The sequence below is a fragment of the Streptomyces sp. R302 genome (assembly GCF_012927245.1).
Lineage (GTDB): Bacteria > Actinomycetota > Actinomycetes > Streptomycetales > Streptomycetaceae > Streptomyces.
In genome coordinates, this window is sequence record NZ_JABBGE010000008.1 from 226629 (window position 1) to 337744 (window position 111116).

At 73.4% G+C, this 111116-nt stretch carries 108 protein-coding genes and 8 tRNA genes (2 of these 116 cut by a window edge); 85 read left to right on the forward strand and 31 right to left on the reverse strand.

Going from position 1 to position 111116, the window contains the following annotated elements; all coding sequences use genetic code 11:
• The 6 genes from pheT to HHL19_RS25220 all read left to right on the forward strand — a co-directional run.
• Positions 1-247: the 3' portion of a phenylalanine--tRNA ligase subunit beta gene (pheT, locus tag HHL19_RS25195; RefSeq protein ID WP_169092621.1), read on the forward strand. It extends 2282 nt beyond the left edge of the window; the window shows 247 of its 2529 coding nt (coding positions 2283-2529); its start codon lies beyond the left edge, outside the window; its stop codon occupies positions 245-247.
• A 120-nt stretch (positions 248-367) separates the two neighbouring features.
• Complete coding sequence (locus HHL19_RS25200; protein ID WP_169092622.1) at positions 368-2017, forward strand: helix-turn-helix transcriptional regulator; 1650 nt, start codon at positions 368-370, stop codon at positions 2015-2017.
• Between the two features lie 99 nt (positions 2018-2116).
• Positions 2117-3247, forward strand: a complete 1131-nt coding sequence (locus tag HHL19_RS25205; protein ID WP_169092623.1) for an NAD(P)-binding domain-containing protein — start codon at positions 2117-2119, stop codon at positions 3245-3247.
• Positions 3248-3475: 228 nt separating this feature from the next.
• Positions 3476-4561 carry a PP2C family protein-serine/threonine phosphatase gene (locus HHL19_RS25210; RefSeq protein ID WP_169092624.1) on the forward strand — a complete coding sequence of 362 codons (1086 nt, stop codon included), beginning with the start codon at positions 3476-3478 and terminating at the stop codon, positions 4559-4561.
• Between the two features lie 285 nt (positions 4562-4846).
• Positions 4847-6187, forward strand: coding sequence for a transcriptional regulator (locus HHL19_RS25215; RefSeq protein ID WP_169092625.1), 1341 nt, complete (start codon positions 4847-4849; stop codon positions 6185-6187).
• A 62-nt stretch (positions 6188-6249) separates the two neighbouring features.
• Positions 6250-6780: an NUDIX domain-containing protein gene (locus tag HHL19_RS25220; RefSeq protein WP_169092626.1), complete on the forward strand. Its 531-nt coding sequence runs from the start codon at positions 6250-6252 to the stop codon at positions 6778-6780.
• Between the two features lie 120 nt (positions 6781-6900).
• Here HHL19_RS25220 and HHL19_RS25225 read toward each other — a convergent pair whose 3' ends face one another.
• Positions 6901-7761, reverse strand: coding sequence for a 3-hydroxybutyryl-CoA dehydrogenase (locus tag HHL19_RS25225; RefSeq protein ID WP_169092627.1), 861 nt, complete (start codon positions 7759-7761; stop codon positions 6901-6903).
• A 198-nt stretch (positions 7762-7959) separates the two neighbouring features.
• Here HHL19_RS25225 and HHL19_RS25230 point away from each other — a divergent pair, with 198 nt between their 5' ends.
• Positions 7960-9213: a family 10 glycosylhydrolase gene (locus HHL19_RS25230; protein WP_346768482.1), complete on the forward strand. Its 1254-nt coding sequence runs from the start codon at positions 7960-7962 to the stop codon at positions 9211-9213.
• Here the strand turns inward: HHL19_RS25230 and HHL19_RS25235 are convergent.
• On the reverse strand, positions 9210-9407 hold the full coding sequence (locus HHL19_RS25235) for a DUF1918 domain-containing protein (RefSeq protein ID WP_169092629.1): 198 nt from the start codon (positions 9405-9407) through the stop codon (positions 9210-9212). The genes HHL19_RS25230 and HHL19_RS25235 overlap by 4 nt on opposite strands.
• A 69-nt stretch (positions 9408-9476) precedes the next feature.
• Complete coding sequence (locus HHL19_RS25240) at positions 9477-10433, reverse strand: DMT family transporter (RefSeq protein WP_169092630.1); 957 nt, start codon at positions 10431-10433, stop codon at positions 9477-9479.
• On the opposite strand from HHL19_RS25240, the gene HHL19_RS25245 reads away from it, so the two are divergent.
• The 4 genes from HHL19_RS25245 to HHL19_RS25260 all read left to right on the forward strand — a co-directional run bounded on the left by HHL19_RS25245 (position 10432) and on the right by HHL19_RS25260 (position 14332).
• Complete coding sequence (locus HHL19_RS25245; protein WP_169092631.1) at positions 10432-11865, forward strand: PLP-dependent aminotransferase family protein; 1434 nt, start codon at positions 10432-10434, stop codon at positions 11863-11865. The genes HHL19_RS25240 and HHL19_RS25245 overlap by 2 nt on opposite strands.
• 137 nt (positions 11866-12002) lie before the next feature.
• Entirely contained in the window at positions 12003-12449 is a 447-nt protein-coding gene (locus tag HHL19_RS25250; protein WP_169092632.1) for a GNAT family N-acetyltransferase, read from the forward strand.
• A 68-nt stretch (positions 12450-12517) separates the two neighbouring features.
• Positions 12518-13096 carry a histidine phosphatase family protein gene (locus tag HHL19_RS25255; RefSeq protein ID WP_169092633.1) on the forward strand — a complete coding sequence of 193 codons (579 nt, stop codon included), beginning with the start codon at positions 12518-12520 and terminating at the stop codon, positions 13094-13096.
• 75 nt (positions 13097-13171) lie between these two features.
• Positions 13172-14332, forward strand: a complete 1161-nt coding sequence (locus HHL19_RS25260) for a methyltransferase (RefSeq protein ID WP_206325520.1) — start codon at positions 13172-13174, stop codon at positions 14330-14332.
• A 3-nt stretch (positions 14333-14335) separates the two neighbouring features.
• Here HHL19_RS25260 and HHL19_RS25265 read toward each other — a convergent pair whose 3' ends face one another.
• The 3 genes from HHL19_RS25265 to HHL19_RS25275 form a co-directional block, all read right to left on the reverse strand.
• Positions 14336-14944 (reverse strand): DUF4440 domain-containing protein, encoded by a 609-nt coding sequence (locus HHL19_RS25265; protein ID WP_169092634.1) that lies wholly within the window; start codon positions 14942-14944, stop codon positions 14336-14338.
• Between the two features lie 753 nt (positions 14945-15697).
• The gene (locus tag HHL19_RS25270) at positions 15698-16141 is read right to left on the reverse strand and encodes a MarR family transcriptional regulator (RefSeq protein WP_169092635.1); all 444 of its coding nucleotides are present in this window, start codon (positions 16139-16141) and stop codon (positions 15698-15700) included.
• Positions 16138-16632 (reverse strand): MarR family transcriptional regulator, encoded by a 495-nt coding sequence (locus tag HHL19_RS25275; protein WP_169092636.1) that lies wholly within the window; start codon positions 16630-16632, stop codon positions 16138-16140. Before HHL19_RS25275 ends, HHL19_RS25270 begins: the two co-directional genes overlap by 4 nt.
• A 209-nt stretch (positions 16633-16841) precedes the next feature.
• Between HHL19_RS25275 and argC the strand changes: the two genes are divergently transcribed.
• The 5 genes from argC to HHL19_RS25300 are packed head-to-tail and all read left to right on the forward strand — an operon-like array spanning position 16842 to position 21690.
• Positions 16842-17870 (forward strand): N-acetyl-gamma-glutamyl-phosphate reductase, encoded by a 1029-nt coding sequence (gene argC, locus HHL19_RS25280; protein ID WP_169092637.1) that lies wholly within the window; start codon positions 16842-16844, stop codon positions 17868-17870.
• Positions 17867-19033, forward strand: a complete 1167-nt coding sequence (gene argJ / locus HHL19_RS25285; RefSeq protein ID WP_169092638.1) for a bifunctional glutamate N-acetyltransferase/amino-acid acetyltransferase ArgJ — start codon at positions 17867-17869, stop codon at positions 19031-19033. Before argC ends, argJ begins: the two co-directional genes overlap by 4 nt.
• The gene (gene argB / locus HHL19_RS25290) at positions 19030-19935 is read left to right on the forward strand and encodes an acetylglutamate kinase (protein WP_169092639.1); all 906 of its coding nucleotides are present in this window, start codon (positions 19030-19032) and stop codon (positions 19933-19935) included. Before argJ ends, argB begins: the two co-directional genes overlap by 4 nt.
• Positions 19932-21146 (forward strand): acetylornithine transaminase, encoded by a 1215-nt coding sequence (locus tag HHL19_RS25295; RefSeq protein WP_169092640.1) that lies wholly within the window; start codon positions 19932-19934, stop codon positions 21144-21146. The genes argB and HHL19_RS25295 overlap by 4 nt, the downstream gene beginning before the upstream one ends.
• A gap of 7 nt (positions 21147-21153) precedes the next feature.
• Positions 21154-21690, forward strand: a complete 537-nt coding sequence (locus HHL19_RS25300) for an arginine repressor (RefSeq protein WP_169092641.1) — start codon at positions 21154-21156, stop codon at positions 21688-21690.
• Positions 21691-21706: 16 nt separating this feature from the next.
• Here the strand turns inward: HHL19_RS25300 and HHL19_RS25305 are convergent, their stop codons facing one another.
• From HHL19_RS25305 to HHL19_RS25315, 3 genes are all read right to left on the reverse strand, one after another.
• The gene (locus HHL19_RS25305) at positions 21707-22399 is read right to left on the reverse strand and encodes a L,D-transpeptidase family protein (protein WP_169092642.1); all 693 of its coding nucleotides are present in this window, start codon (positions 22397-22399) and stop codon (positions 21707-21709) included.
• Between the two features lie 38 nt (positions 22400-22437).
• Positions 22438-23043 (reverse strand): pyridoxamine 5'-phosphate oxidase family protein, encoded by a 606-nt coding sequence (locus HHL19_RS25310; RefSeq protein ID WP_169092643.1) that lies wholly within the window; start codon positions 23041-23043, stop codon positions 22438-22440.
• A 91-nt stretch (positions 23044-23134) separates the two neighbouring features.
• The gene (locus tag HHL19_RS25315; RefSeq protein ID WP_169092644.1) at positions 23135-24277 is read right to left on the reverse strand and encodes a hypothetical protein; all 1143 of its coding nucleotides are present in this window, start codon (positions 24275-24277) and stop codon (positions 23135-23137) included.
• 249 nt (positions 24278-24526) lie between these two features.
• Here HHL19_RS25315 and argH point away from each other — a divergent pair, with 249 nt between their 5' ends.
• The 3 genes from argH (at position 24527) to HHL19_RS25330 (ending at position 28206) form a co-directional block, all read left to right on the forward strand.
• Positions 24527-25957, forward strand: coding sequence for an argininosuccinate lyase (gene argH / locus HHL19_RS25320; protein ID WP_169092645.1), 1431 nt, complete (start codon positions 24527-24529; stop codon positions 25955-25957).
• Between the two features lie 138 nt (positions 25958-26095).
• Positions 26096-26647 carry a TetR/AcrR family transcriptional regulator gene (locus HHL19_RS25325; protein WP_169092646.1) on the forward strand — a complete coding sequence of 184 codons (552 nt, stop codon included), beginning with the start codon at positions 26096-26098 and terminating at the stop codon, positions 26645-26647.
• A complete protein-coding gene (locus HHL19_RS25330) occupies positions 26644-28206 on the forward strand; it encodes an MFS transporter (protein ID WP_169092647.1) in 1563 nt (520 codons plus the stop codon). The genes HHL19_RS25325 and HHL19_RS25330 overlap by 4 nt, the downstream gene beginning before the upstream one ends.
• Before the next feature lie 102 nt (positions 28207-28308).
• On the opposite strand, the gene HHL19_RS25335 is transcribed toward HHL19_RS25330, so the two are convergent.
• A complete protein-coding gene (locus HHL19_RS25335) occupies positions 28309-28983 on the reverse strand; it encodes a lysophospholipid acyltransferase family protein (RefSeq protein ID WP_169092648.1) in 675 nt (224 codons plus the stop codon).
• 223 nt (positions 28984-29206) lie between these two features.
• Between HHL19_RS25335 and HHL19_RS25340 the strand changes: the two genes are divergently transcribed.
• The 3 genes from HHL19_RS25340 (at position 29207) to HHL19_RS25350 (ending at position 31541) form a co-directional block, all read left to right on the forward strand.
• Positions 29207-30400 (forward strand): glycerophosphodiester phosphodiesterase, encoded by a 1194-nt coding sequence (locus HHL19_RS25340; RefSeq protein ID WP_169092649.1) that lies wholly within the window; start codon positions 29207-29209, stop codon positions 30398-30400.
• Between the two features lie 93 nt (positions 30401-30493).
• Positions 30494-31036 carry a sigma-70 family RNA polymerase sigma factor gene (locus tag HHL19_RS25345; protein ID WP_169092650.1) on the forward strand — a complete coding sequence of 181 codons (543 nt, stop codon included), beginning with the start codon at positions 30494-30496 and terminating at the stop codon, positions 31034-31036.
• A 25-nt stretch (positions 31037-31061) separates the two neighbouring features.
• Positions 31062-31541, forward strand: coding sequence for a GNAT family N-acetyltransferase (locus HHL19_RS25350; RefSeq protein ID WP_169092651.1), 480 nt, complete (start codon positions 31062-31064; stop codon positions 31539-31541).
• A 6-nt stretch (positions 31542-31547) separates the two neighbouring features.
• Here the strand turns inward: HHL19_RS25350 and HHL19_RS25355 are convergent, their stop codons facing one another.
• Both HHL19_RS25355 and HHL19_RS25360 read right to left on the reverse strand, forming a co-directional pair.
• Entirely contained in the window at positions 31548-31979 is a 432-nt protein-coding gene (locus HHL19_RS25355) for a hypothetical protein (RefSeq protein ID WP_169092652.1), read from the reverse strand.
• A 2-nt stretch (positions 31980-31981) separates the two neighbouring features.
• Positions 31982-32344: a hypothetical protein gene (locus tag HHL19_RS25360; RefSeq protein WP_169092653.1), complete on the reverse strand. Its 363-nt coding sequence runs from the start codon at positions 32342-32344 to the stop codon at positions 31982-31984.
• 551 nt (positions 32345-32895) lie between these two features.
• On the opposite strand from HHL19_RS25360, the gene HHL19_RS25365 reads away from it, so the two are divergent.
• The 8 genes from HHL19_RS25365 (at position 32896) to HHL19_RS25400 (ending at position 43949) form a co-directional block, all read left to right on the forward strand.
• Positions 32896-33978, forward strand: coding sequence for an ATP-binding cassette domain-containing protein (locus HHL19_RS25365; protein WP_169092654.1), 1083 nt, complete (start codon positions 32896-32898; stop codon positions 33976-33978).
• On the forward strand, positions 33975-34643 hold the full coding sequence (locus HHL19_RS25370) for a methionine ABC transporter permease (protein ID WP_031011893.1): 669 nt from the start codon (positions 33975-33977) through the stop codon (positions 34641-34643). Before HHL19_RS25365 ends, HHL19_RS25370 begins: the two co-directional genes overlap by 4 nt.
• A gap of 77 nt (positions 34644-34720) precedes the next feature.
• Positions 34721-35575, forward strand: coding sequence for a MetQ/NlpA family ABC transporter substrate-binding protein (locus HHL19_RS25375; protein WP_169092655.1), 855 nt, complete (start codon positions 34721-34723; stop codon positions 35573-35575).
• 126 nt (positions 35576-35701) lie between these two features.
• Positions 35702-36349 carry a GNAT family N-acetyltransferase gene (locus HHL19_RS25380; RefSeq protein ID WP_169092656.1) on the forward strand — a complete coding sequence of 216 codons (648 nt, stop codon included), beginning with the start codon at positions 35702-35704 and terminating at the stop codon, positions 36347-36349.
• A gap of 73 nt (positions 36350-36422) precedes the next feature.
• Complete coding sequence (gene cbiE, locus HHL19_RS25385) at positions 36423-37646, forward strand: precorrin-6y C5,15-methyltransferase (decarboxylating) subunit CbiE (protein WP_169092657.1); 1224 nt, start codon at positions 36423-36425, stop codon at positions 37644-37646.
• A 315-nt stretch (positions 37647-37961) separates the two neighbouring features.
• The gene (gene cobT, locus HHL19_RS25390; protein WP_169092658.1) at positions 37962-41429 is read left to right on the forward strand and encodes a nicotinate-nucleotide--dimethylbenzimidazole phosphoribosyltransferase; all 3468 of its coding nucleotides are present in this window, start codon (positions 37962-37964) and stop codon (positions 41427-41429) included.
• A 369-nt stretch (positions 41430-41798) separates the two neighbouring features.
• Positions 41799-43040 carry a uroporphyrinogen-III C-methyltransferase gene (cobA, locus tag HHL19_RS25395; protein ID WP_169092659.1) on the forward strand — a complete coding sequence of 414 codons (1242 nt, stop codon included), beginning with the start codon at positions 41799-41801 and terminating at the stop codon, positions 43038-43040.
• A gap of 90 nt (positions 43041-43130) precedes the next feature.
• Positions 43131-43949: an RNA methyltransferase gene (locus HHL19_RS25400; protein ID WP_169092660.1), complete on the forward strand. Its 819-nt coding sequence runs from the start codon at positions 43131-43133 to the stop codon at positions 43947-43949.
• Positions 43950-43959: 10 nt separating this feature from the next.
• On the opposite strand, the gene HHL19_RS25405 is transcribed toward HHL19_RS25400, so the two are convergent.
• Positions 43960-45129: a serine/threonine-protein kinase gene (locus HHL19_RS25405; protein ID WP_169092661.1), complete on the reverse strand. Its 1170-nt coding sequence runs from the start codon at positions 45127-45129 to the stop codon at positions 43960-43962.
• A gap of 505 nt (positions 45130-45634) precedes the next feature.
• Here HHL19_RS25405 and HHL19_RS25410 point away from each other — a divergent pair.
• The 3 genes from HHL19_RS25410 to HHL19_RS25420 all read left to right on the forward strand — a co-directional run bounded on the left by HHL19_RS25410 (position 45635) and on the right by HHL19_RS25420 (position 47299).
• A complete protein-coding gene (locus HHL19_RS25410) occupies positions 45635-45802 on the forward strand; it encodes a hypothetical protein (protein WP_189949504.1) in 168 nt (55 codons plus the stop codon).
• Positions 45803-45977: 175 nt separating this feature from the next.
• Entirely contained in the window at positions 45978-46964 is a 987-nt protein-coding gene (locus tag HHL19_RS25415; protein ID WP_169092663.1) for an aminoglycoside phosphotransferase family protein, read from the forward strand.
• A 47-nt stretch (positions 46965-47011) separates the two neighbouring features.
• Positions 47012-47299 carry a zf-TFIIB domain-containing protein gene (locus tag HHL19_RS25420; RefSeq protein WP_169092664.1) on the forward strand — a complete coding sequence of 96 codons (288 nt, stop codon included), beginning with the start codon at positions 47012-47014 and terminating at the stop codon, positions 47297-47299.
• A 121-nt stretch (positions 47300-47420) separates the two neighbouring features.
• Here the strand turns inward: HHL19_RS25420 and HHL19_RS25425 are convergent.
• The 6 genes from HHL19_RS25425 to HHL19_RS25450 all read right to left on the reverse strand — a co-directional run bounded on the left by HHL19_RS25425 (position 47421) and on the right by HHL19_RS25450 (position 47987).
• Positions 47421-47492, reverse strand: a tRNA-Val gene (locus tag HHL19_RS25425).
• 27 nt (positions 47493-47519) lie between these two features.
• Positions 47520-47594 (reverse strand) — tRNA-Val (locus HHL19_RS25430).
• A gap of 27 nt (positions 47595-47621) precedes the next feature.
• Positions 47622-47696: transfer RNA gene (locus HHL19_RS25435), tRNA-Val, on the reverse strand.
• A 32-nt stretch (positions 47697-47728) separates the two neighbouring features.
• Positions 47729-47800 (reverse strand) — tRNA-Val (locus HHL19_RS25440).
• 1 nt (position 47801) lies between these two features.
• Positions 47802-47875, reverse strand: a tRNA-Cys gene (locus tag HHL19_RS25445).
• 39 nt (positions 47876-47914) lie between these two features.
• Positions 47915-47987, reverse strand: a tRNA-Gly gene (locus tag HHL19_RS25450).
• Between the two features lie 233 nt (positions 47988-48220).
• Between HHL19_RS25450 and HHL19_RS25455 the strand changes: the two genes are divergently transcribed.
• From HHL19_RS25455 to HHL19_RS25465, 3 genes are read left to right on the forward strand one after another with little or no spacing between them, the layout of a single operon-like run.
• Positions 48221-49303 carry a chorismate-binding protein gene (locus HHL19_RS25455; RefSeq protein ID WP_169092665.1) on the forward strand — a complete coding sequence of 361 codons (1083 nt, stop codon included), beginning with the start codon at positions 48221-48223 and terminating at the stop codon, positions 49301-49303.
• Complete coding sequence (locus HHL19_RS25460; protein ID WP_169092666.1) at positions 49300-50130, forward strand: aminodeoxychorismate lyase; 831 nt, start codon at positions 49300-49302, stop codon at positions 50128-50130. The genes HHL19_RS25455 and HHL19_RS25460 overlap by 4 nt, the downstream gene beginning before the upstream one ends.
• A 43-nt stretch (positions 50131-50173) precedes the next feature.
• Entirely contained in the window at positions 50174-51013 is an 840-nt protein-coding gene (locus HHL19_RS25465) for a GNAT family N-acetyltransferase (protein WP_169092667.1), read from the forward strand.
• A gap of 14 nt (positions 51014-51027) precedes the next feature.
• On the opposite strand, the gene HHL19_RS25470 is transcribed toward HHL19_RS25465, so the two are convergent.
• Positions 51028-51540, reverse strand: a complete 513-nt coding sequence (locus HHL19_RS25470; protein ID WP_169092668.1) for a DsbA family protein — start codon at positions 51538-51540, stop codon at positions 51028-51030.
• A 180-nt stretch (positions 51541-51720) separates the two neighbouring features.
• Between HHL19_RS25470 and HHL19_RS25475 the strand changes: the two genes are divergently transcribed.
• Positions 51721-52164 carry a hypothetical protein gene (locus HHL19_RS25475; protein ID WP_169092669.1) on the forward strand — a complete coding sequence of 148 codons (444 nt, stop codon included), beginning with the start codon at positions 51721-51723 and terminating at the stop codon, positions 52162-52164.
• Between the two features lie 132 nt (positions 52165-52296).
• Complete coding sequence (locus HHL19_RS25480) at positions 52297-52479, forward strand: hypothetical protein (protein ID WP_169092670.1); 183 nt, start codon at positions 52297-52299, stop codon at positions 52477-52479.
• Between the two features lie 4 nt (positions 52480-52483).
• Here HHL19_RS25480 and HHL19_RS25485 read toward each other — a convergent pair whose 3' ends face one another.
• Positions 52484-53041 carry a CGNR zinc finger domain-containing protein gene (locus HHL19_RS25485; protein WP_169092671.1) on the reverse strand — a complete coding sequence of 186 codons (558 nt, stop codon included), beginning with the start codon at positions 53039-53041 and terminating at the stop codon, positions 52484-52486.
• Between the two features lie 191 nt (positions 53042-53232).
• On the reverse strand, positions 53233-53646 hold the full coding sequence (locus HHL19_RS25490) for an SsgA family sporulation/cell division regulator (protein ID WP_030493555.1): 414 nt from the start codon (positions 53644-53646) through the stop codon (positions 53233-53235).
• 189 nt (positions 53647-53835) lie between these two features.
• On the opposite strand from HHL19_RS25490, the gene HHL19_RS25495 reads away from it, so the two are divergent.
• Both HHL19_RS25495 and HHL19_RS25500 read left to right on the forward strand, forming a co-directional pair.
• Positions 53836-54258, forward strand: coding sequence for a TIGR02611 family protein (locus tag HHL19_RS25495; RefSeq protein ID WP_169092672.1), 423 nt, complete (start codon positions 53836-53838; stop codon positions 54256-54258).
• Positions 54259-54312: 54 nt separating this feature from the next.
• Positions 54313-54384: transfer RNA gene (locus HHL19_RS25500), tRNA-Val, on the forward strand.
• 61 nt (positions 54385-54445) lie between these two features.
• Here the strand turns inward: HHL19_RS25500 and HHL19_RS25505 are convergent.
• Positions 54446-56890 carry a hypothetical protein gene (locus HHL19_RS25505; RefSeq protein ID WP_169092673.1) on the reverse strand — a complete coding sequence of 815 codons (2445 nt, stop codon included), beginning with the start codon at positions 56888-56890 and terminating at the stop codon, positions 54446-54448.
• 80 nt (positions 56891-56970) lie between these two features.
• Here HHL19_RS25505 and HHL19_RS25510 point away from each other — a divergent pair, with 80 nt between their 5' ends.
• Entirely contained in the window at positions 56971-57417 is a 447-nt protein-coding gene (locus HHL19_RS25510; RefSeq protein WP_169092674.1) for an SRPBCC family protein, read from the forward strand.
• Positions 57418-57462: 45 nt separating this feature from the next.
• Positions 57463-57534 (forward strand) — tRNA-Val (locus tag HHL19_RS25515).
• A gap of 57 nt (positions 57535-57591) precedes the next feature.
• On the opposite strand, the gene HHL19_RS25520 is transcribed toward HHL19_RS25515, so the two are convergent.
• Positions 57592-58320, reverse strand: coding sequence for a 3'-5' exonuclease (locus tag HHL19_RS25520; RefSeq protein WP_169092675.1), 729 nt, complete (start codon positions 58318-58320; stop codon positions 57592-57594).
• A 121-nt stretch (positions 58321-58441) separates the two neighbouring features.
• Between HHL19_RS25520 and HHL19_RS25525 the strand changes: the two genes are divergently transcribed.
• The 3 genes from HHL19_RS25525 (at position 58442) to thrS (ending at position 62468) form a co-directional block, all read left to right on the forward strand.
• Positions 58442-59008 (forward strand): DUF4365 domain-containing protein, encoded by a 567-nt coding sequence (locus HHL19_RS25525; protein ID WP_169092676.1) that lies wholly within the window; start codon positions 58442-58444, stop codon positions 59006-59008.
• Positions 59008-60357 (forward strand): hypothetical protein, encoded by a 1350-nt coding sequence (locus HHL19_RS25530; RefSeq protein WP_169092677.1) that lies wholly within the window; start codon positions 59008-59010, stop codon positions 60355-60357. The genes HHL19_RS25525 and HHL19_RS25530 overlap by 1 nt, the downstream gene beginning before the upstream one ends.
• 134 nt (positions 60358-60491) lie before the next feature.
• A complete protein-coding gene (gene thrS, locus HHL19_RS25535; RefSeq protein ID WP_169092678.1) occupies positions 60492-62468 on the forward strand; it encodes a threonine--tRNA ligase in 1977 nt (658 codons plus the stop codon).
• Between the two features lie 29 nt (positions 62469-62497).
• Here the strand turns inward: thrS and HHL19_RS25540 are convergent, their stop codons facing one another.
• Positions 62498-63202, reverse strand: a complete 705-nt coding sequence (locus HHL19_RS25540) for a potassium channel family protein (RefSeq protein ID WP_169092679.1) — start codon at positions 63200-63202, stop codon at positions 62498-62500.
• Positions 63203-63267: 65 nt separating this feature from the next.
• Between HHL19_RS25540 and HHL19_RS25545 the strand changes: the two genes are divergently transcribed.
• Entirely contained in the window at positions 63268-63831 is a 564-nt protein-coding gene (locus HHL19_RS25545; protein ID WP_169092680.1) for an HIT domain-containing protein, read from the forward strand.
• An 84-nt stretch (positions 63832-63915) separates the two neighbouring features.
• On the opposite strand, the gene HHL19_RS25550 is transcribed toward HHL19_RS25545, so the two are convergent.
• Both HHL19_RS25550 and HHL19_RS25555 read right to left on the reverse strand, forming a co-directional pair.
• Complete coding sequence (locus HHL19_RS25550) at positions 63916-65574, reverse strand: hypothetical protein (protein ID WP_206325523.1); 1659 nt, start codon at positions 65572-65574, stop codon at positions 63916-63918.
• 199 nt (positions 65575-65773) lie between these two features.
• Positions 65774-67981, reverse strand: coding sequence for an elongation factor G-like protein EF-G2 (locus HHL19_RS25555; RefSeq protein ID WP_169092682.1), 2208 nt, complete (start codon positions 67979-67981; stop codon positions 65774-65776).
• A 262-nt stretch (positions 67982-68243) separates the two neighbouring features.
• Here HHL19_RS25555 and pgsA point away from each other — a divergent pair, with 262 nt between their 5' ends.
• The 16 genes from pgsA (at position 68244) to HHL19_RS25635 (ending at position 83826) form a co-directional block, all read left to right on the forward strand.
• Positions 68244-68909, forward strand: coding sequence for a phosphatidylinositol phosphate synthase (gene pgsA / locus HHL19_RS25560; RefSeq protein WP_169092683.1), 666 nt, complete (start codon positions 68244-68246; stop codon positions 68907-68909).
• The gene (locus HHL19_RS25565; RefSeq protein WP_169092684.1) at positions 68906-69811 is read left to right on the forward strand and encodes a phosphatidylinositol mannoside acyltransferase; all 906 of its coding nucleotides are present in this window, start codon (positions 68906-68908) and stop codon (positions 69809-69811) included. Before pgsA ends, HHL19_RS25565 begins: the two co-directional genes overlap by 4 nt.
• Positions 69808-70962, forward strand: a complete 1155-nt coding sequence (locus HHL19_RS25570) for a glycosyltransferase family 4 protein (RefSeq protein WP_169092685.1) — start codon at positions 69808-69810, stop codon at positions 70960-70962. The genes HHL19_RS25565 and HHL19_RS25570 overlap by 4 nt, the downstream gene beginning before the upstream one ends.
• Before the next feature lie 63 nt (positions 70963-71025).
• A complete protein-coding gene (locus HHL19_RS25575) occupies positions 71026-71568 on the forward strand; it encodes a hypothetical protein (RefSeq protein ID WP_043228051.1) in 543 nt (180 codons plus the stop codon).
• A 135-nt stretch (positions 71569-71703) separates the two neighbouring features.
• Positions 71704-72612: a pyridoxal 5'-phosphate synthase lyase subunit PdxS gene (gene pdxS, locus HHL19_RS25580; RefSeq protein WP_169092686.1), complete on the forward strand. Its 909-nt coding sequence runs from the start codon at positions 71704-71706 to the stop codon at positions 72610-72612.
• 6 nt (positions 72613-72618) lie between these two features.
• A complete protein-coding gene (gene pdxT, locus HHL19_RS25585) occupies positions 72619-73209 on the forward strand; it encodes a pyridoxal 5'-phosphate synthase glutaminase subunit PdxT (protein ID WP_169092687.1) in 591 nt (196 codons plus the stop codon).
• 63 nt (positions 73210-73272) lie between these two features.
• Positions 73273-74025 (forward strand): YebC/PmpR family DNA-binding transcriptional regulator, encoded by a 753-nt coding sequence (locus HHL19_RS25590; RefSeq protein WP_169092688.1) that lies wholly within the window; start codon positions 73273-73275, stop codon positions 74023-74025.
• Between the two features lie 118 nt (positions 74026-74143).
• On the forward strand, positions 74144-74674 hold the full coding sequence (gene ruvC / locus HHL19_RS25595) for a crossover junction endodeoxyribonuclease RuvC (protein WP_169092689.1): 531 nt from the start codon (positions 74144-74146) through the stop codon (positions 74672-74674).
• Positions 74671-75303 (forward strand): Holliday junction branch migration protein RuvA, encoded by a 633-nt coding sequence (ruvA, locus tag HHL19_RS25600; RefSeq protein WP_169092690.1) that lies wholly within the window; start codon positions 74671-74673, stop codon positions 75301-75303. Before ruvC ends, ruvA begins: the two co-directional genes overlap by 4 nt.
• A gap of 38 nt (positions 75304-75341) precedes the next feature.
• Positions 75342-76433, forward strand: coding sequence for a Holliday junction branch migration DNA helicase RuvB (ruvB, locus tag HHL19_RS25605; protein ID WP_169092691.1), 1092 nt, complete (start codon positions 75342-75344; stop codon positions 76431-76433).
• Positions 76434-76634: 201 nt separating this feature from the next.
• Entirely contained in the window at positions 76635-77069 is a 435-nt protein-coding gene (gene yajC, locus HHL19_RS25610) for a preprotein translocase subunit YajC (RefSeq protein ID WP_169092844.1), read from the forward strand.
• A 148-nt stretch (positions 77070-77217) separates the two neighbouring features.
• Positions 77218-78993 carry a protein translocase subunit SecD gene (secD, locus tag HHL19_RS25615; RefSeq protein WP_346768483.1) on the forward strand — a complete coding sequence of 592 codons (1776 nt, stop codon included), beginning with the start codon at positions 77218-77220 and terminating at the stop codon, positions 78991-78993.
• Between the two features lies 1 nt (position 78994).
• The gene (secF, locus tag HHL19_RS25620) at positions 78995-80071 is read left to right on the forward strand and encodes a protein translocase subunit SecF (RefSeq protein ID WP_169092692.1); all 1077 of its coding nucleotides are present in this window, start codon (positions 78995-78997) and stop codon (positions 80069-80071) included.
• Positions 80068-80619 (forward strand): adenine phosphoribosyltransferase, encoded by a 552-nt coding sequence (locus tag HHL19_RS25625; RefSeq protein ID WP_169092693.1) that lies wholly within the window; start codon positions 80068-80070, stop codon positions 80617-80619. The genes secF and HHL19_RS25625 overlap by 4 nt, the downstream gene beginning before the upstream one ends.
• Before the next feature lie 149 nt (positions 80620-80768).
• Complete coding sequence (locus tag HHL19_RS25630; protein ID WP_169092694.1) at positions 80769-81149, forward strand: hypothetical protein; 381 nt, start codon at positions 80769-80771, stop codon at positions 81147-81149.
• A 226-nt stretch (positions 81150-81375) separates the two neighbouring features.
• Positions 81376-83826 (forward strand): bifunctional (p)ppGpp synthetase/guanosine-3',5'-bis(diphosphate) 3'-pyrophosphohydrolase, encoded by a 2451-nt coding sequence (locus HHL19_RS25635; RefSeq protein WP_169092695.1) that lies wholly within the window; start codon positions 81376-81378, stop codon positions 83824-83826.
• Positions 83827-83903: 77 nt separating this feature from the next.
• Here HHL19_RS25635 and HHL19_RS25640 read toward each other — a convergent pair whose 3' ends face one another.
• Entirely contained in the window at positions 83904-85133 is a 1230-nt protein-coding gene (locus HHL19_RS25640) for a DUF349 domain-containing protein (protein ID WP_169092696.1), read from the reverse strand.
• A gap of 225 nt (positions 85134-85358) precedes the next feature.
• A complete protein-coding gene (locus tag HHL19_RS25645) occupies positions 85359-86111 on the reverse strand; it encodes a peptidylprolyl isomerase (protein ID WP_169092697.1) in 753 nt (250 codons plus the stop codon).
• A gap of 154 nt (positions 86112-86265) precedes the next feature.
• Between HHL19_RS25645 and HHL19_RS25650 the strand changes: the two genes are divergently transcribed.
• From HHL19_RS25650 to rpsD, 5 genes are all read left to right on the forward strand, one after another.
• Positions 86266-86973 carry an MBL fold metallo-hydrolase gene (locus HHL19_RS25650; RefSeq protein WP_169092698.1) on the forward strand — a complete coding sequence of 236 codons (708 nt, stop codon included), beginning with the start codon at positions 86266-86268 and terminating at the stop codon, positions 86971-86973.
• A gap of 11 nt (positions 86974-86984) precedes the next feature.
• Entirely contained in the window at positions 86985-88247 is a 1263-nt protein-coding gene (gene hisS / locus HHL19_RS25655) for a histidine--tRNA ligase (protein WP_169092699.1), read from the forward strand.
• A gap of 135 nt (positions 88248-88382) precedes the next feature.
• On the forward strand, positions 88383-89006 hold the full coding sequence (locus tag HHL19_RS25660) for a vitamin K epoxide reductase family protein (protein WP_169092700.1): 624 nt from the start codon (positions 88383-88385) through the stop codon (positions 89004-89006).
• 46 nt (positions 89007-89052) lie between these two features.
• A complete protein-coding gene (locus HHL19_RS25665; protein WP_169092846.1) occupies positions 89053-90402 on the forward strand; it encodes a replication-associated recombination protein A in 1350 nt (449 codons plus the stop codon).
• A 356-nt stretch (positions 90403-90758) separates the two neighbouring features.
• Entirely contained in the window at positions 90759-91373 is a 615-nt protein-coding gene (gene rpsD / locus HHL19_RS25670) for a 30S ribosomal protein S4 (protein ID WP_043228069.1), read from the forward strand.
• Between the two features lie 32 nt (positions 91374-91405).
• On the opposite strand, the gene HHL19_RS25675 is transcribed toward rpsD, so the two are convergent.
• The gene (locus tag HHL19_RS25675; RefSeq protein WP_169092701.1) at positions 91406-93565 is read right to left on the reverse strand and encodes a regulator; all 2160 of its coding nucleotides are present in this window, start codon (positions 93563-93565) and stop codon (positions 91406-91408) included.
• Between the two features lie 180 nt (positions 93566-93745).
• On the opposite strand from HHL19_RS25675, the gene HHL19_RS25680 reads away from it, so the two are divergent.
• The 15 genes from HHL19_RS25680 to nusB all read left to right on the forward strand — a co-directional run bounded on the left by HHL19_RS25680 (position 93746) and on the right by nusB (position 107408).
• Positions 93746-94186, forward strand: a complete 441-nt coding sequence (locus HHL19_RS25680; protein WP_169092702.1) for a DUF948 domain-containing protein — start codon at positions 93746-93748, stop codon at positions 94184-94186.
• Positions 94187-94191: 5 nt separating this feature from the next.
• Positions 94192-94551: a DUF6167 family protein gene (locus tag HHL19_RS25685; RefSeq protein WP_169092703.1), complete on the forward strand. Its 360-nt coding sequence runs from the start codon at positions 94192-94194 to the stop codon at positions 94549-94551.
• Positions 94551-97220 (forward strand): alanine--tRNA ligase, encoded by a 2670-nt coding sequence (gene alaS / locus HHL19_RS25690; RefSeq protein ID WP_169092704.1) that lies wholly within the window; start codon positions 94551-94553, stop codon positions 97218-97220. The genes HHL19_RS25685 and alaS overlap by 1 nt, the downstream gene beginning before the upstream one ends.
• A 2-nt stretch (positions 97221-97222) precedes the next feature.
• Complete coding sequence (gene ruvX / locus HHL19_RS25695; RefSeq protein ID WP_123954413.1) at positions 97223-97687, forward strand: Holliday junction resolvase RuvX; 465 nt, start codon at positions 97223-97225, stop codon at positions 97685-97687.
• Between the two features lie 101 nt (positions 97688-97788).
• Entirely contained in the window at positions 97789-99549 is a 1761-nt protein-coding gene (gene mltG, locus HHL19_RS25700) for an endolytic transglycosylase MltG (protein ID WP_169092705.1), read from the forward strand.
• On the forward strand, positions 99530-100372 hold the full coding sequence (locus tag HHL19_RS25705) for a shikimate dehydrogenase (RefSeq protein ID WP_169092706.1): 843 nt from the start codon (positions 99530-99532) through the stop codon (positions 100370-100372). The genes mltG and HHL19_RS25705 overlap by 20 nt, the downstream gene beginning before the upstream one ends.
• Positions 100373-100419: 47 nt before the next feature.
• The gene (locus tag HHL19_RS25710) at positions 100420-100647 is read left to right on the forward strand and encodes a hypothetical protein (RefSeq protein WP_169092707.1); all 228 of its coding nucleotides are present in this window, start codon (positions 100420-100422) and stop codon (positions 100645-100647) included.
• A gap of 113 nt (positions 100648-100760) precedes the next feature.
• On the forward strand, positions 100761-101945 hold the full coding sequence (aroC, locus tag HHL19_RS25715; protein ID WP_169092708.1) for a chorismate synthase: 1185 nt from the start codon (positions 100761-100763) through the stop codon (positions 101943-101945).
• On the forward strand, positions 101942-102460 hold the full coding sequence (locus HHL19_RS25720; RefSeq protein ID WP_169092709.1) for a shikimate kinase: 519 nt from the start codon (positions 101942-101944) through the stop codon (positions 102458-102460). The genes aroC and HHL19_RS25720 overlap by 4 nt, the downstream gene beginning before the upstream one ends.
• Positions 102457-103554 carry a 3-dehydroquinate synthase gene (gene aroB / locus HHL19_RS25725; protein WP_169092710.1) on the forward strand — a complete coding sequence of 366 codons (1098 nt, stop codon included), beginning with the start codon at positions 102457-102459 and terminating at the stop codon, positions 103552-103554. Before HHL19_RS25720 ends, aroB begins: the two co-directional genes overlap by 4 nt.
• The gene (gene aroQ / locus HHL19_RS25730; protein WP_169092711.1) at positions 103551-104003 is read left to right on the forward strand and encodes a type II 3-dehydroquinate dehydratase; all 453 of its coding nucleotides are present in this window, start codon (positions 103551-103553) and stop codon (positions 104001-104003) included. The genes aroB and aroQ overlap by 4 nt, the downstream gene beginning before the upstream one ends.
• A 279-nt stretch (positions 104004-104282) precedes the next feature.
• On the forward strand, positions 104283-105170 hold the full coding sequence (locus HHL19_RS25735) for an AAA family ATPase (RefSeq protein WP_169092712.1): 888 nt from the start codon (positions 104283-104285) through the stop codon (positions 105168-105170).
• 69 nt (positions 105171-105239) lie between these two features.
• Entirely contained in the window at positions 105240-106352 is a 1113-nt protein-coding gene (locus HHL19_RS25740; RefSeq protein ID WP_169092713.1) for a M24 family metallopeptidase, read from the forward strand.
• Positions 106353-106401: 49 nt separating this feature from the next.
• Complete coding sequence (gene efp / locus HHL19_RS25745) at positions 106402-106968, forward strand: elongation factor P (RefSeq protein ID WP_169092714.1); 567 nt, start codon at positions 106402-106404, stop codon at positions 106966-106968.
• Positions 106969-106970: 2 nt separating this feature from the next.
• A complete protein-coding gene (nusB, locus tag HHL19_RS25750; RefSeq protein WP_169092715.1) occupies positions 106971-107408 on the forward strand; it encodes a transcription antitermination factor NusB in 438 nt (145 codons plus the stop codon).
• Between the two features lie 179 nt (positions 107409-107587).
• Here nusB and bldD read toward each other — a convergent pair whose 3' ends face one another.
• On the reverse strand, positions 107588-108088 hold the full coding sequence (gene bldD / locus HHL19_RS25755; protein WP_169092716.1) for a transcriptional regulator BldD: 501 nt from the start codon (positions 108086-108088) through the stop codon (positions 107588-107590).
• Between the two features lie 257 nt (positions 108089-108345).
• On the opposite strand from bldD, the gene pyrR reads away from it, so the two are divergent.
• The 3 genes from pyrR to HHL19_RS25770 all read left to right on the forward strand — a co-directional run.
• On the forward strand, positions 108346-108909 hold the full coding sequence (gene pyrR, locus HHL19_RS25760; protein ID WP_169092717.1) for a bifunctional pyr operon transcriptional regulator/uracil phosphoribosyltransferase PyrR: 564 nt from the start codon (positions 108346-108348) through the stop codon (positions 108907-108909).
• An 85-nt stretch (positions 108910-108994) separates the two neighbouring features.
• On the forward strand, positions 108995-109981 hold the full coding sequence (locus tag HHL19_RS25765) for an aspartate carbamoyltransferase catalytic subunit (RefSeq protein ID WP_169092718.1): 987 nt from the start codon (positions 108995-108997) through the stop codon (positions 109979-109981).
• A gap of 2 nt (positions 109982-109983) precedes the next feature.
• Positions 109984-111116 carry the 5' portion of a dihydroorotase gene (locus HHL19_RS25770; RefSeq protein ID WP_169092719.1) on the forward strand. It continues 154 nt past the right edge of the window, so the window shows 1133 of its 1287 coding nt (coding positions 1-1133); the start codon lies at positions 109984-109986; its stop codon lies off the right edge, out of view.

The following is a 111116-nucleotide window of genomic DNA, read 5'->3' on the forward strand; positions in this document are numbered from 1 at the left end:
CCAGGCCGTGCCGTCCGCCGAGGTCGAGGCCCACCTGGCCGAAGGGGCGGGTGAACTCCTGGAGTCCATCCGGCTGTTCGACGTCTACACCGGCGACCAGGTCGGTGAGGGCAAGAAGTCCCTGGCGTACGCGCTGAGGTTCCGCGCCGCGGACCGCACGCTCACCGTCGAGGAGGCCACCGCCGCCCGCGACGCCGCGGTCGCGCGGGCCGCCGAGCACACCGGCGCCGTGCTGCGCGGCGCCTGACGCCGACGGCGGTACGCCACGGAGGGCCGTCCCGGGATCCGTTCCCGGGGCGGCCCTCCGCCGTTCCCGCCCGGCCTGACAAGTCCGCTGCCGTGCGGTGCAATGGTGGTGGGAACCGTCATGGACGTGGCTGTGGAAGTGGAACGGGCCCGGGACGCCTTCGACCGGCAGGCGTGGTCGGACGCCTACCGCGCGCTCGCGGACGCCGACCGGGCGGAGCCGCTCGGCCCCGACGACCTCGTCCGCCTCGCGACCGCCGCCTATCTGGTGGGCCGCGACGCCGAGTGCGGCGTCGCCACCGAGCGCGCCCATCACGCCTACCTCGCCCTCGGCGACACCCCCCGTGCCGTGCGCTGCGCCTTCTGGGCGGCGGTCCCGCTGCTGCTGCGCGGCGAGACCGCCCGGGGCGGCGGCTGGCTCGCCCGCGCCGCACGGCTCCTGGAGGACGGCGGGCTCGACTGCGTGGAGCGGGGCTATCTGCTCTTCCCCCAGGGCATGCGGCTCGTCCACAAGGACCCGCGGGCCGCGTACGGCCTCTTCGGCGAGGCCGCCGCGATCGGCGAGCGCTTCGGCGACCAGGACCTGGTGACGCTGGCCCGGCACGGCCAGGGCCGGGCGCTGGTCTACGCGGGCGAGATCGCCGCCGGGACGGCCCTGCTCGACGAGGCCATGGTGGCGGTCAGCTCCGGCCGGCTCTCGCCGCTCGTCACCGGCCTCGTCTACTGCAGCGTCATCGAGGCCTGCGAGGAGCTCTTCGACCTGCGCCGCGCCCAGGAGTGGACGGAGGCGCTCTCCCACTGGTGCTCCGCCCAGCCCGACCTCGTGCCCTACCGGGGCCAGTGCCTGGTCCACCGCTCCCACGTCCTGCAGACGCACGGCGCCTGGCCGGACGCCCTGGACGAGGCGCGCCGGGCCCGCGAACGGCTCGCCGGGATGCCGGGCCGGGCGGTCCTCGGCATGGCGCTGTACCAGGAGGCCGAGCTGTACCGGGTGCGCGGCGCCTTCGCCCGCTCCGAGGAGGCGTACCGGCAGGCCGGTGAGTGCGGGCACCGGGCCCAGCCGGGCCTCGCCCTGATGTGGCTGGCGCAGGGCCGGGTCGACGCGGCGGCCGCGGCCATCCGCGGCGCCCTCGCCGAGACGCCGGACCGGCTGCGCCGGGCGCGGCTGCTCGCCCCGTACGCGGAGATCATGCTGGCCGCCGGTGACGTGCCGGCCGCCCGGGAGGCCGTCGACGAGCTGACGCGCATCGCGGGGGAGCTCGACGCCCCGCTCCTCGCGGCGGTCGCCGCCCATGCCCGCGGGGCGGTGCTCCTGGCGGAGGGCGCGCCCGCCGAGGCCCTGGACGCCCTCCTGGAGGCGGGCGGGATCTGGGAGGAGATCGACGCCCCGTACGAGCGGGCCCGCACCCGGGTGCTCCTGGGGCTCGCCCGGCGGCGGCTCGGCGACGCGGGCACCGCGCGGCTCGAACGGGACGCGGCCCGCCAGGCCTTCCGGGAGCTCGGCGCCGCCCCCGACCTGGCCCGGCTCGACGTACCGGCCCGGAGAGAGCAGGACACCGCCGCCGGGCTCAGCCCCCGGGAGGTCGAGGTCCTGCGGCTCGTCGCCACCGGCCGCACCAACCACGCCATCGCCGCCGATCTGGTGCTGAGCGAGAAGACCGTGGCCCGGCACCTGAGCAACATCTTCGGCAAGCTCGGCCTCTCCTCCCGCGCGGCGGCGACCGCCTACGCCTACGAGCACGATCTGGTCGACCGGGGATGGGCAGAATGACCCATCGCCGCCGCACCGCCTGATTGGGGCGTTCTCCCGAAGCGCCCCCACCCCCCGGATCCCTAGTGTCGGGCTCAGGAACGTACGAGGAGGCCCGCGATGAACCCCACCGGCAGGATGGAACGCATCGAGACGGTCGTCATCGGCGCAGGTCAGGCCGGTCTCTCCACCGGTTACCACCTCGCCAGGCACCGCCGGCCGTTCGTCGTCCTCGACGGCGGCGCCCGCGTCGGCGACAACTGGCGCTGCCACTGGGACTCGCTGCGGCTGTACAGCCCGGCGAAGATCGCCTCCCTGCCGGGGATGCGGTTCCCGGCGCCGCCGATGTCCTTCCCCACCAAGGACGAGATGGCCGACTTCCTGGAGACGTACGCCGAGACCTTCGCCCTGCCGGTCCGCACCGGCGAGCGCGTCACCCGCGTCGCCGGGACGGACGGCGGGTACGTCGTCGAGACCGGCACCACGACCTACGTCTGCGACCACGTCGTCGTCGCCTCCGGCACCTTCGGCCGCACCCCCTACGTCCCCGGCTTCGCCGCCGGGCTCGACCCGCGCATCACCCAGCTGCACTCCAGCGCCTACAAGAACCCCGGGCAGCTGAGCCCCGGCGGCGTGCTCGTGGTCGGCGCCTCGCACTCCGGCGGGGACATCGCCTACGAGGCCGGGAAGGCCGGGCATCCGACGGTGCTGAGCGGCACGATCCACGGCGAGATCCCCATGGACATCCACGGCCGGGCGGCGCACGCGGTCTACCCGGTCCTGTGGTTCCTCGCCCGGCACGTGCTGAACCTGCGGACGCCCATCGGCCGGAAGATGCGCCCCGAGGTCAGGGGGCACGGCGGCCCGCTGATCCGGGTCAAGAAGGCCGACCTCACCGGCGCCGGGGTCGAACTCGTCCCGGAGCGGACCGTCGGCGTGCGCGACGGGCTGCCCGTCCTCGACGGCGGCCGGGTCCTCGACGTCACCAACGTCGTCTGGTGCACCGGCTTCCGCCAGGACTTCTCCTGGATCGATCTGCCCGTCACGGGTGAGGACGGCTGGCCGCTGGAGCACCGCGGCGTCGTCGACACCGCGCCCGGTCTGTACTTCACCGGCCTCGCCTTCCAGTACGCCTTCTCCTCCATGCTCATCGGCGGTGCGGGCCGGGACGCCGGGTACGTCGTGGACCACCTGGTGAAGCACCTGGGCTCCCGGACCGTCGCGGAGCGGCGCGAGGCGGCGCACGCCTGACCGCCGCGCGCCCCCGGCCCTGATCACCCGTGCGGACCTCCTGTGTCTGTGCGGGTGGCGTGGGTCTGGCGCGGGGCGGCGCGCCGGGGGTGCTCACTCCTTCGGGTGAGATCGCCAGCGGCTGTTCCCCCAGGGTCCGTACGGTCGGCAGAATCGACGCGGCCACAGGGGCGGACCTGTGTGCCGCAGGGCCTGCGGGCGCTGTCGGGGGCTCGGGAAGGGCCGTACATGATCCGTACCAGCCGTAACGGCCGCGGCCGTGCCGGGACCGCCCTCGGGGCCCGGCTCCGCGGGACCGCTCCGCTCGCGCTCCCCGTCGGCTGGGGGGCGGTGGCGGTGGCCTGGAAGTTCGGCTGTCCGCTGGCCCGGCAGCCCGGGCTGCCGATGCGGATCGCGACCAGCATCGTCTTCCTCACCGTCGGCACAGGCCTCGTCCTCGGCGTGCGGCGGCAGCTGCGGCGCGAGCTGGTGCGGGTGCGGGCCGTCGCGGAGGCGACCCAGCAGGTGCTGCTGCGCCCGCCGCCCGCCCGGCTCGACGGACTCGCCCTGGCCGCCGGGCAGTTGTCGGCCACCCGGGGCGCCTCGGTGGGCGGCGACCTGTACGAGGCGGTGGCGACGCCGTACGGGGTGCGGATCGTGATCGGGGACGTACGGGGCCACGGGCTCGCCGCCCTCGGCGCGGTCGTCGCCGTCCTGGGGAGCTTCCGGGAGGCCGCCCACGACGAGGCCGAACTCGGCGGGGTGCTGCGGAGGCTGGAGCGGGCGCTGCAGCGGCACCTGCGGGAACGGGCGCGCGACGAGCACCCGGCCGGCGGCGGGGGCGCGCCCGAGCACCCGGTGGCCGAGGAGTTCGTGACGCTGCTGCTCCTGGAGGTCCGCGCCGACGGCCGGCTCGCCGTCCTCGACTGCGGCCACCCCGCCCCGTACCGGCTCGGCGACCGGGTGGAGCGCCTGCCGATGGGGGAGCCGCTGCCGCCGCTCGGCGTGCTGCCGCTGCCGGCCGCGCTCGTCCCGTACACCGGCGGCCGGCTGCTGCCCGGCGAGACCCTGGTGCTGCACACCGACGGGGCGGAGGAGGCCCGCGACGACCGGGGCCGCTTCTTCGGCCTGGAGGCGGTGCTAGCCCGGAGCGCCGGCCGGCCGCCCGAGGGCGTCGTCCGGCAGGTGCACGAGGCGCTCCTCCGCCACACCGGCGGCCGGCTCGACGACGACGTGGCCCTGCTCGTCGTCCGCAACGACCGCGTCCGCGTGCCGGCGCAGCCCGCCGAACCCGGGCTGCGCCGTCCCCGGCCCGCTCCCTCCACCCACTGCTGAGCGGAGGGTCCGGGGGTACGGGCGCCGCCCGCCCCGCCACGGAGTGTCGGGCAGATCGGCGGGGCGGGCGGCGCGGACCGGGCGACCGCACTGTACGAGGGGGAGCCGGCGGCCCGGTCGGTCCTCGCCTGGCCGGCGAGGAGGAGCCCAGTCAAGCGGTACGGCCCCGGCGGCGACAGCGCGCACGGACCGGAAGAACGGGTACTTCATTCACACCCCGTGCGAAATCGCACCGGGCGAATTCGGCCACCGCTACGCTGAGTTCACCGAGCGACCGGAGGGGCCATGCAGCCCAACACCCTGCTCGACGCCCTCCTGGACGAGGCGGGCGTCTCCCACGCCGGGCTCGCCGACCGCGTGAACCGGGCCGGACGGGCCAGGGGCCTTGCCCTGCGTTACGAACACACCGCCGTGGCACGGTGGTTGAAGGGCCAGCGGCCGCGCGGCCAGGTGCCCGACCTGATCTGCGAGGTGCTCGCGGCCCGGCTGCGCCGGCCCGTCACCCTCGACGACATCGGGCTCGGCGTGCCCGTCGGCGGGCCGCCCGCGCCCGGCACCCCGCTCAACGGCTTCGTCGACCGGGCCACCGCGCTGTGGCGCTCGGACGAGCAGCAGCGCCCGTACCTCGCGAGCGCGCCCGCGGTGACCGGCACGCCCGCGGTGATGCCGGTGTGGGAGTGGGAGAACCCGCCGGAGGACACCGACGTCTCCCGGACCGGTCTGACCCGGGTCGAGCCCGCCGACATCGCCCTGCTCAGCGCGGCCCGCGCCCACTACGAGCAGATGTACCGCAAGGCCGGCGGCATCGCGACCCGCGCCCGGATCGTCGGCTTCCTCACCACCGAGGCCGCGCCCCGGCTGCGCGGCTCGTACAGCGACGCCCTGGGCCGCTCCCTGCACCGGGCCACCGGCGGCCTGGTGGCGGTGGCCGGAATCTGCGCCTACGACGCCGACGCCCACGGGCTCGCGCAGCGCTACTTCCAGCAGGCGCTGCGGCTCGCCAAGGCCAGCGGGGACCGGGCGTTCGGCGCCTACGTGGTGGCGCTGATGGTCAACCAGTCGCTGCTCCTGGGGGAGTTCCGGCAGGCGGTGGCCTTCGCGGAGGCGGCGCTGCGGGCGGCGGACGGCACCATCACCCCGGCGCTCGCCGCCGATCTGACGGCGATGCAGGCGAAGGCGTACGCCCGGCTCGGCGACGGGGCGGCGGCGCTCGGCTGCATCCTGCGGGCCGAGCGGGCGGCGGACCGGATCGCACCGGCGGCGGAACCGGCCGAGACCGGCTACGTCCAGCCCGGGCTCGTCAACGTACAGGTTGCGGAGGCCCTCCTCAGTCTGGGTGATCTCGCGGGGGCGTACGAGCACGCGGCGCGGGCGGCGGGGACGCCCTCGCACGACCGGGGCCGGGTGCACCGGCTCGCTCTGCTCTGCCAGGTCGAACTGCGGCAGGGCGAGGCGGAGGCGGCGGCGCGGACGGCGGTCGAGATGACCGAGCGGGCGCGGGGGATGGAGTCGCGCCGGCTGCGGGACCGGCTGCGGCAGGCCAGGGAGCACCTCCTCGCCTGTGACGCGGAGGACGCCCGGGAGGCGGCCGCGCTGATCGACGGGGCGCTGCGCGTTCCGCTCTGACCGTTCTCCTGCTGCGATATTGCCACCGAACATGCGCCTACCAGTCGGAAGGTGGCAAGAACGTGCAGTGGACGAAACTGAGTGAACACTCCGTCTATGAAAACCGTTGGTTCCGAGTGAACCTCGCGGACGTCGAACTCCCGGACGGCCGCCACCTCGACCACTATCTGATCCGGCTCCGCCCCGTCGCCGTCGCGACCGTCGTCAACGACGCCGACGAGGTCCTCATGCTCTGGCGCCACCGCTTCATCACCGACAGCTGGGGGTGGGAGCTGGCCGCCGGCGTCGTCGAGGACGGCGAGACCCCCGAGGCCGCCGCCGCCCGCGAGATGGAGGAGGAGACCGGCTGGCGGCCGGGTCCGCTGCGCCACCTCCTCACCGTCGAGCCCTCCAACGGGCTCAGCGACGCCCGGCACCACCTCTACTGGACCGACCGGGCCACCTGGACCGGTCCGCCGGCCGACGGCTTCGAGTCCTCGCGGCGCGCCTGGGTGCCGCTGAAGGAGGTACCGGAACTGATCGCCCGCGGCGAGATCCCGGCGGCGAACATGGCGGCCGGGCTGCTGATGCTGCACCACCTGCGGCTCGGCTGACGCCCTCGGAACGGACCCCGGAAAGACGGAACGGACCGGGAAAGACGGAACGGCTCGCACCTGTGCGGGGGTACGAGCCGTTCCTGCCGCGGAGAGCGACATCTGTGGGGGCGACGGGCGTCAGGGGTAGACGTAGAACCCCGAGCCCGTCTTGCGGCCGAGACGGCCCGCGTCGACCATCCGCTGGAGCAGCGGGGGAGCGGCGTACAGCGGCTCCTTGAACTCGGAGTACATCGAGTCGGCGATCGAGGCGATCGTGTCGAGGCCGATGAGGTCCGAGAGCTTCAGCGGGCCCATCGGGTGGGCGCAGCCGTACTCCATGCCGTTGTCGATGTCCTCGCGGCTCGCGATGCCGGACTCGAACATCCGGATCGCGGAGAGCAGGTACGGCACGAGCAGGGCGTTCACGACGAAGCCGGAGCGGTCCTGGGCGCGGATCGCGTGCTTGCCGAGCAGCTTCTCGGCGAAGGCCTGCGCCCGGCTGATGGTGCCCTCGGAGGTGGTGAGGGCGGGGATCAGCTCGACGAGCTTCTGCACCGGGGCCGGGTTGAAGAAGTGGATGCCGATGACGTGGTCGGGGCGGGAGGTCGCCACGGCCAGCTTCACCAGCGGGATCGAGGAGGTGTTCGAGGCCAGGATGGCGTCGGGCCGGGTCAGGACCTGGTCGAGCACCTGGAAGATCTCGGTCTTGACCTGCTCGTTCTCGACGACCGCCTCGATGACGAGGTCGCGGTCGGCGAACTCGCCCAGGTCGGTCGTGAAGCTCAGGTTGGCGAGGGCCGCGTCCCGCTCCTCCTCGCTGATCTTGCCGCGTTCGGCGGCCTTGGTCAGCGAGTTCAGCAGCCGCGTGCGGCCGATCTCCAGCGCCTCGCCGGTGGTCTCGGCCACCTTCACCTGGAGACCGCTCCGGGCACACACCTCTGCGATGCCCGCGCCCATCTGGCCGCAGCCCACCACTCCGACGCGCTCAATGTCGGCCATGGAGTCCGTCACCTCGTGCCTTTCGCTCTTCTCTGGCGGCGAGCCCCCGTGTGATTCCGGTGCGCACGCCTCGACCCCATGACGTTACTCCGATTCGCGCGATGATCGATCGGTCGGAGGCGGGCATGCTGTCCCAGGAGGTGTGACGTGTCCGACAGCTGAGGGGTACAAGTGCGGCCTATCGGGAGAAGAGGGTTCGTGACGACCGCCACGGGAGCGGCATTCGCCGCCGTGGGGGGCGCTGCTCCGGGCACCGCCGCGGAGCGCGGTGGAAGACCGGACCGGGCGGCGCCGGAGGACCGCTTCCGGTTCCGGGGGATGTGGGTGGCGACCGTCGCCAACCGCGACTGGCCGTCCCGCGCCGGCCTCACCGCCGGGGCGCAGAAGGCCGAGCTCCTCGCCCATCTGGACCGGGCGGTGGAGCGGCGGCTCAACGCGGTCGTCCTCCAGGTGCGGCCCACCGCCGACGCGCTGTGGCCCTCGCCGTACGAGCCCTGGGCGCAGTGCCTCACCGGGACGCAGGGCCGCGACCCCGGCTGGGACCCGCTGGGCACGGCGGTCGCCGAGGCCCATGCGCGGGGCCTCGAACTGCACGCCTGGTTCAACCCGTACCGTGTGGCGAACCACACGGACCCGGCCCGGCTCACGGCCTCCCATCCGGCCCGGCTCCACCCCGGGTGGACCGTGCCGTACGGCGGGAAGCTCTACTACGACCCGGGGCTGCCCGAGGTCCGGCGCTTCGTCCAGGACGCGATGCTCGACGCGGTCCGCCGCTACGACCTCGACGCCGTCCACTGGGACGACTACTTCTACCCGTACCCGGTGGCGGGGGAGGGCTTCGCGGACGACGCCACGTACGCCCGCCACGGCGGGGACTTCGCCGACCGGGGGGACTGGCGGCGGCACAACACCGACCTGCTGGTCTCGGAGATGTCCGCCCGGATCAAGGAGCTCAAGCCGGGCGTCGCCTTCGGCGTCAGCCCCTTCGGGGTGTGGCGGAACCGCGCCGACGACCCCGAGGGCTCCGACACCCGGGGCGGGGTGGCGACCTACGACGACCTGTACGCGGACACCCGCAAGTGGATCGAGGAGGGGTGGATCGATCACGTGGTGCCGCAGCTGTACTGGCACATCGGCCACTCCGCCACCGACTACACCACGCTCCTCGACTGGTGGAACGCGACGGTGAGGGGGACCGGCGTCGGCCTCTACGTCGGCGAGGCGCTGTACAAGGCGGGCGACCCGGACCAGCCCGAGGCGTGGCAGGACCCGAAGGAACTGTCACGGCACCTCGCCCTGGCCTCCGGGCGGCCGGGCGTCGGCGGGCACTGCTACTTCGCGGCGACGGAGGTCACGCGGGACCGCAACGGCGCCCTCGCCGCCGCCGTGGCCGACCACTATCCGGTGCGGGCCCGCGCGCCGCGCGCCGCGAGCCCGGGGTCCGCTTCCTAGCGCTGCTCGCCGTGGTGACGGACGACGGTGTCGGGGCCGGGCGACATCAGGGCCTCGTGACCGTCGTCGTCGAACTTGACCTTGTACGGGGGAGCGCCGTTCTCCCCCTTCACCTCAAGGACCTGGGCCGTACGGTCGTGCTGACCTACGGTCCGGCCGTGCACCAGCAGCTTGTCGCCCACACTCGCCTGCATCGGGTGACCTCCTCGCGCGCGTAGGGCCTCTGTCTGCCATTGTGACTCAGGTCACCGCCGCCCGTCGCGTCAGCTCTTCGCACGCTGGGTCACCGCGATGCAGACGAGCACGCCGACCGCCGCGACCGGCGCGGCCAGCGGCAGGGACTCGCCCAGGAGGAAGACCGACCAGAACAGCGTCAGCAGCGGCTGGGCGAGCTGGAGCTGGCTGGCGCGCGGGATGCCGATCGCGGCCATGCCGCGGTACCAGACGTACAGGCCGAAGAAGGTGGAGCCGGCCGCCACCCAGACCAGGCCGATCACCCCGTGGGCGGTGAGGTGGACCGGTTCGAGGGCGAGGGCCACCGCCGAGGCCGGGGCCATCAGCGGCAGGCAGAGCACCAGCGCCCAGCCGATCACCTGCCAGCCCGGCATCAGCCGGGCGAGCCGGCCGCCCTCGGTGTAGCCGGCGGCGCAGACGAGGAGCGCGCCGAAGAGGTACAGGTCGCCGGTGGAGAGCGCGCCGCCGCTCTGCTGGACGGTGAAGGCGATCACGACGGCGGCGCCGGCGACGGCCGCGATCCAGAAGGTGCGCGACGGGCGGCGGCCGGTCCGCACGGCCGCGAAGGTCGCCGTGGTGAGCGGCAGCAGGCCCACGACGACGGCGGCGTGCGAGGTCGTCGAGGTCTGCAGGGCGAGCGTGGTCAGCAGCGGGAAGCCCACCACCACACCCCCGGCGACCACCGCGAGACCGGGCCGGTGGCGGCGCTCCGGCAGCGGGACGCGGCCGGAGAGAAGGAAGGCGCCGGCGATCAGCGCGGCGAGCGTGGAGCGCACGGCCACCAGCGACCAGGGGCCGAAACTCTCCAGGCCCCACACCGTCGACGGGAAGGTCAGCGAGAAGGCGACCACGCCGAGGAGGGCGAGGAGGGTGCCGTGGGCTCCCTGGGGTGTCGCCGTCGCCGTCGCCGGGGTCGCCGGGGTGCTTTCCGTCCTCGCGTCGACCGCTATCGTCATCGGGGCAGTAGCGCTATTCTGTGCTCTCATGCATGAGCGTAGCAGCGTGGCAGAACTGGCGAAATCCCTGAGGGCGGAGCTCGACCGCTACTCTCCAGGTGGAAAGCTGCCGTCGAGCCGGGTCCTCGTCGAGCGCCACCACGTCTCCCCGGTGACCGTCACCCGCGCCCTCGCCCAGCTCGCCGCCGAGGGTCTGGTCGTCACCCGGCCCGGCGCCGGCGCCTTCAAGGCCGAGGCGCCCGCCCCGGCCGCCACCGGCGACACCTCCTGGCAGGAGCTGGCCCTCAGCGCCGACGCCGCCACCGAACTCGTCCCGCGCGCCGTCGACGCCTCCGGCGTCCTCGTCACCCTCGCCGCGCCCCCGCCCGGCGTCGTCGAGTTCAACGGCGGCTACCTCCACCCCTCCCTCCAGCCCGAGCGGGCCCTGGCCGCCGCCCTCGCCCGGGCCGGCCGCCGCCCCGGCGCCTGGGGCCGGCCGCCCTCCGACGGCCTCACCGAACTCCGCGAGTGGTTCGCCCGCGAGATCGGCGGCGGCGTCACCGGCGCCGAGGTCCTCATCACCGCCGGCGGCCAGTCCGCCCTCACCACCGCGCTGCGCGCGCTCGCCCCGCCCGGCACCCCCGTCCTCGTCGAGTCGCCCACCTATCCCGGCATGCTCGCCGTCGCCCGCGCCGCCGGACTGCGCCCGGTGCCGGTGCCGGCCGACGCCGACGGCATCCGCACCGACCTCCTCGAAGCCGCCTTCCGCGCCACCGGCGCCCGCGTCCTCGTCTGCCAGCCGCTCTTCCAGAACCCCACCGGCGCCGTCCTCCCGCCGGAGCGCCGCCGCGAGGTCGTCCGCATCGCCCGCGCCGCCGGCGCCTTCGTCGTCGAGGACGACTTCGCCCGCCGGCTCGTCCACGAGGACGCCCCGCCGCTGCCCGCGCCGCTCGCCGCCGACGACCCCGACGGCGTCGTCGTCCACGTCCGCTCCCTCACCAAGATCACCTCGGCGAGCCTCCGGGTCGGCGCGCTCGCCGCCCGCGGCCCGGTCCTGGAGCGCCTCCGCGCCATCCAGGTCGTCGACAGCTTCTTCGTCCCCCGCCCCCTCCAGGAGGCCGCCCTCGAACTCGTCGGCGCCCCCGCCTGGTCCCGCCACCTGAGGGCCGTCTCGCAGGAGCTGAAGGCCCGCCGCGACACCCTCACCGCCGCCGTCACCCTCCGGCTCCCCGAACTCGCCCTGCCCCACATCCCGTACGGCGGCTACCACCTCTGGCTCCGCCTCCCCGACACCCTCCCCGAGTCCGCCCTCCTCGCCGCCGCCCTCCGCGCCGGGGTCGCCGCGGCCCCCGGCCGGCCCTACTTCTGCGCCGAACCGCCGGCCGGCCACATCCGGCTGAGTTTCGCGGGTGTCGCCAGGCCCACGGAGATCACCGAGGGCGTCCGCAGACTCCGCACCGCCATGGACGAACTCCTCCCGTGACGCCGGGCGGGCTCCGGTCCGGCGCGCGCGAGCAGTCATCCCGTCGACGCGCGCGAGCCACCCCGTCGACGCGGGCGCGTACCGCGCCGGCCCGGAAACCGCCTGACACGTGCCCGCGGCTTTGGCATCCTCCGACCATGACCGAGACCACCACCACCGACGTCCTCCACGGGCGGTACGAGATCTCCGCCGACCCCGCCCGCCTCGACGCCGCCCGCGTCCACCACTGGATATCCACCGACACCTACTGGGGCGTGGGCCGGCCGCGGGAGAAGCAGGACGCGGCCATCGCCGGCTCGCTCAACTTCGGCGCCTACCACCGCGACACCGGCGAGATCGCCGCGTACGCGCGCGTGGTCACCGACCGCGCCACCTTCGCCTGGCTCTGCGACGTCTACGTCGACCGCCCCGCCCGAGGCACCGGCCTCGGCACCGCCCTGGTCGCCGCCGCCCTCGACCACATGGAGGCGTACGGGCTCCGCCGGACGCTGCTCTCCACCGCGGACGCCCACGGCGTCTACGCGAAGCTCGGATTCACGCCACTGGAGAATCCGGACAAGTGGATGGCTCTCGGGCACCAGTGACCCGGGACCTCCCGGTCCCCCCGCCGCGCCCCTTGACCCGGGGCCCCACCGGCCTCACGATCGCGGCCATGGGTCTTCGGGTCACGCTGGTCGCGGCGGCGCGCAGTTCCTCCCTGCTCGCCGAACGCTTCGACGACGACCGGCCGCTCGACGAGGCCGGATGGTACGAGGTGCAGCAGGCCGCGCCCGCGCTCCTCCCGCTCGGCGCCGCCGAACTCCGCTACTGCGCGCCGACGCCGCGCAGCCGCGCCACCGGCACCGCCCTCGGCTACGCCCCGCTCGCCCAGCCCGCGCTGCGCGACTGCGACATGGGCCGCTGGCGCGGCCTCACCCTCGCCGAGGTCGCCGCCCTCGAACCGGCCGCCGTCGACGCCTGGCTCGCCGACGCCCGCTCCGCCCCGCACGGCGGCGAACCCCTCCTCGCCTTCATCTCCCGCATCGGCAACTGGCTCGACACCCGCCCCGCCGACGACGCCACCGTCGTCGCCGTCGCCGAACCCTCCGTCGTCCGCGCCGCCCTCGTCTACGCGCTCCGCGCCGCCCCCGCCACGTACTGGAGCGTCGACGTCCGCCCCCTGTCGACCGTCACCCTCGTCGGCCGCCCCGGCGCCTGGCACCTCCACCTGGAGGCGCCCGCGCTGCGCTGACCGGCAGGGACGGGCGGGGGCGGGACGGGCGGCCGGGACGGGCGGCCGGGGCGGAGCGGCTAGCCTGGGGGCACGATGAACCGTTTGACCACGCCATGGGGCGACGTCACCCTCACCCGCCACCCCGAGGACCCGCGCGATCCGCTGCGCGCCTGGGACGCGGCCGACGAGTACCTGCTGAACCACCTCGCCGAGACCGGCACCGGCCTCTCCGGCACCGTCGCCGTCCTCGGCGACCGCTGGGGCGCGCTCGTCACCGCGCTGTCGGCCGCCGGGCCCGGGGATCTCGTCCAGATCTCCGACTCGTACCTCGGCCGCGAGGCCACCCGCGCCAACCTCGCGCGGGCCGGCGCCGCCCCCGGCACCGTCCGGCTCCTCACCACCCAGGACCCGCCGCCCGCCCGGATCGACGTCCTCCTCGTCCGCGTCCCCAAGAGCCTCGCGCTCCTGGAGGACCAGCTGCACCGGCTCGCCCCCGCCCTGCACGAGGGGACGGTGGTCGTCGGCACCGGCATGGTCAAGGAGATCCACACCTCCACCCTGACCCTCTTCGAACGGATCCTGGGCCCCACCCGAACCTCGCTCGCGGTGAAGAAGGCCCGGCTGATCCACACCACCCCGGACCCGGCCGCCGCGCCCGGGCCGAACCCGTGGCCGTACCGGTACGCGCTCCCCGCCGACACGCCCGCGCCGGGGCTCGCCGGCCGCACGGTCGTCAACCAGGCGGGCGTCTTCTGCGCCGACCGCCTCGACATCGGCACCCGCTTCCTCCTCGGGAACCTGCCGGCGGACCTCGGCCACGCGCGCGTGGCGGACCTCGGCTGCGGCAACGGCGTCGTCGGCCTCGCCGTCGCCCTCGCCGAACCCGAGGCCGAACTCCTCTTCACCGACGAGTCGTACCAGGCCGTCGCCTCCGCCGAGGAGAACTTCCGCACCCACGCGGGGGAGACCCGCAAGGCCGAGTTCACGGTCGGCGACGGCCTCGCGGACGTCCCCGCGGGCTCGCTCGACCTCGTCCTCAACAACCCGCCCTTCCACAGCCACCAGGCCACCACCGACCGCACCGCCCGCCGCATGTTCTCCGACGCGCGGCGCGCCCTGCGCCCCGGCGGCGAACTCTGGGTCGTCGGCAACCGCCACCTCGGCTACCACGTCACCCTCCGCCGCATCTTCGGCAACAGCGAACTGGTGGCGAGCGACCCGAAGTTCGTGGTGCTGCGCGCGGTCAGGAGCTGACCGTCACGCCTCGGGAAACACCGGCCCGAGGGCGCGGAGCCGGTCCGCCCCCGTCGTGATCTCCAGGCTGACGATCCGGTCGCCGCGGAAACCGACCCGCACGGCGGCGACCGGCCGCCCGTCCGCCCGGGCCACCGCCCCGACCGCGCCCTCGATCAGCGCGGGCCGCAGCAGGGCGCCCGGCCGGGCAAGGCCGGCCGCCTCGGCGGCCACGGCCGGGGCCCCGTGCACGGGACCCCGCTCGGAGTACGCGACCGCGTCCGGGGCGAGCAGCGCGGCGAGCGCGACGGCGTCACGCGCGCGTGCGGCCGTGAGAAAGGCCTCCACGAGCGCCCGCCGCGCCTCCGGGTCCCCGCCGTCCGAGCCCGTCCCCCCGCCCCGCAGCCGCTCCCTCGCCCGCCGCGCGCACCGGGCCGCCTCGGCGGGCGAGCCGCCCATCACCCGGGCGGTCTCCCCGGGCGCGAGACCGAACACGTCGTGCAGCAGATACGCGACCCGTTCCCGCGCCCCGAGCCGGTCGAACACGGCGAGGAACCCCCCGAGCACGGCCGCCTCCAGCCCCTCCGCCACCGCACCCCCGCGCTCCCCGTCCCGTACGGCGTCCTCGTCCATGGCTCCCACCCTCCGTCAGCTGCCTTCACACCGGCTTGACGGTCCTTCCACGGGCGTTGTGACGGGCGAGGGCGCGGTCCGCCGCTCAGCGACCACGCGTCCCTGCGGGCCGGTTCAGCCGCGCAGCAGCGCGCGTCCGGCGTCCGGCACGATCCGCGGCTCGTGTCCCTCGCCCTCGGTGAGCAGCCGGTGCCGCAGGTGCGGACGGAGGTGTGGACGTCGGCGGCCTCCTTCCGGAGGCTGCCGAGGCGGGGGCGGAATACCAGGGCGAGGGCGATCGGCACGCCGTGCACGGCCGGGGCGAGGCAGGTGGCGAGCAGGGCGGAGCGGCCGCGCCCGGCCTTGGCCGGGGCATCGCCCCGGGCGCCGGCCGAGGCGAGGTCAGCGAAGAGCTGCTCGCCGTGGCGGCGGGCGAGGCGCCGCCCGGGCCCGCTCGGTCCGGCCGGCCGGCTCCTCGCCGCCGCCGGGGTCGGTGTTCCAGCCGCAGCCGGCGCACCAGGCGACGTACCGCCGCCTCCGTCAGCCCGGCTCCGCAGTCGGGACAGGCGGTGTCGGCCGTCCGCCGCTCGTCGGACGTCGGTCGTCTCGGTCATGGTGGCACCCCCCACCGGGGCGGGTCGCCGTGTCGGCGGACCTCCCCCGTGTGCTCCTGAGTGACATCGCCTGACGTGTCCGCGTCGCGCACGGAGGCGAGCACGCGCTTCGGGCCACGGAGGGCAGGGGGCGGAGGGTCGAGAGGAGCGAGCGGGGAGGTCAGCCTCGCAGCGCGGCGAGTTCCCGGTCGGCGTTCTCGGTGACGCGGGCGAGGACGCGGCCGGTGGCGGCCAGGTCCTCGGCGGGGATGCCGGCCCAGACGCGGGCGGTGACGGGGGCGACCTCCGCGGCGACGGCGGCGAGCAGGGTGCGGCCGGCGTCCGTGGGGACCAGGTGCGGGCCGTCCGCGACCAGCAGCCCCTCGGCCCGCAGGTCGTCGAACGCGGCCCGGGCCTCGGCCGGTCCGGTCTTGAGGGCGGCGACGACCGCGGCGGCCAGCTCGTCCGGGGTGCGCGGGGTGTCGGCGGTGACGGCGGTGCGCAGCGCGATCTGCCGCGTGAAGGTGAGGCCGTGCCGGGCCAGGACGTGCTCCAGGACGCCCCGGGCCGCGTAGTGGGCGAGGCCGAGCACGCGGGAGTCGGCGGCGGGTGCGGTGGCGGTCATGGTGTTGCCCCCTGAGCGGTCGTGTCGTCGGGTGGGGAGGGAACGAGCGGTACATCGAGCAGGGCCGTCAGCTCTTCGATGAACGCCCGCGTCCGTGGGGAGTCCAGGCCCCCGAGCGGGGCGACCAGCTGCTGGAGAAGGTCCTGGACCACGTCGACGGCGCGCCGGGTGACGGCGCGGCCCTCGTCGGTGAGGGCGAGCCGCCAGGCCCGGGGATCGCGCGGGTCGCGGACCCGCTCGACCAGGCCGGCCGTCTCCAGGGCGCGGGCGAGCTTCGAGACGTACAGCGCCTCCAGGCCCGTGTGGTCGGCGAGCTCCCGCTGGCTGGGCCGCTCGCCGGTCCGTCCCATGCCGTACAGGGAGGCGACCACCGCGTACTGCGCGTGCGTGAGGCCCAGCGGCGCCACCGCGCGATCGACGGCGACGCGCCACTTGTTGGCGAGCCGCCACACCAGAAAGCCGGGCGTGGGACCCGGGGAACCCTTGCTCATGGCAGATATCGTACATGGCTACCATGTCCATGGCTACTGTTTACGCGAGCATCTCGGCCGGGCGGGTACTGGTGGTCTCCGCCGGGGCGGTGCGAGAGTTCCGCGGTGCCGGCGGGCCATTGGAGGCCCGCCATCATCCGACGCGCACGAGCTCGTTGCATAAAACTACGGCGCCACGTATAGTCATGCCATCCATGAGGAGGGTATTGATGACGGTACGAGCAGCAGTGGCGGGCGCGAGCGGATACGCGGGCGGGGAACTCCTGCGCCTTCTCCTCGCTCACCCCCACGTCGAGATCGGCACGCTCACCGGCCACTCCAACGCCGGACAGAAGCTCGGCGGCCTCCAGCCGCACCTGCTGCCGCTCGCCGACCGCGTCCTCGCGCCCACCACCGCCGAGGAGCTCGCCGGCCACGACGTCGTCTTCCTCGCCCTCCCGCACGGCCAGTCCGCCGCCGTCGCCGAGCAGCTCGGCCCGGACGTCCTCGTCGTCGACATGGGCGCCGACTTCCGGCTGAAGGACCCGGCCGACTGGGAGACCTACTACGGCTCCCCGCACGCCGGCACCTGGCCCTACGGCCTCCCCGAACTGCCGGGCGCCCGCGCCGCCCTCGACGGGTCCAAGCGCATCGCGGTGCCCGGTTGCTACCCCACCGCCGTCTCGCTCGCCCTCTTCCCGGCGTACGCGGGCGGGCTCGCCGAGCCGGAGGCCGTGATCGTCGCCGCCTCCGGCACCTCCGGCGCCGGCAAGGCCCTCAAGCCGCATCTGCTCGGCAGCGAGGTCATGGGCAACATGACCCCGTACGGCGTCGGCGGCGGCCACCGGCACACCCCCGAGATGATCCAGAACCTCTCCGGCCCGGCCGGCGAGCGGGTCACCGTCTCCTTCACCCCCACCCTGGCCCCGATGCCCCGCGGCATCCTCGCCACCTGCACCGCCGCCGCGAAGCCCGGCACGACCGCCGAGGCCGTGCGCGCCGCGTACGAGAAGGCGTACGCGGACGAGCCGTTCGTCCACCTCCTCCCCGAGGGCCAGTGGCCCGCGACGGCGTCCGTCCACGGTTCCAACGCCGTTCACGTCCAGGTCGCGTACGACGCGAACGCGCACCGGATCATCGCGATCAGCGCCATCGACAACCTCACCAAGGGCACCGCCGGCGGCGCGGTGCAGAGCATGAACATCGCCCTCGGCCTTCCCGAGGACACCGGACTCTCCACGATTGGAGTCGCTCCATGAGCGTCACCGCAGCGCAGGGATTCACGGCGGCGGGCATCGCCGCCGGGATCAAGCAGAACGGCAACCCGGACCTGGCCCTCGTGGTCAACACCGGGCCGCGCCGCGCCGCCGCGGGAGTCTTCACCTCCAACCGCGTCAAGGCCGCCCCGGTCGTCTGGTCCCAGCAGGTCCTCGCCGACGGCGAGCTGACCGCCGTCGTCCTCAACTCCGGCGGCGCCAACGCCTGCACCGGCCCGCAGGGCTTCCAGGACACCCACGCCACCGCCGAGAAGGTCGCCGAGGTCCTCAGCGGCCAGGGCACCGAGGTCGGCGCCGGCGAGGTCGCCGTCGCCTCCACCGGCCTCATCGGCGTCCTCCTCCCGATGGACAAGCTCCTCCCCGGCGTCGAGAAGGCCGCCGCCGAACTCTCCGCGCACGGCGGCGAGAAGGCCGCCATCGCCATCAAGACCACCGACACCGTCCACAAGACCGCCGTGGTCACGAAGGACGGCTGGACGGTCGGCGGCATGGCCAAGGGCGCCGGCATGCTCGCCCCCGGCCTCGCCACCATGCTCGTCGTCCTCACCACCGACGCCGACGTCGACGCCAAGGGCCTGGACGCCGCCCTGCGCACCGCCACCCGGCTCACCTTCGACCGGGTCGACTCCGACGGCTGCATGTCCACCAACGACACCGTCCTCCTCCTCGCCTCCGGCGCCTCCGGCACCACCCCCGCCCAGGGCGACTTCGCCGAGGCCGTCCGGGAGGTCTGCGCCGACCTCGCCCGCCAGCTCATCGGCGACGCCGAGGGCGCCAGCAAGGACATCCGCATCGAGGTGGTCAACGCGGCCACCGAGGACGACGCCGTCGAGGTGGGCCGCTCCATCGCCCGCAACAACCTCCTCAAGTGCGCCATCCACGGCGAGGACCCCAACTGGGGCCGGGTCCTCTCCGCCATCGGCACCACCTCCGCCGCCTTCGAGCCGGACGAACTGAACGTCGCCATCAACGGCGTCTGGGTCTGCCGCAACGGCTCCGTCGGCGAGGACCGCGACCTCGTCGACATGCGCTACCGGGAGGTCGTCGTCACCGCCGACCTCGCCGCCGGCTCCGAGTCCGCCGTGATCTGGGCCAACGACCTGACCGCCGACTACGTCCACGAGAACAGCGCGTACTCGTCATGACCAACGCCACGCGGAAGCACACCGCCCTCCCGAAGGCGCAGACCTTGATCGAGGCGCTGCCCTGGCTCACCCGCCACCACGGCAAGACCGTCGTCATCAAGTTCGGCGGCAACGCCATGATCGACGACGAGCTGAAGGCGGCCTTCGCCCAGGACGTCGTCTTCCTGCGCCACGCCGGCCTCAAGCCGGTCGTCGTGCACGGCGGCGGCCCGCAGATCAGCGCCGCCCTCGACCGGCACGGCATCGTCAGCGAGTTCAAGGCGGGCCTCCGGGTCACCACCGAGGACGCCATGGACGTCGTGCGGATGGTGCTCGCCGGCCAGGTCCAGCGCGAGCTCGTCGGGCTGCTCAACCAGCACGGCCCGCTCGCCGTCGGCCTCACCGGCGAGGACGCCCACACCATCACCGCCACCAAGCACCTGCCGGAGATCGACGGCGAACGCGTCGACATCGGCCGCGTCGGCGAGATCACCGCCATCGACACCGGCGCCATCCAGGCGCTCCTGGAGGACGGCCGCATCCCGGTCGTCTCCTCCATCGCCCGCTCCCAGGACGACGGACATGTCTACAACGTCAATGCTGATACGGCGGCTGCGGCACTCGCTGCGGCGCTGGGCGCCGAAACGCTGATGGTCCTGACCGACGTCGAGGGCCTCTACGAGGACTGGCCGAACAGCGACGAGGTCATCAGCCGGCTCACCGCGAGCCAGCTGGAGAAGCTGCTGCCCGAGCTCTCCAGCGGCATGGTCCCCAAGATGGAAGGCTGCCTGCACGCCGTACGGAACGGGGTCACCACGGCCCGCGTGATCGACGGACGCGTCCAGCACTCCATCCTGCTGGAGATCTTCACCGACGAGGGCATCGGCACGATGGTCGTGCCGGACGGACAGGGGGAAGCATGAGCAACCAGCAGCTGACCGAGCGGTGGCAGGGCTCGCTCATGAACAACTACGGCACCCCCCGCCTGCCCCTCGTCCGCGGCGAGGGCGCCAAGGTGTGGGACGCCGACGGCACCGAGTACCTCGACTTCGTCGGCGGCATCGCCGTCAACGCCCTCGGCCACGCCCACCCGGCCGTCGTCGAGGCCGTCACCCGCCAGATCCGGAGCCTCGGCCACGTCTCCAACCTCTTCGTCGCCGAACCGCCCGTCGCGCTCGCCGAGCGGCTGCTCCAGCTCGCCGGCCGCCCCGGGAAGGTCTTCTTCTGCAACTCGGGCGCCGAGGCCAACGAGGCCGCGTTCAAGATCGGCCGGCTCACCGGCCGCACCCACATGGTCGCCACCGACGGCGGCTTCCACGGCCGGACCATGGGCTCCCTCGCCCTCACCGGCCAGCCCGGCAAGCAGGGCCCGTTCCTGCCGCTGCCCGGCGACGTCACCCACGTCCCGTACGGCGACGCCGAGGCGCTGCGCGCCGCCGTCACGGAGAGCACCGCACTTGTCATCATCGAGCCCGTCCAGGGCGAGAACGGCGTCGTCGTCCCGCCGCCCGGCTACCTCAAGGCGGCCCGGGAGATCACCCGCGCCACCGGCACCCTCCTCGTCCTCGACGAGGTGCAGACCGGCATCGGGCGGTGCGGCCACTGGTTCGAGCACCAGGCCCACGAGGGCGTCGACCCGGACGTCGTCACCCTCGCCAAGGGCCTCGGCGGCGGCCTGCCGCTCGGCGCCACCGTCGCCTTCGGCGCGGCCGCCGAGCTCTTCGCCCCCGGCCACCACGGCACCACCTTCGGCGGCAACCCGGTGGCCTGCGCCGCCGGCCTCGCCGTCCTGGACACCCTCGGCGCCGACGCGGCCCTCGACCACGTCAAGGCCGTCGGCGAGCGGCTGCGCTCCGGAATCGAGGCCCTCGGGCACCCGCTGGTCTCCCACGTCCGTGGCGCGGGGCTCCTGCTGGGTATCGTGCTCACCGAGCCCCTCGCGCCCCAGGTGCAGCAGACGGCTCAGGACGCCGGCCTCCTGGTGAACGCGCCCGCCCCCGACGTCGTACGGATCATGCCTCCGCTGGTCCTCACCGACGCCGAGGCGGACACCTTCCTCCGGGTGCTCCCGGGCGTCCTCCAGCAGGCGTACGAGGCGTACGAGGCGAACGGGCAAGGAACGACCGGAGAATGAGGCGACGATGACCGACGTGCAGGGGAACGAGCCCGGAGGGCCGTCGGTCCCGCAGACCCGCACCGCGCGCCACCGCAGGATCGTCGACATCCTCAACCGGCAGCCGGTGCGGTCGCAGAGCCAGCTCGCCAAGCTCCTCGCGGACGACGGGCTGAGCGTCACCCAGGCGACGCTCTCCCGCGACCTCGACGAGCTCGGCGCGGTGAAGATCCGCAACACCGGCGGCGAGCTGATCTACGCGGTCCCCAGCGAGGGCGGCTTCCGCACCCCGCAGGCCCCGCTCGGCGAGTCCGCCAAGGAGGAGCGGATGCGCCGCCTCTCCGGCGAACTCCTCATCTCCGCCGAGGCGTCCGCCAACCTCGTGGTGCTGCGCACCCCGCCGGGCGCTGCCCAGTTCCTCGCGTCGGCCATCGACCAGGCCGAGCTCCACGCCATCCTCGGCACCATCGCGGGCGACGACACCCTGCTCCTCATCTCCCGCGACCCCACCGGCGGCCAGGCCCTCGCCGACCACCTGCTGCGCCTGGCGCAGAAGGGCCACTGAGCACGGCCCGGGAGCCTCAGTACCGCACGATCGCCGTCGGACCCCGCCGGGTGCCGACGGCGATGTGCGGCCGCCGCCCGGGGTCGGCCCAGGCGAGGATCGCCCGCATCGCGTCCGCCGGGACGGAGACGCAGCCGGCCGTCGCGCCCTTCCCGTTCACGTGCAGGAAGATCCCGGCGCCGCGCATCCGCACCGGGCGGGCGTAGTTGAAGCCGATGACGAGCGCGTGGGCGTACTGCGTGCGGTACGCGACGAGGTGCTCGGCCTCCGCGGCCCGGCAGTCCGCCGGCAGCCCCTCGACCCAGCGGTTGTACGCGCGCGAGTCGTTGTCCTGGCACCACCACGAGTCCTCGGTGGCCCGTACGTACCGGTAGCGGGTCCCGGTCGGTGCGGCCCGGATCCCGAAGGCGTACGGCAGGTCGTACAGGCCCGTCGGCGTGGTGTCCGTCCCCTGCCGCCGGGTGGCCCCCTCGGCCAGCCCGTTGGCGCCGAACCGCGCCGGCGCCGATCCGGCCCGCACCCACCGCCCGTCCCGCCGGTCCCACCAGGTGACGGTCCCGGTGGTGGACCCGGTGTCGGCGGCGACGGCGGTGATCAACTGGGACCCGCCGCCGGTGTCCGCCATCCGCGCGGGCAGCGGAGCCACCGGGGGAGCCGGAGCGGAGGCGAGGGAGAACAGCACGGCGCCGAGGGCGAGAAGGGTACGCATGGCGGCGACGCTAGGCGGCCCGTCGACCCCCGGCCACGCTACTGACCCGAGTGGGGGAGCGGCGGAAGCGGCAGCGGAAGGGCGGGCAGTCCGTCGAGGCTCGTGGCGATGTGCTCCTTGCCCTCGCAGTAGGTGTTGAACTCCTCCTCCGTCTTCCGGTTGAAGAAGTCGGAGTGCAGCGAGCGCTCCTCCCGGTACTCCATCACCGGCACCGCGAACCCGCAGGAGTCGCTGACCCGCCGCGCGTGCACCAGGACGATCGCCCGCGCGCTGACCTGGTCCTTCACCGCCTCCTCGGGGAACCGCCCGAACAGCTCGCCCCAGCGCGGGTCGTCCCGCAGCACGACCTCCCCGTCACCGTGCACCCGCACCACGGTCGGCGGACCGGAGAAGGACGTCCACATGAGGGTGATCCGCCCGTTGCCCGGCTCGCGGAGGTGAGCGAGCGTCTCGGCACTGCTGCCGCCGAAGTCGACGTAGGCGAGGGTCAGTTCGTCGAGGACGACGAGGGTCCCCTTGCGGCCCTTGGGCGAGAGGTTGACGTGCCCGTCCCCGGAGAGCGGCGCGGTGGCGACGAAGTAGAGGGGCTGCTCCTCGATGAAGGCACGGAGCCGCCCGTCGATACGATCATACGTTTTTCCCATGGGTCCATCTTCCGCCGTGGGCCCCCGCCGTGACGAGCCGTCTCAGGGAAGGGACCACGTCAGGACCCGCGTCAGGACCACAGGACCCGCGTCAGGACCACAGCGCCCGCCGCGCCTCCCGTACGACGGCGGGCTCGGGGTCGTCGAGGAGCGCCTTCATCCGCCGGGGCTCCGCCGCGTCGAGCAGCCGCAGCCCGGCGACCGCCGAGGCCCGCACCCGGCCGTTCCGATGCCCCGTCAACTCCCGCAGCAGCGGCACGTCCACGCTCCGCGCCCCGCACTCGCCGAGCCCGAGCGGCGCCCGGACCGGCACGTCGGGACCGGCGCAGGCGGTCCGGTACACGAGCAGGGGATCGCCCCCGCCCTGCCGCAGCACCCACCGCGCGCAGGCCCGGGTCCGCCCCGAACGGTCGTAGAGGTACGGCTCCGCCTCCGCGTGCCGGCCCGCCCCGCGCAGCGCGGTGACCCCGGCCGCCCGCACCCGCCCGAACCGGGCCCCGAGCAGGACGGGCACGGTCGCGTCCGGCTCGTCGGCGGCGACCGCGGCCGACGCGGCCCGCTCCTGCACCACGGGGTCGTGGTCCCCGGCGGCCACCAGGGCGAGGCCGAGGCCGTCGTACAGCCCGCGGTCGAGGGCGACGGAGAGCGCGGCGCGCCGGGTCGGGCCGTCGCGGCAGTCGGACAGCAGCGCCTTCACCCGCGCGGGGTCGCCGCCGCGCAGCAGCCCGTCGAGGAGTTCGGCCGCCGCGCCGCCCCGCAGCCGGCGGTCGAGCCGCAGGATCACCGGCGCGGTGACCGCGAGCGTACGGGCGGAGGCGCCCGGCAGCGCCTCCCGCAGCAGGTGCAGCGCACGCGCGCGTACCGGCGCCGCCCAGTCCGCCGCCCGCACCGCGACCAGCGGCAGTACCTCGGGCCGCCCCGCCGCGCACGACAGCGCGGCCTGCCGGATCCGCCCGTCCGGGTCGCACAGCGCGAGCGCGAGTCGTGCCTCCGTGGGCGCCTCCTCCCGCACCCGGTCGGCGGCCCGGTCCCGGAGCCCCCGCCACCCGGGCCCGTGGATCCCGGTGAGCCACCCGTGGAACGGTGCGAGGGCGCCGTGGCGGACCGCTTGCCGCACGTCCTCGTCCAGGTCCGCCCAGGCCTTCGGCCGCGTCACGTCCATCACCCGGTACAGGGGAAGCCCCCGCTCCAGGCGTCGTACCGCCGCCTTCCGCGATTCCGCCTCGTGTGTCATGCGGGGAGGCTAGACGCCGCCCGCGGACCTGCGCCCGTGCTTTTCCCGGGCGCCGGGCGCGCGCCCGGCGCCCACCGTCGAGGCCGTGTCCTTGCCGTGCGGAAGCCGTTCTCCCCCGCGGAGGCACTGCGTGGGGACCGGCAGCCGTTCGCTCGTCAAGCGACGGATCGCTTGATTGACGAATCATGCGGAGTTCTGCATACTCATGCATCAAGGGTTTCGGATCATCGAGGCGAGGAGCAACCAGAAGTGAGCAGCAACAACGGTGACGTCCGGCTCTGGGGCGGGCGCTTCGCCGACGGTCCCGCCGAGGCCCTCGCGAAGCTCTCCGCCTCCGTGCACTTCGACTGGCGCCTCGCGCCCTACGACATCGCCGGATCCCGGGCCCACGCGCGCGTGCTCCACAAGGCCGGGCTGCTCACCGAGGACGAGCTGACCCGCATGCTGGCCGGCCTGGATCGGTTGGAGGCGGACGTCGCCGACGGCTCCTTCGTCGGCACCATCGCCGACGAGGACGTCCACACCGCCCTGGAGCGCGGCCTCCTGGAGCGCCTCGGCGCCGAGCTCGGCGGCAAGCTGCGCGCCGGCCGGTCCCGGAACGACCAGGTCGCCACCCTCTTCCGGATGTACCTCCGCGACCACGCCCGGATCATCGGCGGGCTGATCGCCGAGCTCCAGGACGCGCTCGTCGGCCTCGCCGAGGCGCACCCGGACGTCGCCATGCCCGGCCGGACCCACCTCCAGCACGCCCAGCCGGTGCTCTTCGCCCACCACGTGCTCGCCCATGTGCAGTCCCTCTCCCGGGACGCCGAGCGGCTGCGCCAGTGGGACACCCGGACGGCGGTCTCCCCGTACGGCTCCGGCGCCCTCGCCGGCTCCTCCCTCGGCCTCGACCCGGAGGCGGTGGCGAAGGACCTCGGCTTCGAGCGGGGCAGCGCGGGCAACTCGATCGACGGCACGGCCTCCCGCGACTTCGTCGCCGAGTTCGCCTTCATCACCGCGATGATCGGGGTGAACCTCTCCCGGATCGCCGAGGAGATCATCATCTGGAACACGAAGGAGTTCTCCTTCGTCACCCTCCACGACGCCTTCTCCACCGGCTCGTCGATCATGCCGCAGAAGAAGAACCCGGACATCGCCGAGCTGGCCCGCGGCAAGTCCGGCCGCCTCATCGGCAACCTTTCCGGTCTGATGGCCACCCTCAAGGCCCTGCCGCTCGCCTACAACCGCGACCTCCAGGAGGACAAGGAGCCGGTCTTCGACTCCTGCGACCAGCTGGAGATCCTGCTCCCCGCCTTCACGGGCATGATGGCCACGCTCACCGTCAACCGCGAGCGCATGGAGGAGCTGGCCCCGGCCGGCTTCTCCCTCGCCACCGACATCGCCGAATGGCTGGTCAAGCAGGGCGTCCCGTTCCGCGTCGCCCACGAGGTCGCCGGCGAGTGCGTGAAGGTCGCCGAGTCCGAGGGCAAGGAGCTGGACGAGCTCACGGACGAGCAGTTCGCCAAGATCTCGGAGCACCTCACCCCCGAGGTCCGCACCGTCCTCGACGTCCCCGGCGCCCTCGCCTCCCGCGACGGCCGCGGCGGCACCGCCCCCTCCGCCGTAGCCGCCCAGCTCGTGGAACTCAAGGCCGACCTGGTCATCCAGCACGCCTGGTCCACCGCCAAGCAGAAGTAGCCGAGTCCGGCAGTCGAGACGGTTCGCTTCACCGGAAGGCCCCCTTGTGGGGCCTTCCGGCGTTTCCGCGTCCGAGCGCGGGGAGCCGCGTACGTCTTGAGTGAGACATGAATGTCTCACTTGGTGTATGGTCGTCTCATGTCAGTCGACCGCACCCAAGTGCTCCGTGCCGCCGCCGCCCTGCTCTCGCGGAAGGCGACCGCCACCATGGACGAGGTCGCCCGGGCCGCCGGTATCGGGCGGGCCACGCTGCACCGGCACTTCGCGGGGCGGGACGCGCTGGTGCGGGCGCTTGAGCAGATGTGCATCGAGGAGGCGGAGGCCGCGCTCGACGCGGCGCGGATCGAGGAGGGGGCGGCCGACGAGGCCGTCCGGCGGCTCGTCGCCGCCTCCGAGCCCGCCGCCCCGCTGCTCGCCTTCCTCGTCACCGAGAACCAGCTGTTCGAGGGCGACGGGCAGAACGAGGGCTGGGCCCGGCTCGACGCACGCCTCGTCGCCCTCTTCCGGCGCGGCCAGGAAGAGGGCACCTTCCGGATCGACCTCAGCCCCGCCTGGCTCTGCGAGGCCTTCTACGGGCTGATCGGCTCGGGCGCCTGGGCCGTCGCCGACGGGCGGGTCGCCGCCAACGACTTTTCTTACATGATCGCCGAGCTGCTGCTCGGCGGAGCGCGCAGGAGCGTGGAGAAGTGACCACCGAAACCGTCCGCTACGACAAGGGCAACGAGGAGAGCCATACCGAGGGCGTGCGCCGTCCCGGCCGGTGGCTCGCCCTCGCCGCGCTCGTCCTGGCCGTGCTGCTCGTGGCCGTGGACGCCACCGTGCTCGGCCTGGCGACCCCCTTCCTCTCCGAGGACCTGAAGCCGACCGGCACCCAGCTGCTCTGGATCGGCGACGTCTACTCCTTCGTCATCGCCGGCCTGCTGGTCTCCATGGGCAGCCTCGGCGACCGCATCGGCCGCAAGAGGCTCCTCCTCGTCGGCGCCGCCGCGTTCGGCGCCGTCTCGGTCCTGAACGCCTACGCGACCAGCCCCGAGATGATGATCGCCGCCCGCGCCCTCCTCGGCGTCGCCGGCGCGACCCTGATGCCGTCCACCCTGGCCCTCATCCGGAACCTCTTCCACGACCCGCGCGAGCGCAGCCTCGCCATCGGCATCTGGGGCGCCATGGCCTCGGCCGGCGCCGCCGTCGGCCCGGTCGTCGGAGGCTTCCTCCTGGAGCACTTCTGGTGGGGCTCGGTCTTCCTCATCAACCTGCCTGTGATGGCCGTCCTGGTCGTCATCGGCGTCAAGCTCATCCCCGAGTCGAAGAACCCGAACCCGGGCCCGTGGGACCTGCCCAGCGTCGGCCTCTCCCTCGTCGGCATGATCGGCGTCGTCTACGCCGTCAAGGAACTGGCCTCGCACGGCCCCACCCTCGACGTCGCCGTCGCCACGCTCGTCGGCGCCGGCGGCCTCGCCGGGTTCGTCCGCCGCCAGCTCACCCTGCCGGCCCCGCTCCTGGACATGCGCCTCTTCCGCAACCGCGGTTTCTCCGGCGCCGTCCTCGCCGACCTGCTGACCATCCTCGGCCTCGCCGGCCTGGTGTTCTTCCTGTCCCAGTTCTTCCAGCTGGTCCAGGGCCGCTCCCCGCTGGAGGCCGGCCTCGCCGAACTGCCCGCCGCGATCGGCTCGGTGACCGCCGGTCTGCTCGCCGGCCGGTTCGCCCGCCGCTTCTCGGTCCGCTCGGTCGTCGCCGGCGGCCTCGCCGCCATCGGCCTCGCCCTCGCGGTCCTGACCGCCATCGGGCAGACCACCGGCTACCCGGTCCTCGGCGCGAGCCTCCTCGTCGTCGGCGTCGGCGCGGGCCTCGCCTTCACCGTCACCGCCGACGTGATCCTCTCCAGCGTCCCCAAGGAGCAGGCCGGCGCCGCGTCCGCCGTCTCCGAGACCGCGTACGAGCTCGGCGCCGCCCTCGGCATCGCCGTCCTCGGCTCCATCGTCACCGGCGTCTACCGGGGCTTCACCACCCCGGCAGGCATCCCCTCGGACGTCGCCGCGGCCGCCCACGACTCGCTCGGCGGCGCCGTCGAGGCGTCCTCGGCCCTCGCCCCCGACCGGGCCGGCGCCCTCGTCTCGGCCGCCCAGGAGGCCTTCGTCGACGGCCTGCGGATCGCCGCCGGCGTCGGCGCGGCCGTCCTCCTCGCCACCGCCGTCGCCGCCTGGTTCCTCCTCAGGGACCAGAAGCTCGCGGACGGCGCCGTCGAGCACTGACGCACCCCGCCCGACGCACGACACGCACGACATGCACGACGCGCACGAGGGCGCCCCCGGAACGATTCCGGGGGCGCCCTCGTCGCGTACGACGGCCGACCGCTACGCGGCCTCCTTCGCCTTCGTGGCGTACATGTCCACGTACTCCTGGCCCGACAGCCGCATGACCTCCGCCATCACCGAGTCCGTCACCGCGCGCAGCACGTACCGGTCGCGGTCCATGCCCTCGTAGCGGGAGAACTCCAGCGGCTCGCCGAAGCGGACCGTCACCTGCACCGGCCGCGGGAAGCCCGCGCCGCCCGGCTGCGCCCGGTCCGTGCCGATCATCGCGAAGGGGATCACCGGCGCGCCGGTCATCAGCGCCAGCCGCGCCACTCCCGTACGGCCCCGGTACAGGCGGCCGTCGGGGGAGCGGGTGCCCTCCGGGTAGATCGAGAAGACCTTGCCCTCCTCCAGGACCCTGCGGCCCGTCATCAGCGCCGCGACACCGCCCCGGCCGCCGTCCCGGTCCACCGGGATCATGCCGACGCTGGTGAAGAACCAGGCCATCAGCCGGCCCTTGATCCCCTTGCCCGTCACGTACTCGTCCTTGCCGATGAAGAAGACCTGGCGGTCCAGGCAGATCGGCATGATCATCGAGTCGATGAAGGTGAGGTGGTTGCCCGCGAGGATCACCGGCCCGGTCCCGGGGACGTTCTCGGCGCCCTCGACACGGGGGCGGAACATCAGACGCAGGATCGGACCGAGGGTGGCCTTGACGATCGCGTGACGGGACAACGGTTCCTCCGGTGTCGGGCGGGCGGCTCCGGGGAGCCGACGGTGCAGCACGCGACGATACTCGCGGGTCACCGCCGTGCGCACATCGGGTTCACCGAACGGATACACGGTGTTGACGCGTGTTTCCGCCAAGTTCCGCCCGGGTCTGCCGCCCGTAGGGGCACGGTGCCTACCGTCGGGTCCACCCGACGACAGGTGCGGGACATCACACAGGAGGACCTCCATGACCCAGGGCGCACCCCGGACCCCGGCCCGCCGCACGGTACTCGGAGCGGCCGGCGCCGCCGCATTCGGCGTCTCCGCCGGTCTCGCCGCCGGCGCGGGCACCGCGCAGGCCGCCGGGACCGGCCGCCCGCACGGCCGGGGCCACGGTCAGGGCCACGGCAGCGGGCGCGGCTACCGCTCGCTCCCCGTCCCCACCGTCATCGCCCACCGGGGCGCCAGCGGCTACCGCCCCGAGCACACCCTCGGCTCCTACCGGCACGCCCTGGACCTCGGCGCCCACGTCATCGAACAGGACCTCGTCCCCACCAAGGACGGGCACCTGGTCTGCCGCCACGAGAACGACATCACCGGCACCACCGACGTCGCCGACCACCCCGAGTTCGCCTCGCGGAAGACCACGAAGTCGGTCGACGGCGTCGCGTACACCGGCTGGTTCACCGAGGACTTCACCCTCGCCGAGCTGAAGACCCTCCGCGCCCAGGAGCGCATCCCCGGCACCCGCCAGGAGAACACCCTCTACGACGGCCGCTGGACCGTCCCGACCTTCGAGGAGGTCCTGCGCTGGGCCGACGAGGAGGGCCGCCGCCGGGGCCGCGAGATCTGGCTCCACGTCGAGACCAAGCACCCCACCTACTTCCGCTCTATCGGCCTCGGCCTGGAGGAGCGCCTGGCGAAGCTGCTCCGCCGCCACGGCCGCCACCGCGCGGACTCCGCCGTCTTCCTGCAGTCCTTCGAGCCCGGCAGCATCCAGCGCCTGGCGAAGCTGGTCGACTCCCCGCTGGTGGTGCTGCTCTCCGGCGCGCACACCCGCCCCTGGGACTTCGTCGAGTCCGGCGACCCGCGCACCGTCGCCGACCTCGTCACCCCGGCCGGACTGCGCTGGATCGCCTCGTACGCCCAGGGCATCGGCCCCACCCTCGACCTGGTGATCCCCAAGGACGCCACGGGCCGGCTCACCACCCCCACCACCCTGGTGCGCGACGCCCACGCCGAGGGCCTGATCCTCCACCCGTACACCCAGCGCAACGAGAACACCTTCCTGCCGGCCGACTTCCGCAAGGGCACCGACCCGGCCGCGTACGGCGACGCCTTCGGCGCCCTGCGGCGGTACTTCGAGACCGGCATCGACGGCATCTTCTCCGACAACGCGGACACCGCCCTGCTCGCCGCCGAGGACTTCCGCACCCGCTGACCCGGGCGGCCACCCGGCCGGTGCCGTACGCCGACCGGGTGGTTCCCCCGCCGGGGCGCAACCGCGCCCCCGCGCCGCCGCATCGTGGCGGGCATGACCTCCCCGGAGACCCTCCTCGCCACCCTCACCCCGCTCCTCGCCGCCGAGTCGCGCGCCGAGGCCGCGGCCGCCGGCATCGACCCCGCCGACCTCGAACAGGCCGTCTGGCTCCGCCTCCTGGAACGGCTCAGCGCCGACGACGCCCCCGAGCGCCCCGCCGACTGGCTCCGCCGGGCCGTCCGCGCCGAGGCCCGCCTGGCCCGCCGCACCACCGGCCGGGAGCGCCCGTACCACGGCGACGCGCCGCCCGACGCCCGCCACGAGGCCCCGGACCCCGAGGGCTCCGCCCTCACCGCCGAACGCCGCCGCACCCTGCGCGCCGCCGTCACCCGGACGCCCGGCCGCTGCCCCCGCCTCCTGCACGCGATGCTCGACCCCGCGGACCCCACCTACCGGGAAATCGCAGGAACGTTGGGTATCTCACAAGGCAGCCTGGGGCCGATGCGTTCCCGCTGCCTGGGATGCCTGCGCAGAATGCTCGCGGCAGAGGTTCCCGCATCCGGTCGACGGGGAAGGGTGCGGGGGACCGATCGGTGATCAGATGAGCGGGAGGCATGCGCACATGGGCCTGAGTGTGACCATCTCGGCGGCGGCCGCGGACGACGCGGAGCAGATCCTGAAGCTCCAGTACCTCTGCTACCAGAGCGAGGCCGAGCTGTACGGCGACTGGTCCATCGAGCCGCTCACCCAGCCGCTCGACGCCGTCCGCGCCGAGCTGGCCGAGGGCCACGCCCTGGTGGCCCGGCTCGGCGACGAGGTCGTCGCCTCCGTCCGCGCCCGCACCGACGAGGACGGCACCGTCCACATCGCCAAGCTCATCGTCCACCCGCGCCTGCGCCGCCACGGCATCGGCGGCCGGCTCCTCGACGCCATCGAGCGCCACGTCGCCGGGGCGGACACCGCGCCCAAGCGCTTCCAGCTCTTCACCGGCCACCGCAGCGAGGGCAACCTCCGCCTCTACCGCGCCCGGGGCTACGCCCAGGTCGGCGCCCGCGAGGTCGGCCCCCGGCTCACCCTCGTCACCCTGGAGAAGGCCGCCTGACACGGCTCAGGCGGTACGCGACCGCCTGAGCCACCAGATGCCCGTCAGCGGCAGCAGCACCGGGATGAAGACGTAGCCGTACCCGAAGTCCGACCAGACCGTCGCGTCCGGGAAGGCGGACGGGTCGAGCAGCGTCCACGTCCCCACCACCAGCACGCCCGCGAGCTCGGCGGCGCAGCACACCAGCGCCGCCCTGCGGGCCGTCTCCCCGCCCCGCACAAGCGTGTACGTGATGAAGACGTACACGACCGCCGCCACCGCCGACAGCGTGTACGCCAGCGGGGCCCGGTCGAACTCGGTCGACACCTGGTAGATCGAGCGCGAGACCGCGCCCACCGACATCACGCCGTACAGCCAGACGAGCAGCATGCCCGGGCCCCGGACGAGCCGGGTCCGCCCCGGCTTCGCGTCCTGTGCCGTCTCCACCGTCTCCGCCATGGTCAGCCCACCGTCCAGATGTCGAAGAGACGCACTTCCAGGACGGCGAGCACGACCGCGCCCGCCGCCACCGTCGCCGAGCCCCAGCGGCTCCGCTCCGCCAGCGACATGAACCCGGCGATCGGCACCGCGCACAGGGCGCCGAGCAGATAGGAGACGAAGATGACCGTCCCCTCCTCGGCCGTCTCGCCGCGGACCAGCTGCACGATGCCGACGATCAGCTGGACCAGGACCAGGAAGGTCACCACGGCCATGCCGATGAAGTGCCAGTCCTTGGTGGGCTGGTCCCGGTAGGCGGCGAAGCCGCACCAGGCGGCGAGGGCGAGCGCGGCCACCGAGACCGCGACCGTGAGGGCGTCAAGCATGCGCCCGAGGGTATTACGGGCCGAATGGCCCGATGCGCTCGGCCCCGCCGAGGCCCGCCGGGCCCCGTGGCAGGACCCGCGGAGGGACCGTGGCCTTGGCCACATCCGGCTCCGGCGGACGGCCCGCCCGGACCGGCTCCCGCGCAGCCCGCACAGGGCCCGGCGGCCCGCCGGAGCCGTCCGCCCCACGTCTCAAGGCTGTCCGATATACGGACACCGGACTTCCGTTCGCACCTGCGCATGCTTTACTTCAGCCATGACCACGACGAGCAGCCGCATCCTTGCGACCGAGGCGAACACGACGCCCGGTGCTCGTCGTATGTGTCGAATGTGCGCCATCTGAGGGCCCCCGCCTGAGCCTCGCGCCCCGAAGCGAGACCCGACGGCCGAGCCGATCCGCCCGCCCACCGGCGACGGACGTGCCCGCCCCGCGCACACCGCCCCCGGCCACCCGCCGGAGCGGCCCCCCGTGCGCCTGACTGTCCGAAATGACGAATGCCCCGTGCACGGCGGACCCACGCGTCGCGCACTCGACAGTGACGGAAACCCCTGTGATCACCACTTCGGGCCTGACCAAGGTCTACGAGTCACGTGGCCGCCAGGTCACCGCCCTGGACGGCGTCGACCTCCACGTCCGCGAGGGCGAGGTCTTCGGCGTGATCGGCCAGAGCGGCGCCGGCAAGTCCTCCCTCATCCGCTGCGTCAACCTCCTGGAGCGCCCCACCTCCGGCACGGTGACCGTCGACGGCGTCGACCTCACCGCCCTCGCCGGCAAGGGCCGCCGCGCCGGCAAGGACCTCCGCCGGGCGCGCAGCAGCATCGGCATGGTCTTCCAGCACTTCAACCTGCTGTCCTCGCGCACCGTCAAGGACAATATCGAGCTCCCCCTGGAGATCCTCGGCGTCCCCGGCGCCGAGCGCTCCCGCCGGGCCCTCGAACTCCTCGACCTCGTCGGCCTCGCCGACAAGGCCAAGAACTACCCGGGCCAGCTCTCCGGCGGCCAGAAGCAGCGCGTCGGCATCGCCCGCGCCCTCGCCGGCGAGCCCAAGGTCCTCCTCTCCGACGAGGCCACCAGCGCCCTCGACCCGGAGACCACCCGCTCGATCCTCCAGCTCCTGCGCGACCTCAACCGCCAGCTCGGCCTCACCGTCCTGCTCATCACGCACGAGATGGACGTCGTCAAGACCATCTGCGACTCCGCCGCCCTCATGCGGAAGGGCCGGATCGTCGAGTCCGGCACGGTCGCCGAACTCCTCGCCACCCCCGGCTCCGAGCTGGCCGCCGAGCTGTTCCCGGTCAGCGGCCAGGCCACCGGCGCCGACCGCACCGTCGTCGACGTCACCTTCCACGGGGAGGCCGCCACCCAGCCGGTCATCTCGCAGCTCTCCCGCACGTACAACATCGACATCTCCATCCTCGGAGCCGCGATGGACACCGTCGGCGGGAAGCAGATCGGCCGGATGCGGATCGAACTGCCCGGACGGTACGAGGAGAACGTCGTCCCGATCGGCTTCCTGCGCGAGCAGGGCCTCCAGGTCGAGCCCGTCGACGACCCGCAGGACGAGACCGGCCCGGCCGCCCCCGCCGTCCCCGCACAGCAGCCGCACGTGCTCGCGAAGGAGAGTGCCAAGTGACCTGGGAAGAGATGCGCCCCCTGCTCGAACAGGGCACGGTCGACACCCTCTACATGGTCCTGTGGGCCACCGTCGTCACCATCGTCGGCGGCCTCCCGCTCGGCATCCTCCTCGTCCTCACCGACAAGGGCGGCCTGCTGCAGAACCGGCCCGTCAACAAGGTCGTCGGTGCGATCGTGAACATCGGCCGCTCGCTGCCGTTCATCATCCTGCTGATCGCCCTGATCCCCTTCACGACCTTCGTCGTCGGCACCTTCATCGGCCCCACCGCGATGATCGTGCCGCTCGCCATCGGCGCCATCCCCTTCTTCGCGCGCCTCGTCGAGACCGCGATCCGCGAGGTCGACCACGGGCTCGTCGAAGCCGTCCAGTCCATGGGCGGCGGCATCCCGACCATCGTCCGCAAGGTGCTGCTCCCGCAGGCCCTGCCCTCGCTGGTCGCCGCCGTCACCACCACCGTCATCGTGCTCATCGGCTACTCCGCGATGGCCGGCGCGGTCGGCGGCGAAGGCCTCGGCTCCAAGGCCGTCACCTACGGCTACCAGCGCTTCGACACCACCTTCATGCTCGTCACCGTCGTCGTCCTGGTCGCGATCGTCACGATCGTCCAGCTCCTCGGCGACGGGGTCGTACGGCTCCTCGCCCGCCGCGGCCGCACCGCCTGACGGGCCCCCAGACCACCCCCCTGAGCCCGGACTTGTTGTCCAGGCGTCCACCGCTCCACCAGAAAGAGGCACTCTTCGTGCGTAAGAACATCAAGCTCGCCGCCGGCTTCGCTTCCGTCACCGCCCTCGCCCTCGGCCTCACCGCCTGCGGCACCTCCTCGGACCCGGCCTCCGCCAAGGACGAGGCCGGCTCCGCCGACAAGGCGCTCGTCGTCGCCGCGTCCCCGACGCCGCACGCCGACATCCTCAAGTTCGTCCAGGACAACCTGGCCGCCAAGGAGGGCCTGAAGCTGGAGGTGAAGGAGTTCACGGACTACGTCCTGCCGAACACCGCCACCCAGAACGGCCAGGTCGACGCCAACTTCTTCCAGCACAAGCCCTACCTGGACGACTTCAACGCGAAGAACAGGACCACCATCGTCCCCGTGGTCGACGTCCACCTGGAGCCGCTCGGCCTCTACTCCACGTCCGTGAAGTCCCTCAAGGACATCAAGGCCGGCCAGACCATCGCCGTCCCCAACGACACCACCAACGAGGGCCGCGCCCTCCACCTCCTCGCCGACAACGGCCTCATCGCCCTCAAGGACGGCGTCGGCACCGACGCCAAGCTCTCCGACATCACCGACAAGAAGGGCCTGGAGTTCAAGGAGCTGGAGGCCGCCACCGTGCCCCGCGCCCTGAACGACGTCGACGCCGCCGTCATCAACGGCAACTACGCGATCGAGGCCGACCTTTCGCCGGCGAAGGACGCCCTGGTCCTGGAGAAGGGCGAGGGCAACCCCTACGCCAACATCCTCGCCGTCAAGAAGGGCGACGAGAAGGACCCGCGAGTCGAGAAGCTCGCCAAGCTCCTCAACTCGCCCGAGGTGAAGAAGTACATCGAGGACACCTACAAGGGCTCCGTCACCCCCGCCTTCGGCGCCGCCGAGTAACGCCGCCGGTACAGTCCTTCACCACAAGGCCCCGCTCGCCCCGTCCGGCGCGCGGGGCCTTGTGCTCACCCGCGCATGCGCGTCGGCCACGCCATGCTGCATGCTGTGCCTTCACGGTCTTCACGTATGGAGCTGCGCATGACTACCACCTTCCCGGAAGTCTCCATCAACACGGAGCGACTGGTGCTGCGCCCGTACGAGGAAGCCGACATCCCCGCCCTCGTCGAGATGATGAACGACGAACTCGTCACCGCCTGGACCTCGGTGCCGCACCCCTACACCCGCGCCCACGCCGAGGACTGGGTCCGCCGGATCGCCCCGGCCGAACGGACCGGCGGCCACGGCATCGTCCTCGCCGTCACCGAGTTCCTGACGCAGCGTCTGGTCGGCACCGTCCACCTCCACTCCACCGACTGGCGCCTCCGGGCCACCGAGGTCGCGTACGTCACGGCCCCCTGGGCCCGCGGCGAGGGCTACGCCACCGAGTCCGTCCTCGCCGTCGCCCAGTGGCTCTTCCGCGACCGCGGCTTCGAACGCCTCCAGCTCCGCACCGCCGCCGACAACACCGCCTCCCAGCAGGTCGCCCAGAAGATCGGCTGCATCAGCGAGGGCGTGCTGCGCAACGCCTGGATAGCGCGCAGCCTCACCGAGAGCGGCGAGTGGACCGACATCCGCACCGACCTCATCCTCTGGGGCCTCCTCCCCGAGGACCTCGACGGCGTCGCCGACCAGATGGCCGAGGCCGGATACTCCTCGTACACCGACTGGAGCTGAGTGTTCCGGGCGCCGGCCCGGGGTACCCTCGACACGCCCCCGACCTGCGACGACACCACAGGAGACAGACGCGATGGCCGATCGGGTCACGGTGATCGGCTGGGACGGCTCGCCCCTCACCGCCGCGGCCCGCTCCGCGCTCTCGGCCGCCACCCTGGTGGCCGGCGCCGCCCACCACCTGGCGCTCCCCGACGTACCCGCCGGCGCCGAGCACGTCCGGCTCGGCAGCGTCGGCCTCGCCGCCCGCCGGATCGCCGGCCACCGCGGCACCGCCGTCGTCCTCGCCGACGGAGACCCCGGGTTCTTCGGCGTCGTCCGCGCCCTGCGCGCCCCCGAGCACGGCCTGGAGGTCGAGGTCGTCCCCGCCGTCTCCTCCGTCGCCGCCGCCTTCGCCCGGGCCGGCATGCCCTGGGACGACGCCCACGTCGTCGTCGCCCACGAGAAGACCCTGCGCCGCGCCGTCAACGTCTGCCGCGCCCACCCCAAGGTCGCCGTCCTCACCTCCCCGGGCGCCGGCCCCGCCGAACTCGCCCTCCTCCTCGACGGCGTCCACCGCACCTTCGTCGTCTGCGAGCAGCTCGGCACCACCCGCGAACAGGTCTCCGTCCTCACCTCCGACAAGGCCGCCGACCACACCTGGCGCGACCCCAACGTCGTCCTCGTCATCGGCGGCGCCGGCGGCACCGGCGCCTCCGCCGCCCCCTGGCTGATGGGCAACGACCCGGCCGCCGGAGCCGTCCGCGGCTGGGCGGGCCGCCCGGAGGAGTACGGCTCCGAGGACGCGCCCGGCATCGGCCACGACCCCACCCTGCGCGCCGTCCAGCTCGCCCGGCTCGGCCCCCGCACCGGCGACCTCGTCTGGGACGTCGGCAGCGCCGGCGGCAGCTTCGCCGTCGAGGCCGCCCGCTTCGGCGCCGCCGTCATCGCCGTCGACGCCGACCCCGCCGCCCGTGCCCGCACCGAGACCGCGGCCCGCCGCCACGGCGTCCTCCTCCAGACCGTCACCGGGCGCGCCCCGCACGTCCTGGAGAGCCTCCCCGAACCCGACGTCGTACGCGTCGGGGCCGGCGGCGTCCCCGTCGTCACCGCCTGCGCCGACCGGCGCCCCGAACGGATCGCCGCCCACGCCACCACCCGCGACGAGGCCGAGGCGATCGGCACCGCCCTCGCCGCCGGCGGCTACGCCGTCGAGACCGTCCTCCTCCAGACCGTCGGCCTCGATCCGGCCGACTGGAGCGAGCGCCGACGCTCCGTCGTCTTCCTGCTCTCCGGCCGCCGGACCACCGGCGCCCCCTGACCCTGCCCGGGCGCCCGGGCAGGTAGGCTGGCCGATTGTTGTACCGCACGGGGAACTTCGGCAGGTTGTTCGTCAATGCCCCGAATCGATGACCGTCTTGACCCGTTCTCGGTGGTCACCGGTGTGCGGGACACCGGGGGGACGGCGCGACGTGGCGCAGTCCACAGCGCACCGTGGCGGATCCGCCTGCCACGATGGGCGCGGGCCGCGACAATGGTCGGGTGACGGTGCGTCTCCGTGCCGCGCGGCGCGGGCGCTCGTTCTCGTTGACGGGCGCGGCTCTGAACGAAGACAACGAATGGGCGAGGGGTACGCATGACGGACACCGGCCAGGTCCCGGGCGAGGGACTGCCGGAGAACGCAGGCATGGTCGAGCAGCCGGGCATCCCCGCTCCGGGCGCGTACACCTACCTGGACCCCTCCGGCCCCACCCCCGGGCAGCTCCCCGAGGAAGACGACATGCTGCTGATGCCGGGCGCCCAGGGCGCCTGGAGCGAGCAGGTCCCCGGCGCGGTGCCCGCCCCGCCGGTCGCCGTCCCGCCCGCGGTCCCGCAGCAGGGCGCCCCCGAGGCCCACGGCCAGGCCGCCCCGATGGGCGACCCGCTCACCGACCCGCTGCCGGACCCCCTCACCGACCCGCTGACCGGGCCGCTGCCGGACGGCCTCGTCCTCGCCGACCAGCTCACCGCCCCGGTCACCCCCGCGCACGGCGTCCCCGTGCCGGGCGCCACCCCGCCGCAGGGCGTGCCGCTGGGCACCCCGGCGCACGGCGTCCCGGTCGCCCCGCAGGAACCCGTCGCCACCGCCCACGGCTACGAGCCCGGCATCCTCGACACCGGCGCCGTCGACCTCGGCGGCGTCCCCGTGCCGCCGCCGGCCGCCCCGCAGCCCGCCCCCGCGCGCCGCCCCCTCCACATGGGCCCGCCGGTGCCCGAGACGGGCGGAGTCGTGCGCTCGCTCGCCGACCGGGGCCCGGCCGCGCCGGTGCCCGCCGCCCCGCAGGTCCCGGCGCCCGCCCCGGAGCCCCTCGTGGCCACCGGTCCCGCGCCCGTGCCCGTACGCACCCCGGGGCCGCCCACCACCGGGCCCGAGTACTTCGACATCGCGCAGGACCAGCAGACGGCCCCGCAGGGCGCCGAGCCGTGGGCCGCGCAGCCGCAGGAGACCCCGGCACCCGCCGAGGCCCCCGCAGAAACGGTCGTTCCGCCGAGCGGCCTCTTCGTCCAGGTCGAGGGCACCGTCCCGACCGCCGAGCAGCCCGCCCCGACCCCGCCGGCCGGGACCTTGATCCCCGCGCCGGAGCCCGTGGAGCCGGAGCCCGTGGCGCCCGAGGCCGTGGAGCCCGAGGCCGTCGCACCCGAGGCCGTGGCGCCCGAGGCCGTCGCACCCGAGGCCCTCGTCCCCGCGCCCCGCGAGCCCGAGGCCGCCGAGGAAGTCGCGCCCGCCGCGGAGCCCGTGGCGGAGGAGCCGGCGGCGGAGGAGCCCGCCGAGGCACCCGTGGCCGAGGTCGTGGAGACCGCCGCGCCCGCCGACGTACCGGCGGAGACCGCACCGGAGGCCCCGGCCGCCGAGCAGCCCGTGGAGCCGGTCGTCGAGCCCGCGGCCGAGCCCGTCGCGGCCGAGCCCGTCGTGGTCGAGCCCGAGCCCGTCGCCGTCGCCGTCGAGGAACCCGTGGCCGAGGAGCCCGCCGCCGAGGCGGCCCCCGTCGAGGTCGCCCCCGAGGTCGTCGCCGAACCCGCCCCCGAAGCCGAGCCGGCGCCCCAGAACGCGGTGGAGACCGCCGTCGAGCCCGAGCCCGCGGTCGAGCCCGAGCCCCAGCCCGTCGCCGCCGAGCAGCCTCCCGCGGAGCCGTCTCCCGCCGAGCAGCCCCCGGCCGAGCAGCCTCCCGCCGAGCCGGCCTTCGCCGACGCCGCCGCCGAGGTGCCCGTCGAGGCCCCCGTCGTCGCCGTGGCCGAGGAGATCCCGGTCGTCGCCGAGGACGCCCCCGAGGCCGAGGCCGCGGCCGACGACGCCGAGGAGCAGGACGAGCAGGAGGAGCAGCCCGAGCCCCGCCCCGCCGCCCCCGGCTACGACGAGGCCGAGCGCGAGGCGGTGCTGCGCGTGATGCGCGAGCGCCGCGACATCCGCAACGGCTTCCGCTCCGACCCGATCCCGCACGAGGTACTGCTCCGCGTCCTGGAGGCCGCCCACACGGCCCCCAGCGTCGGCCACTCGCAGCCCTGGGACTTCGTCGTCATCCGCTCGGCCGAGACCCGGCAGACCATGCACGAGCTGGCCCAGCGCCAGCGCGAGGCGTACGCCAAGTCGCTGCCGAAGGCCCGCGCGAAGCAGTTCAAGGAACTGAAGATCGAGGCCATCCTCGACACCCCGGTCAACATCGTGGTGACCGCCGACCCCACCCGGGGCGGCCGGCACACCCTCGGCCGCTACACGCAGCCGCAGATGGCCCCGTACTCCTCGGCCCTCGCCGTCGAGAACCTCTGGCTCGCCGCCCGCGCAGAGGGCCTCGGCGTCGGCTGGGTCAGCTTCTTCGACGAGCGCGAGATGGTCCGCGCCCTCGGCCTCCCCGACCACCTGGAGGTCGTCGCGTACCTCTGCGTCGGCTACGTCGACGAGTTCCCCGACGAGCCCGAGCTGATGCAGGCCGGCTGGGCCAAGCGCCGCCCGCTCTCCTGGGTCGTCCACGAGGAGACGTACGGCCGCCGCGCCCTGCCCGGCGAGGAGCCGCACGACCTGCTCCAGGAGACCGTCGCCGCCATCCGTCCGCTGGACGCCAAGGCGCTCGGCGAGGCGTGGGAGCGGCAGAAGCGGATGACCAAGCCGGCCGGCGCGCTCGGCATGCTGGAGATCATCTCCGCGCAGCTCTGCGGCCTCTCCCGGGTCTGCCCGCCGCCGATCCCGGAGCCCGCCGCCGTCGCGATCTTCGCCGGCGACCACGGCGTGCACGCCCAGGGCGTCACCCCCTGGCCGCAGGAGGTCACCGGCCAGATGGTGGCCAACTTCCTCGGCGGGGGAGCGGTCTGCAACGCCTTCGCGAACCAGGTCGGCGCCGAGGTCTGCGTCGTCGACGTGGGCGTCGCCGGCGAGCTGCCCGCCACCCCCGGCCTGCTGCCCCGCAAGGTCCGCGCCGGGTCCGGCGACTTCACCACCGGCCTGGCGATGACCCGCGAGGAGACCGTCGCCGCGATCGAGGTCGGCATCGAGACCGCCCGCGACCTCGTCGCGGCCGGGAACAAGGCGCTCCTCACCGGCGAGATGGGCATCGCGAACACCACCGCGTCCGCCGCCCTCATCTCCGTCTTCACCGGCGTCGACCCGGCCGAGGTCACCGGCCGCGGCACGGGCATCAACGACGAGACCCACGCCCGCAAGGTCGACGTGGTCCGCCGCGCCCTCGACCTGCACAAGCCGGACCCGCAGGACCCGATCGGCGTCCTGTCGCAGATCGGCGGCCTGGAGCACGCCGCCCTCGTCGGCTTCATCCTGGGCGCCTCCTCGCTGCGCACCCCGGTGATCCTCGACGGCGTCTCCACCGGCGCGGCCGCCCTGGTCGCCCGCGCCATCGCCCCCGAGTCGCTGGCCGCCTGCATCGCGGGCCACCGCAGCGCCGAGCCCGGCCACGTCGCCGCGCTCAACAAGCTGGGCCTGCGCCCGCTGGTCGACCTGGACCTCCGCCTCGGCGAGGGCACCGGCGCCCTGCTGGCCCTGCCGCTGGTGCAGAGCGCGGCCCGCGCCATGCACGAGGTCGCGACCTTCGACTCCGCGGGCGTCACGGAGAAGTAGCCCGTACGGCCCCGGTGCCGCCGCCCCGCCCGAGGGGACGGCGCCACCGGGGCCGCCCCATGCCCGCGTCCCGTACCCGAGGGACGAGGGTCACAAGGTGCCCACGCCACGTCACCGATATCGTGGTCTCCGGGCCTCCCGCCCGCCCCACCAGCCGCTTCACCGCCGCAGCGGCCCCAGAGCCCGCCCGACCAAGTCCGTCGGGTCCGGCCCGCCCGGCTCGCACGATCGGCGCACGGCCGAAACGCCCGAGTAGCTCCGCTACGAAGGCGCCCCGGCCGCACGCCGAACGCACGCACCGAACGACCCGGCCTGATCCGACGCACAGGGTCGGACAGGCCCCCGCCCCATCCGAGGAGCCGCCCGCACATGGCCCAGCACGTCGAGCCCGCCGAGCACCCCGCCTACCCCGTCGGCCTCCGCCTCGCCGGCCGGCGCGTCGTCGTCCTCGGCGGCGGCACGGTCGCCCAGCGCCGCCTGCCCGCCCTCATCGCCGCCGGCGCCGACATCACCCTGATCTCCCCCTCCGCCACCCCCTCCGTGGAGGCCATGGCCGAGACCGGCGAGATCACCTGGGTGCGCCGCCGCTACGAGGACGGCGACCTGGCCGAGGCCTGGTACGCGCTCGTCGCCACCACCGACGCGGCCGCCAACGCCGCCGCCTCCGCCGAGGCCGAGCGCGCCCGCGTCTGGTGCGTCCGCTCCGACGACGCCGAGGCCGCCACCGCCTGGACCCCGGCCACCGGCCGCGGCGCCGGCGTCACCGTCGCCGTCCTCACCGGCCACGACCCGCGCCGCTCGGCCGCCGTCCGCGACGCGATCCTGGAGGGCCTGCGCGACGGCTCCCTCGCCGCGCCCGCGCAGCGCGCCCGCACGCCGTTCGTCGCCCTCGTCGGCGGCGGCCCCGGCGACCCCGACCTCATCACCGTCCGCGGCCGCCGGCTGCTCGCTGAGGCCGACGTCGTCATCGCCGACCGGCTCGGCCCCCGCGACCTCCTGGACGAGCTGCCGCCGCACGTCGAGGTGATCGACGCGGCGAAGATCCCGTACGGCCGCTTCATGGCCCAGGAGGCCATCAACAACGCGCTGATCGAGCACGCCAAGGCCGGGAAGTCCGTCGTCCGGCTCAAGGGCGGCGACCCCTTCGTCTTCGGCCGCGGCATGGAGGAGGCGCAGGCGCTCGCCGCCGAGGGCATCGCCTGCACCGTCGTGCCCGGCATCTCCAGCTCCATCTCGGTCCCCGGCGCCGCCGGCATCCCGGTCACCCACCGGGGCGTCGCCCACGAGTTCACCGTGGTCAGCGGGCACGTCGCCCCCGACGACCCGCGCTCGCTCGTCGACTGGGCCTCGCTCGCCAAGCTCACCGGCACGCTGGTGATCCTCATGGGCGTCGACAAGATAGGGAAGATCGCCGAGGCGCTCGTCGCCCACGGCAAGGCCCCCGACACCCCGCTCGCCCTCGTCCAGGAGGGCACCACCGCGACCCAGCGCCGGGTCGACGCCACCCTCGCCACCGTCGCCGAGGTGGTGAAGGCCGAGGAGGTCCGTCCGCCGGCCGTCATCGTCATCGGCCCGGTCGTCGCGGAGGGCCCCGACAAGCTCACCCGCTGACGCACCCGACACCCACCCGGCCGGGACGGGCGGCGACCGCCGCCCGTCCCGCGCATTGGCACCACACCCCGGACAAGGCAGTATCACCCCGTGGCCGAAATCATCACGATCACCGACGCCGACGACCCCCGCCTCCACGACTACACCGGCCTGACCGACGTCGAGCTGCGCCGCCGGCGCGAGCCCGCCGAGGGCCTGTTCATCGCCGAGGGCGAGAAGGTCATCCGCCGCGCCAAGCAGGCCGGTTACGAGATGCGGTCGATGCTGCTCTCCGCCAAGTGGGTCGACGTCATGCGCGACGTCATCGACGAGGTCCCCGCCCCGGTGTACGCGATCCAGCCCGACCTCGCCGAGCGCGTCACCGGCTACCACGTGCACCGCGGCGCCCTCGCCTCCATGCAGCGCAAGCCCCTCCCCGACCCCGCCGAACTCCTCGCGGGCGCCCGCCGGGTGGCCGTCATGGAGGCGGTCAACGACCACACCAACATCGGCGCCATCTTCCGCAGCGCCGCCGCCCTCGGCATGGACGCCGTCCTGCTCTCCCCGGACTGCGCCGACCCGCTCTACCGCCGCTCGGTGAAGGTCTCCATGGGCGCGGTCTTCTCCGTCCCGTACGCCCGCCTGGACACCTGGCCGCGCGGTCTGGAGACGGTACGGGAGGCGGGCTTCAAGCTCCTCGCCCTCACCCCGGCCGAGAAGGCCACCGCCATGGACGAGGCCGCCCCGCACCGCCTCGACCGGGTCGCCCTGATGCTCGGCGCGGAGGGCGACGGCCTCTCCACCCAGGCGCTGCGCGCCGCCGACGAGTGGGTCCGCATCCCGATGGCCCACGGCGTCGACTCCCTCAACGTGGGCGCCGCCGCGGCCGTCGCCTTCTACGCGGTCACGGCCGGCCGCCCCGAGGCGTAACCGCCCCGGATCAGCCCTGGAGGGCCTGGGCGGCGGCGATGCCCAGCGCCACCAGCAGGGTCACCACCACGAAGACCACGAGCCGCTGGCGCAGCAGCCGGGGGTTGGCCGGGCGGCGGCCGGTGGACGTCGACCGGGCCCCCGGACGGGTCCCGGGCCGCGACTGCGGATTGCGGGAGCCGCCGGTACGCGGGGGCGCCGAGGGGCGCGAGGACGGTGCCGCCCCGCGCCCCCGGGCCGCGGCGCGCTCCGGCTCGCGGCCCGGCGCGTCCCGCTCCGTGTACCGCTCGGTCGGCCGCAGCGTGCCGCGCTCCTCCATCCGCTCGCGCGGGGCCGGCGGCCGCGCGGACGGCAGGCCCTGCGCCTCGCGGGCCGCGATCTCCTTGAGCCGCATCGACAGCTGGAGGGTGCTGGGCCGGTCTTCCGGGTCCTTCGCCAGACAGGCCCGGATCAGCGGCGCGAGCGCGTCCGGCACCCCCTGGAGCTGGGCCTCCTCGTGGACCACGCGGTAGAGCATGACCTCGGAACTGCCGTGCCCGAAGGGGGAGTCGCCCATCGAGGCGTACGCGAGGGTGGCGCCGAGCGAGAAGACGTCCGTCGCCGGGGTGACGGCCGCGCCCCGCACCTGTTCGGGCGCGAGGAAGCCGGGGGAGCCGACCGCCGTGCCGACGTGCGTGAGGGTGCTGGCCCCGGTGGCCCAGGCGATCCCGAAGTCGATGATGCGGGGGCCCTTGGGGGAGAGCAGGATGTTCGACGGCTTCAGGTCCCGGTGCACGACGCCGGCCTCGTGGACGGCGACCAGGCCCTCCGACAGGGCGGCGCCGATCGAGGCCACGTCGGCGGCCCGCAGCGGACCCTCCTCGGCGACCCGGTCGTGCAGCGAGGGTCCGGGCACGTACTGGGTGGCGAACCAGGGGCGGTCGGCGTCCAGGTCGGCGGCGACGAGCCGGGCGGTACAGCCGCCCCGGATCCGCCGGGCCGCCGACACCTCACGGGCGAACCGCGAGCGGAACTCCTGGTCCTCGGCCAGGTCCGGGCGGATCACCTTCAGCGCCACCCGCTGCCCGCGCCGGTCGGAGCCGAGGTACACGACCCCCATCCCTCCGGCGCCCAGTCTGCGGTGGAGCCTGAACGCCCCGACGATCCGCGGGTCCTCGCGCCGGAGCCGCATCATCGCCATGTCCGTCCCCTCGTCCGTTCGACGTGGCACAGCTTACGTAGTGCCGCCCCCGGGCGCTCATAGGCCGCGCCCTCCCACCGGCTTCGATTGTCAGTGCTGAGGGGGACGGCGGCCCCGTGCCGCCCCGACTCTTCCCGCCAACACCCCTTGCCGTCCAGCCCACTTGACAACGGCCCCGGACAACTCCCGCCGCCCCGCCCCGGGTACCCGCGCCCCGCCCCGCGCACCCCGCCCACCCCGCTCCCGGCCGGACGTGACCCAAGTCACGCGGGGGCGCGTCCCCTCCGGGAAGACCCCCACCCGCGCGCCCCCGTCTCCACCCAGGGGAGTACGCCGGGGGGAGCGGCGTCATCCTCCCGTAGGCCCGGAAGCCGGTACGCGGGCATGACGCCCCGGGCGCTCCCGCTCCCTACTGTTGAGGTCATGCGGTGGGCGCGACTCTCGTCCCCCGAGGAACACGCGCCCACCGCACCGAGAACCGCAAGAGATGCGACAGGAGAGGACCATGGCCCACACGGCACACCGGCCGACCCCCCGCCCCGCGGGACGCCGTCACCCCCTGGTGGCCACCGCCATGGTCCTCCCCCTCGCGGCCCTGCTCGTGGTCGTCTTCGGCGGCTGGGAAGCGGTGGTCACACAGGCGTCGTCCGTGGGCGTGATGCTGGGGCGCTGAGCGGCGCCCCGGACCCGGGTGAGCGGCCCGGGTCGGGAACATCGGCCGACAGCCCCGTGGGGACGGGGGTGCGGCGGACGACAGCGCAGGGGCCGGTCGGCCGGGGAGCCGACCGGCCCCTCCGCGCGTCCGCACCCCGTACGTGCCGCCGGCCCGCGCCGCGTACGCTCGCCGGATGGAGTTCGTGGAGGGCGGCGGTGACGTGCTGGGGGCGCTGGCCCAGATCGCGCGCGGCGCCGTGCACGGTGCGGAGCGGTGCGGCTGCGACCCGGAGGCGGTGCGGGTGCTCGCGGACCGGGACGACGGCGCCGTCGTGCGGCACGGCGGGATCGTCGCCAAGGCGCACGCCCCCGGCACGGAGGACGGCCCGCACGCGGTGCGGCTCGCGCTCGCCGGCGACCCGGCCCTCGCGGCGATCCTCCTGCCGCCGGTCCCGGGGCCCCGGACCGAGCGGGTCGCGGGACGGCCGGTGACGGTGTGGCCGTACGGGCCTCCGGTCGACCCGGGCGACCCCGACGCGGCCCCCTGGGAGGAAGCGGCCCGGCTGCTCGCCCTGCTCCACCGCACCCCGCCCCCGTCCGGCCCGCTGCCCGGGATGCGGGCCCCCGCGAAGGCGGCGCTCGCCGTCGGCCGGATGCTCCGCGCCGCGCCGGACCACCCGGCGACCGCCACGGTCCTCGCGGCCTGGCGCACCGTCACCGAGTCCCTGGGCGAGGGCGGCACCGAGTCCCTGAGTGAGGGCGGCACCGGGGGCACGCGCGCGTACCTCTGCCACGGCGACTTCCACCTCGGCCAGCTCGTCCGGGACCTCGGGGGCGACTGGCGGCTCATCGACGTCGACGACGCGGGGCTCGGCGACCCCGCCTGGGACCTGGCCCGCCCCGCCGCCTGGTTCGCCGCCGGGCTGCTCCCGGCGGCGGTGTGGGCGCGGTTCCTCGGCGCGTACGAGGCGGCCGGCGGTCCGGCCACGCGTCCGGGCCCGGACCCGTGGGCCCGCCTCGACCTGCCCGCCAGGGCCCTGACCGTGCAGACCGCGGCGCTCGCGCTGGCCAAGTCCACGGCGGAGGCCCGCGGGCTCGACGAGGTCGAGGGCGTGATGATCGACACCTGCGCCCGGATCGCTCTCTCCCGAACCGTCCCGGGCTCCGCCGCGTCCTCATAAGCTGAAGCAGTCATACGAACGGCAACGGCAGGGGAGTTGAGCCGAGCATGCAGTGTCCCAAGTGTCACGCGGCGATGCACACGTACAACCGCAACGGCGTCCAGATCGAGCAGTGCAGCGGCTGCCGCGGGATCTTCCTGGACTACGGCGAGCTGGAGGCCCTGACCCGCCTGGAGTCGCAGTGGCAGGCCCCGCCCGCCCCGCCGGCCGGCTACCCGGCCCAGCCCGCCCCGGCCGCCCCGGCCTGGGGCACCCCGCAGGGCGGTCACCACGGCGGCCACCACGGCGGTCACTACCGTCAGCGCGGCTTCGGCCGGATGCTCTTCTCCTCCTGAGCCGTCCCGGCCGGGTCCGCCGCGCGCGGGCCCGGCCGGCGTGCGCGCACCGCTCCGCTCCGCCCGGCACGCACGACGAAGCCCCCGGCCGTGAACCGCGGCCGGGGGCTTCGTCGTTCTGTGCGCGATACTGGGATTGAACCAGTGACCTCTTCCGTGTCAGGGAAGCGCTCTCCCGCTGAGCTAATCGCGCGGGACGCACCCGAAGGTGCAGGAGATGTGGTGCGCGATACTGGGATTGAACCAGTGACCTCTTCCGTGTCAGGGAAGCGCTCTCCCGCTGAGCTAATCGCGCGGGACGCACCCGAAGGTGCAGGAGATGTGGTGCGCGATACTGGGATTGAACCAGTGACCTCTTCCGTGTCAGGGAAGCGCTCTCCCGCTGAGCTAATCGCGCGGGGATCCGAAGATCAGGATCCGAAGATCCAGTGGACGATACTGGGATTGAACCAGTGACCTCTTCCGTGTCAGGGAAGCGCTCTCCCGCTGAGCTAATCGTCCTTGGAGGTGGAGACGGGATTTGAACCCGTGTAGACGGCTTTGCAGGCCGTTGCCTCGCCTCTCGGCCACTCCACCAGGAGTGATAACGGGGGTTCGGGAAGATCCCCCACATCGAGCGGACGACGAGATTCGAACTCGCGACCCTCACCTTGGCAAGGTGATGCTCTACCAACTGAGCCACGTCCGCTTGTCGTTTCCGGCCCGCTTGCGCGTCCCGGCGACGTGTTGAACTCTAGCGGATTCCCGGGCCAGTACAAAAACGCGTTTCCGCAGCGTGCTGACCTGCGCGCCCTTCGGTGCGCCCGGCGACGGCTCCCGGAGGGTTCGAACGGTGTTCACCCGCCGTGTCCCCGAGGTCGCGCGGAGCCCCCGCCGCCCGCGCACCCCGTACTCCGGAGCGGCCCGACCTAGACTCGATGCGTGTACGACCTACCTCCCCTGGCCCGCTTCGGCGGCCTCGTCGCGACCGACCTCCGGGACGTCACCCATGATCCCGAGGCTCTCGACTCCACCGGCTTCTGGGCCGTCTGTGCCGACTTCGAGGGCCGGCTCACCTGCGCCCGCTTCGGAGACGTCCGCAGGGCGCCGGTGCCCGCCGCCGTCCCCGGCGCGTGGCTCGGCCCGCGCCCGGGCGACTGGACGTCGTCGCTCGACCGCGCCGCGTACACCGCGGGCGTACGGGCGGTGCGCGAGCACATCGCGCGCGGCGAGGTCTACCAGGCGAACCTCTGCCGGGTGATGACCGCGCCGCTGCCCGATCCGGCCGCCGCCGACGTGGACGCCCTCACCTCGCTGCTCGCGGCGGGCAACCCCGCCCCGTACGCCGGAACGATTCGGCTGCCCGCGCACGGCGTGGAGATCGCCACCGCCTCGCCCGAGCTGTATCTGCGGCGCGAGGGCGCCCGGGTCTCCTCCGGTCCCATCAAGGGCACCGGCAGGACCGCCGCCGACCTGCTGCCCAAGGACCACGCCGAGAACGTGATGATCGTGGACCTGGTCCGCAACGACCTCGGCCGCGTCTGCGAGACCGGCTCCGTCGCCGTCCCCGCCCTCTGCGACATCGAGGAGCACCCCGGCCTGGTCCACCTCGTCTCCACCGTCAGCGGCGTGCTGTGCGAGGACGCCGGCTGGCCCGAGCTGCTCGCCGCCACCTTCCCGCCCGGCTCCGTCACCGGCGCCCCCAAGTCCTCCGCGCTGCGGATCATCGAGGCCCTGGAGACCGCGCCCCGGGGGCCGTACTGCGGCGGCATCGGCTGGGTGGACGCCGACGGGGGCCGTGCCGAGCTGGCCGTCGGCATCCGCACCTTCTGGATCGACCGGCCGTTCGGCGTGCTGCGCTTCGGCACCGGCGCCGGCATCACCTGGGGCTCCGACCCCGAGCGGGAGTGGGAGGAGACCGAGCTGAAGGCGGCCCGGCTGGTCGCGATAGCGTCGGGCGCCTACGAGTCGGGCGCCCGGGACGATGACGTCCCAGGGGCGAGCGGAAAGGCCATCTCTCGATGAAAATCTGGGTCAACGGCGGGCTGTACGACGAGGAGACCGCCCGGGTCTCCGTCCTGGACCACGGACTGACCGTCGGCGACGGCATCTTCGAGACGGTCAAGGCCGAGCGCGGCGAAACGTTTGCGCTAACCCTCCACCTGGAGCGGCTCACCCGCTCCGCCCGCGGCCTCGGCCTGCCCGACCCGGACCTCGACGAGGTCCGCCGGGCCTGCGCCGCCGTCCTCGATGCCAACCCGATGGAGCTCGGCCGGCTCCGGATCACCTACACCGGCGGCCTCTCCCCGCTCGGCTCGGAGCGCGGCGACGCCGGCACGAGCCTCGTCGTCGCCGTCGGCGCGACCTCCCGCCGCCCCGACACCACCGCCGTGGTCACCGTCCCCTGGACCCGCAACGAGCGCGGCGCCCTCACGGGCCTGAAGACCACCTCGTACGCGGAGAACGTCGTCGCCCTGGCCCGGGCGAAGGAGGCCGGCGCCACCGAGGCCCTCTTCGCCAACACCGTCGGCCGGCTCTGCGAGGGCACCGGCTCCAACGTCTTCGTCGTGCTCGACGGCCGGATCCACACCCCGCCCGTCTCCTCCGGCTGCCTCGCCGGCATCACCCGCGCGCTCGCCGTCGAGTGGACCGGCGCCGTCGAGACCGACCTGCCGTTCGACGTCCTGGAGACCGCCGAGGAGGTCTTCCTCACCTCCACGCTGCGCGACGTCCAGGCCGTCCACCGCGTCGACGGCCGCGAACTCGCCGCCGCCCCGGGCCCGGTGACCGCCAAGGCCATGCGGATCTTCGAGGAGCGGGCCGCCGCCGACCGGGACCCGCGACTCGGCTGAAATCCGGATGACGGGGCCCTCCCGAATGGGTAGAACACCCCTGATGACCACCACCCTGCGGCCGGCCGAGCCGCTCCAGCACTCCGCCGACGGCGGCCGTTCCCGCGTCTACGACATCTGCGTGAACAGCCGCCGGGTCGGTTCCGTCCGCGTCACCACCGATCCGGGCTTCGGAGCCGCGTCGGGGCGGATCGACGGCCTCCGGGTCGACGAGCCGGACCGCGGCCGGGGGCGGGGGACGGTGGCGGCGCTCGCCGCCGAGGAGGTGCTGCGCGGCTGGGGCTGCACGGACGTCCGGATATCCGTGCCCGCGGACGCGACCGCCGCCCTCGGCCTGGCCCGCGCGCTCGGCTACGCCGAGCTCAGCCGGAACATGCTGAAGGAGCTCGCGGACCCGCCGCCCGCGCTGCCGTCCGGCGTCGAGGCGCGGCCGATGACCGAGGACGAGTTCGCCGCCTGGCAGGCGACGGCCAAGGAGGCCTTCGCCCGGAGCTGGGTCGACCGGGGCGTGCCCGAGGACCAGGCCCGCGCCAAGGCGGAGGCCAGCCACCGCGAGCTGCTGCCCCAGGGGCTCGCCGGCCCCGGCACGGCGTTCCACGTGGCCCTCGCCGACGGCGGGGTCGTCGGCCGTGTGTGGACCGCGGTGCGCGAGCTGGAGCCCGGCGTGAGCGCCGGATACGTCTATGACATCGAGGTCGCGGCGGAGCGGCGCGGCCGGGGGTACGGCCGGGCGCTGATGCTCCTTGCCGAGCGCGTGACGCGGCAGGCCGGGGAGGACCGGCTCGGACTGCACGTCTTCGCGGGCAACACCCCGGCGATCCGCCTGTACGAGTCGCTCGGCTACCGCACGACCCACGTCAACAGCGCCAAGCGGCTGCTCTGAGCCGCGGGCGGGGGTCAGCCGGCCAGCAGGCGGTCGGCGATCTCCTCGATCCGGGCGCGCAGCCCCTCCTGGTCCTGGCCGCCGTCGAGGCGCTCCCCGCCGATGACGTAGGTGGGGGTGCCGGTGATCTTGAGGGCCTGGCCCTCGGCCTGGTCGGCGTCGACCGTGAGCAGGTGCCGGCCGTCGATCAGCGCCGTGTCGAACTCCTCGGCGTCCAGGCCGAGTCCGGCCGCCACCTCCAGGAGCACCGGCTCGCCCCGCTCGGCGAGCTCGGCGGTCCTGGCGAGCAGCGCCTCCACGTAGGCCCAGCCCTGCCCCTGGTCGACCGCCTCCTCGGCGGCCTGGGCGGCGGCGTAGGCGTGCTTGTTCTTGGTGAGCGGGAAGTGGCGGAGCTGGACGTCGAGCCGGTCGCCGTACGCCGCGCGCAGCGCGCGGACGTCGCCGAGGGCCCGGAAGCAGTCGGGGCACTGGAGGTCGAACCAGGCCTCCAGGACGACGGGGGAGGGCGCGGTGGTGGAGTCAGTCATGGACGGCAGTCTTCCAGCAGGTCGGCCCCGGCCCCGCATCGGCACGGCACCGGACCCGAGGAGGGGATCCCGTCCGGGACGACCCGGAGATCTCCCTGAGACGGGCCCGGGGGCGTGGCCTCCGGAGGGTGGGTCGGTGCAGGATGGAAGGGACGTATCACCCGGGACCTGGAGGATCGCATGCTGGCCGAGACCATTTGCTCCGCGGTGTCCGCGGCGGGCCTGGGCATCGCCGCGATCACGGCGTACCGGAAGAAGTACCTGAGCGCGGCGCGGATCGCCGGCTGGTCGCTCGTTCCGCTCGGCCTGGTGATGACCGGCGCCGTCGAGTGGGCCTTCGACACCGTCTTCAGCCCGGTCGCCTGGGCAGGCTTCGGCGTGCTCGGCGTGGCCTGGCTGCTCCTGCTGACGACCCGGGGCGTGGAGCGCCGCCGGGGCGGCCGGAAGGCGGCGGAGGGGGGAGCGCGGCGCGAGGCGGTCGCGCCCGGCGCCTCGTCCCCGGCCTCCGCCGCCGCGCCGGCCCGTGAGGCCCTGGCCCGCCCCGCCTCGGGCACGCCCGCCCGCGGTGGGGACGCCGAGGACTTCAGCGACATCGAGGCGATTCTGAAGAAGCACGGAATCTGACCGCTTCTGGCCGTTGCCTGCCGGGCCACGACCGGGCGGTGATCCGGAGATCCACGGGAAGGGATGAACCGCCCCGTCAAGGGGCGGATTCCGGCCTTCCCTGGGTCCGCGGTGCGCCATCATCCCCCCGAGATGCTCGAAACCTCGCGGGAACCCGCCCCCGCCTCCGCCGAGTCCGTGCCCGCCGCCGATCCGCCGGTCGAGGAGCCGAGGGGCTGTCTCTTCGCGCTGTCGCAGCCACCGCTGATGATCTTCCTGACGGTGATCGGGGCCCTGCTCCTGATGGCGGCCCTGCACGACCTCTACGTGCTCTGAGGCGTCAGCCGGCGGCTTCCTTGCGGCGGGCCCGGTAGGCGGCGACGTGTAGACGGTTGCCGCAGGTGCGGCTGTCGCAGTAGCGGCGGGAGCGGTTGCGGGAGAGGTCGACGAAGGCCCGGCCGCAGTCCGGGGCCTCGCACCGGCGCAGCCGCTCGCGCTCGCCCGAGACCACGATGAAGGCGAGCGCCATCCCGCAGTCGGCGGCCAGGTGGTCGGCGACCGAGGCGCCCGGCGCGAAGTAGTGCACGTGCCAGTCGTAGCCGTCGTGGTCGGTGAGCTGCGGGGTGGTGCCCGCGGCGGCCACCAGCTGGTTGATCAGCGGGGCGGCGATCCTGGCGTCGGGGGCGGTGAAGACGGCGGCGAAGCGGTCCCGCACCTCGCGGACGGCCCGCAGGTCCTCGGCGTCCAGGTCGCCCACGTCGCTGATCCGGTGCTCGCGGACGAACACGCCGAGCGCGTCGAGGTCCGCGAGCGTGTCCTCGCGGTCGCCCTGGGCGGCGGTGTTCATGAGATCGACGACGGTGTCGAGGGCGATCCGGGTGTCGTGGGGAATGAGCACGCTTCGCTCCCTGGCCGGCCGCGGGCGGGCGCCCGTGGAATGCCGTCGACTCTAGCGCGCCCCGGAAATGCGCGACGGCGCCCTTCGCCGCGCCGGCTGCGCGGTGAGGACGCCGGGGGTCGAGCGGATGCGACCGCCCGCGCGGCGCCGTCGCCCCGAGTCGGACGGCGCCGTGCGGTCTATGGCCTGGCTCAGCTGTCGGCCAGGATGTGGGACAGCTCCGTATCGAGGTCGAAGTGCCGGTGCTCGGTGCCCGGTGGCACCGCGGCGTCGGTCCGCTTGAGGAAGGATTCCAGGGCCCGCGCGGGGGCCTCCAGCAGGGCCTCGCCCTCGGGCGAGCTCAACGCGATGCAGACGACTCCCTGGCCGTGACTACGGGAAGGCCAGACCCGGACGTCGCCCGTGCCGGTGGGCCGGTGCAGCCCCTCGGCGAGAAGGTCGCGGGCGAAGACCCACTCGACCGTCTCCTCGGCTCCGGTGTGGAAGGTGGCGTGCACGGCGTACGGATCCGCCGTGTCATACCGCAGGCCCGCGGGTACAGGCAGTGAGGACTCGCTCGACACAACGAGGCGCAGGTGCAGCTCGCAGCTCACCACGGTGTTCATAAGCGCCAGGGCCTTTCGCTCAGTGTGCGCTCGGGGATTCGCACGTCGGCGAAATCGACATGCCACCTCCGGTGCCGTTGTAAACCCCTCTGTCGGTTTTGTGGTCGTTCAGGTAGCTCGTCTGGCGGTATGTAACTTTGGGTAATACCGCCATACCAGTGGGGCTGGTGAGTCGGGTAAATTGGCATCATGAATGCGGAGAGTGACGAGCGAGCCCCCGAGCCCCAGCCCGCCGAGCAGGTCGAACTGGGATCCCGCGCACCGGAGTTCATCAAGGCCCGTCGCGGCCTCCACCTGAGCTGGCAGGTCGGCGTCTTCATCGTCGGACTCGCCGTGATCGTGGCCGGCATCCTGATGCTCGTCTTCCCCGGACCGGGATGGCTGGTCATCTTCGGCGGCATGGCGATCTGGGCCACCGAGTTCGTCTGGGCGCAGATCGTCCTGCGCTGGACCAAGCGCAAGGTCACCGAGGCCGCCCAGCGCGCCCTCGACCCCAAGGTCCGGCGCCGCAACATCACCCTCACCGTCATCGGCGTGGTGATCATCGCCGCGCTGCTCGGCTGGTACCTCTGGAAGTTCGGCCTCGTCATGCCCTGGAAGATCGAGGAGTGACCCGAGGGTGGTTCGGAAGCCCCGCTGACATGCGGTAATGTTTGCGGTGCGCCGGGGCGATTAGCTCAGCGGGAGAGCACTTCGTTCACACCGAAGGGGTCACTGGTTCGATCCCAGTATCGCCCACCCCGGTCCGAGGGCCCGGAGACGACATCGTCTCCGGGCCCTCGGCGCGTCCCGGCCCGGCTCACCGCATCCGGGCCAGCCGCTCCCGCACCGTCCGCGCCTCCCGCAGCCGCCGCTCGTACGTGGCCCCCACCGCGAGCAGCAGCAGCCCGGCCGCCGCCGGCGGCAGCCAGCGCGGCAGCGCGCCGACCAGCTGCACCACGTACGGCGCCAGCTCGTGCACCGCCACCAGGGCGAGCACCGCCCCGCCGAGGATCAGCGGCGCCTGGAGCCGGAACCGCGCCCCGAGCAGCGTCACCGCGAGCGCGCCCGTCCCCAGGAGCAGCGGCCGCCCCCAGTACGGGTCCGACCAGACCGCCACCAGGCTCGGCACCAGCGTCGCCGCGAGCCCGGGGCCGTACGCGGTCCAGGACGAGGCCGCCGGGTCCCGGCGCCGCCGCAGGAGGCCGACCACCAGCGCCGGCACCGTCACCGGCAGCGTGTACGCCTCCGGGACCGTCACGCCCCACACCCCGAGCCGCAGCCAGGCCGCGGCCAGGAAGAGCGCGCCCGCCGTCCACGAGGCGGCCCGCCGCCGCTCCGCCCGCAGCGCCGTCGCCGCCGCGATCACCCCGCCGAGCGCCAGCGCCAGGGCGAGGACCGCCGGACGCGGCGCCGTCAGGGCCACCGCCAGAGCGCCCACCGCCACCCCCGACAGCTCCGCCGCGAGCGACCGGAACCGGACGGCCAGGGCCGCCGTGCCCGCCGGGACGAGCAGCAGGACCAGCCCCGCCGAGGCCGCGGAGAGCCCCGCCGCCGCGGTCCCTGCCCCCACCAGACCCGCGGCCGCGAGCACCGCGCCACCCGCGGCCGTCTCGCGCACCGCCCCGGCACCGAGCACGGCCGCCGCCACGAACAGACCGAGCAGCACCCCCAGCACGACGAACGTCGCCGCCCGCACGTCCAGCGCCAGGAGCAGCGCCGAACCCGCCGAGGCGAGCCCGGCCGTCACACCGGTCCGGGACAGCAGCGCGCCCGCCGCCACCGGAGCCGCCGGCGCCCCCGCCGTCCACGAGGCGCCCCAGCCGCCCTCGGGCCGCACCGGCGGCTCCGGCCGCTCCGGCCGCTCCGCCACCGGAGCCGGCTCGGGCAGGCCGCGGGTGAGCACCTCCGGCCGCACCGCCAGGGCCAGCGCCGCGCCCGTCGCCACCAGCCGGACGGCGAGCCCCGCCGCGTACGACAGTTCCAGGGCGACCGGCAGCGCCGTCAGCACCGCCCACCCGAGCAGCACCGCGCCCCACCGGCCCCACGGCCCCCGCGCCAGGCCCGCCGCGCCCGCACCGAGCAGCAGCACCAGGAGCGCCGTCGCCGGATAGTCCGCGAGGACCGGCGCCGCGTGCGTCCCGGACCAGACGCCCGCGCTCCGGCCGGCGGGACCGAGCAGCCCCGCGAGCACCGGCGGCAGCGCCCACACCAGGCCGAGCGCCGCGACCCCGCCCCCGGCGAGCCCGAACCCGGCCCGTACCTCCGCCGGGATCCGCGCCGCCCGCACCGGGCGCCACAGCGACGCCACCGCCAGACCGAGGACCACGTACACCGGCACGGCCCACTCCGCCGGCAGCGCGGCACGCACCGGACCCGCCACGGCCGCCACCCCGGCCAGTGCCGCCACCATCGCCAGCACCCGGGTGGCCGGACGGACCACCCGGGCCGCGTACAGGCAGACCGCGGCCCAGCCCAGCAGCAGCGGCCCACCCGTCCACGGGCTCGTCAGCGACAGCCAGCCGCCCGCCGGCAGCGCCCAGAGCGCCAGGAGGGCCGCCGACACCCCCGCCGTCGTCCGTACCGCCGTCCCGGCGGGACGGGCGAGCAGCAGCACGTCGGCCGCCGCCGTCAGCGCCGCCGCCCACGCCACGGCCGCCGGACCCCCGCCGGCCGCGAGCACCCCCAGCGGCAGCGGCAGCTGCGCCGCGGCCACCGCCGCGGGGAGCGGCAGCAGCAGCCCCCGCAGCAGCCCGCCGTACCCGGCCCACAGCCCCGCGAGGAGTGCGGCGGCGACCGCCGCGTACCCGAGCCCGTCCGTCTCCGGCAGCACCACCCGGTGCAGGGCGTACGCGTCCAGGACCGTCAGCGCGAGCCCCAGCGCGCCCACCGCCTCCGCCGTCGACGCGAGGCCCCGGCGCAGCAGCGCCGCGGGCGCCGCCAGCGCCGCCGAGGTCACCACGAGCAGCACCGCCGAACGCCCCGCGATGCCCATCGAGCCCCAGCTCACCAGCGTGAACGCGAGCGCGGCGACCGCGAGCAGCGTCCCGCCCAGCGTCAGCAGCACGTTCTGCGCGCCGCGCGGCGAGGTCTCCGCCGGGGGCGCCCCCGGGAACGGCGGGGCCGCGGGCGGGCCGACGGGGGAGTGCAGCACACCCAGCAGCCACACCCGCCGGGCCAGCAACTCCGCACGGCGCGCGTCGAGTCGGGCCAGCTCGACGTCGACGCGCCGCAGCTCCTCGACCGGAGGCAGGTTCATGTCCATGCCCGGAGTGTCGCGCCGCGCCCCCGCCCGGGGAATGCGCGCTGCTACTCAGATCCCGCCCGAGTACCCACACTGGACCCATGGACTGGTGCCGGTACCGCTTCCGCAGCGTCTGGCGGCTCGCCGCCCCGCCCGACCGGGTGTACGCCGCCCTCGCCCGCGCCGAGGACTACCCCCTCTGGTGGCCCCAGGTCCGCACCGTCGTCCCCCGCGACGACACCACCGGCACCGCCCGCTTCCGCTCCCTGCTCCCGTACGACATCGAGGTCACCGCCCGCGCCGTCCGCCAGGACCCCCGGGCCCGCGTCCTGGAGGTCCGGCTCGACGGCGACCTGGAGGGCTGGGCCCGCTGGACCCTCACCGCCGACGGCGCCGGCACCCACGCCCTCTACGAGCAGGAGGTCGAGGTCCGCGCCCGGCTGCTGCGCCTCCTCGCCGTCCCCGGCCGCCCCTTCTTCCGCGCCAACCACGCCCTGATGATGCGCGGAGGGAGACGCGGGCTCGCCGCCCACCTGCGCGCGGAATGAATTTGGAGCCCGGCCCGGAAGCCCTGTATGGTTCAACCCGTTCCCGGGCGATTAGCTCAGCGGGAGAGCACTTCGTTCACACCGAAGGGGTCACTGGTTCGATCCCAGTATCGCCCACCGGGAGAGGCCGGTCCGTCATTACGACGGACCGGCCTCAGCCGTTTCCGGCACCCCTCACGCCGCCTTCCGCAGCTCCGGGCGGAGCGGCCACGCGGGATCCACCAGCTCAGGCGTCCCCTGCCGGGTGAACCACGCCTGCAGCCCCCGCGCCTGCCCCGCGTGCCACACCGCCTGGAGCGTGTGCAGCTCCGCCGGGGACAGCCGCTCCAGACGGGCCGCGAAGCGCCGTCCCACCGCCCGCACCACCTGGAGCGCGGCCGTGGCGTCCGCCGCCGCGTCGTGCGCCCCCTCCAGGTCCACCTCGTAGTGCGCGCACAGGTCCGTCAGCGTCCGGCGGCCCTTGCGGTACCGGTCCAGATGCTTGTCCAGGACCCGCGGATCGAGCACGCACAGCGAGGTGTGCTCCAGGTACCGGCCCAGCGTCGACGCCCGATGGCGCCTCAACTCCCGGTCCAGGATGGTGAGGTCGAACGGCGCGTTCATCACCACCAGCGGCCTGCCGGCCGCGTTCTGCTCCGCCAGGGCGCGCCCCAGCTCCTCCATCACCGGCGACGGCCACCGGCCGTTGCGCTGGAGGTGATCGTCCGTCAGCCCGTGCACCGCCGTGGCCCCCTCCGGGACCGGGATCCCCGGATTGACCAGCCAGCGGGTCACCCGGGGGCGCGCCCCGGCCGCGTCCTGGACGACGAGCGCGGCGGACACGATCCGGTCCTGCTCGACGTCCACTCCGGTGGTCTCCGTGTCGAAAGCGGCCAGGGGCCCTTCGTACCAGTTCGTCGTCATACCCGAACTCCTCGCACCAGCGCGGCAGATGGCCAACCCCCTGCCCCGATCCGGTGATACCCGCCCTGTTTGCGGCGTACGCGGACCGGTCACAACACTGGTGACGGGGAAGGACGTTCACATGTCGCTCGCCCAGCCGGAGTCGGGAGGGCTGCCGCCCCAGCGGGCGGCCCCGGCACGCGGCTCACTCGCCACCACCGCCTGCATGGAGACCCTCCAGGTGGGATACCTGCACGCCGTCGCCGCCGCGGCGGGCTGCTCGCTCGCGCAGCCCTTCCCGGACAACGGCGTCGACTGGCACGTGAGCCACGGCTCGCCCGGACACACCGTCGACGACGAGGTCACCGTCAAGGTGCAGCTGAAGTGCACCTACCAACTGCCCCCGCACCCGACGGGGAGCACCTTCCCCTTCACCCTCGACAACGACCACCTGGTGAAGCTCGCCCGGACGCCCGTGGCGGTGCACAAGATCCTGGTCGTGATGATCGTCCCGAGAGACCCGGAGGACTGGCTGAGGGCGAGCCACGACCGGCTCGACCTGCGGCACTGCTGCTACTGGACGAACCTGGCCGGACACCCGGTCACCGGACGCCGCCGGACCACCGTGCGCGTCCCCACGGCGCGGATCTTCGACGACCGGGCGCTCTGCGAGATCATGACCCGGGTCGGCCGGGGAGGGAGACCTTGATGCACCGACCGATCGACGACTCCGGATACGGGGACGGATACGCGGACGGATACGGATACGGGACCGGAGGCGGGTACGGGACGGGCGGCCGGGGCGCACCGCGGCCCGTCCCGTCGCCGTACCGGCCCCATCCCGTCCCGGCCGCCGAACCCGCCGGTTCCTGGACCTCCCCGGGCGACGGCGTCCCCGACCCCGGCCGGGTCGACCCCCGGGTCCTCGGCGCCCTCCTCGCCCGCCACGGCTGGCAGCGCCGCGGCGGGGCCCCGGGCCGCTACGGCCGCTGGACCCCGCCCGGCGGGCAGGCGAGCGGCGGCACCAGCCTCCTCGTCCCCGACAGCCTCGCCTTCCCCGACTGCGAGGACCTCGTCGGCGAGGCCCTCACCGCCCTCGCCCGCAGCGCGGCACCCTCCGCCCGCGAGGTCCTGACCGGCCTCGCCGTCCCGAGCGACGAGGTCCGCTGGTGGCGCGAGGCGCCCCCGGGCCCGGCCGGCACCGTGCCCTGGCCCGCGCAGGAGAAGTTCCGCTCCGCCGCCCGCGGGATCCTCCTCGCCGGGGCCCTCGCCGTGCGCGGCCGGGCCGGCTACCACGGCTCCCGGCACCGCTCCGCCGCCCGCGCCGCCCTCGAACCCGTCGTCGTCTCCACCGACCCCGGCGGCCGGGTCCTCACCGCCTTCCTGCCCGTCCCGCCCGGCCGCCCCGTCGCCGTCCGGCTCTACCACGCGCTGCACGCCGCCCGCGAGGCCGTCGACTACCAGCGCGCCACCGGCGGCATGGAGGCCTTCGACTCCGCCGTCGAGGCCGGGGTCAGCCGCGAGCTCACCGAGGCGCTCGTCGCCCTCGTCCGGGGGACCGAGGGCGCCCGCGTCGCCCTCGAATGGGCCCCGGCCGCCGGTGTCCCCGAGGGCTGCGCCGCCCGCCCCGAGCCCGTCGAGTTCTCCCCCGGCGACCTGCCGGCGCTGCGCGGGGCGAGCGCCCGCTACCTCGCCGACGAGCCCTCCGTCCCGGTGCGGATCACCGGCGCCGTCGTCCGGCTGCGCCGCTCGGGGCCGCGCGGCGAGGGCACGGTCAAGCTCCGGGTGCTCGGCGGAGCGGAGGTCGGCCACGTCCGCGTCGCGCTCGACGAGGCGGCGTACCGCACGGCGGGCCACGCCCACCTCGTGGGCCTCCCGATCCGGGTCGTCGGCCGGCTGGAGAGCCGCGGCGGCTTCCGCCGCCTCACCGACGCCTCCGGCGTGGTCCCGGTGCAGGTGGACGAGGCGGAGCGGGACCGGTTGATGAAGTCGCTCCAGGGGACCGCCGAGGACGGGGCCTTCTTCGAGGAGGAGCGCGGACCGGAGGAGGAGCGGTGAGCGGGTTCGACGGGCAGCGGTGAGCGGGGCGCGGCCGGGCCCGTAAGATCGAGGGGACGCGGCACCTCGTCTCTGCCGCGCCCCGCCGGCGCCGGCACCTCGTGTCTGCCAGCGCCCCGATGCATGGAGTACCCGTGTCCGAAGTCCGTGTGACCGTCCAGACCGCCTCGGGATCAGAGGAGAGGACGGTGAGCGCGGGCACCACGGCCGGCGCCCTGTTCGCCGACGACCGCACCGTCATCGCCGCCCGTGTCGCGGGCGACCTGAAGGACCTCTCGTACGAGCTCGCCGACGGCGACCTCGTCGAGGGCGTCGAGATCTCCTCCCCGGACGGCCTCGACATCCTGCGCCACTCGACCGCGCACGTCATGGCGCAGGCCGTGCAGGAGCTCTTCCCCGAGGCCAAGCTGGGCATCGGCCCGCCGGTCCGGGACGGCTTCTACTACGACTTCGACGTCGAGAAGCCGTTCACGCCCGAGGATCTCAAGGCCATCGAGAAGAAGATGCAGGAGATCCAGAAGCGCGGCCAGCGCTTCGCCCGCCGCGTCGTCTCCGACGAGGCCGCCCGCGAGGAGCTCGCCGACGAGCCGTACAAGCTGGAGCTCATCGGCATCAAGGGCTCCGCGTCCACCGACGACGGCGCCAGCGTCGAGGTCGGCGGCGGCGAGCTGACCATCTACGACAACCTCGACGCCAAGACCGGCGAGCTGTGCTGGAAGGACCTCTGCCGCGGTCCCCACCTGCCCACCACCCGGAACATCCCGGCGTTCAAGCTGATGCGCAACGCGGCCGCCTACTGGCGCGGCAGCGAGAAGAACCCCATGCTGCAGCGCATCTACGGCACCGCCTGGCCGTCGAAGGACGAGCTGAAGGCCCACCTCGACTTCCTCGCCGAGGCCGAGAAGCGCGACCACCGCAAGCTGGGCAACGAGCTCGACCTCTTCTCCATCCCGGACGAGATCGGCTCCGGCCTCGCCGTCTTCCACCCCAAGGGCGGCATCATCCGCCGGGTCATGGAGGACTACTCGCGCAAGCGGCACGAGGAGGAGGGCTACGAGTTCGTCTACTCGCCGCACGCCACCAAGGGCAAGCTCTTCGAGAAGTCCGGCCACCTCGACTGGTATGCCGAGGGCATGTACCCGCCCATGCAGCTCGACGAGGGCGTGGACTACTACCTCAAGCCCATGAACTGCCCGATGCACAACCTGATCTTCGACGCGCGCGGGCGCTCCTACCGTGAGCTGCCGCTGCGCCTGTTCGAGTTCGGCACCGTGTACCGGTACGAGAAGTCGGGCGTCGTGCACGGCCTGACCCGGGCCCGGGGCTTCACCCAGGACGACGCGCACATCTACTGCACCCGCGAGCAGATGGCGGAGGAGCTGGACAAGACCCTCACCTTCGTCCTCAACCTGCTCCGCGACTACGGTCTGACGGACTTCTACCTGGAGCTGTCGACCAAGGACCCGGAGAAGTTCGTCGGCTCCGACGAGGTGTGGGAGGAGGCCACCGCCGTCCTCCAGCAGGTCGCCGAGAAGCAGGGCCTGCCGCTCACCCCCGACCCGGGCGGCGCCGCCTTCTACGGCCCGAAGATCTCGGTGCAGGCGCGCGACGCCATCGGCCGTACCTGGCAGATGTCGACCGTCCAGCTCGACTTCAACCTGCCGGAGCGCTTCGACCTGGAGTACACCGCCCCGGACGGCACCAAGCAGCGCCCGGTCATGATCCACCGCGCGCTCTTCGGCTCGATCGAGCGCTTCTTCGCGGTGCTCCTGGAGCACTACGCGGGCGCCATGCCGCCGTGGCTGGCCCCGGTCCAGGCGACCGGCATCCCGATCGGCGACGCGCACGTCGAGTACCTGCAGGAGTTCGCCGCCAAGGCGAAGAAGCAGGGCCTGCGCGTGGAGGTCGACTCCTCCTCGGACCGGATGCAGAAGAAGATCCGCAACGCGCAGAAGCAGAAGGTCCCCTTCATGATCATCGCGGGTGACGAGGACATGGCCGCCGGCGCGGTCTCCTTCCGCTACCGCGACGGTGCGCAGGAGAACGGCATCCCCGCCGACGAGGCCATCGCCAAGATCGCCAAGATCGTCGAGGAGCGCGTCCAGGTCTGACGGCCCGGCGCGTCCCGCCGAGCGCGTCGTCAGGAGGCCCCCGGGGAATCCCCCCGGGGGCCTTCCCCGTTCCCCGGCTTCTCGTCCTCCCTGGTGAACGCCTGGATCAGCCACGACGAGAACGAACCCGTCACCGCGCCGAGCAGGGCCAGGCCGCAGGCCATCAGGCCGACCGCCACCGTCCGGCCGATCGGGGTCACCGGGCTCACGTCGCCGTAGCCGACCGTCGCCAGCGTGGCGCAGGCCCACCAGACCGAGTCGCCGAAGGTGAGGATGGAGGCTCCGGGGGCGTCGACCTCGTGGTGGTAGACGGTGAGCGAGGCCGTGAAGCCGAGCAGGGAGACCGAGAGCCCGGAGTAGACCATCACCCGGGCGTAGAGGCTGAGCCGCGGCTCGCCCCGGCGGCGCTGGACCCGGTCGTAGAGCGTCACCATCCGGACCGGGCGCAGCAGCGGCAGCAGGAGCACCATCGTGTCCAGGAGGTGGGTGCGGACGAAGCGGAGCGGGCGCAGGCCGCTGAGCCGGAGCCGCACCACGTAGTCCGTGATGAAGACCGCCCAGGCGCCGAGGACGATCCCGAGGCACAGGTCCACGCCGAGCCGCGGGAGGTGGTCGCGGGCGAGGACCCGGACCGCGTACCCCGCGAGGTAGGCGAGCGAGGCCACGGCGAGCGGCAGCTCCATGCGGTGGTCCCAGCGTTCCTGGCGGGGCGGTTTCGGGGGCCTTTCGCTCATCGGATCAGGATCACCCGAGGTGGCTTCCCTCGCCCCGCCGACACGTTCCGAACGGGCGACGCAATATGCTGCACAGCATGACGACTGAGCCGGAGCAGCAGATCGGGGTGGGGGCGCCGGACGCGTTCCAGCGCCTGTGGACGCCCCACCGGATGGCGTACATCCAGGGGGAGAACAAGCCGACCGGGCCGGGTGCCGACGACGGCTGTCCGTTCTGTTCGATCCCGTCGAAGTCGGACGAGGACGGGCTGGTGATCGCCCGGGGCGCGAGCGTGTACGCGGTCCTCAACCTGTACCCGTACAACGGCGGGCACCTGATGGTCGTCCCCTACCGGCACGTCGCCGACTACACGGACCTGGACGCGGCGGAGACGGCGGAGCTCGCCGACCTCACCAAGCGGGCGATGATCGCCCTGCGGGCGGCGTCCGGCGCGCACGGCTTCAACATCGGCATGAACCAGGGCGCCGTGGCGGGCGCGGGGATCGCCGCGCACCTGCACCAGCACGTGGTGCCGCGCTGGGGCGGCGACACCAACTTCATGCCGGTCGTCGGCCACACCAAGATCCTGCCGCAGCTGCTGGCCGACACCCGGAAGATGCTGGCCGACGCCTGGCCGGCCACCGTCTGAGCCGATCTCCTCGCCGTACGGCCCCGGGGCGCGGTCCCGGGGCCGTACGCGTCCCGGGGTCGTAGGCGTCCCCGCGCGGGAGCGTCAGGCGTCGTAGACGTCGGCCTTCCTCGGCGCGGGTTCCTGAAGCGTTCCGCTCATGAAGAGCGTGCGGTTGGTGAAGCGCTCGGTGTTCACGTTGTGCTCGTCGAGGAAGCGGACGGTCGCCGCGTGGACGGCGCGGACCACCGGCGTGGCCATCCGGAGGGCGTCGTCGGCCATGAAGCGGTTCTTCCAGAGCGGTCCGGCCCACACGTGCCGCAGGCCGAAGGGCTCGGGCAGGGTCATCTTGCCGCCGAGGAAGTCCAGGACCGGCGGGTACCAGGTGAGCGGGGCGCGGACGGCGAGCCGGACGATGTCGTCGGTGCCGAGCAGCGGCTGCGGGATCTCCTTGGTCTCCCAGAACCGGACGGTCTTGGAGACCTCCTTGGTCTTCGCCTTGGGCTTGGTGGTGAACAGGCCGTGGACGGGGCCGAGGGCGTGGCCGGTGACCTCGATGCGCAGGGTGTGGTGGAGCGCGGTCACCGTGACCATCATGGTCAGGACCACGTTGCCGTCCCAGAGCGTGAACTGGACGCCCAGGTAGTGGCGGTTGCCGGCGTCGAACTGCTGCTCGTTGCAGATCCGCTGTATCTCGTGCGGCTTGACCTGGTAGTGGACGATGTTGTCGCCCTCGGGGCGGCTGACCTCGTCGGCGCCCTCGCCGACCGGGGAGACGATCCAGTGCTTGACCGTGGGCTTCGGGAAGCCGGTCTTCAGGGAGCCGCGCTCCAGGAGCGTGAGCTGGTCGTGGATCTTGCGGATCAGGTCCCAGGCGCGGAAGTCGTGCATCTCGAGACCGGCCACCGGGACCAGCTCCTCGGCGAGCGTCCAGCTGCCCCAGCGGGTGCCGAGGCCGAGGATGCCCTTGGAGCCGGCGTAGAAGACCACGTTGGACTGCTGCTCGGCGGAGAGCTTCTCCAGATTGAGCCGGAGCTCCTCGGCGGACTTCTCGCCCGGGTCGGTGGGGACGGACTTGGGGACGTGGGCGCTGACGCCGCCGCCGCTCAGCAGCCCGGTCCACCGCTCGCGGAGGTCCACGGCGGCGCGGAGGCAGATCCGGCTCGCGAGGTACCAGCCGATCACCGGGGCGACGAGCATCGCCCGCAGGTAGTTGGGGAGTATGCCGTCGAAGGGGAGCCGGAGGAGGACCAGGACGGCGGCGATGCCCGCCACCCACAGCAGGACGGTGCCGATCAGGCTGGTCTTCTTGTTCGGCTTCCCGGCGGCGGTGCGGCGCAGGTGGATCACGCCGAGCCAGAGCAGCAGCCCGGGCAGGAAGAGGAAGCCGCAGACGAACGTGACCAGGGTCAGCTTGACGTCGCGGCGCCGGCGGATGTGGGTGGCCGCCAGGCAGTGCTCGACGACCGGCTGCGGCTCGGCGCCGAAGGACTGGATGAGGGCCTTGCGGCCGCCGCCGAGCATCCGGACCTGCACGGCCCGGGAGAACGCCTCGCCGAGGTCCGGGCGGAAGAGCTTCTCCCACCGGCCCTTCTTGACCCCGGTCTTGTAGTACTCGTTGTCGGCTTCCTGGATGGTCTCCAGGGGGCTGTCCCGGTACGCGGCCGAGGCCAGCGCGTTCGTCGCCCCGGTCAGGCCGCTGCCGCCCTGGAGCGGGATCTGTGCCCCCGGTCCGAAACCGTCGATCGCCACTTCCGCCCCCATCACCGCGCTTACCCGTGCGGGCTGTTCCCGACTGCCGCGCCCGGCACAGCCGCCGAGCTGGGCACCACAGCGTAACCGGGCGGCGTGGTATGCGTCACCGGCTGTGGACAACCCCGGCCGGAAGCTGTGGACAAGCCTGACCGGAACCCGTCCGCCCGGTACGGTTCCGGACGGACGGAGACCGCTGCCACCCCGTCAGCTATGAGCCTCCTCCGGTCTGTTCGCGGAGGCGTTCGGCGATCTGAGGGGGCATCGGTTCGTGCCGGGCGTAGCTGCGGTCGAAGCGGCCCGTGCCGTGCGAGACGGACCGCAGGTCGATCGCGTACCGCCCGATCTCGATCTCCGGGACCTCGGCCCTGACCACCGTGCGGCCCGGTCCCGCCTGGTCGGTGCCGACGACCCGGCCGCGCCGCCCGGACAGGTCGCTCATCACGGCGCCCACGTACTCGTCGGGGACGAGCACCCGCACCTCCGCGACCGGCTCCAGGAGATGCACCGGGACCTCGGCGGCCGCCTCGCGCAGGGCGAGCGCGCCGGCCGTCTGGAAGGCGGCGTCCGAGGAGTCCACCGAGTGGGCCTTGCCGTCCCTGAGGGTGACCCGGACGTCGACCAGCGGATGCCCGGCGGCGACCCCGCGCGCGGCCTGGGCCCGTACGCCCTTCTCGACGGAGCCGATGAAGGGGCGGGGGACCGCGCCGCCCACGACCTTGTCCACGAACTCGACGCCGCTGCCCGGCGGGAGGGGCTCGACGTCGATCTCGCAGATCGCGAACTGGCCGTGCCCGCCCGACTGTTTGACGTGCCGTCCGCGTCCGGAGGCGGGGGCGCCGAAGGTCTCGCGCAGCGGCACCCGGTACGGGACCGCGTCCACGCGCACCCCGTAGCGGCCGCGCAGCCGCTCCAGGACGACGTCCTGGTGCGCCTCGCCCAGGCACCAGAGGACGACCTGCCCGGTGTCCTGGTTCTGCTCCAGGCGCAGGGTCGGGTCCTCGGCGACCAGCTTGGCCAGGCCCTGCGAGAGCCGGTCCTCGTCGGCCTTGCTGTGCGCCTCGACGGCGAGCGGCAGCAGCGGTTCGGGCATCGGCCACGGCTCGATCAGGAGCGGGTCGTCCTTGGCGGACAGGGTGTCGCCGGTCTCGGCGCGGCCGAGCCGGGCCACGCAGGCGAGGTCGCCGGCGACGCAGTGCGCCATCGGCCGCTGCTGCTTGCCGAAGGGGGAGGTGAGGGCGCCGACCCGTTCGTCGACGTCGTGGTCCTCGTGGCCGCGGTCGGCGAGACCGTGCCCGGAGACGTGCACGGTGTCGTCGGGGCGCAGCGTGCCGGAGAAGACCCGGACCAGGGAGATCCGGCCCTGGTAGGGGTCGGCGGCGGTCTTGACGACCTCGGCGACGAGCGGCCCGGCGGGGTCGCAGGCGAGCGGCGGGCGGGGCTCGCCGTCCGGGGTGGTGACGGCGGGCGGCTCGTGCTCCAGCGGGGAGGGGAAGCCGCGGGTGATGAGCTCCAGGAGCTCGACGGTGCCGAGGCCCTGTCCGCCGCCGTTCGTGGCGGGGGCGGCGGCGAGCACGGGGTGGAAGCCGCCCCGGGCGACCGCCTTCTCCAGGTCGGCGACGAGGGTGGCGACGTCGATCTCCTCGCCGCCCAGATAGCGGTCCATCAGGGTCTCGTCCTCGCTCTCGGCGATGATCCCCTCGATGAGCCGGGCCCGCGCCGCGGCGATCGGCTCCCGGTCGCCGTCCCCGGGCGGCCGCTCGCCGCGGACGCCCGTCGCGTAGTCGAAGACCCGCTCGGAGAGCAGGCCGACCAGGCCGGTGGCGGGGGCGTGGCCGTCGGCGCCCTCCGGGCCGTACACCGGCAGGTACAGCGGCAGCACGGCGTCGGGGTCGTCGGCGCCGAAGAGCCCGGCGCAGACCCGGGTCAGCTCGTCGAAGTCCGTGCGGGCGGTGTCGAGGTGGGTGACGACGATGGCGCGGGGCATGCCGACGGCCGCGCACTCCTCCCAGACCATCCGGGTGGAGGCGGCGACCGCGTCGGCCTCCTGGGCGGCGGAGACGACGAAGAGGGCCGCGTCCGCCGCGCGCAGACCGGCCCTCAGCTCCCCGACGAAGTCGGCGTATCCGGGGGTGTCGAGCAGATTGACCTTGATGCCGTCCCAGCCGACCGGGACGAGGGAGAGCTGGACGGAGCGGTGCTGGCGGTGCTCGATCTCGTCGTAGTCGGAGACGGTCGCCCCGTCCTCGACCCGGCCCGGCCTGCCGAGCGCCCCGGCGGTCTGGGCGAGCGCCTCGACCAGCGTCGTCTTGCCCGAGCCGCTGTGGCCGACCAGCACCACGTTCCGTACCTCCGAGGGCCGGTCGGCCGTCGGTGCCCTGCCGGCGGCTCCGGCGGGGGTGTGCGCCTTGTCGCCCATGATGTCCTCCCGGCTGCGAGGCGGTGAGGGGAGCGGGCGCGGGGGAGCGGCGTCGCGGTGCGGCTCCGGCGGTGCCCGCGGGGTGCTCCTTCGAGCTTTGCACCGACGCCGTGACGCGTCCATACGTCGTACACCGGTGGGCCTCCAGGGGTACGCCGACGCGGCGGGGTGGGTGCGCTCCCGTGCGGCGCCACGGGCGTGGCTACGATGGGTGAGCCGGTGGTCATGGGACCGCGCGGCCCGCCGAAACCTCGGGAAGGCCATGCTGAACAAGTACGCGCGTGCGTTTTTCACGCGTGTCCTCACACCGTTCGCCGCGTTTCTGCTCCGCCGGGGCGTCAGCCCCGACGCCGTGACGCTGATCGGCACGGCGGGAGTGGTCGCCGGTGCGCTGGTCTTCTTCCCCAGGGGCGAGTTCTTCTGGGGCACGATCGTCATCACCCTCTTCGTCTTCTCCGACCTCGTCGACGGCAACATGGCCCGGCAGGCCGGGATCTCCAGCCGCTGGGGCGCCTTCCTCGACTCGACCCTCGACCGGGTCGCCGACGGGGCGATCTTCGGCGGCTTCGCCCTCTGGTACGCCGGCAAGGGCGACGACAACGTGCTGTGCGCGGTGGCGATCTTCTGCCTGGCGAGCGGTCAGGTCGTGTCGTACACCAAGGCGCGCGGCGAATCGATCGGCCTGCCGGTCGCGGTCAACGGCCTGATCGAGCGGGCCGAACGGCTCGTGATCTCGCTGGTCGCCGCCGGTCTCGCCGGACTGCACGCCTTCGGCGTGCCGGGGATCGACGTGCTGCTGCCCATCGCGCTGTGGATCGTGGCCGTCGGTTCGGCCGTGACCCTGGGGCAGCGGGTCGTGACGGTACGCAGGGAGTCGGCCGAGGCGGACGCCGCCGCGGCGGCCGGGGGAAGCGGGGCGACCACGTGAGCGCGTTGAAGGACAAGGTGGCCGACGGGCTCTACGGCCTCGGCTGGGCCACCGTGAAGAAGCTCCCGGAACCGGTGGCCAAGGCCCTCGGCCGGAAGATCGCCGACACCGTGTGGAAGCGGCGCGGCAAGGGCGTGCTGCGCCTGGAGGCCAACCTCGCGCGCGTGGTGCCCGACGCCACGCCCGAGCGGCTCGCGGAGCTGTCGAAGGCCGGCATGCGCTCGTACATGCGCTACTGGATGGAGTCCTTCCGGCTGCCCACCTGGAGCCGCGAGCGGGCCGCGAACAGCTTCGCGATCAAGGGCGAGGACGTCCTGAAGGACGCCATAGCCTCCGACCGCGGCGTGATCCTCGCCCTGCCGCACATGGGCAACTGGGACCTGGCCGGCGTCTGGGTGACCCGCGCCCTCGGCGTGCCCTTCACCACGGTCGCCGAACGGCTCAGGCCCGAGTCGCTGTACGACCGCTTCGTCGCCTACCGCGAGTCCCTCGGCATGGAGGTGCTGCCGCACACCGGCGGCGCCGCCTTCGGGACCCTCGCCCGCCGGCTGCGGGGCGGCGGCCTGGTCTGCCTGGTCGCCGACCGGGACCTGTCCGCCTCCGGCGTCGAGGTCTCCTTCTTCGGCGAGGCCACCCGGATGCCCGCCGGACCGGCCATGCTCGCCCTCCAGACCGACGCGCTCCTGCTGCCGGTGACCCTCTGGTACGACGACACCGACGTCATGAAGGGCGAGGTGCACGCGCCCGTGGAGGTACCCGAGTCAGGTACCCGCGGCGAACAGGCGTCCCTCATGACACAGGCCCTCGCCGACACCTTCGCCGGGGCCATCGCGGACCACCCGGAGGACTGGCACATGCTCCAGCGCCTCTGGCTGGCCGACCTGGAGGAGCGCACTTCGTGAGGATCGGAATCGTCTGCCCGTACTCCTGGGACGTACCGGGCGGCGTCCAGTTCCACATCCGCGACCTCGCGGAGCACCTGATCCGGCTGGGGCACGAGGTCTCCGTCCTGGCCCCCGCCGACGACGACACCCCGCTGCCGCCGTACGTCGTCTCCGCCGGCCGCGCCGTGCCCGTCTCGTACAACGGCTCGGTGGCCCGGCTCAGCTTCGGCTTCCTCTCCGCCGCGCGGGTCCGCCGCTGGCTGCACGACGGCACCTTCGACGTCGTCCACATCCACGAGCCGACCTCGCCCTCGCTCGGCCTGCTCACCTGCTGGGCGGCGCAGGGCCCGATCGTCGCCACCTTCCACACCTCGAACCCGCGCTCGCGGGCGATGCTGGCCGCCTACCCGATCCTCCAGCCGGCGCTGGAGAAGATCAGCGCCCGGATCGCGGTCAGCGAGTACGCGCGCCGGACCCTGGTGGAGCACCTCGGCGGCGACGCCGTCGTCATCCCCAACGGCGTCGACGTCGACTTCTTCGCCGGCGCGGAGCCGAAGGCGGAGTGGCAGGGGGAGACGCTGGGCTTCATCGGCCGCATCGACGAACCCCGCAAGGGCCTGCCCGTCCTGATTAAGGCGCTGCCCCGGATCCTCACCGAGCGCCCCGGCGCCCGCCTGCTGGTCGCCGGGCGCGGCGACGAGGAGGAGGCGGTGGCGACGCTGCCGCCCGAGATGCGCTCCCGGGTGGAGTTCCTCGGCATGGTCAGCGACGAGGACAAGGCGCGGCTGCTGCGCAGCGTCGACGTGTACGTGGCGCCCAACACCGGCGGCGAGTCCTTCGGCATCATCCTCGTCGAGGCCCTCTCGGCCGGCGCACCGGTCCTCGCCGCCGATCTGGACGCCTTCGCGCAGGTCCTGGACCAGGGCGCGGCGGGCGAACTCTTCGCCAACGAGGACGCGGACGCGCTGGCGGACGCGGCGATCCGGCTGCTCGGCGACCCCGCCCGGCGCGCCGAGCTGAGCACGCGCGGCTCGGCGCACGTGCGGCGCTTCGACTGGTCCACGGTCGGCGCGGACATCCTGGCGGTCTACGAGACGGTCACCGACGGCGCGGCCGCCGTCGACACGGACGAGAAGACGGGCGGCCTCCGGGCCAGGCTGGGGCTGTAGCCGCCGGTCGAGGCCGGGGCGGAAGGCCGGCTCGCGGCTGCCGCCCGGGTAGCCTGTCCGCCCGTGACCGAAACCCTGATCTGGACCGTTGTCGCGCTGATCTTCATCGGCGTCTACCTGAGCTGGACCGCCGGCCGGCTCGACCGGCTGCACACGAGGATCGACGCGGCGCGGGCCGCGCTCGACGCGCAGTTGCTGCGGCGGGCCTCGGTCACGCAGGAGCTGGCCACCTCGGGGGTGCTCGATCCGGCCGCCTCGATCGTGCTGTACGAGGCGGCGCACGCGGCGCGGCAGGCGGAGGAGGACCATCGGGAGGTCGCCGAGAGCGAGCTGAGCCAGGCGCTGCGGGCCGTCTTCGGGGAGCCGGAGCAGGTGGAGCTCGTACGGGAGGCGCCCGGCGGCGAGGAGGCCGCGGGGGAGCTGGCCGCGGCCGTTCGGCGGGTTCCCATGGCGCGGCGGTTCCACAACGACGCCGTGCGGGCCGCGCGGGCCCTGCGGCGGCATCGCAAGGTCCGGTGGTTCCGGCTCGCGGGCCACGCGCCCTTCCCGATGGCCTTCGAAATGGACGACGAGCCGCCGGTGGCCCTGGCAGATCGTCCCTCGTGATCCACTCCGGCCTCGGATTCGCACGAAAAGGATCCACGGCCTGCATATTGGCCCTTGCTGTGGACCGCTCGTGGACTGTTTCCTCGCTCTAGTCGTCAACGCCCCGTTGAACCCGTTGTCACGAGTGAGGTTCCCGTGTCCAGCTCCACCACCCCCCAGTCCCCCGAGACCGGCACCGCGCGCGTCAAGCGCGGCATGGCCGAGCAGCTCAAGGGCGGCGTGATCATGGACGTGGTCAACGCCGAGCAGGCGAAGATCGCCGAGGACGCCGGCGCCGTCGCCGTCATGGCCCTGGAGCGGGTCCCCGCGGACATCCGCAAGGACGGCGGCGTGGCCCGGATGTCCGACCCGAACATGATCGAGGAGATCATCGGCGCGGTCTCCATCCCGGTGATGGCCAAGTCCCGCATCGGCCACTTCGTCGAGGCCCAGGTCCTCCAGTCCCTCGGCGTCGACTACATCGACGAGTCCGAGGTCCTCACCCCGGCCGACGAGATCAACCACTCCGACAAGTGGGCCTTCACCACCCCCTTCGTCTGTGGCGCCACCAACCTGGGCGAGGCCCTGCGCCGCATCGCCGAGGGCGCGGCCATGATCCGCTCCAAGGGCGAGGCCGGCACCGGCAACGTCGTCGAGGCCGTCCGCCACCTGCGCCAGATCAAGAACGAGATCGCCAAGCTGCGCGGCTTCGACAACAACGAGCTCTTCGCCGCCGCCAAGGAGCTGCGCGCCCCGTACGAGCTCGTCAAGGAGGTCGCCGAGCTCGGCAAGCTCCCCGTGGTCCTCTTCTCCGCCGGTGGCGTCGCCACCCCGGCCGACGCCGCGCTGATGCGCCAGCTCGGCGCCGAGGGCGTCTTCGTCGGCTCCGGCATCTTCAAGTCGGGCGACCCGGCCAAGCGCGCCGCCGCCATCGTGAAGGCCACCACCTTCTACGACGACCCGAAGATCATCGCGGACGCCTCCCGCAACCTCGGCGAGGCCATGGTCGGCATCAACTGCGACACCCTCCCCGAGTCCGAGCGCTACGCCAACCGGGGCTGGTAAGCACCGATGAGCAGCACCCCCGTGATCGGAGTCCTGGCCCTCCAGGGCGACGTGCGGGAGCACCTGATCGCCCTGGCCGCGGCGGACGCCGTGGCCAGGCCGGTCCGGCGCCCCGAAGAGCTCGCCGAGGTCGACGGCCTGGTCCTCCCCGGCGGCGAGTCCACCACCATCTCCAAGCTGGCCGTCCTCTTCGGCCTCATGGAGCCGATCCGCGAGCGGATCGCCGCGGGCATGCCGGTCTACGGCACCTGCGCCGGCCTGATCATGCTCGCCGACAAGATCCTCGACCCGCGCTCGGGCCAGGAGACCTTCGGCGGGATCGACATGATCGTGCGCCGCAACGCCTTCGGGCGGCAGAACGAGTCCTTCGAGGCCGGAGTCACCGTCGCGGGCATCGACACGCCCGTCGAGGGCGTCTTCATCCGCGCTCCCTGGGTGGAGTCCGTCGGCGCCCGGGCCGAGGTGCTCGCCGAGCACGACGGCCACATCGTCGCCGTCCGCCAGGGAAAGGTCCTCGCGACCTCCTTCCACCCCGAGCTCACCGGTGACCACCGCGTCCACGAGCTCTTCGTGGACATGGTGCGCGCGGATCGGTGACACGATCCCGGTAGGATCTCTGGGGTTCGTTCAAGATGTTGGTGACGCGAAGGAGACAGGCAGATGTCCGGCCACTCTAAATGGGCTACGACGAAGCACAAGAAGGCCGTGATCGACGCCAAGCGCGGCAAGCTCTTCGCGAAGCTGATCAAGAACATCGAGGTCGCGGCCCGCACCGGCGGTGCCGATCTGGACGGTAACCCGACGCTGTTCGACGCCGTCCAGAAGGCGAAGAAGCAGTCGGTCCCGAACAAGAACATCGACTCCGCGCTCAAGCGCGGTGCCGGTCTCGAGGCCGGCGGCGCCGACTACGAGACGATCATGTACGAGGGCTACGGCCCGAACGGTGTCGCGGTCCTCATCGAGTGCCTCACCGACAACCGCAACCGTGCCGCCTCCGACGTCCGCGTCGCCATGACCCGCAACGGCGGCTCGATGGCCGACCCGGGCTCGGTCTCGTACCTGTTCAACCGCAAGGGCGTCGTCGTGCTCCCCAAGGGCGACCGGACCGAGGACGACGTCCTGGAGGTCGTGCTCGACGCGGGCGCCGAGGAGGTCAACGACCTCGGCGAGTCCTTCGAGGTCATCAGCGAGGCCACCGACCTGGTCGCGGTCCGCACCGCGCTCCAGGAGGCCGGCTTCGACTACGACTCGGCCGAGTCCAGCTTCGTCCCGACCATGCAGGTCGAGCTCGACGAGGAGGGCGCGCGCAAGATCTTCAAGCTGATCGACGCGCTGGAGGACAGCGACGACGTGCAGAACGTCTTCGCCAACTTCGACGTCAGCGACGAGGTCATGGAGAAGGTCGACGCCTGATCGAGGCCTTTCCGGCAGCGGGCCGACGGGGACACACCCCCGTCGGCCCGCTGCGTTGTCGGTGGCACCCGATAGCCTGCACGAATAGCTGATCGAAGGATCCGAGGGAGGGGGCGACGTGCGCGTACTGGGGGTGGACCCGGGGCTCACCCGGTGCGGCGTCGGCGTGGTCGAGGGCGTCGCCGGACGGCCGCTGACCATGCTCGGGGTCGGCGTGGTCCGCACCCCCGCCGAGGCCGACATCGGCCACCGCCTCGTCGGCATCGAGCGCGGCATCGAGGAGTGGATCGACCGCTTCCAGCCCGAACTGGTCGCCGTGGAGCGGGTGTTCAGCCAGCACAACGTCCGTACGGTGATGGGCACCGCCCAGGCCAGCGCGGTCGCCATGCTCTGCGCCGCCCGGCGCGGCATCCCCGTCGCCCTGCACACCCCCAGCGAGGTCAAGGCCGCCGTCACCGGCTCGGGACGCGCCGACAAGGCCCAGGTCGGCGCCATGGTCACCCGGGTGCTGAGGCTCGCCGCCCCGCCCAAGCCGGCCGACGCCGCCGACGCGCTCGCCCTCGCCATCTGCCACATCTGGCGGGCCCCCGCCCAGAACCGCCTCCAGCAGGCCGTCGCCCTGCACGCCTCGAAAGGCCGCACGTCATGATCGCCTTCGTCAGCGGCCCGGTCGCCGCCCTCGCCCCCACGACCGCCGTCGTCGAGGTCGGCGGCGTCGGCATGGCCGTCCAGTGCACGCCGAACACCCTGGCCGGCCTCCGGATCGGCGAGCACGCCCGGCTCGCCACCTCCCTCGTCGTCCGGGAGGACTCCCTCACGCTGTACGGCTTCGCCGACGACGACGAGCGCCAGGTCTTCGAACTGCTCCAGACCGCCAGCGGCGTCGGCCCCCGGCTCGCCCAGGCCATGCTCGGCGTCCACAGCCCCGACGCGCTCCGCCTCGCCGTCTCCACCGGCGACGAGAAGGCCCTCACGGCCGTTCCCGGCATCGGCAAGAAGGGCGCCCAGAAGCTCCTTCTCGAACTGAAGGACAAGCTCGGCCAGCCCCTCGGCAGCAGCGGCCTCGTCGGCCAGCAGCGCGCCGTCGCCACCGGCCCCGCGCCCTGGACCGAGCAGCTCACCGCCGCCCTCGTCGGCCTCGGCTACGCGAGCCGGGAGGCCGAGGAGGCCGTCGCCGCCGTCACCCCGCAGGCCGAGGCCGCGCTCGCCGAGACCGGCTCCGCACCCGTGCCCCAGCTGCTGCGCGCCGCCCTCCAGACGCTCAACCGAGCCCGCTGACCGCGGCCGACCCCGCCCGTACGAAGGAAGACACCACCGTGAACTGGGACGACGAGACGGCATCCGCCCCCGAGGAGCGGATCGTCGGCGCCGCCGCCGAGGGCGACGACCAGGCCGTCGAGGCCGCCCTGCGCCCCAAGGACCTCGGCGAGTTCATCGGCCAGGAGAAGGTCCGCCAGCAGCTCGACCTCGTCCTCAAGGCCGCCCGCCAGCGCGGCGCCACCGCCGACCACGTGCTGCTCTCCGGCGCCCCGGGCCTCGGCAAGACCACCCTGTCGATGATCATCGCCGCGGAGATGAACGCGCCGATCCGGATCACCTCCGGCCCCGCCATCCAGCACGCCGGCGACCTCGCCGCGATCCTCTCCTCCCTCCAGGAGGGCGAGATCCTCTTCCTCGACGAGATCCACCGGATGTCCCGGCCCGCCGAGGAGATGCTCTACATGGCGATGGAGGACTTCCGCGTCGACGTCATCGTCGGCAAGGGCCCCGGCGCCACCGCCATCCCCCTCGACCTGCCGCCGTTCACCCTGGTCGGCGCCACCACCCGGGCTGGCCTGCTGCCGCCGCCGCTGCGCGACCGCTTCGGCTTCACCGCCCACATGGAGTTCTACGAGCCGCACGAGCTGGAGCGGGTCGTCACCCGCTCCGCCGGCCTCCTCGACGTGGAGATCGACCCCGCCGGCGCCGCCGAGATCGCCGGCCGCTCCCGCGGCACCCCCCGCATCGCCAACCGGCTGCTCCGCCGCGTCCGCGACTACGCCCAGGTGAGGGCCGACGGAGTGATCACCCGCGAGATCGCCGGTGCCGCCCTCGGCGTGTACGAGGTCGACAGCCGCGGCCTCGACCGCCTCGACCGCGCCGTCCTGGAGGCCCTCCTGAAGCTCTTCGGCGGCGGTCCCGTCGGCCTCTCCACCCTCGCCGTCGCCGTGGGCGAGGAGCGCGAGACCGTCGAGGAGGTCGCCGAACCCTTCCTCGTACGCGAGGGACTGCTGGCCCGTACGCCCCGTGGCCGGGTCGCCACGCCGGCGGCATGGACCCACCTCGGACTGGTCCCGCCGCAGGCAGCGGGCCCGGCCGGGACTTCCGGAGCGGCGGGATCCGGACAACAGGGGCTCTTCGGCGCCTGAGGCCGCTGTGACGGGCGGGTGACGGCGCGGAGTCTCGCCCGACGAGGAACCACGGTGCCATGCTGGGCGTTGTTCCATCGATGCGGACTCGCCTAGACTCCGCCGATGCCGCCCTTTCCGGCGGCGTACCCACCCCCGAAGATCAGGCCGCGGGTTCTCCGTGACCGTGCGAAGGATTTCCGTCCCGTGAATAACATCGGCATGCTCCTCCCCTTCATCGTGCTCATCGGGGCGATGTTCCTGATGACCCGCTCTGCCAAGAAGAAGCAGGCACAGGCGGCGGAGATGCGCAACCAGATGCAGCCCGGCACCGGCGTACGCACGATCGGGGGAATGTACGCCACCGTCAAGGAGATCCAGGACGAGACCGTCCTGCTCGAGGTCGCGCCCGGCGTCCACGCCGTCTACGCGAAGAACTCCATCGGCGCGGTCCTCGACGACGCCGAGTACAACCGGATCGTCCACGGCGACACCGACGAGGACGTCGCCGACGACTCCGAGACCGTCGTCCCGGACGACGCCTCCTCGCTGACCGAGGTCGCCGACGAGGCGCCCAAGGCCGATCTGACGAAGAAGTCGGACGCGGCCGAGTCCGAGAAGGACGGCAAGACCGACGGCGAGACCGAGGCGAAGTAACGCGCGTCCGGCACCGCGGCCCCACGCCCACCGGCGCGGCCGCGGCCGGACACGGTCCGACGTCTGCGGGGGATGGTCCCCACACACACTTCGTGGCCTCCGTGCGCCCACCCGGCGCCCGGACGGTTTGGACAGGGAGAAACGACAGGTGGCAGCACCGAAGAAGGGTCGAAGGCCGGCGGGGGGACAGAGCCGGCCCGGCCGCGCCCTGGCGCTCATTCTGATCGCCATGGTCGCGCTCACCGGCGGCATGTTCTGGTCGGGGCACACCACCCCGCGCCTCGGCATCGACCTCGCCGGCGGCACGTCGATCACGCTCAAGGCCAAGGCGGAGCCCGGCCAGGAGTCCGCGGTCAACGAGACCAACATGAACACGGCGGTCGGCATCATCGAGCGCCGCGTCAACGGTCTCGGCGTCTCCGAGGCCGAGGTCCAGACGCAGGGCCGCGAGAACATCATCGTCAACATCCCCAAGGGGACGAACGAGAAGCAGGCCCGCGAGCAGGTCGGCACCACCGCCCAGCTCTACTTCCGGCCCGTGCTCGCCGTCGCGGCCGCCTCGCCCGAGCCGGCGCCCACCGCGACCCCCTCGGGCTCGGCCACGCCGAAGCCCTCCGCGTCCACCTCCGCGGGTGACAAGAAGTCGGCCACGCCGACCGCCACCGCCTCCACCCAGGGCCGTGCGCTCTCCGAGGCCCTCAAGGCCCCGAGCGCCACGGGCACGCCCACGCCCACCGGCTCCGCCTCCGGCGCGCCGAAGGCGAGCGGCACCCCGAAGCCGAGCGGCACCCCGCAGGCGACCCCGTCCGCGGACGCCGACACCGCCGCCCTCCAGCAGAAGTTCGCCACCCTGAACTGCCTGGACCCCAAGCAGCGCACCGGCGCCGCGGCCGGCACCAAGCCCACCGACACGATCGTCGCCTGCGGCAAGAACGCGATCGACCAGTGGGAGAAGTACCTCCTCGGTCCCGCCGAGGTCGAGGGCCGTGACGTCGACGACGCCAAGGCCGCCATCGACCAGCAGACCGGCCAGTGGATCGTGGACATGGAGTTCACGAGCGCCGGCTCGAAGAAGTTCCAGTCGATCACCGGCAAGCTCTCGCAGCAGACCGAGCCGCAGAACCAGTTCGCGATCGTCCTCGACGGCGAGGTCGTCTCGGCGCCCCGCGTGCAGACCACGCTCAGCGCCAACGCGCAGATCTCCGGCAGCTTCAACCAGCAGTCCGCGCAGGACCTCGGCAACATCCTCGCCTACGGTGCCCTGCCGCTCTCCTTCGACACCCAGAGCGTCGACACCGTCACCGCCGCCCTCGGCGGCGACCAGCTGGAGGCCGGCCTCATCGCCGGAGCCATCGGTCTCGCCCTGGTCATCATCTACCTGGTGGTCTACTACCGCGGCCTGTCGTTCATCGCGATCCTCAGCCTCGGCGTCTCCGCCCTGCTCACCTACGTGATCATGGCCCTGCTCGGCCCGGCCATCGGCTTCGCGCTGAACCTGCCGGCCGTCTGCGGAGCCATCGTCGCCATCGGCATCACCGCGGACTCGTTCATCGTGTACTTCGAGCGCATCCGCGACGAGATCCGCGAGGGCCGCACCCTGCGTCCGGCCGTCGAGCGCGCCTGGCCGCGCGCCCGCCGCACGATCCTGGTCTCCGACTTCGTGTCGTTCCTCGCCGCCGCGGTGCTCTTCATCGTCACCGTCGGCAAGGTCCAGGGCTTCGCGTTCACGCTCGGCCTGACCACCCTGCTCGACGTCGTCGTGGTGTTCCTCTTCACCAAGCCGGTGATGACGCTGCTCGCCCGCACGAAGTTCTTCGGCAACGGCCACAAGCTGTCCGGCCTCGACCCGAAGAGCCTGGGCGCCAAGCCGCCGCTGCGCCGCACCCGTCGTACCACCGCCCCCGTCGCCCCGAAGGAGGCGTGAGATGTCGAAGCTCGGAGATCTCGGCGCCCGGCTCCACCGCGGTGAGGTCGGCTACGACTTCATCGGCAACCGCAAGATCTGGTACGGCCTGTCCGTCCTGATCACCATCACGGCCATCGTCGCCCTGGCCGTCCGCGGCCTCAACATGGGCATCGAGTTCCAGGGCGGTGCCGTCTTCACCACCCCGAAGTCGGACGTCACCGTCAGCCAGGCCACGGAGTACGCGGAGGAGGCCTCCGGCCACGACGCGATCGTCCAGCAGCTCGGCAACGGCTCCCTGCGCATCCAGGTCGGCGGTCTCGACACCGAGCAGTCCGACCAGGTCCGCACCGAGCTGGCCAAGGACCTGAACATCCCCGAGGACAAGATCGCCGCCGAGCTGGTCGGCCCCAGCTGGGGCGAGCAGATCGCCAACAAGGCATGGACCGGCCTCGGCGTCTTCATGATCCTCGTGGTGATCTACCTGGCCATCGCCTTCGAGTGGAGAATGGCCGTCGCGGCGCTGATCGCGCTGATCCACGACCTCACGATCACGGTGGGCATCTACTCGCTGGTCGGCTTCGAGGTCACGGTCGGCACGGTGATCGGTCTGCTGACGATCCTCGGCTACTCGCTGTACGACACCGTCGTCGTCTTCGACTCCCTCAAGGAGCAGACGAAGGACATCACGAAGCAGACCCGCTTCACCTACAGCGACATGGCCAACCGCTCGATCAACGGCACCCTGGTCCGCTCCATCAACACCACCGTGGTGGCGCTGCTGCCCGTCGCCGGCCTGCTCTTCATCGGCGGCGGCGTCCTCGGCGCCGGCATGCTGAACGACATCTCGCTGTCGCTCTTCGTGGGTCTGGCCGCCGGCGCCTACTCCTCGATCTTCATCGCCACCCCGCTCGTCGCCGACCTCAAGGAGCGCGAGCCGGCGATGCAGGCGCTGAAGAAGCGCGTCCTCGCCAAGCGCGCGGCCGCCGCCGCCCGCGGCGAGGAAGGCCTGGACGACGGCACCGACGCGGGCGAGGCCGCGGTCGTCGGCCCGCGCACCGCCGCCCGCGGCGGCCGCGCCGGGGAGCGCCGAGGATGACCGCCGAGGCCCAGGACGTGACCGGCCTGCTGCTCAGCCGGATCCGCGACGTCCCCGACTACCCGAAGCCGGGCGTGCTGTTCAAGGACATCACGCCGCTGCTCGCGGACCCGGAGGCGTTCACGGCCCTCACCGACGCCCTCGCCGCCCTGTGCTCCGCGCACGGCGCGACGAAGATCGTCGGCCTGGAGGCCCGCGGCTTCATCCTGGCGGCGCCGGTCGCCGTCCGCGCGGGTCTGGGCTTCGTCCCGGTCCGCAAGGCCGGCAAGCTCCCCGGGGCCACGCTCCGGCAGGCGTACGAGCTGGAGTACGGCACCGCCGAGATCGAGGTGCACGCCGAGGATCTGGCCGCGGGCGACCGCGTCATGGTCATCGACGACGTCCTCGCCACCGGCGGCACCGCCGAGGCCTCCATCGAGCTCATCCGCCGCGCCGGCGCCGAGGTCGCCGGCGTCGCGGTCCTCATGGAGCTCGGCTTCCTCCCGGGCCGCACCCGCCTGGAGCCCGCCCTCCAGGGCGCTCCGCTCACCGCACTCATTCGAGTGTGATGCGTAAAGGCACGCGACCTGCGGTCCGATGACGAGGATGGGCCATGCGAGGGGCACCCCGGGATCTCCCGAGGTGCCCCTCGTGCCGTGGCCTCCTCGGATCGAACCGGAGGAAGCGAATGAAGATGTTCCGGAGGGGCGTCGTCGGAATGGCATCGGTCCTGGCGCTGGCCGGCCTCGTGCCGACGGCGGGCCCGGTCAGCGCCGGCCAGGCGACGCGCGTCCCCGCTGCCGCGGCCGACAGCTGTGTGGGCTGGAAGAACGCCGGCAGCGCCCCCCTGAAGTGGACGAAGGCCAGTGACGGCTGCGGTCACTTCGGGGCCGACGGGATGACCATGAGGTACGACTGGGCCGTGTTCAAGGGCGGGAGCGTCTGCCTGCGAGCCAAGGGCTTCGACCGCCGCACCAAGGAGATCTGGTCCGACCCCGTGTGCGGCAAGAGCGGATCGATCAAGGTCCACTGGGGCGACGTCGCGGCCCAGAAGGAGATCCAGGTGAAGGGCGGTCCTTCGCTGCTCCGCTGGAACTGATCGCGGATGCCCGGCCAGGGGCGCCCCGGGAATTCCCGGGGCGCCCCTGGCGTTTGCCCCGGTACGTCCCCGGAAGGGGCCGGAGAAGCGGCGGCGGGCCCCCGCCCGTCGCCCCGGCGCGTGAGCAGGGGGCGTCATGGCTCGATACGATGGCCTTTCCGGGCCTGACCGGGGGACCCGGAACCTCCCCCAGACCCCGTCCGGGGGGACGCCAGAGGAGCGCTCTTTGCCAGACGAGGCCCAGTCACTCTCCGCCGCGCAGCCCGACCCCAAGGCCGATCAGGCCGCGCAGGGAACCGGCACGCCCAAGAACAAGCCCGCGGAGAACAGGCCGAAGCCTGCTGCGCCCGCTCCCGCTCCGGCCCCCGCGCCCAGCCGCTCCGGCGGTTCCTCCAACCGGGTGCGCGCCCGGCTCGCGCGGCTCGGGGTGCAGCGCTCGTCGCCGTACAACCCGGTCCTCGAACCGCTCCTTCGGATCGTCCGCTCCAACGACCCGAAGATCGAAACGGCCACTTTGCGCCAGATCGAGCGGGCCTACCAGGTCGCGGAGCGCTGGCACCGCGGCCAGAAGCGCAAGAGCGGCGACCCGTACATCACCCACCCGCTCGCCGTCACCACCATCCTCGCCGAGCTCGGCATGGACCCGGCGACGCTGATGGCAGGCCTCCTGCACGACACCGTCGAGGACACCGAGTACGGCCTGGAGGACCTGCGCCGCGACTTCGGCGACCAGGTCACCCTCCTCGTCGACGGCGTCACCAAGCTCGACAAGGTCCGCTTCGGCGAGGCCGCGCAGGCCGAGACCGTCCGCAAGATGGTCGTCGCCATGGCCAAGGACCCCCGGGTCCTCGTCATCAAGCTCGCCGACCGCCTGCACAACATGCGCACCATGCGCTACCTCAAGCGGGAGAAGCAGGAGAAGAAGGCCCGCGAGACCCTGGAGATCTACGCCCCGCTGGCCCACCGGCTGGGCATGAACACCATCAAGTGGGAGCTGGAGGACCTCGCCTTCGCGATCCTCTACCCCAAGATGTACGACGAGATCGTCCGGCTCGTCGCCGAGCGCGCCCCCAAGCGGGACGAGTACCTCGCGATAGTGACCGACGAGGTCCAGAGCGACCTGCGCGCCGCCCGCATCAAGGCGACCGTCACCGGCCGCCCCAAGCACTACTACAGCGTCTACCAGAAGATGATCGTCCGCGGCCGTGACTTCGCGGAGATCTACGACCTGGTCGGCATCCGCGTCCTCGTGGACACCGTCCGCGACTGCTACGCGGCCCTCGGCACCGTCCACGCGCGATGGAACCCGGTCCCCGGCCGGTTCAAGGACTACATCGCGATGCCGAAGTTCAACATGTACCAGTCGCTGCACACGACGGTCATCGGCCCCAACGGCAAGCCCGTCGAGCTGCAGATCCGCACCTTCGACATGCACCGCCGCGCCGAGTACGGCATCGCCGCGCACTGGAAGTACAAGCAGGAGGCCGTCGCCGGCGCCTCCAAGGTCCGCACCGACGTGCCCAAGGGCGGCGGCAAGGACGACCACCTCAACGACATGGCGTGGCTGCGCCAGCTGCTCGACTGGCAGAAGGAGACCGAGGACCCGGGCGAGTTCCTGGAGTCCCTCCGCTTCGACCTCTCGCGCAACGAGGTCTTCGTCTTCACGCCCAAGGGCGACGTCATCGCCCTGCCCGCCGGCGCCACCCCGGTCGACTTCTCCTACGCCGTCCACACCGAGGTCGGCCACCGCACCATAGGGGCCCGGGTCAACGGCCGCCTCGTGCCGCTCGAATCCACCCTCGACAACGGCGACCTCGTCGAGGTCTTCACCTCCAAGGCCGCCGGCGCCGGCCCCTCCCGCGACTGGCTGGGCTTCGTCAAGTCCCCGCGCGCCCGCAACAAGATCCGCGCCTGGTTCTCCAAGGAGCGCCGCGAGGAGGCCATCGAGCAGGGCAAGGACGCCATCGCGCGGGCCATGCGCAAGCAGAACCTGCCGATCCAGCGGATCCTCACCGGCGACTCCCTCGTCACCCTCGCCCACGAGCTGCGCTACACCGACATCTCCTCGCTGTACGCGGCGATCGGCGAGGGCCACGTCACCGCCCAGTCCATCGTGCAGAAGCTGGTGCAGGCGCTCGGCGGCGAGGAGGCCGCCACCGAGGACATCGCCGAGACCGCCCCGCCGACCCGCGGCCGCTCCAAGCGGCGCTCCAACGCCGACCCGGGCGTGGTCGTCAAGGGCGTCGACGACGTGTGGGTCAAGCTGGCCCGCTGCTGCACCCCGGTGCCCGGCGACCCGATCATCGGCTTCGTCACCCGCGGCAGCGGCGTCTCCGTCCACCGCAGCGACTGCGTCAACGTCGACTCGCTGTCCCGGGAGCCGGAGCGGATCCTGGAGGTCGAGTGGGCCCCGACCCAGTCCTCGGTCTTCCTGGTCGCCATCCAGGTCGAGGCGCTGGACCGCTCCCGGCTCCTCTCGGACGTCACGCGGGTCCTCTCGGACCAGCACGTCAACATCCTCTCGGCGGCCGTCCAGACCTCCCGGGACCGGGTGGCCACCTCCCGCTTCACCTTCGAGATGGGCGACCCCAAGCACCTGGGCCACGTCCTCAAGGCGGTCCGCGGCGTCGAGGGCGTGTACGACGTCTACCGCGTGACCAGCGCGCGGCGCCCGTAGCCGTACCCCGGTACGTACACGGGAAGGGCCCCCGGCACGCGCCGGGGGCCCTTCCTCGTACCGCTGCTCCTACGGCGTCAGCCGCCGAACTCCTCCAGGCCCTTCAGCGCCTGGTCGAGCAGGGCCTGGCGGCCCTCCAGCTCCTTGGCGAGCTTGTCGGCCCTGGCGTCGTTGCCCGCCGCCCGGGCCGCGTCGATCTGCTTGCGCAGCTTCTCGACGGCGTCCTGGAGCTGACCGGTCAGACCCGCGGCACGCGCGCGTGCCTCCGGGTTGGTGCGGCGCCACTCGGCCTCCTCGGCCTCCTGGATGGCCCGCTCCACCGTGTGCATCCGGCCCTCCACCTTCGGGCGGGCGTCGCGCGGCACGTGGCCGATGGCCTCCCAGCGCTCGTTGAGCGCGCGGAAGGCGGCGCGGGCGGCCTTCAGGTCCGTCACCGGCAGCAGCTTCTCGGCCTCGCCGGCGAGCTCCTCCTTCAGCGCCAGGTTCTCGGTCTGCTCCGCGTCCCGCTCGGCGAAGACCCCGGACCTGGCCGCGAAGAAGACGTCCTGGGCGCCGCGGAAGCGGTTCCACAGGTCGTCCTCGTGCTCGCGCTGCGCGCGCCCGGCGGCCTTCCAGTCGGCCATCAGCTCGCGGTAGCGGGCCGCCGTCGCGCCCCAGTCGGTCGAGTTCTGCAGCGCCTCGGCCTCGGCGACCAGGCGCTCCTTGGTCTTGCGGGCCTCCTCGCGCTGCGCGTCGAGCTGGGCGAAGTGGGCCTTGCGGCGCTTGGAGAAGGCCGAGCGGGCGTGCGAGAAGCGGTGCCACAGCTCGTCGTCGGACTTCCGGTCGAGCCGCGGCAGGCCCTTCCAGGTGTCCACGAGCGCCCGCAGCCGCTCGCCGGCGACCCGCCACTGCTCGCTCTGGGCCAGCTCCTCGGCCTCGGTGACCAGGGCCTCCTTCGCGGAGCGCGCCTCGTCGGCCTGCTTCGCCTTCTGCGCCTTGCGCTCCTCGCGGCGCGAGTCCACCGACGCCACGAGCTTGTCGAGCCGGGCGCCGAGCGCGGCCAGGTCGCCGACGGCGTGGTGCTCGTCGATCTGCTGGCGGATGTGCTCGATCGCCGTCTGGGCGTCCTTCGCCGAGAGGTCGGTTGTCTTCACCCGCTTCTCGAGGAGGCCGATCTCGACAACCAGGCCCTCGTACTTGCGCTCGAAGTAGGCCAGCGCCTCCTCGGGGGTGCCCGCCTGCCAGGATCCGACGACCTTCTCACCCTCGGCCGTCCGCACGTACACGGTGCCCGTCTCGTCGACACGGCCCCACGGGTCGCTGCTCACAGCGCCTCCTCACCATGATGCCCTCGTCGGGTGGTGACCCCCGGGCATCGTCCACAGTTCCTGGGCGGGCCTCGCCCGCCTCCGCCGCGCGGCCGACGATCGGACCGCGCCGCACAACGCCAATCTAGGCGAACGGCGGCCCGGCTGTCCGCACTCGGCGCCACCGAAATTCCACGGTCACGTGCGTGCGGACGTTCGGGCCGCCGTCGCCCCTCGCCTCCGGCGTCACTTCGCCGAGACGGTCGCCTTCTCGATGGTGACCGGCTTCTTCGGGGCCCCGTCGCCCTGGCCGCCCTCGACGCCCGCGGCGCCGACCTTCTGCACCGCCGCCAGTCCGGCCGCGTCGATCGTGCCGAAGGGGGTGTACTGCGGCGGCAGCTTCGAGTCCTTGTAGACGAGGAAGAACTGCGAGCCGCCGGTGCCCGGCTGCCCCGTGTTGGCCATGGCGACCGTGCCCGCCTTGTAGGTCACCTTGCCGTCGTCGCCCGGCTTGCCCAGGGCGTCGAGGTTCTCGTCCGGGATGGTGTAGCCGGGGCCGCCCATGCCGGTGCCCTCCGGGTCGCCGCACTGGAGGACGAAGATCCCGGCGGTGGTGAGCCGGTGGCACTTGGTGCCGTCGAAGTACTTCTTGTCGGCGAGGTGCTTGAAGGAGTTCACCGTGCGCGGGGTCTTCGCCGCGTCCATGGTGATCGTGATGTCGCCCTCGTCGGTCTTCAGGGCCATGGCGTACGCGCCCTTGGCCTCGATGCCCATCTTCGGCTCGCCGGTCGGCGTCTCCGCCTCGGTGTTCTTGGCGTCGTCCCCGAGGAACTGCACCGAGGCGTACACCGCTCCGCCCGCGGCGAGCACCACCGCGAGGGAGGCCGCGATCACGGTCGTGCGGCGCTTCGCCTTGCGCTGCGCCTCCGCCCGTCGCTGCTGCTGGCGTGCGTACTTGTCCCTGGCGAGCTGCCGCCGCCGCTGATCGCTGGTGACCACCGGGTCCGCTCCTTGTCGGTCGTGTGTTCCTGTCCTGGCCGGACGTGCCCGTACCGTATACGGGTTGGCTGTGGAATACGCAGCGCCGGTAGGCTCTGATCTGCTGCATTCCGCAAGGCCGCAGTCATCTGCCGGACGACACAGAAGGACGATCGTGCTGATTGCCGGGTTCCCCGCCGGGGCCTGGGGCACCAACTGCTACGTGGTCGCCCCCGCCGCAGGCGAGGAGTGCGTCATCATCGACCCGGGCCACCAGGCCGCCCAGGGAGTCGAGGAGACGCTGAAGAAGCATCGGCTCAAGCCCGTCGCGGTGGTCCTCACCCATGGCCATATCGACCACGTCGCCTCCGTCGTCCCGGTCTGCGGCGCCCATGACGTACCCGCGTGGATCCACCCCGCCGACCGGTACATGATGAGCGACCCGGAGAAGGCCCTCGGCCGCTCCATCGGGATGCCCCTCATGGGCGAGCTGACCGTGGGCGAGCCGGACGACGTGCACGAGCTCACCGACGGCGCCGGGCTGAAGCTCGCCGGCATGGAGTTCTCCGTCGCGCACGCGCCCGGTCATACCAAGGGGTCGGTGACCTTCCGGACGCCGGAGACGACGGAGATCCCCTCCGTGCTCTTCTCCGGCGACCTGCTGTTCGCCGGCTCCATCGGACGCACCGACCTGCCCGGCGGTGACATGGACGAGATGCTCGCGTCGCTGACCCGCGTGGTCCTGCCGCTCGACAACTCGACCGTCGTCCTGTCCGGCCACGGTCCCCAGACGACCATCGGCCAGGAGCGCGCCACCAACCCGTATCTGCGGCAGGTGGCCTCCGGCCTCGGGAGCACGGACGCTCCCCGACGAGGAATGTGACGAGAACCTCCGTGAGCACCTTTCAGGCCCCCAAGGGCACGTACGACCTGATCCCCCCGCGCTCCGCCGTCTTCCTGGCGGTCCGGGACGCCATCTCCACGCAGGCGAGGAACGCCGGCTACGGCTACGTCGAGACCCCCGGCTTCGAGGACGTGAACCTCTTCGCCCGCGGCGTCGGCGAGTCCACCGACATCGTCACCAAGGAGATGTACACCCTCACCACGAAGGGCGGCGACCAGCTCGCCCTGCGCCCCGAGGGCACCGCCTCCGTCCTGCGCGCGGCCCTCCAGGCCAACCTGCACAAGCAGGGCAACCTGCCGGTGAAGCTCTGGTACTCCGGCTCCTACTACCGCTACGAGCGCGCCCAGGCCGGCCGCTACCGCCACTTCTCGCAGGTCGGCGCCGAGGCGATCGGCGCCGAGGACCCGGCGCTCGACGCCGAGCTGATCATCCTGGCCGACCAGGCGTACCGCTCCCTCGGCCTGCGCCAGTACCGCATCCTGCTGAACTCGCTCGGCGACAAGGAGTGCCGCCCCGTCTACCGCGAGGCCCTGCAGACCTTCCTGCGCGGCCTCGACCTCGACGAGGAGACGCTGCGCCGCGCCGAGATCAACCCGCTGCGGGTCCTCGACGACAAGCGGGCCGACGTGCAGAAGCAGCTCGTCGACGCGCCGCTGCTCCGCGACTACCTGTGCGACGCCTGCAAGGCGTACCACGAGCAGGTCCGTGAGCTGATCACCGCCGCCGGCGTCGTCTTCGAGGACGACCCGAAGCTGGTCCGCGGCCTCGACTACTACACCCGGACCACCTTCGAGTTCGTGCACGACGGCCTGGGCTCCCAGTCGGCCGTCGGCGGCGGCGGCCGCTACGACGGCCTCTCCGAGATGATCGGCGGCCCCTCGCTGCCGTCCGTCGGCTGGGCGCTCGGTGTGGACCGTACGGTCCTCGCCCTGGAGGCGGAGGGCGTCGAGCTGGACCTGCCCGCCACCACCAGCGTCTTCGCGGTGGCCCTCGGCGAGGAGGCGCGCCGCGTCCTCTTCGGCAAGGTCACCGAGCTGCGCCGGGACGGGATCGCCGCGGACTTCTCCTTCGGCGGCAAGGGCCTCAAGGGAGCGATGAAGGACGCCAACCGCTCCGGCGCCCGCCTCGCGCTCGTCGCGGGCGAGCGGGACCTCGCCGAGGGCGTCGTCCAGCTCAAGGACATGGAGTCCGGAGAGCAGCGCGCGGTCGCCCTGGACGAGGTCCTGGACGCCGTCCGCGCCCAGCTCGCCTGACCCACGTACCCAGGGAAGGGCCCGGTCCGCCCCGCGCGGCCGGGCCCTCGCTTATGCCCCGCGAACGGCCGATGGCGTACGCCTTGTTGCAGAATGGCCGGGGCCAGGAGGCCCGCGAGCGAGGGAAAAGGACAGATGACGAAAGCCGCTGCGGAGACGACGGGGACGACGGGGACGACCGGGACGATCGGCGCGAGCAAGGGCCTCGCCTGGCTCCTGGTGATCACCGGTGCGGCCGGACTGCTCGCCGCCTGGGTCATCACCCTCGACAAGTTCAAGCTCCTGGAGGACCCGAACTTCGTCCCCGGGTGCAGCCTCAACCCCATCGTGTCCTGCGGGAACATCATGAAGAGCGAGCAGGCCTCGGTCTTCGGCTTCCCCAACCCCATGCTCGGCCTGGTCACCTACGGCATGGTGGTCGCCATCGGCGTCGGCCTCCTCGCGGGCGCCCGCTACCGCCGCTGGTACTGGCTCGGCCTCAACGCCGGCACCCTCTTCGGCGTCGGCTTCTGCACCTGGCTGATGCAGCAGTCCCTGTACGAGATCAACTCGCTCTGCCTCTGGTGCTGCCTCGCCTGGGTCGCCACCATCGTCATGTTCTGGTACGTGACCTCGCACAACGTCCGCAAGGGCGTCATCCCCGCCCCGGCCGGCCTGCGGACCTTCTTCGCCGAGTTCACCTGGGTCCTGCCCGTCCTGCACATCGGGATCATCGGCATGCTGATCCTGACCCGCTGGTGGGACTTCTGGACGAGCTGACCGGCGGCACCCTGCTTGTCGGTGGCGTGACCTAGGCTTCGTGGACGTGGAGCCCGACCTCTTTACCGCAGCCGCCGAAGAACGCCAGGAGAAGGACCCGGCCAGCAGCCCGCTGGCGGTCCGGATGCGCCCCCGCACCCTCGACGAGGTGGTGGGCCAGCGGCACCTGCTCAAGCCCGGCTCGCCGCTGCGGCGGCTCGTCGGGGAGAGCGGCGGCCCCGCCGGCGCCTCCTCGGTGATCCTCTGGGGCCCGCCGGGCATCGGCAAGACCACCCTCGCGTACGTGGTCTCCAAGGCCACCGACAAGCGCTTCGTGGAGCTGTCCGCGATCACCGCCGGCGTCAAGGAGGTCCGGGCCGTCATCGACGGCGCCCGCCGCGCCTCCGGCGGCTACGGCAAGGAGACCGTCCTCTTCCTCGACGAGATCCACCGCTTCTCCAAGGCGCAGCAGGACTCCCTGCTCCCCGCCGTAGAGAACCGCTGGGTCACCCTCATCGCCGCGACCACCGAGAACCCGTACTTCTCGGTGATCTCCCCGCTCCTCTCCCGCTCCCTCCTCCTCACCCTGGAGCCCCTCACCGACGAGGACCTCAGCGGCCTCATGGACCGGGCCGTCACCGAGGAGCGCGGCCTCGGCGGCGCCGTCGAGCTCCAGGACGACGCCCGCGCCCATCTGCTGCGGATCGCCGGCGGCGACGCCCGGCGCGCCCTCACCGCCCTGGAGGCCGCCGCCGGCGGCGCCCTCGCCAAGGGCGAGCGGGAGATCACCCTCCGGACCGTGGAGGAAGCGGTCGACCGGGCGGCCGTGACCTACGACCGGGACGGCGACCAGCACTACGACGTCGCCAGCGCCCTCATCAAGTCCATCCGCGGCTCCGACGTGGACGCGGCGCTGCACTACCTCGCCCGCATGATCGAGGCGGGGGAGGACCCCCGCTTCATCGCCCGCCGCCTGATGATCTCCGCCAGCGAGGACATCGGCCTCGCCGACCCGCAGGCCCTGCCGCTCGCCGTCGCCGCCGCCCAGGCCGTCGCCATGATCGGCTTCCCCGAGGCCGCCCTCACCCTCAGCCACGCCACCATCGCCCTGGCCCTGGCCCCCAAGTCCAACACGGCGACCACCGCGATCTTCGCCGCCCGCGAGGACGTCAGGAACGGCCTCGCGGGCCCCGTCCCCGCCCACCTCCGCGACGGCCACTACAAGGGCGCCGCCAAGCTCGGCCACGCCCAGGGGTACGTGTACCCGCACGACGTGCCCGGCGCGATCGCCGCCCAGCAGTACGCCCCCGACGCCCTGCACGGCAAGCGCTACTACGAGCCCACCCGCTACGGCGCCGAGGCCCGCTACGCGGACGTGGTGGAGAAGGTCCGCGAGCGCCTGAAGGGCGACGGCTGACCGCTGTCCTGCCCCCGGGCGGCGGCGCTCCGCGGAGCCGGTACACTGGTCCGGACAGCTGCGTCCCGTGTCCGGCCCCGGTCGGCACCACCAGAGCGGGACAGTCAGCAGGAGACCCGGCCCCCGGGCAGGGTTTCCAGGAGCGTCGCGCACCTCGAAGGTGTCGCGTGCCACCCACCACCCCCCGGATTCCCGGGACCGGCGGTGGGTCGTTCGCGTGCTGCACGTACGTGCCCAGACCGGGAAGCGGCTGCCCGACAGGTCCCTCGTGGACCCGGAGGGTTTTCCCGGCTGCGGATTGCGACCTCCCTGAACATCTGGTGAAGCCGTATTCGTTCAGATAGAGAGGTTGGTTCATGCCGAACCAGGCCCGCCCCAAGGTCAAGAAGTCGCGTGCGCTCGGTATCGCGCTGACGCCGAAGGCCGTCAAGTACTTCGAGGCCCGCCCCTACCCGCCGGGCGAGCACGGCCGCGGCCGCAAGCAGAACTCGGACTACAAGGTCCGTCTGCTCGAGAAGCAGCGTCTGCGCGCCCAGTACGACATCAGCGAGCGCCAGATGGCGCGCGCCTACGACCGCGCCAAGAAGGCCGAGGGCAAGACGGGCGAGGCGCTGGTCGTCGAGCTCGAGCGCCGCCTCGACGCCCTGGTCCTGCGTTCGGGCATCGCCCGCACCATCTACCAGGCCCGTCAGATGGTCGTCCACGGCCACATCCAGGTCAACGGTGGCAAGGTCGACAAGCCGTCCTTCCGCGTCCGTCCCGACGACGTCGTGATGGTCCGCGAGAAGTCCCGCGCGAAGACCCTGTTCCAGGTCGCCCGCGAGGGTGGCTTCGCCCCCGACGGCGAGACCCCGCGCTACCTCCAGGTCAACCTGAAGGCCCTGGCCTTCCGCCTGGACCGTGAGCCGAACCGCAAGGAGATCCCGGTCATCTGCGACGAGCAGCTGGTCGTCGAGTACTACGCCCGCTGATCCAGCGGCCGTAGGACTCACCCCCGCGGTGTTCAGCCCGCCGCTTCCCCGCCCTTGCCGGTGGGGGAGCCGGCGGGCTTCCGCGTTCCCGGCACCACCGGCGGACGCGCCGAGCGGAACGGCCGCCGCGCCGCCTCCCCGGGCCGCCCGCCCTCCACCGCCGCCGGCCGGTCCGCGAGCGCCCGCTCCACCGTCTCGTCCAGCGAGAGCCCCTGGCCGAACCGCAGCGCCTCCTCGTACCGCTCCGCCCCCAGCTCCTCCACCGCCCGCCCCGCGCACAGCGCCCGCGGCCCGTCGAAGGCACCGGACCCGAAGAGCTGGATCCCCACCGCGTCCCACACCGGCAGCGCCGCCCCCTGCAGCACCGCCGCCTCCACCGCGTCGCCCTCGCTCACCGTGACCAGCGCGAGGAGCTCCACCGCGAGGACCACCCCCACCAGGTCGCGGAAGAGGTGGTTGATCGTCACGCACTCCATGAGCAGCTCCCGCGCCTCCGCCGACGCGCCCCGCGTCCACGCCGAGTACGCGAGCACATAGAGCGCGTACGCCCGCGTCCACCGCTCCCCGCGCTCCTCGCAGACCTCCCGCACCTCCCGGCAGATCGCCGTCGCGCCCTCCAGATCGCCCCGGAAGGCCCGCGCCATCGCCAGCTCCACCTGGCCCATCAGCACGTTGCTGTTCAGCTCGCCCAGCTCGCCGTACGCGTCGAGGGCCCGGCCGAGCAGCTCCTCGGCGCGCGGGAAGTCGTCCGTGAGCAGCGCCAGACAGCCCATCCGGTGCGTCGCGTACGCCTCCGCCAGCCGGTTCCGCGAGGCCCGCGCCCGCTCCCGGCAGGAGTGCAGCGCCGCCACCGCCGCCGTCGCGTCGCCCTGCAGGACCGCCACGTAGCCGAGCACCCACAGCGCCTTCAGCCGCGCCTCCTCGTGCCCCGACTCCAGGGCGAGCGCCCGGTCCAGCCAGTGCCGCCCCTCCGCGAGCCGCCCGCACCCCACCCACGCGAACCAGAGCGTCCCCGCCAGGTGCTGGGCCAGATGCGCGTCCTCCGGCAGCTCCAGACACAGGTCGAGCGCCGCCCGCAGGTTCGGCAGCGCCGCCGCCGTCCGCTCCGCCACCTCCGCCTGCCGGGGGCTGAACCACTCCAGCTCGCACCAGGTCGCCAGGCCCATGTACCAGTCCCGGTGCCGCCGCCGCATCCGCTCGGTGTCCCCGAGCTGCGCCAGCCACTCCGCCCCGTACGCCGCGACCGTGTCGAGCATCCGGTAGCCGGGGCCCGCCGCCGTGTCCTCCCGGGTCACCAGCGACTGCGCGAGCAGACCGCCGAGCAGGTCGAGGACCGCCTCCGGCGGCAGGTCCGGGCCCCCGCACACGTACTCCACGGCCTCCAGGTCGAACGGGCCGGCGAAGACCGAGAGGCGCGCCCAGAGCAGCCGCTCCTCCGGCGTGCACAGCTCGTGGCTCCAGCCGATCGCGGTGCGCAGCGTCTGGTGGCGGGGGAGGACCCCGCGCCCGCCGCCGCCGAGCAGCCGGAAGCGGTCGTCGAGCCGGGCCAGCAGCTGCTCCACGGAGAGCAGCGGCAGCCGGCCGGCGGCCAGTTCGAGGGCGAGCGGGATCCCGTCGAGCCGCCGGCACAGCTCCCGTGCCGACGCGTCGGCGTCGACGGCGGGCGCGCCGGCCCCGGCCGCCCGCTCGGTGAGCAGCGTGAGGGCGTCCGGCTCGGGCAGCGGCGTCAGCCGGAGCACCGCCTCGCCCGGCAGCCGCAGCGGCCGGCGTCCGGTGGCGAGCACGGTCAGCCCGGGTGCCGCGGTGAGCAGCTCGTGGACGAGCGGGGCACAGGTCTCGACCAGGTGCTCGAAGCCGTCGAGGACGAGGAGCAGCCGGCGCTCGGCGAGGTGCTCCCTCAGCACCTCGCGGGGGGCGCGGGGGGTGTGGTCGGTCAGGCCGAGCGCCTCGATCAGGGCGTGCTCGACGAGCCCGGGGTCGCGCAGGGGTGCCAGCTCCGCGAGCCACACCCCCTCGCCGTAGCGTTTCTGCACCTCGGTCGCGGTCTTCAGGGCGAGTCGGGTCTTGCCGACCCCGCCCACGCCGAGGACGGTGACGAGACGTGACTCGGCCAGGAGCGCGGCCAGTTCGGCCCGCTCGCCGGACCGGCCCACGAACCGGTTGAGCTCCGCCGGGAGGTTGCTGCGTCGCATGGGACACGGAGCGTACTCACCCGCGCGCGCTCCGTACAATCCGATCGCGCGACTCCCGTGCCGGGGGCGCCAACGCGGGCGCTAATGCGGTACGGCGTCCCAGCCCCGGCGCGATAGGCTCGGGGAACGACTTTTCGCAGGACCCCAACGACCGATGACGACAGCAGAGAGCGGTGCGGAGTGACCGGTGGAGAGGTTGCCGGGATCCTGGTGGCCGTGTTCTGGGCGATCCTCGTCTCCTTCCTCGCCGTGGTGCTGGGGAGGCTGGCGCAGACGCTCAGGGCGACCACCCGGCTCGTGGCGGAGGTGACCGAACAGGCCGTGCCGCTGCTCGCCGACGCGTCGGCGACGGTCCGCTCGGCGCAGACCCAGCTGGACCGGGTGGACGCCATCGCCTCGGACGTCCAGGAGGTCACCTCCAACGCCTCCGCGCTCTCGACGACCGTCGCCTCCACCTTCGGGGGCCCGCTCGTCAAGGTCGCCGCCTTCGGCTACGGGGTCCGCAAGGCGCTCGGCCGCGACCGGGACCGCGGGGAGGCGGCGCCCGCCACCGGGCGTCGCACTGTGATCGTCGGCCGTACCGTGCCGGTCGCACGGCGCCGGAAGCAGAAGGGCCGATAGCCGCGATGTTCCGCCGTACGTTCTGGTTCACGGCCGGCGCAGCCGCCGGCGTCTGGGCCACCACCAAGGTCAACCGCAAGATCCAGCAGCTGACCCCCGAGTCCCTCGCGGCGCAGGCCGCGAACAAGGCGGTCGAGGCGGGCCACCGGCTCAAGGACTTCGCCCTCGACGTGAGGGCGGGCATGGTCCAGCGCGAGGCGGAGCTCGGCGAGGCACTCGGCCTCGACGCGGCGCCTCCCGCGGACCGGGAGCTCCCCGAGCCCCGCCGCAGGGCCGCCCTCGGCCCCACCCCGCACAAGACCACGACCATGTTCTCGTCGCGTCCCTCGCGCACGATCTCGTACAACCGGAATGAGGACCACTGATGGAGTCGGCTGAAATCCGCCGCCGCTGGCTGAGCTTCTTCGAGGAGCGCGGGCACACCGTCGTCCCTTCGGCGTCGCTCATCGCGGACGACCCGACTCTGCTGCTCGTCCCCGCCGGCATGGTGCCCTTCAAGCCCTACTTCCTGGGTGAGGTCAAGCCGCCCTTCACGCGCGCGTCCAGCGTGCAGAAGTGTGTGCGCACGCCCGACATCGAAGAGGTCGGCAAGACCACCCGCCACGGCACGTTCTTCCAGATGTGCGGCAACTTCTCCTTCGGCGACTACTTCAAGGAAGGCGCCATCAAGCTCGCCTGGGAGCTGCTGACCACCCCGGTCGAGCACGGCGGCTACGGCCTTGAGCCGGAGAAGCTCTGGATCACCGTCTACCTGGAGGACGACGAGGCCGAGCGCATCTGGCGCGACGTCGTCGGCGTCCCCGCCGAGCGCATCCAGCGCCTCGGCAAGAAGGACAACTACTGGTCGATGGGCGTCCCCGGACCCTGCGGCCCCTGCTCCGAGATCAACTACGACCGCGGCCCCGAGTTCGGCGTCGAGGGCGGCCCGGCCGTCAACGACGAGCGGTACGTGGAGATCTGGAACCTCGTCTTCATGCAGTACGAGCGCGGCGAGGGCTCGGGCAAGGACGACTTCCCGATCCTCGGCGAGCTGCCGTCGAAGAACATCGACACGGGCCTCGGCCTGGAGCGCCTGGCGATGATCCTCCAGGGCGTCCAGAACATGTACGAGACGGACACCCTCAAGGTCGTCATCGACAAGGCCACCGAGCTCACCGGCGTCGCCTACGGCAAGGCCAAGGACAGCGACGTCTCGCTGCGCGTGGTCGCCGACCACATGCGCACCTCCGTCATGCTCATCGGCGACGGCGTCACCCCGGGCAACGAGGGCCGCGGTTACGTGCTCCGCCGCATCATGCGCCGCGCCGTCCGCAACATGCGCCTGCTCGGCGCCACCGGCCCGGTCGTCGGCGAGCTCGTCGACACGGTCATCAAGACGATGGGCGAGCAGTACCCGGAGCTGGAGACCGACCGCAAGCGCATCGAGACGGTCGCCCTCGCCGAGGAGGCCGCGTTCCTGAAGGCCCTCAAGGGCGGCACGAACATCCTCGACACCGCCGTCACCGAGACCAAGGCCGCCGGCGGCACGGTCCTCGCCGGCGAGAAGGCCTTCCTGCTCCACGACACCTGGGGCTTCCCGATCGACCTCACCCTGGAGATGGCCGCCGAGCAGGGCCTCTCCGTGGACGAGACCGGCTTCCGCCGCCTGATGCAGGAGCAGCGGGACCGGGCCAAGGCCGACGCCAAGGCCAAGAAGACCGGCCACGCCGACGTCTCCGCCTACCGCGAGATCGCCGACACCTCCGGCGCCACCCAGTTCACCGGCTACACCAACACCGAGGGCGAGTCCACGGTCGTCGGCCTGCTGGTGAACGGCGTCCCGTCGCCGGCCGCCTCCGAGGGCGACGAGGTCGAGGTCGTCCTCGACCGCACCCCCTTCTACGCCGAGGGCGGCGGCCAGATCGCCGACCAGGGCCGCATCCGGCTGCACTCCGGCGCCGTCATCGAGATCCGCGACGTGCAGCAGCCCGTCCCGGGCGTCTCGGTGCACAAGGGCTCGGTCCAGGTCGGCGAGGTGACCGTCGGCTCCACCGCCTACGCCACCATCGACGTGCGCCGCCGCCGGGCCATCGCCCGCGCCCACTCGGCCACCCACCTCACGCACCAGGCCCTGCGCGACGCCCTCGGCCCGACGGCCGCCCAGGCCGGTTCCGAGAACCAGCCCGGCCGCTTCCGCTTCGACTTCGGTTCGCCGAACGCCGTCCCCGGCACGGTCCTCATGGACGTCGAGCAGAAGATCAACGAGGTCCTCTCGCGCGAGCTGGAGGTGCACGCCGAGGTCATGCCGATCGACGAGGCCAAGCGCCAGGGCGCCATCGCCGAGTTCGGCGAGAAGTACGGCGAGCAGGTCCGCGTCGTCACCATCGGCGACTTCTCCAAGGAGCTGTGCGGCGGCACCCACGTCCACAACACCGCCCAGCTGGGTCTGGTGAAGCTGCTCGGCGAGTCCTCCATCGGCTCCGGCGTGCGCCGCATCGAGGCCCTGGTCGGCGTCGACGCGTACAGCTTCCTCGCCAAGGAGCACACGGTCGTCGCCCAGCTCCAGGAGCTGGTCAAGGGCCGCCCCGAGGAGCTGCCGGAGAAGATCTCCTCCATGCTCGGCAAGCTGAAGGACGCCGAGAAGGAGATCGAGAAGTTCCGCGCGGAGAAGGTCCTCCAGGCCGCCGCCGGTCTGGTCGACTCCGCCAAGGACATCCGCGGCCTCGCCCTGGTGACCGGTCAGGTCCCGGACGGCACCGGCGCCGACGACCTGCGCAAGCTCGTCCTCGACGTGCGCGGCCGCATCCCGTCCGACCGCCCGGCCGTCGTGGCCCTCTTCACCACGGCCAACGGCAAGCCGCTGACGGTCATCGCCACCAACGAGGCCGCCCGCGAGCGCGGTCTCAAGGCCGGCGAGCTGGTCCGCACGGCCGCCAAGACCCTCGGCGGCGGTGGCGGCGGCAAGCCGGACGTCGCCCAGGGCGGCGGCCAGAACCCGGAGGCCGTCGGCGAGGCCATCGCCGCCGTCGAGCGTCTCGTGGTGGAGACGGCGTGACGATGCGTCGCGGCCGCCGCATCGCGGTCGACGTCGGGGACGCCCGGATCGGGGTCGCCTCGTGCGACCCCGACGGGGTCCTCGCCACGCCGGTGGAGACCGTGCCGGGACGCGACGTCCCGGCCGCCCACCGGCGGCTCCGCCAGATCGTCGAGGAGTACGAGCCGATCGAGGTCGTCGTGGGCCTGCCCCGCTCGCTCAGCGGGCGGGAGGGCCCCGCGGCCACCAAGGTCCGGGCCTTCGCACGGGAGATGGCGAAGGGCATCGCCCCGGTGCCGGTCCGTCTGGTCGACGAGCGGATGACCACGGTGACGGCGACGCAGGGGCTGCGGGCCTCCGGCGTGAAGTCCAAGAAGGGGCGGTCCGTCATCGACCAGGCCGCCGCGGTGATCATCCTTCAGAACGCTCTTGAGTCCGAACGGGTATCAGGTAATCCGCCCGGTGAGGGCGTCGAAGTGGTCATCTGATCGCGATACGGTAACGTTCCGCGCGATGCGGCGGTGTTCGAACAGCTGCCGCACTACGTAGAGGCGGATCGTCCGGAAGCCTCGCGGCTGTTTGGGGATCGATGACTGAGTATGGCCGGGGCCCTGGCTCCGAACCGTGGCACCCCACGGACCCCTTGTACGGGGACCAGGGGTGGGAAGGTCAGCAGCAGTACCACCAGCAGCCGCACCAGGCGACGCCGTACGCGCAGGGTGGTCAGGCCTACCAGGACCCGTACGCCCAGCAGGGCTACGGGACCGACCCGTACGCCCAGCAGCAGGCCGCGTACCCGCAGCAGTACCCGCAGCAGGGGTACGTCGACCCGCAGCAGGCGCAGCCGCAGGCGTACGGACAGACCGGCTGGGACCAGGGGCAGCAGGGGCACGAGGCGTACCCGGAGCAGCAGGGGTACGACACGCCCGGGCATCCCGCACACGCGTACGACGCCAACTGGGAGACCGGCCAGGCCGCCATGGCCTACAACGCGCCGCCCGCCGATCCGTACGGCGCCGGGCAGCCCGACCTCTACGGCACGGCCGAGGCGTACCCGCCGCCGCAGCCGCCCGGCCACCGGCAGCAGCCGCCGCAGCCCGAGCCCGTCCGCCCGGAACCGGAACCCGAACCGGAACCGGAACCGGAGCCCGAGGAGTCGCACCCCTTCTTCGGCGGTGACGACGAGGACGGCTACGAGGACGACGAACCGGCCTCGCGCCGGGGCCGTGGCGACGACCGCGACCGCGAGCGCCGCGGCAAGGAGCGGAAGCGCAAGGGCAAGAACGGCATGGCCTGCCTCGTCGTCGCCGCCGTCCTCGTGGGCGGCGTCGGCGGCATCGGCTACTTCGGCTACCAGTTCTGGCAGGGCCAGTTCGGCGAGGCCCCCGACTTCGCGGGCGGCGGCAGCGGCGAGGTCCAGGTCGAGATCCCGAAGGGCGCCTTCGGCAACGAGATCGGCAACATCCTCAAACAGGCCGGCGTCGTGAAGAGCGTCGACGCCTTCGTCGCCGCCCAGAAGAAGAACGAGAAGGGCAACACGATCCAGGCCGGCGCCTACACCCTGAAGAAGGAGATGTCGGCGGAGAGCGCGGTCGCGCTGATGCTGGATCCGGCGAGCCAGGCCAACCTGATCATCCCCGAGGGCAAGCGCAACGCCTGGGTGTACGAGCAGATCGACACCCGCCTCGGCCTCGACCCCGGCAGCACGAAGGAGATCGCCGTCTCCAAGGCGGACTCCCTGGGCCTGCCGGACTGGGCGAAGAACCACAAGAACGTCAAGGACCCCCTGGAGGGCTTCCTCTTCCCCGCGAGCTACCCGGTGGCGAAGGGCTCCAAGCCCGAGGACGCCCTCAAGAAGATGGTCAGCCGCGCGAACGCGGAGTACACGAAGCTCGACCTGGAGGGGCAGGCGAAGAAGCACGGCGTCGAGAACGCCTGGGAACTCGTCACGGTCGCGAGCCTGGTGCAGGCGGAGGGCAAGACGCACGACGACTTCCGCAAGATGGCGGAGGTCATCTACAACCGCCTCCAGCCGGACAACGTCCAGACGAACCAGTACCTGCAGTTCGACTCGTCGCTGAACTACCTCAAGGGCCAGTCCGAGATCAAGATCTCGGAGAAGGAGGCCCACAGCAACAAGGACCCGTACAACACGTACACGAACCAGGGTCTGCCGCCGGGACCGATCGGCAACCCGGGCAACGAGGCACTGGCCGCCATGCTGAACCCCACGAACGACGGATGGCTCTACTTCGTCGCCACGGACGGCATGAACCAGACGGAGTTCGCCAAGACGCTGGAAGAGCACAACAAGCTGAGGGACAAGTTCAATGCCAACACGGGCCAGTGACACGGGCCGTCGCGCCGCCGTCCTCGGTTCGCCGATCGCGCACTCGCTCTCCCCGGTCCTGCACCGGGCCGCGTACGCGGAGCTCGGTCTGGACGACTGGTCCTACGAGCGCTTCGAGATCGACGAGGCCGCGCTGCCCGGCTTCGTCGCGGAGCTCGACGGGTCCTGGGCGGGCCTGTCGCTGACCATGCCGCTGAAGCGGGCGATCATCCCGCTGCTCGACGAGGTCAGCGAGACGGCCGCCTCCGTGGAGGCGGTGAACACGGTGGTCCTCCGCGAGGACGGCCGCCGGGTCGGCGACAACACCGACATCCCCGGCATGATCGCCGCCCTGCGCGAGCGCGGCGTCGAGAAGGTGGAGTCCGCGGCGGTCCTCGGCGCGGGCGCCACCGCCTCCTCCGCGCTCGCCGCCCTGGCCCGCGTCTGCGCGGGCCCGGTCACCGCCTACGTACGCGGCGAGGCACGGGCCGCGGAGATGCGCGGCTGGGGCGAACGCCTCGGCGTCGACGTCCGCACCGCCGCCTGGGACGACGCGGCGGAGGCCCTCACGGCGCCGCTGGTCGTCGCCACCACCCCGGCGGGCGCCACGGACGCGCTGGCCGACGCGGTCCCGGACCGCCCCGGCACCCTCTTCGACGTCCTCTACGACCCCTGGCCCACCCGGCTCGCCGCCGCCTGGTCCGAACGCGCCGGTAAGATCGTCGGCGGCCTGGACCTCCTGGTCCACCAGGCGGTCCTCCAGGTCGAACAGATGACGGGCACCCCCAAGGCCCCGCTCGCCGCCATGCGCGCCGCCGGCGAGGCCGCGCTCGCCGCGCGCTGACCCCGCACGGCCGCCCCGGGGTCCCATGACACCCGGGGGGAACGGGGATGGACGGGGACATCGTGCTCGCGTCGAAGGCGGACTTCGCCTTCGACATCGTGCGCTTTCTGTACGTGGGCTTCCTCAGCTCACTGCCCGCGTGGGCGCGGTACACCGTGCTCGCGCTCTTCGGGCTGACCGTGGTGTACGGCTTCGTCAGCTGGCTGCGGAAACGGTCCGCCGGTGAGCCCGAGGCCGCCGACGACGTCCATGAGGACGAGGCACGCGTCCGATAGCTGGACCGGAGGCCGAGCTCAGGGCCCGGACGTGGGAGGATCGGGGTGGCGGGTCAGGGCCGCGCGCCCGGTCCTGCCGTCGCAGTGCCCAGGCGCGAGCATGAGGAGCATCGTTGAGCAGGTTGCGTTGGCTGACCGCTGGGGAATCCCACGGACCCGCGCTGGTCGCGACGCTGGAGGGTCTTCCCGCCGGCGTCCCGGTCACCACTGAGCTGGTGGCGGACCACCTCGCGCGGCGGCGCCTCGGCTATGGGCGCGGCGCCCGGATGAAGTTCGAGCAGGACGAGGTCACCTTCCTCGGCGGCGTCCGGCACGGGCTCTCGCTGGGTTCGCCGATCGCCGTGATGGTCGGCAACACCGAGTGGCCCAAGTGGGAGAAGGTCATGTCGGCCGACCCGGTCGACCCGTCGGAGCTGAAGGAGACCGGCCGCAACGCGCCGCTCACCCGGCCCCGCCCCGGCCACGCCGACCTCGCCGGCATGCAGAAGTACGGCTTCGACGAGGCCCGGCCGATCCTGGAGCGCGCCAGCGCCCGGGAGACCGCCGCCCGCGTCGCCCTCGGCGCCGTCGCCCGGTCCTTCCTCAAGGAGGCCGCGGGCATCGAGATCGTCAGCCACGTGGTCGAGCTGGCCGCCGCCAAGGCCCCGTACGGCGTCTACCCGGTCCCCGGCGACGTCGAGAAGCTCGACGCCGACCCGGTCCGCTGCCTCGACGCCGACGCGTCGAAGGCGATGGTCGCCGAGATCGACCAGGCCCACAAGGACGGCGACACCCTCGGCGGCGTCGTCGAGGTCCTCGCCTACGGCGTGCCCGTCGGCCTCGGCTCGCACGTCCACTGGGACCGCCGCCTCGACGCCCGGCTCGCCGCCGCGCTCATGGGCATCCAGGCCATCAAGGGCGTCGAGGTCGGCGACGGCTTCGACCTCGCCCGGGTGCCCGGCTCCCAGGCCCACGACGAGATCGTGCGGACCGAGGACGGCATCAAGCGCACCTCCGGCCGCTCCGGCGGCACCGAGGGCGGCCTCACCACCGGCGAACTGCTGCGCGTCCGCGCCGCCATGAAGCCGATCGCGACCGTCCCGCGCGCCCTCGTCACCGTCGACGTCGCCACCGGCGAGGCCGCCGCGGCCCACCACCAGCGCTCCGACGTCTGCGCCGTCCCGGCCGCCGGCATCGTCGCCGAGGCCATGGTCGCCCTCGTCCTCGCCGACGCCGTCGTCGAGAAGTTCGGCGGCGACTCGGTCCCCGAGACCCGGCGCAACGTCCGGTCGTACCTCGACAACCTGCGCATCCGGTGACCGGCGGCCCGCTGGTCGTCCTCGTCGGCCCGATGGGCTCCGGCAAGTCCACGGTGGGCGCGCTCCTGGCCGAACGGCTCGGCGCGTCCTACCGGGACACCGACGCCGACATCGTCGCCGCCGAGGGCCGGGAGATCTCCGACATCTTCGTCGAGGACGGCGAGGAGCGCTTCCGCGCCCTGGAGAAGGCCGCCGTCGCGAAGGCCGTCGCCGAGCACCGGGGCGTCCTCGCCCTCGGCGGCGGCGCGATCCTCGACGCCGACACCCGCGCCCTGCTGGCCGGGCAGCCCGTCGCGTACCTCTCGATGGACGTCGAGGAGGCCGTGCGACGGGTCGGGCTCGGCGCGGCCCGCCCGCTGCTCGCCGTCAACCCGCGCCGGCAGTGGCGCGAGCTGATGGAGGCCCGGCGCCACCTGTACGAAGAAGTCGCCCGCGTCGTGGTCGCCACCGACGCGCGCACCCCCGAAGAGGTCGCCGCGGCGATCCTCGACGCACTGGAGCTGAAGGACGCATGACCACGGACCAGGAAGTCACCCGCATCCACGTCGGCGGCAGCGCCGGTACGGATCCGTACGAGGTGCTGGTCGGCCGGCAGCTGCTCGGCGAACTCCCCGCCCTCATCGGCGACAAGGCCAAGCGGGTCGCGGTCATCCACCCCGAGGCGCTCGCCGGCACCGGTGAGGCGCTCCGCGAGGACCTCGCCGAGCAGGGGTACGAGGCCGTCGCCATCCAGGTGCCGAACGCCGAGGAGGCGAAGACCGCCGAGGTCGCCGCGTACTGCTGGAAGGCGCTCGCCCAGACCGGCTTCACCCGCACCGACGTCATCGTCGGCGTCGGCGGCGGCGCCACCACGGACCTGGCCGGCTTCGTCGCCGCGACCTGGCTCCGGGGCGTCCGCTGGGTCGCCGTGCCGACCACCGTCCTCGGCATGGTCGACGCGGCCGTCGGCGGCAAGACCGGCATCAACACCGCCGAGGGCAAGAACCTCGTCGGCGCCTTCCACCCGCCGGCCGGGGTCCTCTGCGACCTCGCCGCACTCGACTCGCTGCCCGTGCACGACTTCGTCAGCGGCCTCGCCGAGATCATCAAGGCCGGCTTCATCGCCGACCCGGTGATCCTCGACCTCATCGAGGAGGACCCGCAGGCGGCCCGTACGCCCGCCGGACCGCACACCGCCGAGCTGATCGTCCGCTCCATCCAGGTCAAGGCCGACGTCGTCTCCGGCGACCTCAAGGAGTCCGGCCGCCGCGAGATCCTCAACTACGGGCACACCCTCGCGCACGCCATCGAGAAGAACGAGCGGTACAAGTGGCGCCACGGCGCCGCCGTCTCCGTCGGCATGGTCTTCGCCGCCGAGCTGGGCCGCCTCGCCGGCCGCCTCGACGACGCCACCGCCGACCGGCACCGCTCGGTCCTGGAGTCCGTCGGCCTGCCGCTCACCTACCGCGGCGACCAGTGGCCCAAGCTCCTGGAGACGATGAAGGTGGACAAGAAGTCCCGCGGCGACCTGCTGCGCTTCATCGTCCTCGACGGGCTCGCCAAGCCGTCCGTCCTGGAGGGCCCGGACCCGGCCGTCCTCGTCGCCGCCTACGGGGAGCTCTCCGCATGAGCGGAACCCGGCGCGTCCTGGTGCTGAACGGGCCGAACCTCGGCCGGCTCGGCTCCCGCGAGCCCGACATCTACGGCGCCACCTCCTACAAGGGGCTCGTCGAGTCCTGCCGGGAGCTCGGCGCCTCGCTCGGCTTCGACGTCGAGGTCCGCGAGACCAACGACGAGGGCGAGATGATCCGCTGGCTGCACGAGGCCGCCGACGGGCGCGTCCCGGTCGTGCTCAACCCCGGCGCCTTCACCCACTACTCGTACGGGATGCGGGACGCGGCCGCGCAGCGGACCGCCCCCCTCATCGAGGTGCACATCTCGAACCCGTACACCCGCGAGGAGTTCCGGCACACCTCGGTGGTGGCCGCCGTCGCGACCGGCACCATCGCCGGCTTCGGCATCGGCTCCTACCGGCTCGCCCTGCGCGCCCTCGCCGAGGAGCTCGACCCGCAGGTCTGAGCCCGAGCCTGAGGGGAGCGGGCGGTTCCCGGGATCGGGGCCGGGGCCCGGGCGGGGGCCTGGACCAGCCCGGTACCGGGACACTCCCGGTACCGGGACTTCTTTCGGTACCGGGACTTTTTCCGTACTGGGCACTTCGGACAGGGGTCCGCCCGTTCCCCGAGCGGGGGGACGGGGCGGTAACGTTTTGGCATCCCCGGACGGGGCGGGGGAGCGGGCCCGAGGCGCCGCACCGGCCGCCCCGCCGACGCACAGGCCGACGAGACGGAGTGGCACCGGATGCAGCACGCAGTGGGGGGACCGCTGCCCTCGCCCGAACGGCCGGGCCCGGGGCCCGGCCCGATCCCGGCCGGCGGACACGGCCCCGTGCCCCCGGCCCCGCAGAGCGCGCCCTACCCGGGACCGCCGTCCGGCGTGCCCGGCGGGCGGCTCGGCGTGCACCCGGCCGTCCAGCCCGGTCCGCCCCAGGCCGCCCCTGGCGGCGCGCCCTGGGGCGCCGCTCCCGGAGCCGTACCCCCGCACCCCCCGGGGGCGATACCCCCGCACGCGACCGGGGCCGTGCCCCTCGCGCCGCCCGTGCCGGTCGTCGAGCACCGGCCCGGCACCGGGGGCGCGACGCTCGCCGTGCTGCTCATCGGGCCCGCCGGCGCCGGCAAGACGACCGTCGCCCGGCACTGGGCGACCCGCCGGCCCGTCCCCACCGCCCACATCAGCCTCGACGACGTGCGGGAATGGGTCTGCTCCGGCTTCGCCGACCCGCAGTCGGGGTGGAACGAGCACTCCGAGGCGCAGTACCGGCTGGCCCGCCGCACCTGCGGCTTCGCCGCCCGCAACTTCCTCGCCAACGGCATCTCCTGCATCCTCGACGACGCCGTCTTCCCCGACCGGCCCGTCGTCGGCCTCGGCGGCTGGAAGCGGCACGTCGGCCCCGGTCTGCTGCCGGTGGTCCTCCTCCCCGGCCTGGAGGTCGTCCTGGAGCGCAACGCCCAGCGCGCCGGCAACCGGCGCCTCTCCGACGAGGAGGTCGCCGCGATCCACGGCCGGATGGCCGGCTGGTACGGCTCCGGGCTGCCGATCATCGACAACTCCGCGCTCGACGTGGACTCCACCGCCCGGCTCATCGACGAGGCCCTGGCCCGGGCGATCGCCGCGCCGCCCACCGGCTGACCGGCGGGCGCTCCCCGGTCGGACGCCGCCGACAGGCCGGGCCGGGGCCCGGCTCGTAGGCTCGGAGGCATGTCACAGGTGTATGCGGACCGCCGGGTCAGGCTGCGCGACCGGGTCGCGGCAGCGGGCAGCGCGGCGGCCCTGGTGTCCCGTCCCGCCAACGTCCGCTATCTGGCGGGCGGCGCCCCGCCCGGCGCCGTCCTCCTCGTCGGCCCCGAGCCCGGCGCGGACCTGCTGATCCGGCCGCTCGCGGCCGACGGCGAGCCCCTCGACGGGCGGCTCGACGAAGCGCTCCGGCAGCAGCAGCTGCCGCTCGGCGGCGGCGACCCGGCCGTCTCCGCCGCCGAACTCGCCCGCCGCTCCGGCGCCGACGGGCTCGCCGTCGAGGAACACGACCTGACGGTGGCCCGCCACCGCAGCCTCGCCGCGGCCGCTCCCGGCCTCCGCCTCGCCGACCTCGCCTGCGCCGTCGAACAGCTCAGGGTGGTCAAGGACGAGGACGAGATCGGCTGTCTGCGGATCGCCGCCGAGATCGCCGACCAGGCCCTCGGCGAGCTCCTGGAGTCCATCCTCGTCGGCCGCACCGAACGCCACCTCGCCCTCGAACTGGAGCGGCGGCTCGTCGACCACGGCGCCGACGGGGCCGCCTTCCCCACCTCCGTCGCCACCGGGCCGCACTCCGGCCGGCGCGGCCACCGGCCCACCGACCGCCGGGTCGAGGAGGGCGACTTCCTCTCCGTCTGCCTCGGCGCCGACTACCACGGCTACCGCTGCGAGATCGGCCGGACCTTCGTCATCGGCACCGCGCCCGCCGACTGGCAGATCGAGCTGTACGAGCTGGTCTTCGCCGCCCAGCGGGCCGGTCGGGAGTCCCTCGTGCCCGGCGCCGGGTACCGTGACGTGGACCGCGCGGCCCGCCAGATCCTCGACGCGGCAGGCCATGCGGAGACTGCCGTTCCGCTCACCGGACACGGGGTCGGGCTCGAAATCGACGAGGACCCGCAGCTGTCCCCCTCGGCCATGGGTAAACTGGACGCTTGTGTGCCGGTCACCGTCGAACCGGGGGTCCACCTCCCGGGCCGGGGCGGGGTCCGGATCGATGACACGCTCGTCGTGCGCCAGGAGGCGGACGGCGGACCCGAGCTACTCACCATCACGACCAAGGAGCTGCTCGCGCTGTGAGGCGCGTACGCCTCCTCGGTCCCACGTCAGTCCAGGAGATTCCGCAACCGTGGCTTCCACGAACGACCTCAAGAACGGCATGGTGCTCAAGCTCGAAGGCGGCCAGCTCTGGTCCGTCGTCGAGTTCCAGCACGTCAAGCCCGGCAAGGGCCCGGCCTTCGTGCGTACCAAGCTCAAGAACGTGCTGTCCGGCAAGGTCGTCGACAAGACCTTCAACGCGGGTGTGAAGGTCGAGACGGCCACCATCGACCGCCGGGACATGCAGTTCTCCTACATGGACGGCGAGTACTTCGTCTTCATGGACATGGAGACCTACGACCAGCTGCACGTCGACAAGAAGGCCGTCGGCGACGCCGCGAACTTCCTCATCGAGGGTTTCACGGCCTCCGTCGCGCGCCACGAGGGCGAGGTGCTCTACGTGGAGCTCCCGGCCGCCGTCGAGCTGGTCATCGCCGAGACCGAGCCGGGCGTCCAGGGCGACCGCTCCACCGGTGGCACCAAGCCCGCCAAGCTGGAGACCGGCCACCAGATCCAGGTCCCGCTCTTCGTCACCACCGGTGAGAAGGTCAAGGTCGACACCCGCGACAGCAGCTACCTCGGCCGGGTGAACAGCTAACCGTGGCCGCCCGGAGCAAGGCCCGCAGGCGGGCCTTCCAGATCCTGTTCGAGGCCGACCAGCGCGGCACTTCGGTCCAGGAGGTCCTCGCGGACCAGATCCGGCTCCACCGTGCCGACGAGCGTCAGCCCGCGGTCGGTGACTTCACCATGCAGCTGGTCGAGGGATACGCCCAGTACGTGGCCCGGATCGACGAGCTCATCGCCACCTACGCGGTGGACTGGGACCTCGACCGGATGCCGGCCGCCGACCGGAACATCGTGCGCCTCGGCGCGTACGAGCTGATCTGGGAGGACGGCACGCCGGACGCGGTGGCCATCGACGAGGCCGTGCAGCTCGCCAAGGAGTTCTCCACGGACGACTCCCCGGCCTTCGTCAACGGTCTCCTCGGGCGCTTCAAGGACCTGAAGCCCCGACTTCGCCGCGACGTGGACGCCTAGTCCCGCACACGGCCCTGCGAAGGGGCCCGCCGCACCGCACGGTGCTGCGGGCCCCTTCGCGTTGGTTGGTCCGAACGGGTGAAAGGTGCGCTCGGACGGCACGGAAAAGCGCCGGGCCCGTGGCGTCGGATGACGTCCACGGGCCCGGCGGCACGTTTCTGCAGGTGGTGCGGAGGAGGTCAGTTCTCCTCGTGGGTGACCGCGCGGCGCGCGTCCGCGTCGAGCACGCCCCAGCTGATCAGCTGCTCGGTGAGGACCGAGGGGGACTGGTCGTAGATGACGGCCAGGGTGCGCAGGTCGTCCTGGCGGATCGACAGCACCTTGCCGTTGTAGTCGCCGCGCTGCGACTGGATCGTCGCCGCGTAGCGCTGGAGGGGGCCGGCCTTCTCCTGCGGGACGTGGGCCAGGCGCTCCAGGTCCAGGACCAGCTTCGGCGGGGGCTCGGCGGCGCCGCCGGGGGTCGTACCGGGCAGCAGTTCCTGCACCGGCACGCCGTAGAAGTCCGCCAGCTCGGCCAGACGCTGTACGGTCACGGCGCGGTCGCCGCGCTCGTACGAGCCGACCACCACGGCCTTCCAGCGGCCCTGGGACTTCTCCTCCACCCCGTGGAGGGACAGGCCCTGCTGGGTGCGGATGGCGCGGAGTTTGGCCCCGAGCTGCTTTGCGTATTCGCTGGACATAACGCTCCCGGACGCTGTGACGACATGCGGCTGCGCCGCGCGGCTGGTAACTCACTGTGAGGTTACGCAGCGTTACTCTTTCCCGTCAAGCCGAAAGGGGCTCGCCACCCCCTCCCGGGGGACGGTCCGCCGCAGGTCGGAGCGGGGGAGAGGGAGGCCCGGGAATGCCTGTGCGAGCGCCCCTGCTAGAGTGGACGCCGTACATCCGACGTCCTTTAAGAACCGTCCTGTGAGGCGGAGAAGGAGGTCCTTTCTTCATGGACACGCACGAGCACACCGATGTGGCACGGCCCGTTCTCGAGGCCCCCGACATCGCCCGGGTCCTGACCCGGATCGCCCACGAGATCGTCGAACGCGCCAAGGGCGCCGACGACGTGGTCCTCCTCGGCATTCCCACCCGCGGCGTCTACCTCGCCCGCCGGCTCGCCGAGAAACTCGAATCGATCACCGGTGCCTCGATCCCGGTCGGTTCCCTCGACATCACCATGTACCGCGACGACCTCCGGTTGAAGCCGGCGCGCGCCATCGGCCGCACCGAGATCCCCGGAGACGGCGTCGACGGCCGCCTCGTCGTCCTCGTCGACGACGTCCTCTTCTCGGGCCGCACCATCCGCGCCGCCCTCGACGCCCTCGGCGACATCGGCCGCCCCCGCGCGGTCCAGCTCGCCGTCCTCGTCGACCGCGGCCACCGCGAGCTGCCGATCCGCGCCGACTACGTCGGCAAGAACCTCCCCACGTCGCTGCGGGAGACCGTCAAGGTCCAGCTCGCCGAGGAGGACGGTCGCGACACCGTCCTGCTCGGCGGCAAGTCCGCCTCCTAGCCGGACCGGCCACCCCGCGGAGCCCGGGCACCCCGCCCGCGCCCCCGCATGCCCTGATGCCTCCCCACCCCGGAGAGAAACCCCGATGATGCGTCACCTCATCTCGGCCGCCGACCTCACCCGCGACGACGCCGTCCTGATCCTCGACACCGCCGAGGAGATGGCCCGGGTGGCCGACCGGCCCATCAAGAAGCTGCCGACCCTCCGCGGCCGGACCATCTGCAACCTGTTCTTCGAGGACTCCACCCGCACCCGGATCTCCTTCGAGGCCGCCGAGAAGCGCCTCTCCGCCGACGTCATCAACTTCGCGGCCAAGGGCTCCAGCGTCTCCAAGGGCGAGTCGCTGAAGGACACCGCGCAGACCCTGGAGGCGATGGGCGTCGACGCCGTCGTCATCCGGCACAGCGCCTCCGGCGCCCCCTTCCGCCTCGCCACCTCCGGCTGGATCGACGCCCCCGTCATCAACGCCGGCGACGGCACCCACCAGCACCCCACCCAGGCCCTCCTGGACGCCTTCACCATGCGCCGCCGCCTCGTTGGCCGCGACGCCGGCCTCGGCCGGGACCTGGCCGGCAAGCGCGTCACCCTGGTCGGCGACGTCCTGCACAGCCGGGTCGCCCGCTCCAACGTCGACCTGCTGCACACCCTCGGCGCCGAGGTCACCCTGGTGGCCCCGCCCACCCTCGTCCCCGTCGGCGTCGAGACTTGGCCCTGCGAGGTCTCGTACGACCTCGACAGCGTGCTGCCGAAGTCCGACGCGGTGATGATGCTGCGTGTGCAGCGCGAACGGATGAACGCCGCCTTCTTCCCCACCGAGCGCGAGTACTCGCGCCGCTACGGGCTTGACGGCGAGCGGATGGCGAGGATGCCCGAGCACGCCATCGTCATGCACCCCGGCCCCATGGTCCGCGGCATGGAGATCACCGCCGAGGTCGCCGACTCCGACCGCTGCACGGTCGTCGAGCAGGTCGCCAACGGCGTCTCCGTCCGCATGGCCGTCCTCTACCTGCTGCTCGGCGGCTCCGAGCCCGCCGTCGCCCCCGCCACCACCCGTACCGAGGAGAGCAAGTAAAGATGAGCAAGATCCTTATCCGTGGTGCGAAGGTGCTGGGCGGCGAGCCGCAGGACGTCCTGATCGACGGCGAGACCATCGCCGCGGTCGGCACCGGCCTGTCCGCCGAGGGCGCGACCGTCGTCGAGGCCGAGGGCCGGATCCTCCTCCCCGGCCTCGTCGACCTCCACACCCACCTGCGCGAGCCCGGCCGCGAGGACTCCGAGACCGTCCTCACCGGCACCCGCGCCGCCGCCTCCGGCGGCTACACGGCCGTCTTCGCCATGGCCAACACCCACCCGGTCGCCGACACCGCCGGCGTCGTCGAGCAGGTCTACCGGCTCGGCAAGGAGGCCGGCTACTGCGACGTGCAGCCCATCGGCGCCGTCACCGTCGGCCTGGAGGGCAAGAAGCTCGCCGAGCTCGGCGCCATGCACGACTCCGCCGCCGGCGTCACCGTCTTCTCCGACGACGGCAAGTGCGTCGACGACGCCGTGATCATGCGCCGCGCCCTGGAGTACGTGAAGGCCTTCGGCGGCGTCGTCGCCCAGCACGCCCAGGAGCCCCGCCTCACCGAGGGCGCCCAGATGAACGAGGGCATCGTCTCCGCCGAGCTCGGCCTCGGCGGCTGGCCGGCCGTCGCGGAGGAGTCGATCATCGCCCGCGACGTCCTCCTCGCCGAGCACGTCGGCTCCCGCGTCCACATCTGCCACCTCTCCACCGCCGGCTCCGTCGAGATCGTCCGCTGGGCCAAGTCCCGCGGCATCGACGTCACCGCCGAGGTCACCCCGCACCACCTCCTCCTCACGGACGAGCTGGTCCGCACGTACAACCCGGTCTACAAGGTCAACCCGCCGCTGCGCACCGAGCGCGACGTGCTGGCCCTGCGCGAGGCCCTGGCCGACGGCACCATCGACATCGTCGCCACCGACCACGCCCCGCACCCGCACGAGGACAAGGACTGCGAGTGGGCCGCCGCCGCCATGGGCATGGTCGGCCTGGAGACCGCGCTCTCCGTCGTCCAGCAGACGATGGTGGAGACCGGCCTCCTCGACTGGGCCGGCGTCGCCGACCGGATGTCCGCCGCCCCGGCCCGCATCGGCCGCGCCACCGGCCACGGACGGCCCGTCTCGGCTGGTGAGCCCGCGAACCTGGT

What these genes read in the sequence shown, in the direction of transcription:
- HHL19_RS25200 (WP_169092622.1), top strand. Translation starts at nt 368, where the DNA reads ATGGACGTGGCTGTGGAAGTGGAACGGGCCCGGGACGCCTTCGACCGG.
- HHL19_RS25205 (WP_169092623.1), top strand. Translation starts at nt 2,117, where the DNA reads ATGAACCCCACCGGCAGGATGGAACGCATCGAGACGGTCGTCATCGGC.
- HHL19_RS25210 (WP_169092624.1), top strand. Translation starts at nt 3,476, where the DNA reads ATGATCCGTACCAGCCGTAACGGCCGCGGCCGTGCCGGGACCGCCCTC.
- HHL19_RS25215 (WP_169092625.1), top strand. Translation starts at nt 4,847, where the DNA reads ATGCAGCCCAACACCCTGCTCGACGCCCTCCTGGACGAGGCGGGCGTC.
- HHL19_RS25225 (WP_169092627.1), bottom strand. Translation starts at nt 7,761, where the DNA reads ATGGCCGACATTGAGCGCGTCGGAGTGGTGGGCTGCGGCCAGATGGGC.
- HHL19_RS25235 (WP_169092629.1), bottom strand. Translation starts at nt 9,407, where the DNA reads ATGCAGGCGAGTGTGGGCGACAAGCTGCTGGTGCACGGCCGGACCGTA.
- HHL19_RS25245 (WP_169092631.1), top strand. Translation starts at nt 10,432, where the DNA reads ATGCATGAGCGTAGCAGCGTGGCAGAACTGGCGAAATCCCTGAGGGCG.
- HHL19_RS25240 (WP_169092630.1), bottom strand. Translation starts at nt 10,433, where the DNA reads ATGAGAGCACAGAATAGCGCTACTGCCCCGATGACGATAGCGGTCGAC.
- HHL19_RS25250 (WP_169092632.1), top strand. Translation starts at nt 12,003, where the DNA reads ATGACCGAGACCACCACCACCGACGTCCTCCACGGGCGGTACGAGATC.
- HHL19_RS25255 (WP_169092633.1), top strand. Translation starts at nt 12,518, where the DNA reads ATGGGTCTTCGGGTCACGCTGGTCGCGGCGGCGCGCAGTTCCTCCCTG.
- HHL19_RS25260 (WP_206325520.1), top strand. Translation starts at nt 13,172, where the DNA reads ATGAACCGTTTGACCACGCCATGGGGCGACGTCACCCTCACCCGCCAC.
- HHL19_RS25265 (WP_169092634.1), bottom strand. Translation starts at nt 14,944, where the DNA reads ATGGACGAGGACGCCGTACGGGACGGGGAGCGCGGGGGTGCGGTGGCG.
- HHL19_RS25270 (WP_169092635.1), bottom strand. Translation starts at nt 16,141, where the DNA reads ATGACCGCCACCGCACCCGCCGCCGACTCCCGCGTGCTCGGCCTCGCC.
- HHL19_RS25275 (WP_169092636.1), bottom strand. Translation starts at nt 16,632, where the DNA reads ATGAGCAAGGGTTCCCCGGGTCCCACGCCCGGCTTTCTGGTGTGGCGG.
- argC (WP_169092637.1), top strand. Translation starts at nt 16,842, where the DNA reads ATGACGGTACGAGCAGCAGTGGCGGGCGCGAGCGGATACGCGGGCGGG.
- argJ (WP_169092638.1), top strand. Translation starts at nt 17,867, where the DNA reads ATGAGCGTCACCGCAGCGCAGGGATTCACGGCGGCGGGCATCGCCGCC.
- argB (WP_169092639.1), top strand. Translation starts at nt 19,030, where the DNA reads ATGACCAACGCCACGCGGAAGCACACCGCCCTCCCGAAGGCGCAGACC.
- HHL19_RS25295 (WP_169092640.1), top strand. Translation starts at nt 19,932, where the DNA reads ATGAGCAACCAGCAGCTGACCGAGCGGTGGCAGGGCTCGCTCATGAAC.
- HHL19_RS25300 (WP_169092641.1), top strand. Translation starts at nt 21,154, where the DNA reads ATGACCGACGTGCAGGGGAACGAGCCCGGAGGGCCGTCGGTCCCGCAG.
- HHL19_RS25305 (WP_169092642.1), bottom strand. Translation starts at nt 22,399, where the DNA reads ATGCGTACCCTTCTCGCCCTCGGCGCCGTGCTGTTCTCCCTCGCCTCC.
- HHL19_RS25310 (WP_169092643.1), bottom strand. Translation starts at nt 23,043, where the DNA reads ATGGGAAAAACGTATGATCGTATCGACGGGCGGCTCCGTGCCTTCATC.
- HHL19_RS25315 (WP_169092644.1), bottom strand. Translation starts at nt 24,277, where the DNA reads ATGACACACGAGGCGGAATCGCGGAAGGCGGCGGTACGACGCCTGGAG.
- HHL19_RS25325 (WP_169092646.1), top strand. Translation starts at nt 26,096, where the DNA reads ATGTCAGTCGACCGCACCCAAGTGCTCCGTGCCGCCGCCGCCCTGCTC.
- HHL19_RS25340 (WP_169092649.1), top strand. Translation starts at nt 29,207, where the DNA reads ATGACCCAGGGCGCACCCCGGACCCCGGCCCGCCGCACGGTACTCGGA.
- HHL19_RS25345 (WP_169092650.1), top strand. Translation starts at nt 30,494, where the DNA reads ATGACCTCCCCGGAGACCCTCCTCGCCACCCTCACCCCGCTCCTCGCC.
- HHL19_RS25350 (WP_169092651.1), top strand. Translation starts at nt 31,062, where the DNA reads ATGGGCCTGAGTGTGACCATCTCGGCGGCGGCCGCGGACGACGCGGAG.
- HHL19_RS25355 (WP_169092652.1), bottom strand. Translation starts at nt 31,979, where the DNA reads ATGGCGGAGACGGTGGAGACGGCACAGGACGCGAAGCCGGGGCGGACC.
- HHL19_RS25360 (WP_169092653.1), bottom strand. Translation starts at nt 32,344, where the DNA reads ATGCTTGACGCCCTCACGGTCGCGGTCTCGGTGGCCGCGCTCGCCCTC.
- HHL19_RS25380 (WP_169092656.1), top strand. Translation starts at nt 35,702, where the DNA reads ATGGAGCTGCGCATGACTACCACCTTCCCGGAAGTCTCCATCAACACG.
- cbiE (WP_169092657.1), top strand. Translation starts at nt 36,423, where the DNA reads ATGGCCGATCGGGTCACGGTGATCGGCTGGGACGGCTCGCCCCTCACC.
- cobT (WP_169092658.1), top strand. Translation starts at nt 37,962, where the DNA reads ATGACGGACACCGGCCAGGTCCCGGGCGAGGGACTGCCGGAGAACGCA.
- cobA (WP_169092659.1), top strand. Translation starts at nt 41,799, where the DNA reads ATGGCCCAGCACGTCGAGCCCGCCGAGCACCCCGCCTACCCCGTCGGC.
- HHL19_RS25405 (WP_169092661.1), bottom strand. Translation starts at nt 45,129, where the DNA reads ATGGCGATGATGCGGCTCCGGCGCGAGGACCCGCGGATCGTCGGGGCG.
- HHL19_RS25410 (WP_189949504.1), top strand. Translation starts at nt 45,635, where the DNA reads ATGGCCCACACGGCACACCGGCCGACCCCCCGCCCCGCGGGACGCCGT.
- HHL19_RS25415 (WP_169092663.1), top strand. Translation starts at nt 45,978, where the DNA reads ATGGAGTTCGTGGAGGGCGGCGGTGACGTGCTGGGGGCGCTGGCCCAG.
- HHL19_RS25420 (WP_169092664.1), top strand. Translation starts at nt 47,012, where the DNA reads ATGCAGTGTCCCAAGTGTCACGCGGCGATGCACACGTACAACCGCAAC.
- HHL19_RS25460 (WP_169092666.1), top strand. Translation starts at nt 49,300, where the DNA reads ATGAAAATCTGGGTCAACGGCGGGCTGTACGACGAGGAGACCGCCCGG.
- HHL19_RS25465 (WP_169092667.1), top strand. Translation starts at nt 50,174, where the DNA reads ATGACCACCACCCTGCGGCCGGCCGAGCCGCTCCAGCACTCCGCCGAC.
- HHL19_RS25470 (WP_169092668.1), bottom strand. Translation starts at nt 51,540, where the DNA reads ATGACTGACTCCACCACCGCGCCCTCCCCCGTCGTCCTGGAGGCCTGG.
- HHL19_RS25475 (WP_169092669.1), top strand. Translation starts at nt 51,721, where the DNA reads ATGCTGGCCGAGACCATTTGCTCCGCGGTGTCCGCGGCGGGCCTGGGC.
- HHL19_RS25480 (WP_169092670.1), top strand. Translation starts at nt 52,297, where the DNA reads ATGCTCGAAACCTCGCGGGAACCCGCCCCCGCCTCCGCCGAGTCCGTG.
- HHL19_RS25490 (WP_030493555.1), bottom strand. Translation starts at nt 53,646, where the DNA reads ATGAACACCGTGGTGAGCTGCGAGCTGCACCTGCGCCTCGTTGTGTCG.
- HHL19_RS25495 (WP_169092672.1), top strand. Translation starts at nt 53,836, where the DNA reads ATGAATGCGGAGAGTGACGAGCGAGCCCCCGAGCCCCAGCCCGCCGAG.
- HHL19_RS25505 (WP_169092673.1), bottom strand. Translation starts at nt 56,890, where the DNA reads ATGGACATGAACCTGCCTCCGGTCGAGGAGCTGCGGCGCGTCGACGTC.
- HHL19_RS25510 (WP_169092674.1), top strand. Translation starts at nt 56,971, where the DNA reads ATGGACTGGTGCCGGTACCGCTTCCGCAGCGTCTGGCGGCTCGCCGCC.
- HHL19_RS25520 (WP_169092675.1), bottom strand. Translation starts at nt 58,320, where the DNA reads ATGACGACGAACTGGTACGAAGGGCCCCTGGCCGCTTTCGACACGGAG.
- HHL19_RS25525 (WP_169092676.1), top strand. Translation starts at nt 58,442, where the DNA reads ATGTCGCTCGCCCAGCCGGAGTCGGGAGGGCTGCCGCCCCAGCGGGCG.
- HHL19_RS25530 (WP_169092677.1), top strand. Translation starts at nt 59,008, where the DNA reads ATGCACCGACCGATCGACGACTCCGGATACGGGGACGGATACGCGGAC.
- HHL19_RS25540 (WP_169092679.1), bottom strand. Translation starts at nt 63,202, where the DNA reads ATGAGCGAAAGGCCCCCGAAACCGCCCCGCCAGGAACGCTGGGACCAC.
- HHL19_RS25545 (WP_169092680.1), top strand. Translation starts at nt 63,268, where the DNA reads ATGCTGCACAGCATGACGACTGAGCCGGAGCAGCAGATCGGGGTGGGG.
- HHL19_RS25550 (WP_206325523.1), bottom strand. Translation starts at nt 65,574, where the DNA reads ATGGGGGCGGAAGTGGCGATCGACGGTTTCGGACCGGGGGCACAGATC.
- HHL19_RS25555 (WP_169092682.1), bottom strand. Translation starts at nt 67,981, where the DNA reads ATGGGCGACAAGGCGCACACCCCCGCCGGAGCCGCCGGCAGGGCACCG.
- pgsA (WP_169092683.1), top strand. Translation starts at nt 68,244, where the DNA reads ATGCTGAACAAGTACGCGCGTGCGTTTTTCACGCGTGTCCTCACACCG.
- pdxT (WP_169092687.1), top strand. Translation starts at nt 72,619, where the DNA reads ATGAGCAGCACCCCCGTGATCGGAGTCCTGGCCCTCCAGGGCGACGTG.
- HHL19_RS25590 (WP_169092688.1), top strand. Translation starts at nt 73,273, where the DNA reads ATGTCCGGCCACTCTAAATGGGCTACGACGAAGCACAAGAAGGCCGTG.
- ruvA (WP_169092690.1), top strand. Translation starts at nt 74,671, where the DNA reads ATGATCGCCTTCGTCAGCGGCCCGGTCGCCGCCCTCGCCCCCACGACC.
- yajC (WP_169092844.1), top strand. Translation starts at nt 76,635, where the DNA reads ATGCTCCTCCCCTTCATCGTGCTCATCGGGGCGATGTTCCTGATGACC.
- secF (WP_169092692.1), top strand. Translation starts at nt 78,995, where the DNA reads ATGTCGAAGCTCGGAGATCTCGGCGCCCGGCTCCACCGCGGTGAGGTC.
- HHL19_RS25625 (WP_169092693.1), top strand. Translation starts at nt 80,068, where the DNA reads ATGACCGCCGAGGCCCAGGACGTGACCGGCCTGCTGCTCAGCCGGATC.
- HHL19_RS25630 (WP_169092694.1), top strand. Translation starts at nt 80,769, where the DNA reads ATGGCATCGGTCCTGGCGCTGGCCGGCCTCGTGCCGACGGCGGGCCCG.
- HHL19_RS25660 (WP_169092700.1), top strand. Translation starts at nt 88,383, where the DNA reads ATGACGAAAGCCGCTGCGGAGACGACGGGGACGACGGGGACGACCGGG.
- rpsD (WP_043228069.1), top strand. Translation starts at nt 90,759, where the DNA reads ATGCCGAACCAGGCCCGCCCCAAGGTCAAGAAGTCGCGTGCGCTCGGT.
- HHL19_RS25675 (WP_169092701.1), bottom strand. Translation starts at nt 93,565, where the DNA reads ATGCGACGCAGCAACCTCCCGGCGGAGCTCAACCGGTTCGTGGGCCGG.
- HHL19_RS25685 (WP_169092703.1), top strand. Translation starts at nt 94,192, where the DNA reads ATGTTCCGCCGTACGTTCTGGTTCACGGCCGGCGCAGCCGCCGGCGTC.
- alaS (WP_169092704.1), top strand. Translation starts at nt 94,551, where the DNA reads ATGGAGTCGGCTGAAATCCGCCGCCGCTGGCTGAGCTTCTTCGAGGAG.
- ruvX (WP_123954413.1), top strand. Translation starts at nt 97,223, where the DNA reads ATGCGTCGCGGCCGCCGCATCGCGGTCGACGTCGGGGACGCCCGGATC.
- mltG (WP_169092705.1), top strand. Translation starts at nt 97,789, where the DNA reads ATGACTGAGTATGGCCGGGGCCCTGGCTCCGAACCGTGGCACCCCACG.
- HHL19_RS25705 (WP_169092706.1), top strand. Translation starts at nt 99,530, where the DNA reads ATGCCAACACGGGCCAGTGACACGGGCCGTCGCGCCGCCGTCCTCGGT.
- HHL19_RS25710 (WP_169092707.1), top strand. Translation starts at nt 100,420, where the DNA reads ATGGACGGGGACATCGTGCTCGCGTCGAAGGCGGACTTCGCCTTCGAC.
- aroB (WP_169092710.1), top strand. Translation starts at nt 102,457, where the DNA reads ATGACCACGGACCAGGAAGTCACCCGCATCCACGTCGGCGGCAGCGCC.
- aroQ (WP_169092711.1), top strand. Translation starts at nt 103,551, where the DNA reads ATGAGCGGAACCCGGCGCGTCCTGGTGCTGAACGGGCCGAACCTCGGC.
- HHL19_RS25735 (WP_169092712.1), top strand. Translation starts at nt 104,283, where the DNA reads ATGCAGCACGCAGTGGGGGGACCGCTGCCCTCGCCCGAACGGCCGGGC.
- HHL19_RS25740 (WP_169092713.1), top strand. Translation starts at nt 105,240, where the DNA reads ATGTCACAGGTGTATGCGGACCGCCGGGTCAGGCTGCGCGACCGGGTC.
- bldD (WP_169092716.1), bottom strand. Translation starts at nt 108,088, where the DNA reads ATGTCCAGCGAATACGCAAAGCAGCTCGGGGCCAAACTCCGCGCCATC.
- pyrR (WP_169092717.1), top strand. Translation starts at nt 108,346, where the DNA reads ATGGACACGCACGAGCACACCGATGTGGCACGGCCCGTTCTCGAGGCC.
- HHL19_RS25765 (WP_169092718.1), top strand. Translation starts at nt 108,995, where the DNA reads ATGATGCGTCACCTCATCTCGGCCGCCGACCTCACCCGCGACGACGCC.